This window comes from Nesterenkonia haasae (genome assembly GCF_010119385.1).
Taxonomy (GTDB): domain Bacteria; phylum Actinomycetota; class Actinomycetes; order Actinomycetales; family Micrococcaceae; genus Nesterenkonia; species Nesterenkonia haasae.
This window is the reverse complement of record NZ_VFIE01000018.1, coordinates 604,861-691,168: the sequence shown is the minus strand read 5'-3', so window position 1 is coordinate 691,168 and position 86,308 is coordinate 604,861. Positions and strand designations below refer to the sequence as shown.

Sequence of the window (86,308 nt, the reverse complement as noted above, 5' to 3'; positions counted from 1 at the left end):
GATGAGCCGGATCCTGAGCCGACGGAGACTGTGTCGCCGAGCCCGACTGATGAGCCGGATCCTGAGCCAACAGAGACTTCCTCTCCGAGCCCAACTGGCGAGCCGTCCCCGAGTCCGGCAGGACCTTCAGCAGATGACTTGACCGAAGAAACTCGAGGGCTGATCGAAGCACCACGATCGGCCGAACTGGGAGAGCAGATCACTGTTGAAGTCGGCGACTCCTACCGCTCGGAGGAAGCTCGTCTCTACCTCTTCTCTGATCCCCTGAACCTCGGATCAGACACAGTGGACGCCAACGGCGAGGTGGCTGCGACCTTGCCTAGCGATGACGAGTTCCTCGGCGAACATCGGCTAGCGGTGTACCAGGACAATGGGAGCATCATTGGCTGGACTCCCATAGAACTCGTAGAACCAGCCGAGGGGCAGGGGCCGGGGGATAACGGGCAAGACTCGGGCTCGGGAACCGGCACTGGTTCCGGACCCGTAGGCGAGAATGGGGCCTCCCCAAGTCCCGAAGATGGTGAGGAGACCGACGATACTGATGAATTAACCGCCGCCGAACAGTCCGGTACCCGGGGAAGCACTAGCGATGATTCCGCAGCCGGAGGTTCTCCTGACCAGTCAGGTGCGAAGGGAAGTGGGGCGCCTTTAGCGGAGACCGGGCTTGACAACAGGCTCTTGATTGCGGCGGGAATTCTAGTGCTCAGCGCTGGTCTTGGCAGCATGATCCTGTTACTTAGGAGGCGCGGCGAGGCTGAATGACGCCCCGCAAACAGGACTTCCGAGTCATTCTGGGAGCCGTAGCCGCAGTGTTCATCATGGCACTTGTTGGCTGCGGCTCCTCGGCGGAGTTCCACACCCACCAGCACACAAGCCTAGACGTATCTTCCATAGCAGGCGGGCAATATATTTACGATGTCGGTGACACCACTCTTGGCCCCGTGTTCACCGATAACCAGTGGCAACTCATGTTGACGGAGGCCGACTCTTCGACGCTGTCCTCTGGTACCTGGCGACGTCCGGAAAGCACCGCGATAGAGGTCAATTCAGACGCGGAAATGCGTGTCCCAGATTCCCAGCACTATGACTTTTTGCTTGCGGCACCCGGCGATCACGTGTGGGTTATTCCAGAAGCTACCAGCAACCCCACTCCCACTTTGAGCATTTCTGCGATTGCTCCCGAAGCAATGAGCAGTCTCGACAATGGTTTGGCAGTCGCTCTCACAGGGGTACAAGGACCCGGCACGCTCCACGTGTATACACAGACCGGAGGACGCTTTGGAGAGCCAGAGCCCCTATGGAACTCCCGCGATTCCATGCCGCAGTCGCATTGGCTTGATCTTGGCGGGGAAACTCCGCTGAATTGGGTTTTCACTGATCCTGGAATCTACCTCGTCCAGGTCACGGCACGTGCCGATCTGAAAGATGGGTCCGAATTCTCTGACACGCAACAGCTTCGATTTGCCGTGGGTGACTCCACAGGCGAACAAGCACTAGAAGAGTCTTGGCGTGGGCCCAGCACCGACTCTTACTTCCGTGCCGAGCAGCGCGTCAACGACGAGCAAGGCACCACCTGGACCACCCGCGTGTTGTGGGCCTCCACTGTCCTTTTCGCGCTGCTGTTCCTGGCAGTCGTGATCACCGCTGCGTCGAGATCACGACGCCGCCGATATGACCTGCAATCCACCACATCAAGAGATGCCCAAAGATGACCACTCCCCCTGAGCACCGCCACACGGAGGAATTCCCAGAAACTGGCGAGCCTTCGGCCAGCTTCGATGACCTACTCGACGGTGATCACGGCACCATAGGGTCCGCGCCGCTGAATGACTACGAGCCCATCGACCAGCAGCCGCGTCAGAAGAAGTCCGCTGGGCGATGGGTGTTGCCAACAGTGACAAGCGTGCTCATGGCAGCGGGGCTCGTCACACTCGGTGCCGGATTGGGCGCCAGCCAATTTGGTGCCAACGAGCCTGAAGAAGACCCCGCGTCGTCAGTTATCGTCCCGACTATGCCGGAGAATGTCGGCGGCGCTGATCCCGACCGGGCCGAAGAGCCGGACGAGAACGCCGGTGTCAGCGCCCTAGTAGATCCCGAGTGGGTGACGGACGTCTCCGGAGGGTCCCATATCCCGGAAACAGCTTTGGCCGCCTACGCCGGAGCCACACTTTCAGTCAACGAGACCTTCGAAAGCTGCGGTCTGGGCTGGAACACATTGGCAGCTATTGGCTACGTGGAAACCCAGCACGGGAGCTACGGTGGGGCGAGGCTCCGGGAGGACGGCACTGTGCACCCGACAATAATCGGACCGAGACTGGACGGGTCCGACGACGTCGCAGAAGTCTTAGACACCGACAGTGGAGAGATAGACGGCGATGACGAATACGACAGGGCCGTAGGCCCGATGCAGTTCCTGCCTTCCACCTGGCAAGAATTCGGTCAAGACGGGAGCGGTGATGGCACCGCCGACATTAACAACATTGAGGACGCCGCGCTCTCCGCAGCTGTTTACCTGTGCTCCTGGGGTGACATGACAAATGAGGAAGATTGGATCGACGCGGTCCTCGCATACAACCCTTCAGCCGATTACAACCACCAGGTCGCAGAGCGCGCTAATCACTACACGTACTTCGGATGACAACAGTCTTGGGCCTTGCTGAAGAATTCAGACCAGCAGAGAGCCCACGCCCACCCCGGCTGCGTGGAAGGGCCCCATGTTCCTAGTCAAGACGCGATCAGAGTAAATGCCGACGGGCAGGACGGACACGTCTTCACAGAATTCCACTGCACGCTCCAAAAGTTGAGACAGTTCTTCCCAGGCTTCATCCAACGGTGTGTGTGCGCCGCTGAGCCCAACTGTCGGGTGTCCGTCAGTGATCATCAGCAGCCGCCGCTGACCTGGATCATCCGCCCTCAAGAGCTCCAAGGCGAGGCCCACACCGTGTGCCAGCGGGGTCCCGCCCCCCACTGAGACCCGGTGCAGAGCCCGCCGCGCTCGTGCCGGACTGCTGCCGCGCTCGACCAGCGTTCGGGCAGCACTCCCGGCAGCAATAACCACCGAGACCACCCCTCGCCGTGATGCAACGTGACCAACTGTGTGATCCACTGCGCGTGAGGTGGCCGATAGCCCCTCCTGGCCCAAAGAGGAAGACCCGTCAACCAGCACCACCGTATGGGCACCAGACGGCCGGCGGCGTCGCGCCCCCTGCAAATCTGAATCCTGCAATTGGATCTGTCCCAGGACCCCCGAAGACCCGTGACGTCGCGTCGCTCTGCGAATGGTGGCCGGTATTGAAACAGGCACACCGGTCACTGCCACTGTCTCTCCGACCTTCCTCCCGCGCTGCACGCTCAGTGCCTGGATGCCTGCCCGTCCCCGGAGGTGTCGATGACAGGCTCCCTCACTTCGGTGCTGCTCTAACACCGCCATCAGGCCGGAGACTTCCGCGGGGGCGGATCCTTCCTCTCCAAGTGTCAGCTCCAGCCGATCCGCTGACGCATTCAGCTTTCCCACGGCAATAGACCGCTCCGCATCGGCCGAGGGGTCGCCAGTTTCGGAGCCAGAGTTTGAGGCGTCGCTCTGCGAATCGTCCTGGTCAGAGTCCGTTTCTTCAAGAGTCTGAGCCGCAACAGTCTCAGAGTCCGTGGCTTCAGACTCAGTTGTGTCATCCTCCGGAGGTTCATCTTCCGTTGATTCAACCCCCGCGTTGTCCGAGCCCTCTGCGGCGGCATCATTCGCACTGTCCGCGGGCTGCTCCGAGGGGTCCGGGCCCTCCTCCGATGAGGCGTCGTCGCCCAGGTCAGCTTCGATCACGCACAGTCTCGGAGGGATTGTCGCAGCGTCCCAGGCCAAAGCCTGAAGGTGGTGACCGTCCGAGGACCGAGCCTGGCCCTGCGGGCCCCACATCGTGAATCGTTCGGGAGCCAACCATGGTGACAATGCGGTAGGAAAGGTCACGCCGCGCGCAGTCCCAGTACCCGAGCTGCCGTGAGCTTCACCTGCGACGACGCGCTGGCACCCCGTGTGCCAGGTCCATCAGCCATTCTGTGCTGAAGAGCAGGAACGGCGGCGAAGATCACATCACTGCGGGTGACTTCCTCCCTTCCGGCCAGAGCTGCGATCGCCCGGGCTGTGCGTGCAAGAACCACCTCCGCACGGTGACCGACCGCCCCTGACTCGACGCACACCTCCACGATCTGTTGCAGCACATGAGGTGGTGTGTGAACGCTGTGAAGATGGGTCCGCGCTGCCAAGATGCGCTGAGCGACTTGTTCTTCACGCTCAGACCACTGGTGAAAAAAGCTCGGCTCGTCGTCATCGAAGAGCATTCGGCGACGAGCGATTTCAGCTCGGACCGCAGCTTCACGGATCGTGCGGACTTCAGTGGCCAAGCCAAAGCGGTCTTTCAGTTGAGGCCGCAGATCGCCTTCCTCCGGATTTCCGCTTCCCACAAGAACGAAGCGTGCCGCATGAGTATGGCTGATACCGTCCCGCTCCACCCGGTTCACTCCGGAAGCGGAGACATCCAAGAGGACGTCGACGAGAAAATCGTCTAGGAGGTTGACTTCGTCGATGTACAGGAAACCTCCATGTGCTCGGCTAAGAATCCCTGGCGCGAAGGCTACATCGCCGTTGAGGGCCTTCTGCAGATCCATTGTGCCCAGTACACGGTCTTCGCTTGAGCCGAGAGGAAGTTCAACCACCGGCATGCCCAGCCCGTGGTTGGTGAGGAGCTGCCCCAGGGCGCGGATTATCGTGGTTTTTGCTGTGCCGCGGTCACCCAAAGCCAGTACGCCGGAAATACTCGGATCCACTGCAGTAAGAATGAGGCAGTTCTTGAGCTCCTCCTGTCCAAGGACGGCAGTGAAGGGAAAAATCAGGGAGTTGGGTGTAGTCATGGAGTGGGTTTCCTCACTACGGCGATACTGTCCGAATACGAGTGCAGGGTCAGTCCGGCCTGCTCGGCTTCCTGAAGCACATCCCGCTGATCTGGTGTCCGCCAGTTTGACTCCGCGCTGACTCTGCGCAGCGTCTCTCCATTGCAGCGAACTTCATACTCGGTGCGATTCTGCTCCCCATCGGGGGAGGCGTAGTAGCGAGCAATGTACTCATGCGCGCCGATACGAACGTTGTCTTCTCGCATTCCACTCTGCAACGGGGGACGCTCCACGGGAACAGTGAGGAGACCGGCACCCTCAACGCTCAGCATGTTTCCCAAACTGCGCAGCATGTCAGTTCGGGCACCGGCACTCAGGTGACCGAGCATTGCAGAGCAGACAAACCCTTCGATCTGATGATCAATCATGTTTAGTGCGGCGGGTACCGGTTCGGCCAACACGCTCACCCGGTGCTTCAATGCGGCATCGTCGCCAATGCGTGCCAAGAGCGCGCTTCGCATGGTCAGCGATGGCTCAATAGCAACAATCTGAGCAGAGGTGTACTCGGCAATTGTGCGACAACTGAGGCCAGTCCCCGCTCCGATATCGAGCACTGTGGCAGTACCAGGCAAGTCTCCAAAGAGCGCCTTCAGGGGCGGGCCCAATCTAGCCAAGGCACGCGGAGGGACGAACAGATCGTGAAACTCGCCGATGCGTTCGTATTCATCGGTGTACGTGTCCCCATTCACAGGGCAGATCTAGGTGTCTCGACAGCCATACGGCCAATCTAATGCAATTGAGAATAGATCGCAATAAAGTGTAGGGTGAGGAGAATGCACATACTCGACACACTTGTTATCGGAGCTGGGCCTGCGGGCATCGGCACAGCCCTGGCCCTCGATGTGGTGGATGACCTTCGCTACGGGGTAATGGACCGGGGACGCATCGGGCAGACGTTCGCCGACTGGCCAGAACATCAGAGATTCCTGACGCCATCGTTTCCTGCTAATGGTTACGGCGCCACCGACCTCAATTCGATTCACCCCCTGACCTCGCCCGCCTACAGTCTGGGCGTGGACTACCCGACAGGTAAGCAGTACGCCACCTACCTGCGGAGCGTAGCCAAGATCTTTGAAATACCGGTCGTCAACGAGGTGGAGGTTACCGCAGTCACGCGCGGAGAAGATGACATCTTCGTCATCGGCACCACGCAGCAAACTCTCCGGGCCCGCACCGTTGTTTGGGCCGGAGGTGAGTTCCACCAAAAGGATCTCCCGGCCGTTCCCGGTGGTGACCTACTCACGCATTCCGCCCAGAGGGAAGCCTGGCAGAAGAGAGCCGACCACGCCGTGATTGTCGGAGGTTACGAATCTGGTATCGACATCGCCTGTCATCACATTGCGCAGGGCGCAGCCAAGGTCACAGTGGTGGACGGATCGTCTCCATGGGAAGATCCCCAAAGTTCAGATCCGTCGTTCGAATTGGCGCCGCGAACTCGCATGCGGCTCAGAAATGCCCAGGCCAGTGGCAAGTTGAGACTCCACTCCAGCCATGCCGCAAAGATCACGAGGGCCGGCGACAGTTACGTCATTGAGCTAGACGACGGGCAAAAGCTCAAAACCAGTGCGCCACCGATTGCAGCGACGGGATTCGGGCCAGGACTTGGCCCGGTGAGCGGGCTCTTCGAACATCGTGAAGACGGCTGGCCGCTAGTGGACGAAAACGATGAGTCGACCATCTTTGAAGGACTGTTCCTCTCCGGTGCGGCTCTGCGCCACGGTTCGAAACATTTCTGCTTCATCTACAAGTTCCGGCAGCGCTACGCCCAAATCGCCCATGTGATTGGCGAACGGCTGGGCAAAGACACAGAAAACCTTGGCGCCTGGCGGGAAGCAGGAATGTGGGCCGAGGACATCGGCGCATGCGGTGCCAACTGCGCATGTTGAGCAGGCCTATCGGAGAGGGTCCCTGTGACGTCTCATGATGTGCCGAGCCGCATGGCTCGCCCGGGATTTGCGGTACTGCTCTTCAGCGCCGCGATGCTAGCTGGATTAGTCGCGGCCGCCTTCGTGCCGGGAGCGCCGAGACTCTTCGGTGAGGTCGTTGATTACATCATCATTGCTTTGGTGACGTTGTTATTTTTGGATATTCGGTTCAAAGGAGCGGGACATCTGATCAGAGCGCCGCGGACTCTTAGCGCCGTGATGGGAATGAACTTCCTCATCATTCCCATCCTCGCCTTTGGGCTCACCGCAGTGACAGTCCCGGGCGATTCCATGCTGCGTTTGGGTGTGCTCATCTACCTACTGTTCCCGTGCACAGACTGGTTTTTGGGCTTCATCCGAGTCACCAGAGGAAACGCTGCTCTTGGCGCGGCACTCATCCCAATCAACCTGCTGATCCAAATAGCGCTATACCCGCTCTGGATCAGCCTGTTCACCGGTGATTCGCTCGGCTCAGTCCTGGTAGTCCTCGGCCCGGCACTGCTCTACGGGGTAGGCATACCAGTAGGTATCGCGGCAGCGCTCCGCCTCGGACTGACTCTTGTGGCAGATCAGGGTAAGGCTGAGGCCTTCCGCGCCAAAGCCGGCCAACCTGTGCCTTGGGTGCTGGCCGGGATGATCTTTGCTCTCTTTGCTGCCTACGGACGGGAGTACATCCTAGCCCCAACAGAGTTCGGACAAGTTCTGTTGGCGGTCTTCTGTTTCTTCCTAGTGACCTACGTCCTGATCGAACTGATATCGCGTGGGCTGAAGCTCGACTATGGCAACTACTCATTGCTGACATTCACTGCATCGGCGCGGAATGCACCGCTGATGCTAGCGATCACGGCCCTGGCATTTGGTGAGCAGCCAGCGCTGCTGGCCGCCATTGTTCTCGGTATGCTGCTGGAGTTTCCTCATCTGACAGCACTGACGTGGCTGCTCAGACGGCGCCGCGATCGCCAGCACCGAAGCTCACAGATCGGCGTCCAGATCTGAGGAGTCCTCCAAGCGCGGATCGTCAACAAACGGCACCACCATGACCGGCCCGTGAGCCTTATGCAGGACGCCGCGGGAGACAGAACCAAGCATCGCGCTGGAAAAGCCACCACGTCCATGGGTCCCCAGCACGGTCAGCTGGGCAGAGCCACTCGCTTCGCTCAACACTGCGGCTGGTTCTCCGGCGATCAGCGAGACTGTGACGTTCAAGGCTGGGAAGTACTGCTTCAGCCACTGCTTTTCCTGCTCAAGGAACTTCTCCAGCTCCGTTCTGCGCCGTTCGAGAAGTTCGCTGTCCTTCAGCTCCGGATACCACAGGAGCGTCCCAGGCAAAGGCAAGGCCATAGTGACCTCCAGCGAAGTTTCGCGGTCTTCAGCCGCCTGCGCCGCTTGCAAGAGAGCTGCCCGGCTCTCGCGAGATTTGTCCACACCGACCACCACAGGGGTATCAGTTTGGACGGGAGAGAACTCTCCGTCACCCGATCCCCCTTCAGCCTGATACTGCTGAGGCACCACCACTGTGGGGCACTCGGCGTATCCTGGCAACGCTTCGGCCACAGAGCCGATTATTCGGCCGAGAAACCCTCCTCTGCCTCGTGCGCCGACGACAGCCAGCTGAGCCGACGGTGATAGGCCAACCAGAATGCCCGTGGCATCACCGGACTCAGCCCTGAATGAGGCGTCCCCTGAATAGTCACGGAGGTATTGACGTGCCTCATCCAAGAGCCGTTCGGCGGCATAGTATTTCGCTTCGGACTCAGGGTTATCCGGCACGTCCGCCAGCGGCGAGTGGACGGAGGGGGAGACGCTATAGGCGCTGACCACGGTCAGAGCGGTGTTGCGACGTCGGGCTGCCCTGGCCCCGTAGTGCAGGGCTGCGATGCTCGAAGTCGAGCCGTCGAATCCGACAATGACTCCGAGGTGCCGATCCGGCGAGTCGAAAGGGACGGTGGTCGGTGTCGCGTGAACGTCCTTGTTCATTACAACCTCTTTCCTAGGTTCACCAGCTAACTGGAGGTTCCGGTGTGGGGTTCACCTTAATCATATGCTCTTGCTGCGCCCCTGGTCAGGGTTCTCGGGCTCGGTTGATGCTTTTCTACAGGCTGTAGAATCAAGCTGTGGTCATAGACGCACCGCGGATCTCCGCTCCCGCTCAGCTCACACGGGGAGCGCTCGCTGCTCTGGTGGCAGTGGGGTCCGCTGCGCTGGCCCATGCAGCCGTTGGGCACCATTCGCCTCACCTCCTCGTGGTGGTCTTGGCTCTGGCAGTGAGCGTTCCCGTCTGCGTGCGGCTGTCCGGAAAGGCGCTGAGTCTTGGCCGTCTGGCGGGCGCCGTGCTGGGCTGCCAGGTGATATTGCATGGACTCTTCGGGCTGTTTCCCGCATCGACTGTAGGCTCCTCAGGGTTGCCGAGCAGTCCACATGCCCACCATGGGACAACATCAGATGGAACCAACCCCCCGTCGGGTGGCCCGACTGAAGCCGCCGGTTGGCCTCATCTGAGTGAGAGCTCAGCTCATAATGTATTGGGGCAGACCGATACTGCGATGGTGTCAGCGCACCTGCTGGCAGCCCTGACTGCCTTCGGCCTGCTTCGCTTTGGCGAGACGCTCGCTCATGCCATCGTCGAGCTGCTCAGCATCGTTCCGGCATTGACGCTGTGTGACCTTGCTCCCGTCGCGCACATCCCCCCAGAACGGGTGATGTCCTCCGCCCAAGACGGAGAAAATGTCCCGAACACCTGGTTAGGATCTGGTCCGCGGAGCTTGCGGGGTCCACCTGCACTTGTGAAGTAGACGCACACGACTCTTGATCGACTTTGCGAAAAGGACACCCTCAACATGCACATGTCACACACGGCACCAGCTTCGATGCGTCTCGGAATCGCGGTCCTGGCAGCGGTGGCCCTCGGAGCCGCCGCCTCCGCTCCTGCCCACGCGCACGACACCCTGATTGCTTCCAACCCGGAGGCGGATCAGGTTTTAGAAGAGCCTCCCCATGAGGTAGTACTAGAGTTTTCAGGTGCGGGCCTAACGACCGGTGACTCGATCGCCAATGACATCCTGGTTCTCGATTCCGATGAGGAGAATTGGGCTTCCGAAGAGCCTGCACAGGTGGATGGTTCGACAATGCGTACGGATATTCCGGATCCATTGCCGAATGGCGAGTACGAGGTCCGATACCGCGTGGTCTACTCTGACGGCCACGGCGAAGAGCAGGGATTCGTCTTTGAGGTCGATGCCCCGTTGTCTGAAGGTCAGGAAGACGCCACCCTGGCGCAGCCCGGGGATCCCGACGCTACTGAGGCCGGCACCGAGACAGCTGATCCGACTCCCGCCGAAGAGCCTGATGACGACGCCGCCTCACCTGATTCAGAGACGGACAACGGTCAGTGGGGAGGGCCTCTGTTCTGGGTTGCGCTGTCAGTGGCCCTGGCTGGGGCGGCCGTGGTGGCATGGTTCGCTGTGCGACGCCGCAAAGGTGCCTCCAAAGAGAGCTGAGCCAGACCACCACTGAATCAGCCCAAGGGCTCTACCACCGCAGCCAGCCGCGTGCTTCCCAGCCGCGTGATGACGAGCGTGACGTGTGTGGGCGAGCCCTTGGGCTTCTTCGGCAGGATGTGCTGCCGAAGCTGCTCGGGCGCCACATCGACCCCTCGCTTTTTGATGTCGATACTGGTGACATGGTGTGCAGCGCACCACTGCTTGAGTCGCTTAGCGGAGAAGGGAATCACTTCCGTGACACGAAATCGCCGCGCCAGCGGTGATGGTGCGGGGTTGTCCACTTCATCACTGCAGAAGTAGGCGATGCGTTCGTCCAGAAGTCGCCCACCTACCTGCTCGCACAGCTCTGCCACCAATCCCGAACGGATAACCGATGGGTCAGGTTCCCACAGAATGCCGTGCAGTCCAGGCGGACCAGCCGCCGAAAGCGTGACGCCCTGGCCGAAGTCGTTGGGTGACGTCAGCTCCTTTACCATACCGGGCTCAGTCTCAGATGAGTATCCATGCGTTGGCAGAGACTTTTCCAGCGGTGTGCTCAGCACCGTCGCCGCGCGTCGTACGCCGGGCCGGGCCAGGTTATTGAACCACAGAGTGACTTCTACAAGCTCTCCGTTGACGCTGAGCCACTCCGCTTCGCACTCTGGCGGTATGAGCTCATGTGGGATGCCGGGGCCCAGTTTTGCGCCGAGGGGAATCCCCGTGGCAGCTAGCGCGGTCACAAAGCTCAGGGGCGGGCTGAATTCTTCCGGTTTCCATAGGCGCGAGCTTTCGGTGCGCCGCGCGGGGTCCAGCCATATCCCCGTGCCGCTGCTTCCTCCGGCTGCGAGGTGTTCCGCCGCCCACCGTTCAGCGGTGGTGTGGATCACCTGTGCCTCGGGGAACGGCCTCAAGTTCATGAGGGCCGCGGCGGCTGTGGTCTCATCTGCCTCCAGTGCTGTGACCTGGAGCCCGGCAGAGGCGAAAGCTAGCGAGTCCGCTCCCAGACCGCACCCCATATCCACCACGTGTGACAGACCGGCATCGCGGAATCGACGGGCATGGCGGGCGGCCACCGGCAGCCGCGTAGCCTGTTCCAACCCCTGCTGGGTGAGCAGCAGGTGATCGGCGAATAGTCCGAACTTAGGCCGTGCGTCTCGGCGCAGGCGCAGCTGAGTGAGAATAGCCGAAGCTGTTTCCGCGTCCCACCCCTGCTTTCGGAGTGTGAGGTTGGTCTCCTGCGCGGTTTTGGGGTCATAGGCAGGGAGCGAGTTGAGCAGTTCCCAGGCATCCCGGGTGAGCACAGGTTTCAGGGGATTTTCGGCGGCGTCAGGCACCCCTCCACGGTATCCGAGGGCAGTGGAAACGTTCGTGACACACAGTGACCACGTCTTGCACCTCAATAGACGACACGATAGTTTCTAATCGGCTTAGGACAGCCTTAGCTTAATATTCACCAGGAGGGTATCCCTTTAATGTCACTCGACACCACTTTTGCAGATGCGCGTCCCCGCGCACTGCAGCTCCTCTCTGTGGCGGCCATCGCCACACTGGCACTCGCAGCATGCGGCGGGAACGAGGGCGCTGAGGCCGCGAGCGCTGACGAAAACAGCGATAATGGCGACAGCGGCACAGTCACCATCGAAGATGATCACGGCAGTCACGAGATCAGCACTGATGAGCTCGGCTCGGTAGGAGCGTTCGACAACCGCCTGTTCCGGACACTCGAGGACCTGGACGTGGAACTCACCGTTGCACCCCGAGCGCTTATGCGTGAAGGCGTCCACGGCTACGCCGAAGATGAGGACATTCTCGACACGGGAATTCACCGCGAGCCCAACCTTGAACTCATCGTGGCAGCTGAACCCGACCTCGTCATCACCGGCCAGCGGTACATGGAATATTACGACGAGATGGCATCCCTGATGCCTGAGGACAGCACGATTCTCCAGTTTGACGAAGCCCTGGAGGCTGACGATTTCTTCACCGGTCTGGTCGATGTCACCACGACTCTGGGGACGATCTTCGATGCCGAAGCTGAGGCGCAGGAGCTGACTGAGGCGCTGGAGGAAGCCACTGAACGTGTCGAGGCGGCATACGACGGTGAGTCCAGCGTGATGGGTCTCGTGACATCCGGAGGAGACATCAACTATGCCGGACCCCAGTCGGGGCGCGGCGTGTCTCCGGTCTTCCAGGAGTTTGGCCTTGTCCCAGCCCTGGAAGTTGAAGACGAGTCCAGCGATCACGAGGGTGACGACATCTCTGTTGAGGCCATCGCCGACTCTAATCCCGACTGGATCCTTGTGCTGGACCGTGACGGCATGAACCCGGATGATCCTGAGTACACCACTGCGCAGGAACTCATCGCTGAGTCTCCAGCACTTCAACAGGTCTCGGCCATCGAAGAGGACCAGATCGTCTACATGCCTCAGCACATGTACTTAACGGAGGACATTCAGGCCTACACGGAGTTCCTCAATGACTTCGCTGACGCCCTGGAGAGCGCCCAGTAGGGGATATGACCAGCAGCCTTCGTCACAATCTCGCGGATACTAGCCGCGACATTCTGGTCGAGAACCGTCGCTCACCAGTGCGCAGACTCTGGACGCCTGCGTTTGTCATGGCGATTGTCCTTACCGCAGGGCTGCTGGTCCTTTCTCTGACTACAGGGCAGTTCGACGTCTTCGCAGAGGACGGTTTCTGGATGTTCGGCATCACGCGAGTACCCCGCACCGTAGCACTCGTACTGGCGGGAGCCTCGATGGCCATGTGCGGGGTCATCATGCAGCTGCTGACCCAGAACAGATTCGTCGAACCCACCACCACAGGGACCACAGAGTGGGCAGGCTTGGGACTCATTCTGGTGATCTGGTTAGCGCCGTCAGCGAGCCTATTCGCCAGAATGTCTGCTGCGACTGCTATGGCGTTCATCGGAACTATGGTGTTCTTCCTATTCCTCCGTCGGGTATCGCTGAAGTCGAGCCTCGTAGTGCCCATCATTGGGATCATGATCGGTGCGGTGGTCAGTTCGTTCACCACGTACCTGGCGCTGGCCACTGATTCACTCCAGACGTTGGGCATCTGGTTTCAGGGTTCCTTCACCGGCGTCATCCAGGGGCGCTACGAATTGATGTGGATCGTTGCCGGAGTCACCATCCTGGTGTTCATCGTGGCTGACCAGTTCACTGTGGCGGGACTGGGCAAGGATATGGCAACCAATGTAGGGCTCAACTACACCGTGGTGCTCTTCATGGGAACCGCCATGGTGGCGGTCGCCACCGGCGTCACTGCAACTGTCGTGGGGGTTTTGCCCTTCCTCGGCCTGGTAGTCCCCAATATCGTCGCGCTGATGCGCGGTGACGATCTGCGCAGTAACCTGCCCTGGGTCTGTCTTGTCGGAATCTCGCTCGTGACTGCCTGTGACCTCATTGGTCGGACCATCATTGCGCCTTTCGAAATCCCGGTGTCCATGGTGCTGGGAGTCATCGGAGGAGTGGTGTTCATCGGACTGCTGCTGCGTCAGCGCCGGAAGGGAGGTCTGGCTACGTGATGTTCAAGACTGCTGAGGAACTGCCTGACCCGCGTCACTCGGGGCCGCTCACCGACCGTAAGCATCGGCGCGCTTACATCGTGGCGGTGGCGCTCATGGTGGCCCTCTCTGTCAGTTTTACCGCCGGCATTCTGCTGTGGAACAACCCCACAGAGCCGTTTTCCGACGGGTGGTGGCTGATCGTCGGTATGCGCAGGGACTCCTTGCTGACCATCTGCTTGGTCGCGCTGTGCCACGCCGTCGCCACCATTGCCTTCCAAACAGCGGTGAACAACCGGATCATCACCCCCGGAATTATGGGATTCGGCTCGTTGTATACCCTCATCCAGACAGGAACGGTGTTCCTCTTCGGCGCAGCTGGGGTTAACGCCCTTGTCGGTGTTGGTCCGTTCTTCGCGCAGACTATAGCGATGATGCTGCTGGCCACGCTTCTTTACACGTGGTTGCTCAGCGGCAAATTCTCCAATGTGCACATCATGCTCCTGGTCGGTGTGGTGCTCGGTGGGACCCTGGGGTCACTGTCCAACTTCATGCAGCGGTTGCTGGAACCCTCAACCTTTGACGTGCTCACCGCCCGGCTCTTCGGGAACATATCCAACGCGCGGACCGAATACCTGCCCTACGCCATCCCGATCGCATTGGCGGTTGCCGTCGTGTTCTGGCTGTGGGCGCCGAGGCTCAATGTCATGGCCCTGGGCCGCACCACGGCCCAGAATCTTGGTCTGAACCACAATGTCGAACTCATCAAAATCCTGGCCTTGGTCTCTGTCCTGATATCACTTGCCACGGCATTGGTAGGCCCCATGATGTTCCTTGGTTTCCTGTGCGCCATGCTCGCCTACCAGTTCGGCGACACGTACTCGCACCGCCTGCTGTTCCCGCTGGGTGTGCTTGCTGGTTATACCGTGCTTTCAGGTTCTTACTTCATCCTCCGGCACGTCTGGGACGCGGGCGGGGCAGTCACGGTCATCGTCGAACTCATCGGAGGCGTCGTCTTCCTCTACTTCATTCTCCGAAAGGGTCGCCTGTGATTACCCTGACCGATGTCCAGAAGGACTACAGCAGCAGTGTGCAGATCGGTCCTGTCACCACTGAGATCGAGGCCGGGGGCATCACCGCACTGGTGGGCCCCAACGGTGCGGGGAAGTCCACAATTCTGACGATGATCGGGCGTCTGCTGGATCTCGATTCTGGGCAGATTACGGTCGCTGGCCACGACGTCGTCAACACTCCCTCCAAAGCCATTGCACGCGTGTTGTCTGTGCTGCGGCAGGAGAACCACTTCGTCACGAGGCTCACCGTTCGGCAGCTGGTGAGTTTCGGCCGCTACCCACACTCGCGGGGCCGGCTAACCCTGGGTGATGAGCGCTACATCTCCGAGGCCATCGACTTCCTCAACCTGACTGACCTCGAGAACCGATACCTGGACCAGCTCTCCGGCGGGCAGCGCCAGCGCGCCTATGTGGCCATGGTGCTGGCCCAGCAGACCGACTATGTGCTGCTGGATGAGCCGCTGAACAATCTGGACATGCAACATGCGGTGCAGATGATGAAGCAGCTTCGGCGAGCCGCAGATGAACTTGGCCGCACTATTGTGATCGTGCTGCATGACATCAACTTTGCGGCCCACTATTCGGACAAAATCCTGGCCATGAAGAACGGGAAGGTCGTCCAACACGGCACCCCAGCAGAAATGATGCAAGACCACGTGCTTTCCGAAATCTTCAACACCGACGTCACCGTGATCGACGGGCCCAACGGACGTCTCGCCGTCTATTACTGAGACGGGTGGGACTTCCTCGGATACGGCGGGGCTCTTGCTGAGCGGGCTCCGGCTCAGTGGCGGAACTCTTCATCGGCCGCTGTGTCGATGCCCGGGTCAGCATCGAATGTCCAGCTGAGATCATTGGTGGCGCAGCAGGCGACGATTCCCCCTTGCATCGTCACGCCCCAGTTGCTGGGAGCGGAGTCGAACACTGGGTAATAGAGCTTTCCGCTAACAGCGCCTCCCGGTTGAAGATCACCTTCGATCAGGCCCTCCACCTCGAAATCGGCGTCTCCTGCAGAGATGAAAGGTCCCTGTCCGCTATGGTGCTCGCGGATCCATTCACCGTCGTTGAACTCTAGGTTGCTGACCGCGTCGTCCGCATCGAACGTGGTGTCACCGATGTTCTCCAGCGTCACGTCTACGATAGCCACCGCCTCCGGGTCGAACGACGAATGCGGTGAATAACCGTGTTCATCGATCATTTCCCAGAATCCGGTGAACTCAACAGCCTCCACGGTGATCGCTGATTCCCCAGTGGTGGTGCTGATGTACCCCGTATCGCTCATCCCGAGGTCGAGCTGGTCCACGTAGTCCTCTTCCTTCTCCGGCACCCCTTCGTCGCTGTCGGTCGGACCACTATCAGGTACCTCGTTCGCTTGCGTCTCATCGGGGGAGCCCTCAGCAGCAGCGTCACCGTCGCACGCCGTAAGCATGGTGAGGAGCAGAATGCCGCTGGAGTAAAGTGCCCATAATCGTTTCACGTTTGGTGCTCCTTCAGTAAGTTCGTGTACGTAGCACGGACATGTTACGCGAAGAGCATCCAGACGACGCCGCCAGCACTGGCCACACTGATCACAAGGAACAGGAACAGCCACACTGCGGCAGGAATCGGCAGCACTCGCCATGCCTGTGCCGCCTGGGAGGCATCAGTTCCGGCCACCACCCCGGAGGAGCGAGTGCGGGGCCTCAGATGAACACGGATGAGATCCAGTGCTCCGCGTACCCCAGAGAGCGCGTAGAACACACCGAGTGCGACAACCGTATAGCCGACAATCTCAGGGTCGTTTTGCCACCAGATCAGACCGGTACTCAGCACCGCGAACAGGCAGGAGAGGATGCCGACCGCGTTCCGGGAGAGCATCAAAGCCAGCAGGAGAACCACCTGATACAGGGTCAGCGCGGCGCCTGAATGCCCAGATATCCCAAGCCACACGAGGCCCAGACCCAGAAGTCCTGGCGCCGGGTAGCCGGCTAAGAAGGTAATCAGCAGCCCCGGCCCCTGCGCCCTCCCGCGGGAGACGGTCACCCCTGAGGTGTCAGAGTGCAGCTTGATGCCGGAGACCCGGCGGCCCGTGATCAGGGCTGCGAGCACATGCCCCATTTCATGGATGATGGTTGACGCCTGGCGGGCAATGCGCCATACGCCTGGGACGGCGGTGAGCACCACTACGGCAGCCACGATGATGGTGATGGCTTCGGGGCTGACTGACGCTTCAACGCCCCAGCGTTCTGCTACCGCGCTGGCAGCGGACTCCACGTGATCAATCACGCTCGGGAACAAGTTCCATCAAGGCGCCGTCATCAGTCGCGATCCATATGGCACCGTCGGGAGCTTCTTCCACTGCCCGGATGCGTTCACCCATGTCCCATTCCTGGATCGGATCGGCGGACTCTTCGTCAAGTGCCACACGCACCAGATTCTGGCCTGACAATCCGCCCAGCAGGGCGCTGTCCTGCCACCCTTCGAACAGATCTCCCTGATAGATCATCAGATTTCCTGGAGAGATGGCTGGAACCCAATACGCTCTCGGGGCCTCGAAATCATCATCACCAGAGTGGTCAGGGATTTCCCGGCCGTCGTAATGGGTGCCCATAGACACCTCCGGCCATCCGTAGTTGGCGCCCTCGCGCAGCAGGTTCAACTCGTCACCGCCTTCGGGGCCCATCTCCGAAGACCAGATGTTGCCATGGCTATCAGCGGCGATGCCCAGAGGATTGCGGTGTCCCACGGTGTAGAAATCCGCGGCGGTGCCACCTTCCTCGGCGAACGGATTATCAGGTGCGGGCTCACCGTCGAGAGTCAGCCGCAGAATAGTCCCGAGGTTCGACTCCATATCTTGGGCGGGGTCCAGCTCCTGCCGGTCTCCGGAGGTGATGAAGAGGTGGTCCTCGTCGGCTAACATCCGCAGCGCAAAGTGTCCGTTGCCTGACGCGGGATCCTGCTGCCATATTTCGTCAATGTCTCCCAGGGCGGCGTCGTCCCGGTCCAGTTCAGCGCGCCCCACTACGCCCTGAGCACTGCCGTTCACCGACCGGACCCAACTGAGGTAGATGAGCTGATCCTCGTCGAAGGTCGACGACGCGATCACGTCATGCATACCGCCCTGCCCAGCGGAGTCGACCTCAGGCGCGCCACTGATTTCACGGGTCTCCCCGGAGTCCTGATCACGCAGCATCAGCCCCCCGGTGCGTTCGGTGATCACAAGATCATCGGTACCAGGCAGGAATTCCAAGGCCCATGGCGCGTCGAAATGATCGTGTTCTACGGCCTCGAACTCCGTGGTGAAATCTTCAGTACCCGAGGTGTCAGCCGCTGTGTCCTGATCGGGGATGGCCGCTTCTTCATCGGCGGGACTGTTGGAGGCGCAACCAAGCAACATGAGGCAGGACGTTGACGCTAAAGTGAGGGCCTTTCGCATAGCAACGACACTAACGGCAGATGCTTGGCAGACGCTTAGTCAGGGATGGTCGCAAGGACCTCGCCGGCTTTCAGGCTGCTGCCGGGTTCGATCTTGAGTCCCTTGACCTTGCCTGCCTTGTGGGCGGTGATGGGCTGCTCCATTTTCATCGCCTCCAGCACAGCAACCAAGTCGCCTTCCTGCACCTTTGTGCCGTTCTTGACCGCCACTTTCACCACTGTGCCCTGCATGGGGGAGGTAAGGTCGTCGCCGCTTGCCGCAGCTGCTGCCGCTGACCGGTTTCGCCGTTTCTTCTTAGGCCCTGCCTGACCACTACCGACCAGCTTCCCTGCCGAAAGCGAGGCCGGTACATTGACGCGAACCCGCTTGCCGTTGACCTCCAGCACGACCTCCTCGCGTCCTTCCGCCTCACCCGTGTCGGGGTGGGCGGTCAGGGCGTTGAAGGGGGAAATATCGTTGTGAAACTCGGTCTCGATCCACCGAGTATGGACGGTGAACTTGCTGGCTCGTGGGTGAGCAAGTTCAGGGGCGAACGCTGGGTCCTCTACCACCTTGCGGTGGAAGGACAGAACCGTCGGCATCCCCTCGATAACCATCTCGTGCAGGGCGCGTTTGGCTCGCTGGAGCGCTTGGCGGCGGTCAGCTCCGGTGACGATCAGCTTCGCAACCATGGAATCGAACGCACCAGAGATCGTCTCTCCGGCGCGGACACCTGAGTCGACTCGCACCCCGGGCCCGGTGGGCAGGTCAAAACGTTCAAGACGCCCTGGTGCCGGCATGAAATTCCGGCCCGCGTCCTCCCCGTTGATTCTGAACTCGAAACTGTGGCCACGCGCAGTGGGATCGTCATAACCGAGCTTTTCTCCACGTGCGATCCGGAACTGTTCGCGCACCAGATCGACCCCGGCGACTTCTTCCGTCACTGGGTGCTCCACCTGCAGCCGGGTGTTGACCTCAAGGAAGCTGATTGTTCCGTCGGCTCCGATGAGGAATTCGCAGGTTCCTGCTCCGGTGTAACCAGCCTCCTTCAGAATGGCTTTGGAGGACCGGTTGAGCTGGCGGTTCTGCGTCCGGGTTAGGAAGGGCGCGGGGGCCTCTTCGACAAGCTTCTGATTCCGGCGCTGGAGTGAGCAGTCACGGGTGGAAACCACGACGACGTGGCCGTGCTGGTCCGCCAAACACTGCGTCTCCACGTGGCGCGGCGCATCCAAGTACTTCTCGATGAAGCACTCTCCTCGACCGAACGCTGCGGTGGCTTCACGGACTGCGGATTCGTAGAGCTCAACGATTTCATCATGCTCCCGGACCACCTTGATGCCGCGTCCGCCGCCACCATGGGCGGCTTTGATGGCAATTGGCAACCCCTGCTTTTCAGCAAAACGCAGCACTTCCTTGGCGGAGGTAACCGGTTCTTTGGTGCCCGGAGCCAAGGGGGCACCTACCTTCTCCGCGATCTGACGGGCCGAGACCTTGTCACCCAGACGTTCGATCGCTTCGGGGCCAGGGCCTATCCAGATCAGTCCCGCGTCGATGACCGCGCGGGCGAATTCGGCATTCTCTGAGAGGAACCCGTACCCGGGGTGGACAGCATCGGCGCCGGTAGCCTCCGCAGCGGCGAGGATTTTGTCGGACACCAGATAGGAGTCAGCGGCGCTGGAACCGCCCAGGGCATAAGCCTGATCAGCAAGAGCCACATGCACGGCCTCCCGGTCCGGATCCGCGTAGACCGCGACGGTCGACAGGCCCTCATCACGGGCAGCGCGAATAATACGCACGGCAATTTCGCCTCGGTTGGCGATCAGCACCTTGGAAAAATTGGTCATTGTCAGCTCTTGCCCTTCACTTCTGCATTCGATGGGTGTTTGTGCCCATATTTCTGCCTGAAAACCGCCTGAATCGTGGTCATTTCTTGCCACCGTCGGTGGGGCGGATGGAATAGTCGTCCAGCTCGAGCCCCAGAGTGCCAAGTAGCCGCCCGAGAGCACTTGGGGAGACTCCGATGACGGCCTCGCGGTCACCGTCCACCCGCTCAATGAACTCTGCGGCTCCTCCTTCAAGGGTGAATGCGCCCGCGCAATGGAGGGGCTCGCCCGTTTCGGCATAGGCGCGGATCTGCTCATCAGTCGGACGGCCGAAGAGCAAATCGGTGGAGACTGTCTCTCCGGCTGCGCTGAGTTCGCGGGTAGCCCCCGTCGGAGCCGAACCGAGAATGTACTCCAGCCCCGGTGCCGACCATCTGCTCTGCTTGGATCTAGGGTTTTCGGTGGCGTCGACGAGCCAATGTCCGGTATGCAGTGTTCCCGTGTTTCCCCGCATCAGCTTCCACCGTTCAATGGCCACCTCTACTTCGTAAGGCTTTCCGTAGGTGGTCCCGTCAAGTTCGAACACTGAGTCGCAGCCGAGGACCAGTGCCCCTCGAGCTTCGGGGCTGGCGGCCACATCCTCTGCCTTCGCCCGGGCCAACAGCAGCGCCTCTTCAGCGGCGCTGAGCGGACCGCCTGCCTCAACTGCGGAGGCGACGACGGCCGGCTCGTCCACCGTGGATATGACCACCTCGAATTCCACCCCGGCCTCGGTGAGAATCATTCGGCGGCTCGGTGAAGCAGAGGCCAGCACAAGGCGGGGCGGACGAGTGCGTGCTGCGCTCATCGCAGCCCCCCTGTGGCGTGGTTCCAGGATGCCGCTCCTGGTCTTCCCCAAAGACCGTGCTGGTCTTGGTCGAGTCGGTGCTTGCGTTGCAGAGTCCGGTCCCATGGGCCGGTGCCTCCAGCGTCCGTGAAGTGCGGTTCCGAGGAGGCCAGTGTGGCCAGCACCGCTACCACGGCGGCCAACTCCTCTTCGCTGAGCTCGACGCCGTCAATGGGAAGCGTTAGCTCCACTGACTCTGGCGCGCTGTCAGGTGAGTTGGCAGTGGAGGCCGGAGGCGGCGTCGTTGTCAGTTCCTGGTGATGTGTCATGAGGCTAGAGTGGGATGTTCCCGTGCTTCTTGGCAGGTGGCGTTTCCCGTTTGTGGTAGGTGGCCCGCAGCGCCTTGGTGATCTGCCAACGGGTCTCCGCAGGTTCAATCACTGCATCGATGTAGCCCAGCTCGGCCGCTTGGTACGGGTTCAGCAGAGCTGCCTCATAGTCTTCAATGAGTTCCTGACGCCGTGCCTCGACGTCGCCGCCCTCTTTGCTGACTCCGATCAAGTCACGCCGGTGCAGGATGTTCACTGCCCCTTGGGCGCCCATCACGCCGATTTGGGCGGTGGGCCAGGCCAGGTTAATGTCCGCACCGAGTTTCTTGGAGCCCATCACGATGTACGCTCCGCCGAAAGCCTTACGCGTGATCACCGTGATCTTGGGGACAGTGGCCTCCGCATAGGCGTAGAGCAGTTTGGCTCCGCGCCTGATGATCCCGCCCCACTCCTGGTCGGTGCCTGGGAGGAATCCAGGAACGTCCACCAGCGTAAGAATCGGAATATTGAACGCATCGCAGAAGCGGACGAACCGTGCCGCCTTCTCTGAGGCAGCGATGTCTAGGGTCCCGGCCAGCTGGCTGGGTTGATTGGCCACAACTCCGACCGAACGCCCGCCGATGCGCCCCAGACCGATGATGATGTTCGGCGCATAGAGTGCCTGCAGCTGGAGGAAGTGCCCGTCGTCGACCAACTGTTCGACCAGCTCGGCCATGTCGTAGGGTGCGGAGGCGGAATCAGGGACCAGACTGTTGAGGGCCTCATCGGCAGCCTCGATCTTAGGCCGCTCCTCAAAGGGTTCGACAGGAGCCTCAGCAAGATTGTTGAGGGGGAGGAACTCCAGCAGTTCTTTGGCGAATTCGATGGCGTCTTCTTCATCGGCTGCCATGTAGGTGGCGGTGCCGGTGGTCGCGTTGTGTGACCGAGCCCCACCGAGGGCTTCCATATCCACGTCTTCGCCGGTGACTGACTTGATCACATCGGGCCCGGTGATGAACATGTGGGATGTTTTGTCCACCATGATCACGAAGTCCGTCAGCGCAGGGGAATAGGCTGCGCCACCGGCAGCAGGTCCCATAATCAGAGTGATCTGCGGGATAACGCCGGAAGAGTGCACGTTGTTGCGGAAGATGTCGGCGAACATGGCTAGCGAGGCCACACCCTCTTGGATGCGGGCACCGCCGCCGTCGTTGATCCCAATCACGGGGCAGCCGTTGCGTGCGGCGAACTCCTGGACTTTGACGATCTTCTCTCCGTTGACAGCACTCAGGGAGCCGCCGAAGACTGCGAAATCTTGCGCATAAACAGCCACCATGCGGCCGTCGATGGTGCCGTAGCCAGAGACCAGTCCATCACCGAGGAGCTTTTTCTTCTCCATGCCGAAAGCGTGTGTGCGGTGCACAGCCAGAGCATCGAACTCCACAAAGGAGTCCTCATCCAGCAGCATATCGATCCGCTCCCGGGCGGTGTGCTTGCCGCGGTTGTGCTGTTTTGCGATGGCTTCCTTGCCCGCAGGCGCAAGCGTCTGGTCCCGACGACGGCGAAAGTCTGCCAGCTTGTCAGCAGTGGTTTTCGGCCGTGTGGCACCGGGTGGTGAATTGTCCATAATGGGCTATCAGGCGCTTTCGTCGTCGTGCTGTACGGGTTCCACAAACTCTGCGTCAGTCTAATCAGCGAGCAGTCAGTTGCGGATGTAGGGACCCTACAAAAACTGAGGTCTTCCAACATTACAGTTAACAATGATTGCTACTGGTGAGTAAGCTGTGATCATGACCACAGATGCTCTGAAGTCCAAAACAGTCCTCATCTCCGGCGGCAGCCGCGGCATCGGCCACGCCATTGCCGTCAAGCTCGCCGCAGCGGGCGCGAACATCGCCCTGGTGGCAAAGACCGACCAGCCGCATGACTCACTTCCGGGTACCGTTCACACTGCAGTGCAGGACGTTGAAGACGCCGGCGGCACGGGACTTGCCGTGGTCGGTGATATTCGGAACGACGACGACGTCTCCCGAGCCGTATCAGCCACAGTCGAGCGATTCGGAGGGATCGATGCGGTGATCAACAACGCCTCGGCCATTGACCTCAGTCCCGCTGAGCACCAGAACATGAAGCGCTATGACCTCATGCACGACATTAACGCTCGCGGCACCTTCGCCCTGTCGAGGGCCGCTATTCCGCACCTGCGGGCAAGTGCGCACCAGGAGGACTGGAGGCCGAAGATCCTCACACTGTCTCCGCCCCTGAACCTGGACCCCGCCTGGTTCGGCAAGCATCTGGCATACACCATGAGTAAGTACGCCATGTCTATGACCACGCTTGGGCTCGCCGCCGAGCTGTCCGAGGCTGGGGTGTCGGTCAATTCCTTGTGGCCCGCCACCCTGATCGAGACGGCAGCTCTGCGGAACATTCCCGGCGGAGAGAAGCTGGCCCGGGGAGCGAGAACACCGGAGATCGTTGCTGATGCCGCCAGTGCGCTGATCACCGGAGCGACGGACTGGGGCACCGGGCAGTTCCTCACAGACGAGCAGGTGCTCTCATCGGTCGGCATCACCGACTATGACCGATACGCGGTGGATCCCTCAGCTGAACTCGTGCCCGACATTTTCCTCTGAGAGTGGTGTCTGTAAGCGTGATCACCCAGTAGGAGCTCCACCACCATGCTTGCGTGGGAAGACGTGAGACGCACAAAGTATCGAAAAATTGAATCGATTTTCCCCATAGGTGACGCAGCCCACGTACGGTGAAGTGCAGGGCTCGGGAACCTCCCTGCGAGTCCTCACCCACTCTTGAAGGAGCATCATATGGGCAGCATCCGATTCAAAAGCCTGGCCGCGGCCACCACCGTCGGTCTTCTGACCATGACCGCCTGCGGAGACGATGCAGACAGCGCAGACGGTGGTGAAACCACCGAGGAGAGCGCTGTCGAACTCCGGTTCGCCTGGTGGGGCAGCGCTGAGCGTGCTGAGCTCACGGAGGAGGCAATCGATGCCTTCGAGGAGGAGAGTGAGCACTCTGCCAGCGGCGAGTACACGGACTTCAGCGGATACTTTGACCGGCTGGCTACTTCGGTCGCGGGAGGCGATGCTCCCGATGTCTTTACACTTGGGGGCGCCTATCCCGCTGAATACGCGAATCGAGACGCGCTGCTCGACCTCTCAACGGTCAGCGACCACCTCGACCTGGGACCGATTGATAACGCCGCGCTTCAAAACGGGCAGATCAACGGAACCCAGTACGCACTCTCCGCAGGCAGCAACGCAGTTTCGGTGATCGTCAATACGGAAGTGTTCGAGCAGGCAGACGTTGAATTGCCGGACCCCCAGACGTGGACATGGGACGAGTACGTAGAAATTGCGGAAGAACTCGCGAACAACACCCCCGACGACGTCTACGGCACCGACTCCATCATTACGCATGACACGATCGATGTTTACGCGCGCCAAAACGGTGAGGTTCTGTATACCGAAGACGGAGAGATCGGCGTGTCTGAAGCGACTCTCACCGAGTTCTTTACATTCGCCCAAAACTTAGAGGAGTCGGGTGCAGGGCCTAATGCGAGCCTCGTCACCGAACTCGACGGGGCGTCGCCTGAACAGACCCTCCTCGGTACCGGCCAAGCAGGCATGATGATCAACTGGAGTAACCAACTCCTCACACTTGCCGAGGCCGCAGGATCAGAACTAGAAATCTGGCCCTTGCCTGAAGAGGCAGAGACTCCGGGCGTCTGGCAACAGTCTTCGCAGTTCTACGCGATCTCGGCGGACAGCGAAAATCCTGACGCTGCCGGTGAGCTACTCGACTTCCTGGTCAACAGCGAAGAGGCAGTCCAAATCCTGGGACTTGACCGCGGTGTGCCGGACAATGCAGAGATGCGTGACGCGATCGCTGACTCCCTCGAGGGCTACGAACAGGCTGAGGTTGACTACATTGAGGATGTTTCTTCGCGTGACACAGCACCACGCTTCATCGGCCCCACAGGCTCCACGACTGTCGAAGACATTACGGTCCGGATTGAGAATGCCCTGCTCCGCGACGCCAGCCCCGAAGAGGCCGCCGCACAATGGATCGAGCAGGCTGAGGCAGCAGTGGAAGGCTGAGCCGCCTTCCAGTCCACGTCCGCATAATCCCCAGCACTGAATCCTCAGGAGCCCCATGCCTATTGACCGCAAGAGTTTAGTCAGACGTCACTGCATCACTCGTACTGCGACCGATCCGACCGCGCCACTGCAACTGGGCAACGGTGAAATCGGACTAAGCATCGATGCCACCGGCCTCCAGACCTTTCCGCAGCTGCACGTTTCGCCAGGACGGGATCCGCAGAATCCCGGAAGCCTCTTGGGTACCCAGTCTCAGTGGGGCTGGCACACCATTCCACGCGAGCCGGAGCCCCAGCTAAAAACCGCCAAAAGGAGCTTTGCGACACCACGAGGCGACGTTCGTTATGTGGATATTCGCGGAAAGACCAGTGCGACAGGTCCGGAGACCGCCACTGAGGAGGAGAAATGGTTGCGGGCCAACCCCCACCGCCTGATGCTCGGCTGGATAGGCTTGGCCCCTTCACGTGTGATGGGCTCTCACGGTGGGGGGACCTCCCTGGACCCGGAGTCGTTGGAGCCGATTCGACAGCACCTCGATCTCTGGACCGGTATAGCCACTTCTGAATTCCGCCTGCACGGCACACACTTCACGGTCCGCACCGCGGTGCATCCCGCGGAGGACACAGTCGGTTGGAGTATCACCAGCGATGGCCCAGAGTCGCCAGCTGTCGAGCTTCGGTTCCCCTACGGCAGCGGTGCCTGGGGCAACGCTGCCGATTGGGCCTCCGACTCACACCACACCGAGGTCGAGCTCACCGGCGCTACGGCCGTCATCCGCAGAGAGCTAGATGGCACCCGGTACTTTGTGAAGGCGCACTCCGGCGGGGAACTGGCAGTGGACCATTCGAGCAACCACCAAGTGACCCTGACCTCGGTGGAGAATGACCGGAACAGTTGGGACCTCGCGCTGAACTTTGCACCCGAGGCTCCCCACGGAGCAGCAGACTCGCCGACCACCTCCGCGCAAGACGTCTTCGCAGAGTCGGCCCGTTGGTGGGAAGAGTTCTGGTTGTCAGGGGGTGCCATAGACTTCACCGGCAGCACCGATCCACGGGCCGCTGAGTTGGAGCGGCGCATCGTCCTCTCGCAGTATCTGACGGCGATCAACTGCTCCGGGTCTTTGCCACCGCAGGAGACCGGCCTCATGGTGAACTCCTGGCGAGGAAAGTTCCACCTTGAGATGCACTGGTGGCATGCGGCCCACTTCCCGCTGTGGGGTCGATCCCCACTACTGGAACGCAGCATGGACTGGTACAGGCGCATCCTTCCTCTGGCGCGCGGTACAGCCGCTGAGCAGGGTGTTTCAGGAGCCCGATGGCCTAAACAAGTAGGTCCTGAAGGCCATGAAACTCCCAGCGACATCGGTCCATTCCTGCTCTGGCAACAACCGCATCCCATCTCCTTCGCCGAACTTCTCAGGCGGTCGGGCAGTCCCGAAGCCTTGGAGCGCTACGCAGATCTAGTCTTCGAAACCGCGGAGTTCATGGCATCACACCCTGTTGAAACGGGCGATGCGGCACATCTGGAAGGACCGCTAATTCCGGCCCAGGAATGCTACGCGGACGTGAAAGAGGTCCTGAGCGATCCGGCGTTCGAACTGGCGTACTGGCATTGGGGGCTCTCGGTGGCTATTCAGTGGCGCGAGATGTTGGACCTTGAGCGAAAACCTCATTGGGAACACATCCGCGACGCGCTGCCCGCCCCACACCAGCGGGATGGGGTCTACACCGCCGTTCGACACCCGGAACTCGACCGCCGGAGGGATCACCCGTCTGTCCTGGCGGCTCTCGGAGTGGTCCCAGAGACCCCTCTGGTGGATACCCGGACAATGGAAGCTACACTTACCGACATTCTTGAGCACTGGGACTGGGAGAGCACCTGGGGGTGGGACTATCCCATGATGGCCATGGCAGCAACCAGAGTTGGCCGTCCTGATCTTGCTGTGGACTGCCTGTTGAAGGAGACCAGTAAGAACACCCATCTGACCAACGGCCACAACTGGCAAAATGAGGGGCTCCCCCTCTACCTCCCGGGCAATGGAGGCCTGCTGATCGCCGCCGCCCTCATGGCTGCGGGATGGGACGGCTCCTCTGACACGCCGGGATTTCCGGAGGGGTTTACGGTCCACCACGAAGGGCTTTCTCGCCTGCCGAGATGACTGGCCGCGGGCTTCCTTTCACCTGCCAGTAGGTTGGAGATATGTCAGACACGCGCCCCGCTCAACTCGACGACGCCCTCCTACAACGCCGGCTCGTGCAGTCAGGACTCTTCGCTCAGGTGATGCGTGTAGAGAGCACTGGCTCCACCAATGACGATCTGCTCGACGCCGTCGCTACACCTGAGGCAGCACAGCGCTGGCCCCATCTGACCGTGCTCACAGCCGAGCAGCAGACCGGCGGACGGGGGAGGCAGTCCCGAGCCTGGTCCTCACCGGCGGGGTCCTCACTCTCGACCTCCCTGCTGCTGCGTCCGAATGTCCCGGTCGCGCAGCGGCATTGGATACCACTGTGTCTCGGAGTCGCTCTTGTCCGCGCACTGAGCGACCGGGACATCCCGGCGGCACTCAAATGGCCCAATGATGTGCATGTGCAGGGACGGAAGATCGCCGGAATCTTGGCAGCAGTTCCACCTCAGGACCCAGCGGCTCTGGTCGTCGGTTGCGGAATCAACGTTCTGCTCGAAGCGGATCAGCTGCCCACGGCAAGCTCCACCTCTGTCCTGCTGGAATTGCCGCGCGCTGGACACACGCCCCCGATGCCCGGCACAGCGGCCGCCGCCCAACTGCGCAGCGGCCTGCTGTGTGACTGGCTTGAAGAGACCGCCAGGCTGCTGCGAAGAATCCAGCAGAGCGGCAGCATTGAGCCGGTGCGGGCTGAGATCGTATCGACCATCGACACCCTAGGGCAGCAGGTACGAGTTGAACTGCCTGACGGCACAGCCGTGCGCGGAGAGGCTGTGGGGGTGGAGTACGACGGCGCGCTGACCGTTGAAGTGAGTATGCGGCGTCGTTCTGTTCTTGACCCGGAAACCGGCGGAGGGGCGGAGAAACTCTGGACGGCGGAGGCCTCGCCACAGCGGGAATCCTTCCATGCAGGAGATGTAGTGCACCTCCGTCCCGCCGGAGGTCCCGCGTAGACTGATACCCCACGCGATGCGACAACGATCTCAGAAGGAGGTGCCTCAGGGATGCTGCTGAAGTTGGTCGACGGCGAACAAGCCATCATTCGAACCCGTGCGCACCATCGAGCTCTCATTCCGGCGGCCATCAACCTGCTGGGGACCATCGCCCTGCTGAGCTTTCTGCTGGGTTACTTCACCCGGGACACCCAGCCGGCCTTCATCCAGCACTACAGCCACATCGCAGTCTTCCTCATCTGGACCGTCGGGCTGTTAGCGGTGGGCATTGGCACCGTCAAGCCGCTGGTCACATGGCTGAATCGACTCACGTATCTGACAACAGAGAGGATTGTGCAGAAGAACTTCCTCGGTGCACCACAGGCGAGGGTGATCCCGCTAGCGTTGCTGAGCCAGCATGAGATGCGCCAGTCAGCCCTACAGGAGATGGCAGGAGCAGGGGACCTGGTGCTCATCCATGGGGCCTACGGGCAGCACCAGCGCACCAAAATTCGCGACATGCCAGACATTGAGCGTTTTAACAAGATCTTGGCCCAAGAGTTGGGCGACTATCGGCGCCGCGCTCAGGCCAGGGCCGCAGCCGCGCAGCAGGCCCAATACGCTGCAGGTCTCAGAGGCGATGTGCACGGTGCCTCCTTTGGAGGTGGACGTGCCTGACGTGTGGGAACGTGCACGGCAGCGCGACTTCGGCGCCAACCGCTATATGGAAGACGAAACGGCTGAAGTGCCCCGTCCCGGGGATGAGGAGAACTACACCGCTGAAGAGCTGGCTGCCGCGCGGGCAGACTGGAGCGACTTCAACCTGCCGCGTCCCTCCCTGTCTCGGAACCCGAAATCTCAGCCCAGAACGGTACCTGGTCGGGGGTTCGTACCGCCGGCCGATTCCGCCGAGTCTCCGGATGCGGAGACACCGCAGACTCACGCCTATGGGGCGACCGCGACCGCCCCGATCCCCACTCCGAGTTTCGAAGAGCGTGAATGGCACCGGAACATCAGGGACCTGGAGCATCGACTCCTAGGGGCGGAGCGCTCGCTGACCTACCGGGAGATGGCACTGCGCATGGGAGTCTCCACCCACTCTGCGCGAAAGCTGTGGCGTGCATTGGGGTTCCCGAACCTCGACGAGGACGTCAAGGCCTTCACAGAGGCTGACGCCGAGGCACTCGCCCAAATGGTCAATCTGGTCCGTCAGGGGTACCTCAACCAGGAGACAGCCATCTCGCTGACCCGATCGGTCGGTCAAATGACTGACCGGATGGTCGTGTGGCAGATTGAGGCCCTGGTGGAGGACAAGATAGCCAACCAGGAACTCTCCGATGCTGAAGCCCGCAGCCACGTCTTTGAGACACTGCCGGCGCTGATCGACCCACTGCATCAGCTCATGGGCTACGCCTGGCGCCGCCAGCTTTCTGCAGCTCTGCAACGGTTGACTGTCAGAGTGGAGTCAGGTCTGGCCTCGTTGGATCGAGGCCGGGAGGGGGCCGGGCCTGATCAGTCCAGGGACGACGCCCCGCTTCCCCTTGCTCGCGCCGTCGGGTTCGCCGACCTGGTCTCTTACACCTCCTTGTCGCGGCAGATGAACGAGCGCACCTTGGCGCATATGGTTCAGCGTTTCGAGTCCAAATGCGCGGAGATCATCTCCATCGGCGGAGGACGCCTGGTCAAGACGGTGGGTGATGAGGTTCTGTACAACGCCGAGACCCCGGAAGCCGGGGCTGAGATTGCCTTGGCGCTCTCGGAGTCCATCGCCGCTGATGACGTTCTGCCCGAAGCCCGGGTCTCTGTGGTCTGGGGCAGAGTGCTCTCCCGGATGGGCGATATTTACGGACCGACGGTTAACCTGGCAGCCCGTCTGACCTCTCTAGCCGACCCTGGAACTATTCTGGTGGACTCATCGACAGCGGAGGCCCTGGAGGTGAGCCAGGAGTATCTTTTGGTGCCGCAGCCGCCGCGTCTCGTTCGCGGGTTCGGTGAGGTGGCTCCCAGCATGCTGCTCAGGGCTGGTACAGGAGGAATTGCGCTTGATAACAGTTAGAGCACATCCGCATCACGGAGTGATATCGATTCGTGACAAGATGGTCCAGTGGTCATGAGTGCAGAGTCAAGTGAGAGTAACGCGGTGCCCTACGTCGACTATGGCTACGGCTCGCATGTGGGGCTGCGCCGCGAGCTCAACGAGGACTCCTTTGTAGTGACTGACCGGCTGTTCGCCGTTGCCGACGGCATGGGCGGACATGAAGCCGGTGAGGTTGCATCCTCATTGGCAGTTCAAGCACTGGCTGAAGGCTGGGAGGCCCACGCCGGGCGAGTAGGGGAACCAGAGCTTGAGAAGCTGATTGATGACGCCGATCAGCGCATCCGCGATGCCACCGACTCCAAAGCCGGCACCACCCTCTCCGGGGCCGTGGTGGTCGAAGCTGACGATGACCACACCGGCGAAGACACCAATGGGCAGTGGCAGTGGCTGGTCTTCAATGTCGGAGATTCGCGCACCTACCTGCTCAACGACGGCGCCCTGATTCGTCTGACACGCGACCACTCTCAGGTGCAGGAACTTCTTGATTCCGGCATGATTACTGCCGAGGAGATGCATTCCCATCCGCATCGCAACGTCATCACCCGGGCCTTGGGAGCAGGGGACATGTGGGGCGCCGACTTCAGCAAAGCGACCGTTCAGCCTGGCCAGCGTCTGCTGATCTGTTCCGACGGCTTGACCGGGGAGCTCACCGACGATGAAATCGGTCAGATCCTCAATGCAGGCCGCAACGTCCAAGACACCGTTGATTGGCTGATTCATCAAGCGTTGCGACAGGGCGGCCGGGACAATGTGACGGTCGTCCTAGTGGATATCAAAAGTCGTTGAGTCATTAGACTGATCCTCAGTACCTGACTCACTACAACTCTCAAGGGAGCTCCATGTCTGAGATCTCGCGCGCCGACGTCGAGCATCTTGCCACACTTGCCCACATAGCCATGACCGACGCTGAGCTGGAAAAAATGGCCAGTGAACTCGCGGTAATTGTGGATTCCGTCAAACGGGTCCAGGAAGCCGCTGGTGAGGATGTTCCTGCGACCTCACACCCGCTGCCGCTGACCAACGTGTTCCGGGAAGACATCGTGGGACACGTCTTCACCGCTGAGGAATCACTGGCGAGCGCGCCGGATGCTGAAGACTCTCGGTTCAAAGTCCCAGCGATCCTCAGTGAAGATCACGATGCCGGCCCCAGCAGTGTTCCACACGAAGGAGGAGAACGCTGATGACACATACAACAGATGCTCTTGTTCGGCTCACAGCTGCCGAGATGGCGGCCAAACTGCGAGCTGGTGACATCACCTCCGTGGAGCTCACACAAGCCCATTTGGATCGCATTGCTGCAGTCGATGACACCATTAACGCCTTTCTTCATGTCGCAGCAGATGAAGCCCTGGAGACAGCGGCCGCCGTAGACACAACACGCGCAGCAGGTGGCGCGGCCGCAGAGTCGCTGCACCCGCTGGCTGGAGTGCCGATCGCGATCAAAGATCTCATCGTCACAAAGGGGCAGCCCACCACAGCTGGTTCGAAGATGCTTCAGGGCTGGATGAGCCCCTATGACGCGACCGTGGTGGAGAAGGTTCGCGCTGCTCGGATGCCCATCCTTGGCAAGACGAACCTGGACGAGTTTGCTATGGGCTCCTCTACTGAGCACTCGGCCTATGGCCCGACTCGCAATCCTTGGGACATCACCAGGATCCCTGGCGGTTCCGGAGGCGGTTCGGCGGCAGCAGTGGCGGCATTTGAAGCACCGCTGGCGCTGGGCACCGATACTGGCGGGTCGATCCGCCAGCCTGGGGCTGTCACCGGCACGGTGGGCACAAAACCTACCTATGGCGGCGTCTCCCGCTACGGTGCCATCGCCATGGCCAGCTCCTTGGACCAGATCGGGCCGGTCGCTCGTACGGTCGAGGACGCGGCACTGCTGCACGAGGTGATCGCCGGGCACGATAAGAAGGACTCCACATCGCTGCCGGAGACTGAATATCCAGAAGGGGAGGTTCCCGCCTTCTCCGCAGCCGCTTCTACAAAGACGGCGAAAGGGCTGCGAATCGGTGTGATCAAGCAGCTCCAGGGTGAGGGATATCAGTCAGGAGTTCTCGCTCGCTTTCACGAGGCACTTGACCAGCTGCAGGGGGCTGGAGCCGAAATCGTTGAAGTCGACTGCCCCAGTTTTGACTATGCCCTGGGCGCCTACTACCTCATCATGCCTTCCGAAGCTTCCAGCAACCTCGCCCGTTACGACGGGGTCCGCTACGGGACGCGTGTCCTCCCGGAGGAGGGCCCGCTGACCATTGAACGCGTGATGGGCTCGACCCGTGCTGCCGGCTTCGGCGAAGAGGTCAAACGACGCATCATTCTGGGCACTTACGCGCTGTCGGCGGGTTACTACGATGCCTACTACGGCTCTGCTCAGAAGATCCGAACTCTCATCCAGCAGGACTTTGCGGCCGCTTTCGAGCAGGCTGATGTGCTCATCTCTCCCACATCTCCCACGGTGGCGTTCCCACTTGGAGAGAAGCTCGATGACCCGCTGGCCATGTACCTCAACGACGTCGCCACCATCCCTGCCAACTTGGCTGGCATCCCCGGGATATCCGTGCCTGGGGGGTTGTCTGATGGGCTCCCGGTGGGCATCCAATTCTTGGCGCCAGCCAAGCAAGACGCCCGCGTCTACCACGCTGCCGGGGCTCTCGAACAGCTTCTCAACGACACCTATGATGCGCCACTGTGGGCGCAGATTCCCGCATTGGAGGAGGTCGCTCGATGAACACAACAACTCAGGCCGCTATGGACGCCGTCGAACCTCTCAGTTTCGATGAAGCCCTCGAGGCCTTCGAACCTGTGATGGGCTTCGAAGTTCATGTGGAGCTCAACACGGCCACGAAGATGTTCTCCTCTGCGCCCAACGCCTTCGGTGATGAGCCGAACACCAACGTCAACGAAGTTGACTTGGGCATGCCGGGAACACTGCCTGCTGTCAACGGTAAGGCTGTGGAATCGGCGATCAAACTGGGCCTGGCCCTGAACTGTTCGATTGCCGAGCATTGCCGGTTTGCCCGCAAACAGTACTTCTATCCCGATACGCCCAAGAACTGGCAGACCAGCCAGTACGACGAGCCCATCGCCTTCGACGGTCATCTCGATGTGGAACTCGACGACGGGGAGATATTCCGGGTCGACATTGAACGGGCACATATGGAGGAGGATGCCGGAAAGCTCACCCATGCGGGAACGTCCGGACGAATCCAGGGCGCCGATTACTCCCTAGTGGACTACAATCGGGCCGGAGTGCCGCTGATTGAGATCGTCACGAAACCGATCACCGGAGCGGGGAAACGCGCTCCAGAGATTGCGCGTGCCTACGTCTCGGCGATCAGAGACATTGTGAAGGGACTCGATATCTCTGATGCGCGGATGGAACGTGGCAATGTGCGCTGTGATGCCAACGTTTCGCTTATGCGGCGAGGTGCTGAGGTTTTCGGTACGCGTTCAGAGACGAAGAACGTGAATTCAATGCGCGCTGTCGAACACGCGGTGACCTACGAGATTCGCCGCCATGCAGGGATCCTCTCAGCCGGAGGGTCCATTGTGCAGGAGACTCGTCACTGGAAAGAGGACACCCGAACTACCAGCTCAGGCCGGCCCAAGTCCGACGCCGATGACTACCGGTACTTCCCCGAACCTGACCTGGTCCCGATTGTCACCACCACAGAGTGGGTTGAAGCGCTCCGCGCGGAGCTGCCGGAACCACCCGCGCAGCGCCGACGCCGGCTTCGCGAAGCATGGGGGTACTCTGAGGCTGAATTCCGTGACGTGATCGCTGCCGGACTCCTGGACGAGATTGAAGAGACGGTGGGGCAGGGCGCCTCTCCTGCTGTAGCGCGCAAATGGTGGATGGGCGAAATCTCCCGGCTTGCAAATGCCCGCGGAGTAGACCCGGCTGCACTGGGGGTGGAACCTGTGACCATTGTGGAGCTCAACCGCCTCATCGAAGGTGGCACAGTCAATGACAAGATCGCCCGGCAGGTATTGGAGCACCACGTCGATGGCGAGGGCGCCCCAGCGGACATTGTGCGGAACCGAGGACTAGAGGTTGTCTCCGACGACGGTGCGCTCACCGCGGCCGTGGAGAAGGCCATGGCTGAAAATCCGGACGTAGTGGAAAAGGTTAAAGGCGGCAAACTCAAAGCCATTGGTGCCCTCATTGGGCCGGTGATGAAAGAAACTCGTGGCCAGGCAGATGCCGGAAAGGTCAAGGAGATTGTTCTCCAGACTCTTGGCATGGACTCTTAGTCGCTCCTGACTGACCTGGTGGTACGCCGTCTTCTCATCTGAAATTGATGGGGAGGCGGCGTACTTTTTTTACTACCCGTCGGTATGTCGAGGCGAAAATGCGTGACCATCGTCACAACCTGGGTGTAAGGTAAGTGCAACCTGAAACGTGCTTTTAACACTCGGGTGGGATTTCGCAAACAGTGCGAAACAGTAGACGAGTAGATTGAAGCTCATTCTGGGCCACCCCAGGGTGCCACGTGGCACCTGTTAACTGCTTTTGACATCCATATGAGGGGATGAACGACATGAGTCCTGAGGGACATCTTCTGGCGGCGACACAATCGCCGATCCAGGACTTCGCTGACACTATTGACGAATACTTCGGCAATATCACTGAATTCTTCGTGAACCTTATCTTCGGCACTTCTGTGCAGATCCCCCTCGGCGATCCTTTTCCCGAGGACACAATGCTGTGGGACGGCTCACTGCTGGTCCTGTGGGCCATCGTGGCAGCCATCGGTTTCACCATTTACTTCAAGGGCATTCAGTTCTCCGGTTTCGTCGTTTCTCTGGAGACAGTCCGTGGCAAATGGTCACGGGACGATGATCCGGGCGAGGTATCGCACTTCCAGGCGCTGACCGCAGCGGTCTCGGGAACTGTGGGCCTCGGCAACATCGCCGGCGTGGCGGCAGCAGTCTCCCTAGGTGGTCCTGGTGCGACCTTCTGGATGATTCTCGCCGGTTTGCTCGGCATGTGTACCAAGTTCGTTGAGTGCACACTTGGTGTCCGGTACCGCACGATTGACGAGAATGGAGAGGTTCACGGCGGACCCTTCAAGTACCTCCCGGTCGCTTTCCGCCGCCTGGGCCGCATCCCAGTGGCGATCATCACCGGTATCTTCGCCATCTCGATCATGCTCTTCGGCATCATCGGTGGCGGTATGTTCCAGGCCAACAATGCCTTCGCTGGTATTCGTGACGCACTGGGTACCGTGACGGGTAGTGAGGACACAATCCTCCACGGTGACGCTGGTGCGCTGATCTTCGGCATCATCTTCGCTGGTCTGGTGGCACTGGTCATCATCGGCGGCATCAAGTCCATCGCTAAGGTCACTGCAACGCTGGTTCCAGCAATGGCCATCATCTACGTGGCAGCGTGTCTCGTGGTCATCTTCGCGAACTTCGGCAACATCGGTGCCGCATTCGGCGCCATCATCGGTGGAGCCTTCTCCCCTGAAGGTGTTGCTGGCGGCATGATTGGTGTCATCATCATCGGTGTTCAGCGTGCAGCGTTCTCCAATGAGGCTGGTATTGGTTCAGCACCGATCGCGCACTCCGCAGTGCGGACTCGCCGGCCAGTCTCCGAGGGCTTCGTCGCGGCTCTGGAGCCGTTCATCGACACTGTGGTGGTCTGCACCATGACAGCCCTGGTCATCGTGTTCGCTTGGTACCCAGACCAGGTCACTTGGGATGGCGCTGTTGAAGCCAACGCTGAGGATCCAATCGGTCTGACCTTCGGGGCTTTCGACACGTTCTTCAACAACTTCTCCGTCCTGCTGGCCATCGCAGTCTTCCTCTTCGCGTTCTCGACTCTGATCACGTGGAGCTACTACGGTCTGCAGGCATGGCGTTACCTGGTTGGTACGAACCAAGCGACTGACACCATCTTCCGGGTCATCGTTTGCATCATGATCGTCATCGGTTGCCTGGTGTCCTTCGCCAACATCATTGACTTCGCCGACTCGGCGTTGTTCCTCTGCATCTTCATCAACGTCATCGGGCTGGTCATCCTTGCTCCGGTGGTCAAGAAGGAAATGCAGCAGTACCTGGACGACCGCAAGGCTGGACGTCTGATGGAGGACCCGGTGTACATCCCAGGTCCAGAGGACATGAAGGTTGTGGTGGACGAGGTACAGGCTGGTCCAAAGCGCGACTCCGCGCCTCACCAATAAACAAATAGTCAGTTAGCGCGCCCCGGTCAGGTTCCTGCAGAGACAGGCCCCTGGCCGGGGCGTTTGCTGTGCCGCTCAGCCGCGCAATCTGGTGGCGTGTTCGGCGGCTGCGATCATCGCCTCATGGTAGGTGGGACCGAACAGCAGCAGGTGAACCGCTAGATAGAACAGCTGATGGACGGGGACTCTGTCCTGCCACCCTTCAGCGAGAGGCGCAGCTTGCTGGTAGGCGCTGAGGACCTCATCCAGGTGTGGCATGCCAAAAAGTTGCAGCATGGCTAGGTCGGTTTCTCGATGTCCGGCGTGGGCGGCTGGGTCAATCAGCACGGCACCATGACTACTCCAGAGCACATTGCCGCTCCAGAGGTCACCGTGAATGAGGGAGGCAGGTTCCCCAGTGTCAAAGTCTCCAGCGGAGATGCGTTCCTGTGCCCCCTGGAGCAGCTGTGTCTCTGCTGAGGTGAGCCTCCCCGCCAGTTGGCGCAACACCGGGTCCAGGCGTTCTGCCGCATAGAAGGCTCCCCAAGACTCGTGTTGTTCAGCGCCGAGCTCCAAGAGCTGATCTGCTGGACCGAACAGGTGCGGAACACCGACCGGGTGGTCTGGGGGCAGCGTGCCGAAGAGAGTGGGGGAGTCCCTGTAGTGACTCCTTGGATCTTCGTGCCCTACAGACTGGTGCATTCGCGCCAAAGCGGCCCCGAACTCAGCGGCATCTGACGCCGAAGGTTTCTGAGGCGTCACACGCTCGAGGTGAAGAGAGTCGGCGCGGCTTTCGAGGACGTCCACGACCGCGGGTCCGCCTACAGATTCGGCAGCTTTCAGCCACCGCAGCCCTGCTGATTCAACGGCTGCCGCCTGCGGATGTGACTGGGATTCTTTGATGTACGACACGGCAGTCCATCACCTAGGTCTGAGTCGGGGCGGGCTCAAGCTCGTTCAGAGTCATTCCGATATCGCCGATGATGCACCAGTCGGGCGCGGTCGCTCCGTCTGGTGAGGCGGGCCGGCGAACTGGGACCCCCACCTCTTCGGCGATGACTGCGCCTCCTGCCCAGTCATGTTCTTGGATGCCGTATTCGGCGTACGCGTCCTGCGTACCTTCGGCAACCATGCAGATGTCGAGGGCTGCCGCGCCGAGCCGGCGAATATTTCCGAAGTAGTCGTTCATGGTCGCCACCGATTGGACCTGCTGGGCCTTCCGTGCCGGGTCGTACCCGAATCCGGTGGCTAAGATGCCGGAGCTGATGGCGCCTTGGGGGCCCTTCAGGGCGACAGGTTCTGACCCATTTCGGGCGGTGAATGCGCCGAGGCCTCGGGCTGCCCACCATTCCTTGCTGATGGCTGGAGCGACGACCACTCCGACGATCCATTCCCCACTCGGAGCCTGTAACCCGACGGATGTGCCGTAATAGACGATGCCTCGGACAAAGTTCGTGGTGCCGTCCAGGGGGTCAATCGACCATCGGTACCCGGAGGGTTCGGATACGTCTGTAGTGCCGTGCTCCTCGCCGGAGATGACGTCATGTGGCCGGTATGAGCTGATGACCGCCCGCACCTCATCTTCGGCCCGCTTGTCGAAATCTGTGACGAAGTCGGACTCAGAGGACTTCGTGGCGATCCCATGGCTGCTGTTATCCAGCGGTTGCCCAGCTGGTGCGGCGGCGTCGCGTTCGGACAGGACCGCTGCACCGGCTGCTGCCGCTTCACGCGCGATCCCTAGGAATGTCTTCAGCAGTTCGGTCTCAGTCATCGGCCCTCTTCCATTGGTCTGGTCCATGGTTCAGCAGTTCGGTGAACTGCTCCTCGTCCAGCACGGGCACCCCGAGCTGTTCGGCTTTGGCCAGTTTGGAGCCGGCGTTGGCGCCGGCGACCACAAAGTCGGTCTTCTTCGACACAGACCCTGAGGCTCGACCTCCGCGAGCGATGATCGCTTCCTTGGACTCGTCTCTGGAATATTCCTCCAACGATCCGGTGACCACCACCGTGACGCCCTCCAGCGTCCGCGGGGTGTCCTCGTCGACCTCGTCCTCCATCCGTACCCCGGCTTCCGCCCACTGGTCCACCAGCCGGCAGTGCCAGTCCACGCTGAACCACTCGCGGATAGAGGCGGCAATCACGGGCCCCACTCCGTCGATTCCAGCCAGTTCCTGCTCATCGGCAGCACGTATCTTCTCCATGGAACCGTAGGCGGAGCTGAGTGCACGGGAAGCGGTGGGCCCCACATGGCGGATCGATAGCGCCACCAACACCCGCCACAGCGGTTGCTCTTTGGCCTTCTGCAGCTCTTCGAACAATTGGACTGTGTTCGCGGTGGGCTCTGACGGCTTCTTGAGCTCGCCGTTCCGGTCCCATTGCGGCTTGGTCCAAAAATACAGCGACGGCGCCCACTTGCCCGTGGGCTCACCAGCCTTCCTCACCTCCCGCCAGACGTAGACATCCTTGACGTCTTCCGCGGTGAGATCGAACAGTTCAGCCTCGGACCGTAGAACAGGTGTCTGATCAGCGGGGCCTTCAGTGCCCCGCGCCGCATTGGCACCGGATGTCTCCAGGGCCTCCTGGTCAATCTCGTCGGCCCGGTTCGGCCGCCGCAGGTCAGGATTGGTCAGCGCAAGACCGGCCTCATACCCAAGGGCTTCAATGTCTAGTGCGCCGCGCGAGCCGATGTGCACCACACGTTCACTGAGTTGGGCGGGGCAGGATTCAGCATTGGGGCAGCGGTAGTCAACGTCCCCTTCTTTCCCGGGGGCCAGAACTGTGCCGCATGCGGGACAGTGCTCCGGAAAGACATATTCCCGCAGCTCGCTCTCCCTGCCTTCGCGAGCTGGCAGCACCGGCCCGAGCACTTCAGGAATGACGTCTCCTGCCTTGCGAATCATCACGTCATCGCCGATCAGCACTCCCTTGGCCTTGACCACATCCTGGTTGTGCAGCGTAGCCCGTTGGACCTCGGAGCCGGCCACTCTTGCCTTCCGGAGCACTGCATACGGTGTGACACGACCAGTGCGGCCCACATGTTCGCGGATATCGAGCAGACGGGTGGTGACTTCTTCGGGAGCGTATTTATAGGCAGCTGCCCATCGGGGGACACGTGAGGTGTGCCCCAGTGACCGTTGTTGGGCGAAGTCGTCTACTTTGATGACCACTCCGTCGATCTCGTGAATGAGATCGTGCCGCTTCTGTTCATAGGTGTCCAGGTACTCCTGGATCTCATCAAAACTGGCGACGATAGCTGTGTAGGGCGAGACGGGGAGGCCCCAGGCGGCCAGCGTGTCATAGGTTTCGTGCTGGCTGGTCGGTTCCAGCCCTGACCGAGCGCCAATTCCGTGGACGAACATCGAAAGTGGGCGCTGCGCCGTCTTGGCCGGATCCTTCTGCCGAATCGACCCGGCAGCTGCGTTGCGGGGATTCGCCAGGGGAGGTTTACCGGAGTCGATCAGCGTCTGGTTGAATGTGTGGAAAGCTTCCGAGGGCATGAAGATCTCCCCGCGGACCTCGAGCTCTTCCGGGTGATGGTCCCCAGTCAGATGATGGGGAATGTCCTTAATGGTGCGCACATTGTGGGTGACATCCTCGCCCGTGGTGCCGTCTCCGCGCGTCGCAGCGCGGACGAGTTCTCCGTGACGGTACAGCAGACTGATGGCGAGTCCGTCAATCTTCAACTCGACCAACCACCGGGGTTTCTCACCTGGCCGCTGCTTCTCCAGGGAGGCCACCGCCCGGTCGTACCAGGTGCGCAGCTCAGAGTAGGAGAACAGATCCTCCAGCGAGTACATGCGCCGCAGATGGTCCACCGGCGCAAAGGCCTCAGATGGCGCACCGCCTACCTGCTGTGTGGGCGAATCCGCGGATGCCAGTTCAGGGTGCTCCGCCTCAATCTTCCGAAGGCGGTGTATGAGTTGGTCGTACTCCGCATCAGAGATCAGCGGCGCGTCCTTCTGGTGGTAGGCCACCTGGTGCCGGGCGACCTCTTCTACCAGATCGGAGTACTCTTCTCGGAGTTCTGATGAGGCGTCCGTGGCCTCGGCGTCATGTGCAGTCGTCACTTGTCCCAGTCTAGCCTTCGCCTCTGACACAGCTGTGGGGCGTGGAACGCGACGAAGGGGTGCCCCGCCGGCGATTCCACGCCCCATGAAAAATGTGAGTGCTGATCAGCTGGAAGAGGGCTGTGAGTCCATCTGGTCAACCGGCGCCTCGTACCGGAGGATCGCCGCGGCGTTGCCCTCAACGGAGGTTCCGACGAGTCCCACAGCGGCATCGACTCCTGCGGCCTCGCGCAGCAATGTGTCCTCGTCTTCAGCTTCAGCGTCGTAGCGCAGCAGAAGAGTCTCCACCGCACCGAGTGTGGCCGCCCGGCGAATGTTCTCCGCGCCTTCGACGGCCAACCCGTTGGCCCGGGCACTGCCGAACCGTTCTGTCTCAGCCTTCGCTCGGTCAATGGTGATCTGCCGGGCCGTGCTGAGCAGAGCCTCGGTCAGCGCCTGCTCGGCACCCTCATCTGCAGAGTCGCTGGAGATTCCGCCACCAGCTTCAACCTCATAGGCAATCTCCTGAAGATGGACCGGCAACTCCTCTAGAAGCATCTTGCGGCCTTGGACCTCACCGGCCACCACTAGAGCATCGGGACCCCACTTCTCTGCCGTATTGCGCACAGTTTCGGTGATGTCTCGAATATTGAGCCATGCGGCCTCCTCGGCGCGCTGTTGCATACGGCGGTGGTGCTCGGCGCCTTCCCGTGGCTTGTGCACGCTCTCAGTGGCCGAGCCTTCAACCCCGGATTCGCTGCCGGAGTCCAGGACCGCCGACGAGGTAAAGACTTCACGTCGCAAGGTGGCGCGTTCCTTGTCCACAAGGACCACCAGGCCACGCACTGAGCGTGCCCGCTGCCGCAGATAGTCTCCCAGAGCGGGCGGCTCGCCGAGCACGGCCTGATCGCCACCGTCACGGGTTGCGTCAAAGTCCTCTTCCAGCAGCAGACCGGTGCGGTTTGCCACCAGCACCCGGCCTTCGGTCTGGATGGCGGTGATGTCCTCGCCCAGCACGGCGTCGTCGAGCGCTGTCAGAGTTTCATCATGGGCGCCAGCGTCAGCGAGCTGGCTGCGCAGAGCATCCCAGCGCAGCCGGACTTCCTGCTCCGCATTGGGGCTTGCGGCCTGAGCCTGCAAATAGACAGTGGCAAACGGAGGCTCAGCCTCGTAAATGGATCGAATGGCGGCGAGCTTCACAGCCTTCGTCCTCCTCAAAAATCGGGTTATCGGTCATGTGAACCAACACCAAGCACGCTATGAGTCCCAGGTCAGCGCAGGCACAAAAGAGGCTGGGCGTCAGCTTGACGCCACCAGTGCTCAGGCGCTCTTACGAACGGCTTCGACAGCCTGGAAGCGCGCGATGCTGAACTCACCGGCACGATGGTGGCGGCAAAATCCGCCATCAGGGACTTGCTGAAGATACGCTGCCATATGCGCCAGTTCCGCTGCGGAGAAATCCTCGGGGCGACGCCGCGGCCCCGCCTGGCGCCGGGAGTCCTCGGCAGCTGCTACCTCAACGCCGAATATGGTCTGTAGTGCAGCGACGTACTCGTCGCCGCGACCGTCTGCGGCCAATTCTCGGGCACGCACGGTGGGGGTGTGCAGTAGTTTGCGCACAATGCGGCGGAGCCCGAACTCCACTTCTTCGGCTGCGGCGGTGCAGCCGTGGTGTTTGCGGACCTTGTCCATTTCCTCGTCCAACAGCGACTGCACGTGCTTGCGCAGTGTGACGATCGCATCATCTGCGGTGCGCTCAGCACGCTCAGCGAGATACTGCTGGACGGATTCGGCAATGACCGCTCGGGCGTCGTCGACTGAAGCTGATGTTTCATCCGGTGCGGCAATTTTCACGGATTCCAGCGTGATCAGATCCACTCCCGGAAGCTCGGCCACCTCTGGGGTGAAGTCGTGGGAGAGCGCAAGGTCAATCACTGTGAGAGGTTCATCGCGCTCGTGCAACGCGGCCAATGAGCGGATCTCTCCAGCCGTGATCTGACGGTTTCCGCCTGAGCAGCCGACAATGACGTCAGCTTCACGGAACGCCGCCGCAAGTTCGTCCATGCGCAGCGAGCGGGCGTGACTGCCGCGGGCCGAAACAGCGTCTTTGCGGGCGGTGAGAAAATCTTCAGCACGTCCGGACCCGGAAAACACCGCAATATCGGGTACGCCACGTTCGGCCAGCTGGGACAGTGAGGCGCCGGCATAGGCCCCGGTGCCGATGAGTACGACTTTGGCGTTCTGGTAGAAGGAAGGTCCGTGGCCGCGCATATCGCCAGCAATGTCCAGGGCAACAGAGACGATGGAGCGCCCCCTTGATCCCAGCGCGGTCTTCGCGCCCACGTCCTTCGCGGCGCGGGTCGCCGATTCGAAAAGTTTGGTCAGAGTCCCTGAGGCGGTGCCTGAGGCCTGCGCCTCAGCCAACGAGCGCCGAACCTGGCCAGCGATTTCGCGTTCCCCCACCACGGCCGAGTCCAGACCGGCTCCGACCTCAAAAAGGTGATGGGCGGCGTCGTCGTCCACGAGAGTTTTGAAGGAACTGGCGACGGTCGCATGATCCAGCCCAGAGGACTCAGCGACCGCAGAGATGAGCGTATTGCGCCCTTCCTCAAGGGCCTCGGGAGAGTTCGAGCCGGACTCAGCGTAGATCTCGAGGCGGTTGCAGGTGGCCAGTGTCACGGCAGGCAGATCTACAGAAGCGGCGACATCGGCCGCTCCTGCGGAAAGTGTCCCGACTGTCTCGAGGTCGAGATCGGTGTGGGTTGCGACAAGAGAAAAGAGAACCACGGCAGAGCAATTCTATCGTGTGTAGAAGAAGTTCGCTGCTCGTGACGCCAAGTCCTCCATTCAAGGCAGAATGGAAGTATGACGACGACCTCCACGTCCCACCTGCCCGCTGACCACCCCTTGGCGAGCGGACTGACCTCAGAGTCCGCGCTGCTCAACCAGTACCGCGGCTCACGCACCAGTGATGGGGCGCCAGCCAAGCCCGAGCGTCGGCCAGTGTGGTTTATGCGCCAAGCCGGACGGTCACTGCCGGAATACCGGAAGCTGCGGGAAGGCACATCCATGCTGGACTCCTGCCTCAACCCGCAAATGGCCAGTGAGATCACGCTGCAGCCAGTGCGCCGGCATGACGTTGACGCTGCCATCTTCTTCTCCGATATTGTGATTCCGCTGCGGCTGGCAGGAGTGGGCGTAGAGATTCAGCCCGGAGTCGGCCCAGTCCTGGACTCTCCGGTGCGGACCGCTGCAGATGTCGCAGCATTGCCGGAGCTCGACGAGTCCGCATTCGCCCCGATCACCGAGGCGATTCAACGCACCACAGCCGAGCTCGGCAGCACCCCGCTGATCGGATTCGCCGGTGCGCCGTTCACCCTGGCCGCCTACATGGTGGAAGGTCGGCCCTCACGGGATCATCTGGGCCCACGGGCCATGATGCACTCCGACCCGCAGACCTGGAACGAGCTGGCGGCATGGGCGGCCGATGTGTCCGGCAGATTCATGCGCGCTCAACTGATGGCAGGTGCATCCGCAGCCCAGTTGTTCGACTCCTGGGCCGGTTCGCTGGGTCGGGCCGATTACCAGCGCCACGTTCTGCCGCATTCGACTGCGGCCTTGTCCCATGTCTCCGAACTGAGCGGGCCCAACGGGGTGAGCGCTCCACTGGTGCACTTCGGTACCGGGACCAGTGAGATTCTTGACCTGCTCAAAACCGCTGGGGCCGACGTCGTGGGTGTCGACTACCGACTGGACTTAAGTGAGGCCACCCGCCGACTCGGTCCGGAGACACCACTGCAGGGCAACATCGACCCCGCTTTCCTCACCGCCGACTGGCCGGTGCTGGAAGCTCATGTCCGTGAAGTCATGGCAGCCGGCTCCGGCGCGGCCGGACACGTCCTCAACCTCGGTCACGGGGTGCCTCCCGAGACCGATCCCCCAGTCCTGACACGAGTGGTGGAGCTGATCCACTCGATCGAACCATGAACCGCGCCGCAGTCATCGGCGGTGGGATCGCCGGCCTGACTGCCGCGTGGGAGCTTGCCCGCAGCGGGCAGCAGGTCGACATATATGAGGCCGGAGATCGGCTCGGCGGTGCCATCTCCCCGGTGTCGCTGGCAGGTGTGCAGGTCGATGCGGGGGCGGAAGCTTTCGCCACACGCACGCCTGCGGTCAGGGACTTCCTCCGCGACCTTGGGCTGGATGAGCAGGTTGTCTCTCCCAACCCCCTGGGGGCTTGGCTCCAGCTGCCCGATCAAGCCGCACCGATGCCTTCGACCGGGGTATTGGGTGTCCCCGGAAATCCCAGTGCCGATGATGTGATCGCTATTCTCGGAGCCGAAGAGGCCGCGCGTGCAGCCCAGGATCTTGAAGCTCCGATGACGTGGTCTCAGGCACACAATCCTGCGTTGGGGGAAGTGGTCGCAGATCGCATGGGCCCCGCTGTGGTGGAGCGGCTCGTTGCGCCTATCACCTCAGGGGTTCACTCGGCAGATCCTTACGACCTGGCCATCAGTTCAGCGCACCCTCAGCTGTATCAGACGATGCTCACTCAAGGCTCCCTGGCCCGTGCGGTCACGGCCCTGCGTGCAGCAGCCCCGGCGGGATCCGCTGTGCAGTCACTCCACGGCGGCATGAATACGCTGATCAGCACCCTGGAATCCCAGCTCCGCCGGTTCGGCGCCAGTATTCACCTCAATACTGAGATCCACGAGCTCAGTTCACTGCAGGCCGATGCAGTCATCGTGGCGACCGAGGGCCGTCAGATACACCGGCTGATAGGAACCTCACCGAAGGCTGCGCCTGCCGGACAGAGGCCGGACCAGGGCCAGAGCGCAGGGGTGGCTCTGGTGACACTTTTAGTGCACGCACCGCAGTTGGACGCGTGTCCGCGCGGCACTGGAATGCTCGTTGCACCGACAGTAAGCCATATTCGGGCCAAAGCTATGACCCACATCTCAGCCAAGTGGGAATGGGTGGCCCGAGCACTGGAGAACCAGCTGGGCCCCAGTCATCACCTGCTCCGGCTTTCATTCGGCCGCATCACCGATACCGACGGCAGCTTAGGTTTCACCTCCGCAGACAATGCGCTGCTCAATGCCGCCATCGCCGACCTGCCAGCGCTCACCGGCCTTGCCGTGAACCGGGAGCAGCTACTCGACCACACGGTGGTGCGTTGGCAGACGGGACTGCCCGGTGGCTCGACCCAACAGCGCAGCGACGCACAACAGGTCAGGGAACTGCTCAGCGCCCGGCAAAGCGCTGCCGGACCGGGCATCGCGGTGACAGGTGCATGGTTCGCCGGCACCGGACTCGCCCAGGTCATCCCCGATGCCCGGCGCGCCGCCCAGCAGGTGCTGAGTCGCTGATCCAAACCTGGCAGCTGAGCTGCGGGCAAGCGCGGGGCCCAGGCGTCGTCGTCAGTAATTCTTCTACGTCTTGTAGAAGTGAGTTGCCGGTGCGCGATAAGCTGACTCCATGACTTATGGTCGCAACGCTCAGCGCAGCCCGGAGGACGTCAACTCATCCGGAAAAGACTGGTTCACTGTCTTCACCGTCTTCGCCCGCACCGAGTCCCGGTCAGCCGTTGACTGGTGGGAGCCCAAGCACCGCTCAGAGGTTCCTGCAGGGCGCAAAGCAGAGAAGATTGCCTCAGCCTTTGACGACGTCGTGAGCTCACTGGCCGGCGGAGGTCTGGGGCACGACGAGGACACTGCCGAACTCCGAGGTGTCTATGACGTCTCCGGAATGCGCGCCGGTGCGGATGTGATGCTGTGGGTCACCGGCCACAAGGCAGAAAAGATCCAGGCAGCATTGCGTGCCCTGCACCGCACAGAACTGCTCAACACCACGGAGATGGTCTTCTCCGCCATGGGTGTTCACCGCACCGCGGAGTTCGCCCGCGGCCACGTGCCGGCCTTTGCCCGCGGAGTGGAGCCGGAGGAGTGGCTGACCGTCTACCCGTTCAACCGAAGCTACGACTGGTACCTGCTTGACCCCGCCAAGCGCGGGAAGATGCTGCGCGAGCACGGTGAACTCGGGCAAGAATTCCCCTCAGTGTTGGCCAACACCACGTCCGCGTTCGCGCTCAATGACTGGGAGTGGCTGCTCGCTCTGGAGGCTCCGGACCTGCGGGACCTGGTGGACATGATGCGCAGGCTGCGCGAGTCAGAAACCCGGTACCACGTAAGAGACGAAATTCCGTTCTACACCGGACGCCGGCTTCCTGAGACCGTCGACGTTGTTGAAGTGCTCTCCTGATGGAGACCTTCCGCGTCGGCACACGGGGGAGCAGGCTCGCCATGCGGCAGAGCACCACAGCGGCTGAGGCGCTCGCCGACCTGGGCGGATTGGACTATGAGTTGGTCACCATCCGCTCAGAAGGGGATGTGCTGACCGGTCCGCTGAGTCAACTCGGCGGCACCGGAGTCTTCGCCACGGCCCTGCGGAAAGCCCTGCTCGACGGTGACATCGATGTGGCGGTCCACTCGCTGAAGGACCTGCCCGCCAAAGACGTGGAGGGGCTCAATATTGCGGCGGTGCCCGAACGCGCAGACGTCCGTGATGCCCTCTGCTCCGCCGATGAGCTCAGTCTCGAGGAGCTCCCAGAGGGCGCCAAGGTGGGCACAGGCTCACCCCGCCGGGCCGCGCAACTGCTGGCCGCTCGACCAGACCTGAACATCGTGGACATCCGCGGCAATGTCGGCACCCGCCTGGCGCGAGTCCGTGGACGTGAGCACGCCGCTGAGAAGTCCAGTCAAGCGCCCGACGCCGCCCGCGGGGACTTGGATGCTGTAGTCCTCGCCGGTGCCGGGCTGGCGCGGTTGGAGCTTGCGGCTCATATTTCGGAGCTGTTGGATCCGGAGGTGATGCTCCCGGCACCCGGACAGGGTGCACTTGCGGTGGAAGTCCGCAGCTCACCATCTGAACCGGGCACCTCGCTGGCAGTCAGCTTGGCGCAGCTGGATCACCTGGAGAGCCGGTTGGAGGTGACCGCCGAGCGGGCACTGCTGGCTCGGTTGAACGCCGGCTGTTCAGCGCCGATCGGCGGCCTCGCCCGGTGCGAGGACGAACCCGACGGGGGAGTGAAGCTGCGTCTTGACACTATGGTCTGCGCCCCCGACGGATCAGAGGTTCAGCGAGCCGGCCAGGAGCTGACGCTGGAGCCCGGCGTCACCCTCGAAGCTGGCATCACAGCTGCCGCCGACCTCGGCAACAGGGTGGCAGAAACGCTGCTTGCTGAGGACCGTGGCCTGCTGCAGCACGTCATCGACTCCTGAATCCCCGGAGAGGCAGACCCAGTGAACGCTTGGCCGCTTGACCATCACATAGGTCCGCTATGCGCATCGTGCTGACCCGCCACTCTGACCAGACCGGCGACCTTGAGGCAGGTCTGCGACAGGCCGGCCACATATGCGTGCACATGCCCCTGACCCAGCAAATTCTGCCCGAGAATCGCAGCGAACTCAGCACAGCGATTCAGCGCCTCGAACAGGGAGACTTCACCTGGTTACTGCTCACCAGCGCCAACACCGTACGCGCACTGCTCTCCTGCGGATGGTCCGGCGCGGTTCCGGAGAAGACTAGCGTAGGCGTCGTCGGGCCCGGGACTGCACGGATACTCGAAGAACGCTGCTGGCTGAAAGCGTCGTGGATGCCGCAGGACCACAGCGCCGCAGGCATGCTCGCCGAAATGCCCACACCGGAGTCCGGGACGAACCTGCTACTTCCCCAGTCAGCCCAAGCGCGCCCAGATCTGGCTCAGGGTCTCTCCGCAAAAGGCTGGAACCTCACGCAGGTGACCGCGTATGCCACAGTCCCGCTGCCCCGGCCGGAGCTGGACCACCCCGAGCCGGAACTGACGGGGGACGATGCTGTCCTGGTCACCAGTTCCAGCGCCGCAGAAGTCTGGGTCACCCTCCGCGCACCACGGGCAAAGGTTCTCGCGATCGGCCGCCCTACCGCTGAGACCCTGCGTCAGCTCGGTCGCCCCGCCGATACTGTCCTGGGCGAACCCACAGCTGCTGGAGTCCTTCAGGCGCTGGCTCAGCTGGACCTCTAGACTGAAGACCATGGCTTTTCCCGCTGACCGACCTCGCCGGCTCCGCCGCACACCTGCCCTACGCAGACTGGTGGCTGAGACGCGGCTTCACCCTGCAGACTTCATCCTCCCGGTATTCGTCCGCGAGGGTCTTACCGAGCCGGCTCCGATCAGCTCCATGCCTGGAGTAGTGCAGCACACGGAAGTGTCCCTGCTGGAAGCCGCTGGTGAGGCCGCGGATCTGGGTTTGGGTGGCATCATGCTCTTCGGCATCCCTGCCACACGTGATGCGCAAGGAACCGCTGGTTTGGACCCTGATGGGATCCTCAACCGAAGTATCCGCGCGGTGAGGGCCCGTGTGGGCGACTCCTTGCCCGTGATGAGCGATCTCTGCCTGGACGAGTTCACCGACCACGGCCACTGCGGGGTACTTGACTCCCATGGGGAGGTCGACAATGACCTGACTCTCGGGCTGTATGCGCAGATGGGAGTTGTCCAGGCCGACTCAGGTGCTGACGTCGTCGCGCCCTCAGGAATGATGGATGGTCAGGTTGCTGTGATTCGTGACGCGCTCGACGCCGCCGGGCACCACACTGTGCCCATCCTTGCGTACTCTGCCAAGTACGCCTCCGCATTCTATGGCCCGTTCCGTGAGGCAGTAGACTCCCAGCTTCAGGGGGACCGCCGGCAGTATCAGATGGACGCTGGAAACCGGACTGAAGCGCTCAAGGAAGTCCAGCTGGATCTGGCTGAGGGTGCCGATATGGTGATGGTCAAACCGGCCAGCGCCTATCTGGACATTCTGTCCGATGTCGCCGAGATCAGTGATGTGCCGGTCTCCGCCTATCAGGTCTCCGGTGAGTACGCGATGATTGAGGCGGCCGCCGGCAACGGATGGGTGGACCGCAAAGCCGTGGTGCTGGAGGCGCTCACCGCCATCCGCCGCGCTGGAGCCACCAGTGTTTTGACCTATTACGCCGCTGAGGCAGCCCGATGGCTGCAGGAGGACCGATGACCACCAACCAGGATCTCTTCGACACTGCCCAGACGCTGATGCCCGGGGGAGTGAACTCCCCAGTGCGGGCCTTCGGCTCCGTGGGGGGAACGCCGGTGTCCATGGTGGAGGGCCAAGGGCCATATCTGACCGACGCCGAGGGCAAACAGTATGTGGACCTTGTCGGCTCCTGGGGGCCTGCCCTTTTGGGACACAGTCATCCTGCTGTGATGGACGCCGTGCGCGCCACTGTGGAGAAAGGCCTCGGCTTCGGGACCTCCCACCCGCTGGAGTCAGACCTGGCGGAACTGGTGCGCTCCCGGGTACCGGGTGCGGAAATGATCCGCATGGTCTCCACGGGCACAGAGGCCACTATGACGGCGATCCGGCTGGCCCGCGGCGCGACGGGCAAGAACCTGGTGGTGAAGTTCGCTGGCTGCTACCACGGACACTCAGACGGTCTGCTCGCTGCCGCCGGCTCTGGTGTGGCTACCCTAGGGCTGCCCGGGTCAGCGGGTGTCACAGAGGCTCAGGCCTGGGAGACCATCGTCATTGAGTACAACGACCGTGAGGCCCTGGAGACTGTGTTCACTGAGCACAGCGGGAACATTGCTGCGGTGATCACTGAGGCAACCCCGGCGAATATGGGTGTGGTGGCGCCGGAGCCTGGTTTTAATCAGCTCATCCGTGACCTCACTGCGGCGCACGGAGCGCTGATGATATTTGATGAGGTGATGACCGGTTTCCGGATCACCGAGGCGGGCTATTGGGGCGCCTCGGGCCGGAGTGAGGGCTGGACACCGGACCTGTTCACCTTCGGCAAGGTGATCGGTGGCGGTCTGCCGACGGCTGCTCTAGCTGGCCGCCGTGATGTGATGGAGCACCTGGCCCCCACCGGTCCGGTGTATCACGCGGGTACGCTCTCGGGGAATCCGGTGGCGATGGCCGCAGGTGTGGCGACTTTGAACAATGCCACCGCTGAGGTGTATGAGCACATCGATCTTAAAGCGCAGGTGGTCGCGGACGGGCTTGCTGCGGCGCTGAACGACGCAGGTGTCGATCACACCATCCAGAAGGTCGGGTCTCTGTTCTCCTTGGCGTTCGGGACCTCTGCCACCGGAGTGCATAACTACTCCGAGGCCCAGGCGCAGGAATCCTTCCGGTACGGCCCGTTCTTCCACGCCATGTTGGACCAGGGCGTCTACCTGCCACCCAGCGTTTTCGAGGCCTGGTTCCTCTCCGCCGCCCACGACGACGCCGCCGTCGACCGTATTCTGCGGGCCCTCCCACAGGCAGCCAAGGCAGCCGCAGACGCCGGGTGACCGCCACTTCAGCGACCTGTTGGCTGCTAGCCTCTACCGAGTTTCGAGTGCCAAGCGACCCGCCAGGAGAACGTACGTAGCCGCGAATGTCCGGCGCAGCCAGTTCATGACTTTGGGCCGGCTGATGACTAGATCTCGCATTGCGGCGGCGAATATACCGTAGAGGGCGAACACGAAGAAGGTGAGGCCCATGAACGTGAGACTGAGTCCGACCATATGCCACGTGCCATGCACCCCGTCAGCGGGGACGAACTGGGGCAGAAATGCGAAAAAGAAGATAGTCAGCTTCGGGTTCAGGAGGTTGATCAGCACGGCTGTGCGGATTACGCGCCAGAATGACACCGGTGCGGGATTACTGTCGATTTGAATCGCAGACTTGTCACGTAGTGTTTGCCAGGCCAGGAACAACAGGTAGGCGACTCCGAACCATTTGATGGTCTGGAAAGCGACCGCTGACGTGTTCAAAATCGCCGCAAGCCCCGTCACAGCGGCAACCATGTGGGGGATCACCCCGACCGTGCAGCCCAATGCGGCCACGAGCGCGGCTTTCGTTCCCCGAGAAAGACCGGCCGCGATTGAGTACACCGCGCCGATTCCAGGAGTGGCTACCACTATCAGAGTGGTGATCAGAAATGCCACGTTCATAAGGTCACCTTCGAAGCCTTTGCCTCAGCCACCATGCCGTCACGACGCTTCTGATTGACGCCGCTTCATCTCCGCGTGCTCCACCTACTGGCGCTCAGAAACCGAACCCATCCATTATCTCAAGCGAGCACTCTGTGTCTACACTCGTGAACTCTTGCGCGGGCACCCCGGATGATTATTCTCACCCCTCGAACGATACCGACCACTGGTTCAGGTTATGCCCAGAAGCAGCAGAGCCGGCTGGATGTGCTCACCCCAACCACCAATATTGCTGTAGTCAACATACTGTTGGCGCCAGCGCCTGAAGAGCCAGAACCCCAGAACGAAGACACCTACGGCGATAACGAGAACACTTGTGGGTAGCGCTCCCGAGGCGGTGCGGGGAACGTCGTTGGCATGATCACGGCTCCACCGCTCTTCGAAGCGGCGCTCCTTGTCGTCTTTCTCCGAGTCCTCGGGCGTTTCAGTCATAGCCTCTATTGTCGCGCACATGTGCCGCGTTGTGCCCCTTAGAGTGGCCAAGCCCCGTCAATCACTGCGTCGATCTTCCCCTGCCTATGCAGATAGGCCTGAAAGTCTTCAGCTTGGTCCGCTTTCCACCCTGACTGAAGGGCGTGGAGCTCGTCAGCTGGCATCTGAAGTTCTGGATACTTCTCTGCCTGGCAATCTGCCACCTGCACTGCAGCGAGTGCATCAGGAGCAGCAGAGTGCGCCTCAGCCAGCTCCACATTGTGGACACCGCAGAGATCAGGCAGCCGCCGCTTACCCCGCCGGTACTTGTCGACCTGTTTATCAATGACAAGGGGATCGATGATCGGCCTGGGTATCGGGAACTCCAGTCCGTAGCGCTCAGCCTCAGCACGCAGGACGGCCAGATCATAGGGGGCGTTCATCACCACCACGGCGGAGCCAGAGAGAAATTCGCGGGTCAAAGCTGCCAACAGTTCCGCCACAGCCTCAGCGGCATCCTGGCCATGCTCACGCGCGTATTCAGTGCTGATTCCGTGAATCGCCACCGTCTCCTCAGGGATCTCCACGCCTGGATCAACCAACCACTCACGCACTCGAGGCGACGCGGAGTCCTCAGGGTCGAAGGTCACCAATGCAGCCGAGACAATCCTGGCCTCAGCGGGGAACCTCGAGGTGGTTTCCAGGTCGAACCCCACACGGCGCTGCCGGTGCCAGGAGTCACTGACGGGATGCAGGTCAAACAGCGCTTCACTTTCCATGCTCGACACAATACCGGGGAGGTCTGAAATGCCTGCGCGTACCTGACCCGAGCCGGAGAATGTCTGAGGCTGCACGTAGCCTGAGATGACCGCTCCATGAAAGTCTGGAACGTGCACAACAGGACCTAGGCCAAAGCAGATGAACGCACAAGGAGAGAGCATGGGTGAGGGCAGGATGGCCGGACTACCGACCCCGCAGTGCCCCACGCTCGTCTACGGCGCACCGGGGTCGGGAAAAACAGCCTTGGCGCTCGAGTCGGCGCTGGATTTTCTGCGCAGTGGTGAGGACTCGCGCAACATTCTGGTCCTGTCGCCCACCCGAGATTCCTCCGCCTACCTCAGGGATGAGATCGAATCGCGCTGGGGCGCAGAAGCTCCCGGCGCTGCGCTCAGCGAACAACCCTCCCGTTCCTTTGCCTCATACGCCTTTTGGGTCCTGGGAGAGGCACGACGCCGCAAAATGCTCAGTTTCAGCGCCCAGACGCCGCGGCTCCTCTCGGGCGCGGAGCAAGACCACATCATTCGGGACATCATCGAGGACATGGTTAGTGACGGGGCTGTGGACAGCTGGCCCACGGGCTTGAGAGAGGCTACTAAAGCCGACGGTTTCCGCAAAGAAGTTCGCGAACTCCTTGATCGCGCCCGCGAACATGGCATCACTCCCACCTGGTTGGGAAGAACCGCTCAGGAGCGGCAGGTGCCGGAATGGCAGGCAGCGGCTGAAGTCTATTCACGCTACCTCGAACGGTTCAGCTCAGCAGACTATGAGGATGCATATGATCCGGCAGGTCTGATCAGCGAGGCAGCCCGCCTCCTGGAGAACAACTCTGAGCTGCTGGACGCGGAACGCCACCGGCTTATGCGCATCGTCGTTGATGATCTCCAAGAAGCCAGCCCCAGTGTCTACCGCCTGCTGAGACTCATTGGTGCCGGCAAACCGGTCCTGGCATTGGCGAATCCCGACACTGTGACTCAAGGTTTCCGGGGGGCCAGGCCAGACAAACTGAAGGGCTGGCGAGAACTCATGGCGCCTGATCCGCGTCGGAGCCTCTATGGCCAAGCCCCGGAGATACATACGTTGACGCAGTCACACGGCATGGCTGGTCGTATCGCCGAGGTTTACGCTCGCACCGTTCAGCGGATCTCAGCGCCATCGGAAACTGCTCTTCGCCGAATGTGGCAACCGTACCTACACGGGGATGTGGAGGAGAGTTCTCCGGACGGTTCCGTCGACGCGGTCACGGTGGTCAGCGACCACGCTGCGGAGCGCGCCGTCTTGGCGGAGATCCTCCAGCGGTATGACCACGGCAACGTTCCCTTCCGCCAGATTGCCGTTATCGCTCGGAGCGGAAGCACAGCGCGGCGGATGGGGAGGATTCTGGCGGCCCACGGGATACCGGTCCGCCAGTCCATGCGAGATATTGTGCTCAACCAAGAGCCCGCTGTGGCACCGCTGTTGAAAATTTTGGCCTGGGCCGCTGACGGAAGTGACGCATCGGCGATCACACTGAGCCTCAGTGACGTCCTAGAACTCGCTGACTCCCGGTACGGTCTCGGCGACGCACTGAGCTTCCGTCGACTCCGGCAGGACCTCCGCCGGCACGAACGAAAACTCGCCACTGCAGAGAACCGGGATCCACGAAGCTCCGACGATCTTATTCTGGCTGCGGCTCACAACCCGCAGGATCCCATCCTGAACACTATTGCGATCCCCGCCAAGGGCGACAGGCCCGAAACTCCCGGCCACGGACTGAGGCGCATCGCCCGGATGCTCCAGGCAGCGCGCACGGCGTCTCAAGCCGCCTCAACACGACCAGGTGAGCTGCTGTGGGAGGTGTGGGACGCCGCGGGCATCGCCGAAGCCTGGCGCGAAGCCACCAAACACCCGGGATGGGATGCGGAAAGGGCAGACCGGGACCTTGACGCTGTCCTCGCGCTCTTTCACTCCGCTGAGCGGTACGAACAGCAGAATCCCCACGGGTCCGCTGCCGGGTTCGCTGACCACATGCAGAGATTAGAACTGCCAATGGACACCTTGGCCCAGACCGTCGCTGACGACGACGCTGTGGAGGTGCTGACCCCCACCACCGCGGCAGGACGGCACTTCAACTCGGTCATCGTCTTAGACCTGCAGCAAGGTGTCTGGCCTAACGCCCAACCCCGTGGTGAGCTACTTCGCAGCAGGGAACTCGCCGACGTGGCCGAAGGGCAGAGCCATGGTGCCAGCCGGAGTCTGATGGTCAAGCGCATGCAGACCCTTCAGGACGAATACCGCCTCTTCACATCAGCCATGTCCCGGGCAACACACCGACTGTTCGCAGTAGCGGTGGACAACCAAGAAAGCAGGCCCAGCACCCTACTCGACCTCATCACAGCTGTGGAAAACCGGCCGGCTCCGACAGAGACTGAGATCCGTCCGTTGACCGAAGCGTCCCTCGTGGCCGAACTTCGCCGGACTCTCGAAGCAAACCCGGCAGATCGCCACGCTGCACAGGCACTTGCTGCGCTCGCCCAGCACAACATTCCCGGTGCGAATCCAAGCACATGGTGGGGTCTGCCGCAGCTGACCACCACTGAACCGCTCTTCGGCCCCGATGAGGACCTGACAGTGTCGCCCTCTACAGTCGAAGCCGCCATTACGCAGCCCCTTCAATGGTTCACGACCCGGGCCGGTGGCACCGAACCCACGGACTTCAACCGGATGCTCGGAACGCTTATTCACTCCATTGCCGAAACCCACCCGGAAGAGACTGATGTCCAGAAACTGCACCAGGTCTTGGAGAGCCGCTGGCACGAACTGAGGTTGGAGGGCTGGGAAGGTGAGGCCCGGAAAGCCCGAGCGAGAGATATGCTCCGGCAACTTGCTGGCTATCACGTTCGGGTGGGCAACCGAGAAGTGGTCGGAACTGAGATACGCGCCTCCACCCGCCTAGACATCGAAGATCCCATGCGGACCGGGGCCGTCTTTATTAGGGGAGAAATCGACCGCATCGAGCGTGAAGCCGGAAAGTTGCACATCGTGGATCTCAAGACGGGAGGCAAGGCGCCAAGTCCCGCAGATGCAGAACGCCACCCGCAACTTGGGCTCTACCAGCTGCTCGCGGCAGGAGATCCGTTCCTCAAGCCACTCGGAGAGGTGGAAAAAGCGGCACTTCTCTACGTCGCAATGAACAAGCGCGCAACCATCCGTGAGCAAGAAGCCGTTCCGCTCGATGAGCCCGGCGTATGGCCTCTGAAACAGCTCCAGCAGGCCGTGCACGCCATGACTCAACCGACTTTCGAAGCACGTGCGGCCGCAAGTGCGGGAACAGGTCTCTGGAGCACCTGCCGAGTTGGACCGCTGTGCCCACTGTGTGAGGAGGCCAAGCAGGTGACGCAGCCATGACTGTTCAGGAAAACGGCTTAAGATTCACCCCTGCCGAGATTGCGGAAGCCCTCGGAGAGTTCACCCCGACCCCCGAGCAGTGCGCCGTCATCGAATCCGGTCTGGAACCCATGTTGGTGGTCGCCGGGGCCGGCTCCGGAAAGACCGCCACGATGGCTGACAGGGTGGTCTACCTCGTCGCCAACGGACTGGTCACACCGCCTGAGATCCTTGGAGTCACCTTCACGCGTAAGGCTGCTGGTGAGCTCGCCGAGCGCGTCACCGAGAAGCTTAAGAAACTCGTGGACAACCACCTCATACAAGCCGAGGACCTTGTTCCACCTGAGCTGCGCGCCGCTGCCTACGGCGGCGGTGACCACCCCGACGTAGACCTCACCAGCGTGGTCGAACCCACTATCTCCACATACCACTCCTACGCCCACTCCTTGGTCAGCGAATACGGCCTGCACATCGGCCTGGAACCAGAGTCCGAGCTCATCGGGGGTGCCCAATCCTGGCAGATCATCACCGATCTCATCACCAACTACGACGACGGTGCTGCGCTCATCCGAGCTGAAGCCAACCCCAACTCGCTGCCTGAGCAGGTGTTGAAACTCTCTCAGGACATGGCAGAGCACCTCAGAACGCCCTGGGAAGTCATCTCCTGGTTGGACTCAGAGATCACCCGCGCAGAGCAATGGGAAGAGCACCTCAGCCAAGACGGACAGAGTCTGCTCAACACGCTGAGGCTGCGCCGTGAGACCGCCAAGCTCGCAGCCGAGTATCAAGATGTCAAACAGTCCGAAGCCTTCATGGACCATGGAGATCTGCTCCGCTACGCTGCACAACTCGCCGCAGCAGAAGACTCACCGGTTCGAGCGCGTGAACGCGAAAAGTACAAGGTTGTCCTGCTCGACGAGTTCCAGGACACCTCCCATGCGCAGCTGAAACTCTTCGCCGACCTCTTCGGTCGCGGCACCGGCCACGCGGTCACAGCCGTCGGAGACCCCAACCAATCCATCTATGGGTTCCGCGGAGCCTCTGCCGGGCAACTCTTCCAATTCCCTCAGATGTTCCCAACCCGAGATGTTCAAACCCGCCGAACCCGGTCCGCAGACTTGAAACAGCTGACCATCGCATGGCGCAACGGCCGCAGCATCCTCGACGTAGCCAATCAGCTTGTCAAGCCCTTCACCCTCTACACCGAAACGAGCGGCCCCTCATGGCATCGCGGTACAGGACATCTGCGCCGCCAGCTCAAAGAACTCATCACTGCCGACCGGATGGATACTCAAGGGCGAGTCCTGAGCCAGGAAGGATCGCCGCTCAGTGATGACTCTGGCGGCGAACAAGAACCGGTGCAGCGCATCGTTCCGCCTTCCAGCGTCGCCGACGGACACGTCTCCTTTGGGTTCTTCGCCACAGAAGATGAAGAGACCGAAGCCATCGTTGCGGAGATGCGGGCCGAACTGGATGTCTGCGCGGACGAAGACCCTCCTGAATGCGCAGTCCTCGCCACCACACACGGCCAACTGGCGAAGATCGCCGACGCCCTGCGCCGCAGTGGAATCCCCCACGAGCTTGCGGGCCTTTCCGGGCTGCTCTACCGCCCTGAGATAGTCGAGCTGCTCGCTTATTTGCGAGTGCTCTCAGACCCCAAACGTTCAGACGAACTGATCCGGATCCTCGGGGGAGCCCGATTCCGAATAGGGCCCAAAGACCTTTACCTCCTGGGCCGCAGCGCATCTGGTCGTGCTCGGCAGCGCAGCGGGAGCTTTACCAGGGAGGACGAGGACCAACAAGGCTCCCTAGAACCCGAACTCGATGAAATGCCGTCACTGATTGAAGCTCTTGATCACTTCGATCTTGACCCGACAGTTGAAGAGACTTCCCTTCGCGGCTTCTCCCCAGAAGGCATCACGCGTCTCTCCCAGGCCAGAGACCAATTCCGAACTCTTCGAGAGCTTCTTCACCTTGACCTTGGCAGTCTCATCCAGCGCATCATTCACGAAACCGGGCTCGGCGTCGAGGTCTCCGCCCGGCCGTGGGAAGTAGGCACTCATCCCACACGGCAACTGGACGCACTCATCGAATACGCTGAATCGTTCGCCTCCTCCTCAGCAAGTCAAGACCTCACAGGATTCCTCGACTGGCTCAACGCGGCGGCCCACCAGGAAAGGGGGCTGGAACAGGCAGCAGCGGACCCACAACCCGGTGCCGTGCAACTGCTGACCGTCCATGCTTCCAAAGGATTGGAATGGGACGTCGTCGCCGTCGCCGGGCTGCGCCGCGACCGCTTCCCCCGCAGACCCGCCATGGCCAGCCGCTGGACGAAAAAAGACGGCGACCTCCCGTGGCCCCTCCGCGGAGACTCTGAGTCGCTACCCCAATGGCTCAGTGACCAGATGGAAGACACCGACAAACGCACCGCACAGGTCTGGGCGCGCTCGGCCGGTGCCACGAACTCACTGAAGAACTATGAAGGACCCGTCTACAAAGACGAATGCGTTGCGTTCAGTGAAGAAGAGGACCGTCGCCTTGCCTACGTTGCCATGACCCGAGCCAAAACGCGGCTATTGTGCACTGGCGCCTGCTTCTACGGGGCGTCCGGTGGACAAGAACCTTCCCCGTTCCTGCTGAGCATTCGCGATCTCGCACAACAGACCTCCACGGCAGAGCGGTTCACTGAGCTTACCTGGCATGAATACGATCCGGAGCAGCAGAACCCCCTGGCGGACATCATCCTCAGCGCCACGTGGCCCTACGATCCGCTAGAAGAGCTTCCCGTCCGGCAACAGCGCCTGATCAAAGCTGATCTTCAAGACCCCACCTCGGTCGACACCTACCAGGACGTGTACTCCGCAGCTGCCCCGCTACCGCGGACAAGTCGCAGGCCAGCCATGACAGAGGCCGCGGATCTGGTTGCGCAACAGCTCAGAGAACCCGCAGTCCTCACCTCTCCTGGGGTAAGTCCCTGGGCGGAGCAAGCACGATTGGTGATCCAACGGGCGGAGCAACGCCGCTCCTCCGCCCGTTCGCTGCATCTGCCCAAGCAGCTATCAGCTTCATCCGTGGTGCAGCTGCAGCACGACCGGGCGCAGGTTCTTGAACAGGCGCGCCGTCCCATTCCGCAGAGACCCTCATCTGCGGCCAGGCGCGGCACAGCCATTCACGCGATCATCGAACAGGTTCTCGAAATACAAGCATCGCTGCCCGATATAGACGAGCTCTTCGCCACCCACGCAGAGGATGACATCGAAGGGCATCTCGAGCTGGAACGCGTCCGCGCCAGCTACCAGAACAGTCCCTGGGCGGCCCAACCCGCTTTTGCCGTCGAGATCCCCCTAGAAACCACCCTGGGTGGGACCACGCTGCGCGGCAGGATCGACGCCGTCTTCGCCAGAGATCCACACGGCACGCCCCTGAGTAACCAGATCTTTGAGATGTGGATCGGACTTCCTCGAGCTGAGCGGGACCGTAAGATGGCCAGCTGCACCTTCGACCTCGTCGACTGGAAAACCGGGGATGTCCCCAAGGGAACCGAGATGGAAGAAAAGGAGCTGCAACTCGCCGTCTACAGGATCGCCTTCAGCAGGCTCTACAGCGTGCCGATGGCGAACATCCGCGGACACTTCGTCTACCTCGACCGGGACACCGTCCACTCGCCTGAAGAACTCGCCGATGTCAGCGCAGTGGAGTCCATCATCAACGGCACCTAGAACCGATCGGAACTACTCTTAATCCTCGGCGATATCCACACGCCACGACGAACCCTGCGGCACATACACCACACGAATATGGGCACGGTCCGGGGAGCCCTGCCAAAACTCCACACGGTCCGGAACCACTCGCCACAACGTCCAATCATCGGCAGCTACCAATTCCTGAGCCGCGGGGCTGCGCGCCTGCAAATCCGCCTCACTCTCCTCTCGCGGAGCTTCCACTACGCGGCCCCGAACGCGCACCGATCGCATGACCGGCTGCCACCACAGGGTCAACGCGGCCGCGGGGCAATCACGCAGCTGCTGTCCCTTGCGGCTCGACGCGGTGCTGGCGAAAGCCCACCCCCGCGCGTCCACGTCCTTCAGGATCAGCATGCGCGAATCGGGGACACCGTCAGCATCAACTGTGGACAACGCCGCAGTGCGGGGCTCCTCTACACCTGCAACCAGGGCATCACTCAGCCACGTGAAGAACACATCCACCGGGTCCCCGGGCAGATTCGTCACATCCATGGTCTGAGGCTGACCGGTCAACGCTCGGATAGAACGCAACAACGCCCTCGTCTTCTCCGTCATCTCAGGAGTCTACGACTCCGTCAGCTCAGATTCTCTGACCCGCCCGCTTCGTGAGCAAAATAGCGTAGAGCGCAATGACCACACCCAAAGCTGCTGCAATCGCACCAGCGTAGGCAGGCGCACGGAGGCCCAACCCCATATCAATTGTCACTCCACCCATAATCGCGCCCAAGGCATTGGCAGCATTGAACGCTGAATGGTGGAAACTCGCAGCGAGCTGCGGAGCCTTAGGCGCCGTATCAATGAGATGAGTCTGCATCGCTGGGCCGAGGTTCGATGAGGAAACACCCACGCAGAACAGCAGGATCAGCATCATCCACGGAATGTGCGCGAATGCAGCAAACAACACCATAAACACCGCGACCATGACCATCGCGATCAGCACCGTACCCAGTACGGACTTATCTGTAGCCCAACCGCCCATAAACGTGCCGATGACCATCCCCGCACCGAAAATGAGCACAACCCAGGGAAGGGCGCTGTCGCTGAAGCCTGTCACCTCAACAGCCACATGCGACAGATAGGTGTAGATGGCGAACATTCCGGAGAACCCGACCACGGCCAAGCCAATCCCCACCCATAGTCGCTGATTCGCCAAGGCACGCAGCTCGCCCTTAACAGATGCGCCCGCCGGAGCCGCTTGACGGGGGGCGAGGTAGGCCACCGCAAGCATTGTCAGTGCTGCCAGCGCCGCCACAATCAGGAACATCCAGCGCCATCCGAACAGCTGCCCGATCCACGTCACTGCTGGAACGCCGGAGACATTGGCGATTGCTAGGCCGGAGAGGACCACGGCGATCGCACGTCCCCGCTTGGCCGGGCCCACCATCTGCGCACTCATCAGCGCTGCAGTCGCGAAGTAGGCGCCGTGGGGCAACCCGGAGAGGAACCGTCCAACCAGGAGAGTCTCAAAATTGGGTGCGATGAAGCTCAGTACGTGCGCGATGATAAACAGCACCAGCAGAAACAAGGCATAGGCCTTCCGCTCCCGCTTAGCGCCCATCAGAGCCAGGAACGGTGCACCCACCACCACACCCAGCGCGTAGGCAGACACCAATAAGCCACCTTGGCCGTAACTTACGTCGAGATCCAACACGATCTCACGCTGCAATCCCATAATGGCGAACTCGGTGACACCGATGGCGAAACCGCCTGTCGCCAGTGCCAGTATCGCCCAGGCCATCTGGGTACGGGTCATGTGGTTCTTTGTCACCGCAACCCCAACCGTGCTCCGTTCGGGATCATTCCCCGGATCTTCAACTGACGCAGGACAGGCAGATCAGGAGCCGGGTGGGCGCAGCCCCGGGTGGCGTTCATAGATGGAAGAGGAGGACGCCTCGCCTGGGCTCTCAGCCGATCCGGCCGGCGAACCTGTATCCACTGATCCACCGGAAGCGTCCGAGGCAGCAGAAGCCGCCGAAGGTGCTGACTGTGCCGAGGCAGACGAGACGGCTGACGCCGCTGAGGACGAAGAAGCTGAAGAGTTTGCCGACCGGGCGCTGGCAGCTGACGCCGCGGAGGACGGAAAGAAGTTCTTCTGCTTGGCTCTGCGTTCGGAATCATGATCGGGTTGGATCGGCAACGAGCCTGTCACCGGGGCGGGGAGATCGAACTCATCAGCGTCATCCACGTACGCCGGGATCTCCTCCGTGAGCGGATCGTCGTCGGAGGCGGGTCGCTGCGCGGCTATTGGGCGCGGCGCTGCGCGCTGACGAAGAGGGGTCACCACGCCGGTGTCCTGTTCCCCTGCGCCGTCGCTTGGGGCTGCTTCGGCAACGTCAGCATCCGTCATGAAGGCTGGTCCGTCATCATCGTCCGAGGCGTCCCACGCCCCCGCTCCAGCAATGGTGGCTGCCGCTCCGGCGCGCCGGACCGGCTTGGAATCCTGGTTGTCGGCTGGCGCCTGTGGCTCATCATCTTCGGGTGGGTCGAGCGCGATGGGCCGACCCCCATAGGTTTCGATGTCGGAAGCCAACTGCCTGAGCAGACCAGCAGCTTCCTCCACCATCTGCTGGTTTCCACCAGTAGTTCCGCGGATCATCCACTGAGCCAGAGCGAACTCCGCAGAGAGCGCGGCCCGTCGCAGCACATGCTCATCCGGTTCGGTGCTGCGGTGTGCGGAGTAGGCAACGAGGACCCGGTCGCTGAACGTTTGGTCGGGTGAGGCGATGAGCCAGGCCAGATCATCGGCAGGATCGCCCACATGGAGGTCTGTCCAGCCGGTGACAGCCATCACCCGTTCGCCCTCCACGAGTAAATTATCCTCGTGCAGGTCTCCATGCACCACTGTGGGGGCAAAGTCCCAGAGCGACTTGTCCTCCATGGCACGCTCCCAGCGCCTCAGTAGCAGTGGAGGCACCTGTCCAGTGGAAGCGGCGGCGTCGAGCTCGTTGAGGCGGCGCTGCCGAACCCGCTCTGCGCTGTATCCCGGAAGGTCAGCGTGGTCCACCACTGACGTTGAGAGGTCATGCACCGCGGCCACAGTCCTGCCCAAATCCTCAATGAGCTCTGGGGTCGCTCGGACTAAGTCGGGCAACTCCACGGGTTCACCGGGCAGGTGGTTGTAGACGAACACGCGCATATCCTCGACCCGGGTCGCGCCCGCTACGCTCGGGACGCGGAACGGCAGCTCGGCGCGGATTGCAGTGGAGAACCCCCGCAGCACCTGCACCTCAGTCTCCAGGCGCATCGCCGCCTGCTGGTGCTGGGGGCCCCGGACGCGCCACCTGTTGCCCGAGCCGTCCACCACCACGGCGGACATGAAGTCCCGTGCGTCATCGGGAGCATCGGCTACACCGGTCGGTGAGAGACCCGGCACCGCACGGGTCGCCAGGGCAGCCAATTCCATCGAAGTCCATCGCACGGACCTCAGCCTAGCTACCAGGGGGCCAAGAACGGACATGCAACGCGGAAGACTGTGGAAAAGGACATTCACGTCTTCCTCCCCGGCGGTACCGTAGAGGCCATGATCAATGCAGTCCAGGAGGCCCCTCCCGAAACCGTCCTTGACGGGTTGGACGCCGAACAGCGAGCCGCAGCGTCCACCTTAACTGGACCGCTGTGCATCCTCGCTGGCGCGGGAACCGGCAAAACCCGGGCCATCACACATCGCATTGCCTACGGTGTCCGGGCCGGGGTCTACGATCCCCACCGGGTGCTGGCGGTCACGTTCACTGCCCGTGCGGCTGCCGAAATGCGCTCCCGGTTGGCTGCCCTCGGGGCGCCTGGTGTTCAAGCCCGGACATTCCACGCTGCTGCTTTGCGGCAACTGCAGTACTTCTGGCCGATGGCCGTGGGCGGGACCCTGCCACAGATCCTGGACTACAAGATCAAGCTTTTGGCTGAGGCCGCCAAGCGACTCCGCATGACTACCGACCGTGCAGGTCTGCGCGACTTCGCCTCCGAGATCGAATGGGCCAAGGTCTCCACCCTCACCCCTGAGGGCTATCTCGCCCAGGCGAAAGATCGGGAGTCCCCCGCCGGGGTCGACCACCAGGCCTTTGCCCGGCTCTACCAGGCATACGAAGACATCAAGGAAGACCGTCACCTGATGGATTTCGAGGACGTCCTACTGTTCACAGTCGGGATGCTCGAGTCCGACGAGCGGGTAGCAGCCCAGGTGAGACAGCAGTACCGGCATTTCGTCGTTGATGAGTACCAAGACGTCTCCCCGCTGCAGCAGCGTCTGCTTGATTTGTGGCTCGGAGGGCGGGATGAGCTGTGCGTGGTCGGTGACGCCGCGCAGACTATCTACTCCTTCACCGGTGCGACCCCGGATTACCTCCTCACCTTCCGGCGTCGCTACCCGAACGCTGAAGTGGTGAAACTGGTGCGTGATTATCGGTCAACGCCGGAGGTCGTCAAGCTCGCCAACACCCTCCTGGCTGATCGCCGACCCGGTGGGGATGCGCCCTGGCCGGCTCCGCTTCAGCTCATCTCCCAGCGCACCGCTGGCCCCGTGGCTGAGGTCACCGAGCACGCTGACGACGACGCCGAGGCATCCTGGGTGGCCGAAAAAGTTGCCGCGACTACTAAGGCCGGGACCCCCCTGAGTGAGATCGCAGTGCTCTACCGCACCAACGGGCAGTCTCAAGCGCTGGAACAGGCGCTCGCGACGGCCGGAATCTCATACCAGCTCCGTGGCTCTGAACGGTTTTTCTCCCGTCCCGAAGTGCGGGAAGGGCTCTCCACGCTGCGCACCAGTTCGCTCATCGCAGACGATTCTGTAGATTCGGTGCCTGAGGCTGTTCGCGGTGTGCTGTCGTCGATCGGCTGGTCCAGTGAGGCGCCATCCTCCGCCGGAGCCCGGCGTGAACGTTGGGAATCGCTGGCGGCGCTGGTGTCGCTGGCAGAGCGCATGGACTCTGAGCGTCCAGACCTGACTCTGCGAGTGTTCATCGGAGAACTGGACGAACGCTCAGCAGCCCAGCACGCGCCCACGGTCGAGGGTGTCACGCTGGCATCTCTGCACTCGGCAAAAGGGCTGGAGTGGGATGCGGTGTTCCTTGTGGGCTTGTGTGAAGGACTGATGCCAATCACGTTCGCACAGACGCAGCAGGAGCTCGACGAGGAACGCCGCCTGTTCTACGTCGGAATCACGCGGGCGAAGACTCATCTGTACCTGTCCTCTGCGGCGGCGCGGCACCCGGGCGGCCGTGGTCGGCGTAAGAGCTCTCGATTCCTCATACCCCTGCGCAAAGAACTCGGACTGGAGGCGCCCACACGCCGGATCGCCCCGGGGAGCGGAAAACTCAGCGTCAACGCTGCAGCACGCAAGCGAAAAGCCGCTGTCTGCGCCGGGTGTGGCGAAGTGCTCACCGTGGCCACTGAAATCTCACGCCGCCGGTGTGCAGATTGTCCACCGCGTTACGACGAACAGCTCTTCGAGCATCTGCGTGCATGGCGTAGGGCGTATGCCCAAGAGTTGGATACCCGTGCCTTCATGGTCTTCTCAGACTCGACCCTCGAACACATCGCCGAACACAAGCCCACTTCCGATCCTGAGTTGCTCAAGATCCCAGGCATCGGAGAGCGCAAGCTTGAGCTGCATGGAGACAGACTCAAGGCTGCCCTGCGGGAGTTCAGCGGAACCGCCTAAATTTGGGCGATCTGCTCTTTAGGGGTCCTCACCGGCGCCGCTGGAGTATTCACTGTGCTTGCTGTGCTGGGCCGCCCAGGTCACACCTGCTAGGAAGGCGTCGGCCTCGTGGGTGCGCGGATACCGGGCTACCAGCTCCTGAAACCGGGGTCCATGGCCTGACTCAATCAGATGGGCCAGCTCGTGGATCAGCACAGAGTCCACAACCCACCCCGGCATCGCCCGCAACCGGGAAGAAAGCCGAATTTCTCCGGTGGTAGAAGTGGTGGAACCCCACCGTTGCAACTGCCGGTCCGACCAGGAGACTTTGAGCGGCTCAGCGGAGTCCCCCAGATACTGAGCAGCCAATTCCCGCGCCCGGACCAGTAATGCGTCGTCACTGCGTCCAGCTCGGCTAGCACGTGTCGCCAATCGCCTGCGGAACGCACGGGCATGAGTTTCGATGTCGCGGCGAGAAAGCCGCATCGGCACTCGCAGCCGGAGCTCGCCGCCAGAGAGGTCTGCAGTGACCGTGCGCCGTCGCTTGGCTGAGCGAATCACAATCACATCTTCGCCATCCACCTGAATCTTCTGCTGCTGCTGTGCCATCGGTGGCCAGTCTACGCCGACGCGGGATCCCAGCTGTGGAAAACTCGAGTCCTTTGAGCCCATGGAAGGATAATAAAAGGAGTCAAATGGGATCAAGATGAAAGAAAATACTATGCCTGTCTCCCCGTCGTCGATCACTGCCAACGCAGCTGCGGTGCGCAGAGCCAGGCGCAGGCTCGCCACGATCGTCGTGGAGGGACTCGGGGCTGTTGGTTTTCGTCTCGCGGAGCACCTCGTGGAGTGCAGAATCGGAACCCTGGTTCTGCGTGATGAGCGCCCGGTAGGTCTTCGAGATCGCGGGTTTCGTTCCCTGGACGCCGGTCGGCCCCGGGCGGAGGCAGCGGCGGAACTTCTTGCAGCCAAAGCAGAGGAGACCGCCGTGGTGGAAGCCCCAGCTGAATCGTCGATCAGCGGAGCAGATCTCCATGTTCTGGCTTTTCGCGGCAGGGTCCCTGCCGCTGCCCTGCACCGTGGTTTGGAGGAATCGCCTGCGGTTCTTGCAGTTCTGGCCGCAGAGTCAGGCTGGCGGATCGGACCGCTCCTACTGCAGGATTCTCTGGTGTGCAGCGACTGCATGGGCGTTGGTTGGTTGCCTGCGGAGGTGCCCGCAGGCGGTGCCGAAACGCTGGGCCCGCTGGAGGAGGCCGCAGCGGCTCTGGCCGCTCATCAGATCACGGTGCTGATCGAGGGGATGGCCACGGCGGCCGTCCACAGTGGCGGGTTGATGACTGATGCTGCCACGGGTGACGTTTCCCATGTCCGACCACGTCCAGGAAGGGACTGCACCTGTCCCTACGTCAATGGCGAGTCCTCCGAGGAGGGCCTGGTCGGGCTGTGAGCGAACGGAGGCATCATTCTCCAGACTCCAGAGATACCCTTTAGTCTCACGCTTTGTCTCAACTGGAGCAGGAGCCAGCGATGTCTGATCAGCCCGACGACAACGAGCGCCGCGAGCCCAACGAAGAAGAGTTTCTGCGCAAACTCTTCGGTGAGGCTTTCGGGGACAAGTCCGGCACTGGGGAAGAAGATTCCCCCAAGAATGACTCAGGTCCCACGATGGGTTTCACCGGCAACCCCGGTGGACCAGCGCCGGACTCAGGGGCCCCGGGTGGATTCCCCGGCTTTCCACCCGGCTTTGACCCCTCGCAACTCCCCCCGGGATTCGGGGACCCCCAGATGATGCAGCAAATCATGGGCCAAGTTCAGCAGATGTTCTCGGCTATGCAGAACCAAGGCGATGACACTGTCAACTGGGAGCTCACCAAGAACGCTGCTGTCTCCGCTCTGGGCGACGACGACGCCGCGGTCACTCCTGTTGAAGGAAAACAGGTCGACGATGCACTCCGCCTTGCAGAGATGTGGCTCAATGAGGCCACCAGTTTCGAGGCCATGGGTGCCATCGGTCAGGGTCTGAGTCGCAAGCAGTGGATTGAGCAGACCTTCGAGTCTTGGCAGCGACTTACCGAACCAGTGGCTGAATCCGTCGGCCGAGCTATGGGACAGGTGGTGCGTCAGCAGCTCGAGGACGGGGAGGGCGTCAATCTCCCCGAGGAGATGAAGGCGATGCTGCCTCCGGATGCTGCAGGACAGGTAGCGAACATGATGGAGCGCATGGGAGGCGTGGCTTTTGGTGCCCAGATCGGCCAAGCTATCGGTGAGCTCGCCGGTGAAGTCCATTCCGGTTCAGACATCGGGCTGCCACTTGCGGGACCAACGATGGCGCTCGTGCCGGGGAACATCAAGAGCTTCGGCCAGGGGCTGCAGGTCGAAGAGGAAGAAGTTCTGCTGTACTTGGCGCTGAGGGAAGCTGCCCGGATGCGCCTGTTTGTGCGGGCCCCATGGCTGGAGGACGACCTCTTCAACGCTGTAGCCCAGTACGCAGCCGGCATCCACATCAACATGGAGCGCGTCGAAGAGGCTGCAAGCCAGATTGATCCGTCCAACCCTCAGGAGATGGAGGATCTCTTTGGTGAAGGTCTCTTCCAGGCTGATCGCACCCCTATGCAGGAAGCTGCATTGACCAGGATTGAAACCACCTTGGCCCTGGTTGAGGGATGGGTGGACGACGTCGTTGCGCAGGCTGGGGCCCACCTGCCCTCACTCGGAAAGCTCCGCGAGACCATGAACCGTCGTCGGGCCACCGGGGGACCGGCAGAAGCTGCCTTCGCCGCCTTGGTCGGACTTGAACTTCGCCCACGGAGACTTCGCGATGCCGCCGCACTCTGGGCCCATCTTCGCGAGCAGGACGGTGTTGCGGGTCGTGACGAAGTGTGGTCACATCCCGACCTGCAGCCAGATGAAGCAGACCTGGATGATCCTTCCGGTTTCCACAGCCGGCGTGCCGAGCGGCAGGCTGAGACGGAGAAAATCGACGACGAGCTCAAGAAACTGCTTGACGGCGGTTATGACGGTCCGGGCACCGGCTCCGGGGATCGTGCGTGAGTCTGCGCAAGACAATTCAGGTGGTCTCGGGCGGAGGCGCTCTGGTGACTGGCCTGGCCGCCCTGGCGCTCCCGAGCGCCTATCTGCTGGAGTCTCCGGGACCCATCTTTGACACCATCGCGGAGATCGACGATCAGCCAGTCATCACCGTCGAGGGAGCGTCAAGTTACCCGACTGAGGGCACTCTCGCGCTGACGACCGTCTACGTCAACGGAGCTCCTACATCCACTGTTCGGGTACCTGACGCAATCCGCGGCTGGCTCTCCCCGAGTGTCGATATGACTCCGCATGAGCTCATCTACCCTTCCGGCACTACTGAGGAAGAAGTCCGCCAACGCAACACGGCTGCCATGGCGTCATCGCAGGAACTGGCCCTGGCCGCAGCCTTGGACTACCTCCAAGTGGATTATGCGGTGGAGCTGTCGGTGATGGACTTCACTGAAGAGGCCATTGAAGCGGGAACCCACGAGGCCCTTTCCCCTGGAGACGTTCTGCTCGACGCCGCTGGGGAAGAGGTCACGGGGATCGAAGGATTGCGACAGGTAGTCAATGACGCGGCCGGCGAACCGATAGAATTGACTCTGATGCGAGACGGGGAACACGTCGAGGTCGAGGCGCCCACCTATCAGGAAGCCGACGGTGAGTACTACGTAGGTATTCTGCTGGGAAGCGAATTCGAGTTCCCCGTCCAAGCCGATATCCAGCTCGAAGACGTTGGAGGACCCTCGGCAGGACTGATGTTCACACTGGGGATCATTGACACAATGACTGAGGAATCACTCACCGGCGGCAAAGAATGGGCCGGTACTGGGACCGTGGACCCGGACGGAACAGTCGGTGCCATCGGCGGCATTGCCCAGAAAGTAGCCGGCGCACGCAGCCAGGGAGCGGAGTATTTCTTGGCTCCACGGGATAACTGTGATGAGCTGGAAGGTAGGCTTCCGAACGGGCTCGACGTTTACGGGGTCGAAGACGCCGATGAGGCAGTTGAGATCCTTGAAGCTGTCAGGGACAGCGATGAGGACTTTCTTGCGGGGCTCTCGCCCTGCGGCCGGTGAGAACCCGGCACACTTGCACCTAAAAATGAGTACATATAGAGATGAGGACAGAGGTTGAGCTTCTCACAGGGATTCGGGAATTCGAACCCCTTCTCCGGGGGCATCTTCGGCTCCGGCGCGGGTAATGGCGGCAATCGTGGAGGCGACGATGGCTCCAGTGGTGATGGTCCGCAGAAAAACAGCTCTGGGGGGCGGCGTCGTCCCTCCGCGCTGATCATCACGATTATCATCATCGCAGCCCTGCTGGGTGCTTTCGTGGCATTCTCCGGGTTCTACGCGGAGGTCATCTGGTACTCCCACCTGGGTTACTCCGAGGTATTCTGGACGGAATGGGTGGCCCGGTCATCCCTCTTCGCAATCGCGTTCGTGGTGATGGCTGCGCTGGTGTGGGTGAGCCTCTTTATGGCTTTCCGCACCCGCCCACTGGGGCTTGAGGGGCAACTCGGTGAGGCCGTTAACCGCTATCAGTCGACTCTGACGTCAATGCGCCGACTACTGATTTTCGGCCTGCCGACCCTGATGGGGCTCTTCGCAGGCACGGCGGCTCAGGCCAACTGGCAGCAGGTGATGCTGTTCTTCAACCAGGAGTCCTTCGGGCAGACCGACCCCGAATTCGGTCTGGACTTCAGCTTCTTCATCTTCACGCTGCCGTTCCTCAGTTTCGTGAACGGCTTCCTCATCTCTGCCGTACTAGTTGCCGGAATTGCCGGCATACTGTGCCACTACCTGTTTGGTTCAATCCGCATCGAGGGCAACGGCAAGGTGGTGGTGGAAAAGGCCGCCCGGTGGCATGTTGCCGTCGTCGCTGCCCTCTTCGTCCTCCTACAGGGTGTCAACTGGTGGCTGGGCCGCTACGCGACACTCCAGGACCAGAGCGGCACGTGGGCCGGTGCACTCTACACGGACGTCAACGCTGTGATCCCGGCTCAAACCATCCTGGCCATCGCCGCCGTTCTCGTCGCACTGGTTTTCATCATCACTGCGATCACCGCCCGCTGGCGGTTCTCGATCATCGGTACCGCAATGCTCGTAGTGACGGCGATCATCGGCACCGGTGTCCTGCCCTTCCTGGTTCAGGAATACCAGGTGCGGCCTACTGAGCAGTCGCTGGAAGCGGAGTACATCGAGCGCAATATGGAGATGACGCGCTACGCCTATGGTCTGGATGAACTCAACAAGATCAACTACCGCGCTACCCAGGAGGCGGAGGAAGGTGCCCTGTCAGGGGACGCCCCCAACATTGAGAACATTCGCCTCTTGGACCCGAACCTTGTCTCCGCTGCGTACCGGCAGTTCCAGCAGTTCCGCCAGTACTACACCTTCCCGGACACGCTGAGCTTTGACCGGTACGACATTGACGGTGAAACATTCGACACCGTGATCGCCGCTCGTGAGGTCAACGCTCCTGAAGGGTCCTGGGTCAACGAGCACCTGGTCTACACCCATGGCTATGGCTTGGTGGCAGCCAACGCGAACACCGTGACCCCTGAAGGACGTCCCGACTTCAGCCTGCAGGGCATTCCCACCACAGGTGACCTTGCCAGCGATGAGGACTACGAGCCACGCATCTACTTCGGTGAGTTCACACCGCAGTACTCGATCGTCGGCGCGCCGGAGGACGCCGCGCCGCGAGAGCTCGACCGCCCGGCCGTAGAACTCACCGATGATGAAGAAGGTGAAGGAACCGAGGCCGGCGATGACGGGCAGGACACGCAGTACACGTTCACCGGTGACGGTGGACCGTCTGTGGGAAATCTGTTCAACCGTCTGATCTATTCGCTGAACTTCCAATCCCCGGAGATCTTCCTCTCCGGCGACGTCAATGAAGAGTCACAGATTCTCTATGATCGTCACCCACGGGAGCGAGTGGAGAAGGTCGCTCCCTACTTGGAGGTTGACCAGAACATCTACCCAGCGATCGTCGATGGAAGTATCAAGTGGATTGTGGAGGGTTACACCACCTCCAACGACTTCCCCTACTCCGCCGAACAACAGCTGGAGTCGGCCACGCAGGACGCACTCACCCAGGGTGCCCCGCAGCTGACCGGTCAGGTCAACTACATACGGAACTCTGTGAAGGCAACTGTTGACGCCTATGACGGATCCGTTGAGCTCTACGCCTGGGATGACCAAGATCCGATTCTGCAGGCATGGCAGCAAATCTTCCCGTCATCACTGGAGCCGTACTCAGAAATGAGCGCGGAGCTGATGGATCACATCCGCTACCCAGAGGACATGTTCCGAATCCAGCGGCAGCTGCTCACGGAGTACCACGTTGATGCCCCTAACGACTTCTATGAGGGCAACGACGCGTGGTCAGTCCCCGAGGACCCGACACGGGAGGGTGGAGATCCCCAGCCTCCGTATTACATGACGCTCCAGATGCCTGAGCAGGAGGAGCCCAGCTTCTCGCTTACCTCTACCTTCATCCCTGCGACGGAAGCAGACGGCCAGCAGCGCAACGTGCTCTATGGCTTCCTTGCAGCATCCGGTGACGCCGGTACCGGTGAAGCGGGTGTCAAGAATGAGGACTATGGCACTCTGCGAATGCTGGAGCTGCCACGAGACACCGCAGTGCCGGGTCCCGGTCAGACCCAGGCGAACTTCGACTCGAACTCCACCATCGCGTCCCAGCTGAACGTGTTGGAGCTTGGCGGGTCACAGGTGCTTCGCGGCAACATGATCTCCATGCCGGCCGCCGAAGGCATTCTGAATATCCAGCCCGTCTACGTTCAAGCGACGGGCACAGGAGCCGCATACCCAGCGCTGCGGATGGTGCTTGTCGCCTTCGGTGAGAACGTCGGCTACGGTGACACCCTGCAGGACGCTCTCGACATGGTCTTCGGCGGCGACGCCGGAGTTGAAGCCGCCGAGGGTGCTGGCGTGGACGCTGACGAGGTCGAAGAGCTCGTTGACGCTGATGCGGTTGAAGGTGCAGAAGGCATCGTCGAGGACGAAGAAGAGGATCCGGCCGAAACTGAAGACGCCACCGCGCCTGAAGATGACGACGAGGACGAGCAGGAAGAGACTCCTGCCGCTGAGGGTGACGAGGAACGTCTGGAAGAGCTCCGTCAAGAAGCAGCTGAGATTTGGGCTGATCGAAACGAAGCCTTCGCAGAGGGCGATCTCTCGACCTACCGTCAGCTTGAGGTTGAGTTCGAGGACACTCTCGACGAGCTCTTCGAGCTTGAGTCGCAGTTGGCAAACTAGGGTCTGCTGACCTGAGTAGCGAATCGGCGGCGGAGTCAGGACTTACATCCTGACTCCGCCGCCGATTTTGTTGGAGGTTTACCTCCATGTAAGATAAACAAGTCCCGGAAACGGGAAACCCAACGCGGGGTGGAGCAGTTCGGTAGCTCGCCGGGCTCATAACCCGGAGGTCGCAAGTTCAAATCTTGCCCCCGCAACCAAGAAGACAAAACCCCTGGTCATGTGGCCAGGGGTTTTGTCATGCCCGAGGATTTCCGGTCCAGCGGCTTCAGAAAAGGGCTCCCACCGGGCCTCCTACGAGGCGTAGGCGCATATGCTCATCCAGGCCGCGGTGGGTGACCACCACATCCGGGGCTGGGAGCTGTTTCAGCAGTGCTGCCCTCGGGGCCTTCTTCTATTGATCACACCACAGCCAGCCCAGTAGATGTTGCCGTTGTGGGGGATTAGCACGCATCAGCCGGCGAAGTTGACCCCATGGACGAGGACCTGTCGATGAACGTCGCCGATGGGCTCCGGCTGGAAGACTTCGATCCCCAGCGCCAGGCGGTCTTCTTCCGGAAGCCTCGGTCCGTGAATCCGAAGTCACACTGGAGCGCTCTGCCCAGCAGCCAGTCCAGGAACCAGTTCAGCTCTGCGTGTCGAGAGATATCAGTCCGGGAGTGTGTTGCTGAGGAGTCACAAATGCGTGTTTTCAAAGCGTGCGCAACCCTCTACAACGGCGGCAGTTCGGGCTACCGGTGCCGTCCTGGGCACACGTCTCCGCCTATAACCCACGGTAGCTAACCCATAGGAGCCGAACGGCCCGCACCTCGCGCCGGGACGGCCCGGTGGGGGTTCGCCGCGTCCTTGCCGCACCGTTCGTCGTAGCCACGAGCGGTAGCGTCCTTGGCCCTGGTGATATCGTCAGTACTGTGGCCATGATGAGCAGTGTCTTCACAGACGGTGACGTCATATCGCTAGATTGGGCATCCGCGCAGGGCCGCCGGACGGTCGCCGAAGTTGAGTAGTCCGAAAACACTAGGCCCAAGCGAGGTCATGGCCATGTTTGCAACCGCCAAGACGCTCCGCCAACCTCCGCCGAGAGGGGCTACCATCGCTTTCTGGGCGGCCGCGGCTCTGGGATCTCTCCACGCAGCCTCGAGCATCTATTGGGCCTTCGGAGGCAATTGGCTATTGGAGACCGTGGGCCAGTGGGCAGTCGAGGCAGCGCAGGACAGGTCGTTCTGGGTCTTCGCTGGGCTGTTGGCGATTGGTATCCTCAAATAGGTAATTTCCTGGCTACCATTGCTGGCCGAGACGGGCCTCCTTCCGGGCCGACGCTTTTCTCGATTCCTCGGATGGGTCGCTGGACCGTCGCTGGCTCTCTATGGCGGCGCCAATGCGATAGCTGGGACGGGTGTGCTTGCAGGGTGGATCGCTTCCGAGGTCACAGACCGTGACGGCATGATCGGTCACGCTTTCATTTGGGGCCCGCTCTTCGCCCTGTGGGGTCTCACCCTGACCACAGCCCTGTTGCTCTCACGGCCACACCACCGGCGAGGAGCGAGCTCGCCTGAGGCTAGGCCTGAGTCAGCACGCGTGCCCAGGTAACGCTAAGGCAGCTGAGTTCGAGGTCACGGTCGACGCGCGATTCGCCAGCGGGTGCTGAGCCTGAACCGACAGAGACTAGCCTCCTTACATGGGAGGTAAGGCCCGCGACTGCACCGCGTCGTAGGTCGTTCGCAGAGCCTCGATGGAACTGGCATAGGGGGTCTGAGCGACTCCGATGAACAGGCAGTCGACCACACTCAGCTGACCGATCCTGCTACCCAACGCCCCGGAACGGAAGGCAGTTTCTCGAGCAACAGTCCGCAATACTGCGTCTTCCCCTGGGGTGAGTGGCGAAGTTTTCGCATTCATGATCGGAATAGGGGTGGCTCCTGCACTGTGGGCTCACCGAAGGAACTCGACCATATCTGAGGTTATCCCGGAGTGAGAGAGACGGCCGTGGCAACCGAGTTTTACCCCAGCATTCCATGGCCGCTACAGGCCTTGGTTATGGCGGCTACGAGCTCGGTAGTTTAGCCGTCGAGGTCCGGGACGGGACGCCTATGCTGCAAGGAACCCGGACGTTGACCGGCTCGACTCTGACTATGGATACAGCGGTAGGAAATTTCGGTCGCGGCCGGGGTGAGCCGGCAGGAGGCACTCCTTGCGGCCACCAGACCCCCCGCCACAAGTTCTTGGGGCTGAGCGTCGAAGCTGCCGTAATGTACGAGCGGGATTCTTCTGCTGAGAGCGGTGGTAGTGGCGCCTCTGCTGCCCGGATGTTTCGCCCACGGTTTAGTACGTGGAAGAATTGCACGAATCAACGTCGACCCTCACCTACGGCATGAGCATTGCTCTCATATGCCTCACACTTTGGCCGCTACTTCTTTCATGTCCTGACCTCGTTGGTCTTATATCCCTGTAAAAACCTTGCCAAGACTTTGCCACGTCGCGGAGGCCCCGATGCAGTCCCAAGATCCCCCTTATGCAGAGAAAAGCCTGTCCCCGGTGAGGTCGGATTCTCCCCAATCTGATGATGCAACAGTTGCGGGTGGATCCATGATTGATCCACTCATCGATCAGCGTGATCACGAGTCCATGCTTCAGCCTGTGGTGCGCCCTGCTGGGGAGTCGGAAGACACTGGGGGGTTCACGAGGCACCTAGCACAGCACGTCATCGACTCCTGGAATCACTCGGCTGCGGAGGAGACACACGCCGATTGGCCCGAGGCGGAGATTGCGGAGGACCCACCCCACGGGTCTGCGTCCTACCGGTTTGAGGACTCGAGCTCAGCACCGGTGTTCCCGACTTCGACGTTTTTCCCACCAGATGTGCGACGTGGGGGAGAGGGATGGTCCGACGCCCAGCCTATGGATGAAGATTCGGGTGCGTTTACGGCAGTGCCTGAGTCCTATTCCTCCGTGTCGGTTGGCAGCGACACCTCCCCAAAATCCTCACGGCGGTCAATCTTCCCCGCTCGGTCTTTGGTTCAGAAACTGGTTCGCCCCGTTTCTCAGGCGACGGGGCAGATGTCTACTCTGGACTGGCTCTCCGGAACGCCATTTGAGGATCCTCATCAGGCCCAGGAGCCGGGCGAGGCAGATGAATTGGTCACTATCAACCTTGTTCTCGACATTGGCGAAGCGCTCTTTCGCTATGGTGCGGGGGCCCTTGAAGTGGAGACTTCGATTCTCGCAGTTACTTCTGCCTTCGGGATGAAAAATACCGACGCGGACATCACAAACCAGTCGATCATCCTGAATTGGTCACCTCCGGGCAAGGTTCCTTACTCGAGAGTGAGGGTAGTGCGCTCGTGGTCGGCAAACTTTCGCGCACTTTCTGAGGTGCACACCTTAGTGACCGACATTGCGTTCGGACGGATCACCCGGGCTGAGGCCGAGGAAACCTTGCTGGACATCACCAGGGATCCAAAGCCTTACCCCCGCTGGGTTGTCGCCACCTCGGGCGCCCTCTTCGCAGGTCTCTTCGCGAGCTACACAGGGGCACCGCTGTTGGACGCATCTCTAGGGTTCCTCGCGACTCTTCTCGTTCTCGGGGTAACCCGGCAGCTAACAATCTGGCGGGTGCCTGAGATATTCGCTCTCGCGGCAGGTGGATTCCTGGCGACAGTTGTGGCGTTTCTTGCACTCATACTGGGGGCAGAAATCACCACTTCAATGGTGGTCGCGGGTGGATTGATGATTCTGCTTCCTAGTGTTCGCATCGTCTCCGCCATACAGGATGCCATCAACGGGTTCCCGATCACCGCAGCGGGCCGGCTCGTCTCATCACTGGTGGCATTCTCCGGACTGACTGCCGGGATAATGGTCGGGGTAGTTCTCACTGGGCAGGCCGGAGCGCCCGAGATCGATGTGACGCAGGAGATCTCACGGATCTACCACCCGGGATTCCTCACGCTCCTAGTTTTCCTGACGGCGGTCACTGCGGCCATCGTGCAACAGGCACCATACCGACTTCTGCTACCCACTGGGCTAGTCGCAGCGCTGGGCTTTAGCGGGGTCTTTGTCGGTGAGCTCATGGGATTCGGCGGATGGTTCACACCGATAGTCGGTGCAACTGTCGTCGGGGCGCTAGCAAGAGTAGTGGCGCTGCGGCTTCGGGCACCACAGCTCGTTGTCGCCGTACCTGCAATGATGTTCATGCTTCCTGGGCTGATCGTCTTCAGGGGGATGTACCAAATTGCGATCAGCGAATCATCCGCCAACCGGACCACTGGGCTGTACGAGATATTCGATGCATTGATCATCATCGTGGCGATTGCCGCAGGAATCGTCCTGGGAGACGTTCTCATGCGGCCGCTGACCAAGCGCCTGCAATCCAATGAACGCACCAAAGGTCGCCAGCGTTAGTGGAAGGTGCAGGGCCGTCTCAAACCCCTGCATCGTGAAGCACTCGAAGGATGTTGCCGCTTGTAAGCTTGCACAACTCCGGCTTCGACCAGCCTCGGTCGGTGAGGGCCAGCAGCAGGGCAGGATAGTCCGATACTCGCCTCAAACCGTGTGGGCCCTGGGGGACCCCATCAAAATCACCGCCGATTCCGATGTGGTCGACACCAGCCACCTCCCGAGCGTGTTCAATATGCGCGACGACGTCATCGATGCTCGCAGCGGCGGCATCCTCACGGAGAAAACGCGGCACGAAAGTGATCATCTGCACACCCCCGTTATCTGCCATGTGCGTGAGGATACTGTCCGGCACATTGCGCGGATGATCATAAACTCCTCGGCAAGAAGAGTGTGAAAAAATCACAGGCGCCGCCGTCGCCTCCAGTGCGTCCTGCATGGTGCGCTCATGGACATGAGACAGGTCGACGAGCATTCCGATGCGGTTCATCTCTGCGACCACCCCGCGTCCGAATTCCGTGAGGCCGTAGTCCACCGGCTCACCAGTCGCTGAGGCAGCCCAGGACGTGTTGTGGTTGTGGGTGAGAGTCATATAACTCACCCCAAGGCGGCGCATCATCCGCAATGTTCCAAGCGACTCGTCAATGGAATGCCCGCCCTCGATGCCCAACAGCGAAGCGATCTTCCCCGACCTGAGAGCCTCTTCGGTCTCAGCCAAGGTGGTGGCCAAGCGCAACTGATCCCTGAAGGCCTCGGTCAGTTGGTATACACAGTCGATTTGTTCCAAGGTGGCGCTCACCGCGGCGTGAGGTGACATATTCGACGGCACATACAGAGACCAGAATTGTGCCCCCACTCCTCCTGCTCGCAGGGACGGCAGGTCCGTGTGAAGTGCAGAATTCACCTCGTGGAGCTGAGCGGCCTCAAGGTTGTACGAATACTTGGTGCGCAACGCCCAGGGAAGGTCATTGTGACCGTCAAAGACTGGCGCTTCAGCTAGAACGTCCTCCACAGAACTTGGCACGGTAACTCCTTGGACTCTGACAGGATCAGTGTCATAAATGAAGTGCGAACGGCCGCAGATCAGATTGGCTCATCTCTAAGGCTAACCGCAGCCGGTGAGCTAGTCAGCACCGACTCAGTTGCCGGTGAACTCGTAGTACTCACGAGCTATCTCGAAACCCTCTCCGGTGCGCTGAGACCAGCACTCAAAGAAAAACTCGTTCGCCTCGCAGGCGAAGTCTTCGTTGCCGGTCACCTCGCCGTACTGCAATTGCTGTCCCGGAGACGCCACCGAGCTGCTGCAGTCGATAGTGGCAGAGCCCTCGTCCGAAACGCGGAACGTCACGCCGTTGTCACAGTCCTCCGGTGCGTCGAACTCGAAGTTGGCCAGGGAGCAAAGAACATCGCCCTCGTTGAGCTGACAGGTGATATTGCCGGTGGGGGAGGAGAACTCGGTGATGCTCAGCGCATCATCCGGTGCGGGTCGCTCAAAATCGGTCTCATTATCCTGCTGACCTTCCTCTTCCTCTCCATCGTCCTCAGGCGCCGCAGACTCCTCAGCATCATCCTCCGGCGCAGGAGCCTCTTCCGGACCTTCAGCGTCCTCCTCCTCTACTGATTCGACAGGAGGATCTCCAGCCGCGGGAGCGTCATCGTTCTCAAAGGGATTTCCCATCAAAAGGAAATAGGTGGCGGCAAGGGCACCGACAGTGAGCAGCGCCAAGAGAAACACCAAAACACCAGCCCCACCCCTCCTCCTGCGGGGAGCGGCGTTCTCCTCGGGGTCATAGACACCTTCATGTGTGTATGGGGCGTTGGAGTCGCCGTAGGCATAGGCGGGCTGTTGGGTCGCCGCGTAACCGGCTGTGGACCCAAACACCTGCTGGTCGAACTCAGACCGGCTCTCCACAGGGAGGACCGCAGTGGGCTGCTCGAGTCCCGTCCCGCGACGACGGGCCAGGGCGGCGTCGACTTCGGGGTCGCCCAGACCGTCAAGCCACTCGAGAAGCGCGGGGTAGGTACTGGGATTCTCCGCCACCACCGGTCGAAGGTCTGGCCGGGCTCGGACCAGCTCATAGAGCTCTGCGTGGGAGGTATTCGGGTCAGCCGCTTGAGCTGCAGGATCCGGAGTCATGGGAACATCATGCCAAACTCAGCCCTACGGTCTCTCGTCATAAAGTGAAGGTGACCTTTCGGCGGGTCAGCCGCTGATCGCCGAAGAGATGTGGTGATCAAGATTCATGAAGTCATCGCTCGGGACTTCGGCCCCGTCAATGATCACGGTCGGTGTGCCCTCGATTCCACCGTCTTCCAGCGCGGTCTCGGTGGTGTCAGTAACGAAACTTTCAAAGCTGCCGTCGGTGATGCACTGACCGATATCAGCCCCGTGCCGGCCAGCCCGCTCGGTGAGCTCGTCTTCACTCAACTCATCCACATTGACGCGTTCAGCGGTGACCTCACCGAGGTAGGAAAAGTAGTTCTCCGGGGACTCTTCAGCCATGCAGGCGAAGGCGTTGGCGGCGTCGTGGGAATAGTCACTTACGAAAGCCACGCTTCGGTATTCCACAGTGATTGCGCCTTCCGTCAGCCACTGATCCAGGTCGCTGTGGAAGGAGGCCTCCATTTGGGCGCATGCCGGACAGGCAGGATCACTGTAAATGACCACATGCGGGGCGTCGGTCTGGCCGTCGGGACTGATCTGCGAGGGCGAGGTCAGAACGAAACCGCCCTGATCGCCCGCGAGCGACGGCGTCATTGCCGAATCCCCGTCCGCAGCAGACCCATTGTCCCCGCCGAATGTCCCGCAGGACGCCAACGCCACAACAGCGAGCAAACTGGCGGCCACTGCCTTGGGACTCTTCCGGCTATGTCTCATCGCTCGAACCCTACTCGGCACACATATCGGTGAAAAGTTGATGAAGTCGGAAGTCAGGAGTCAGTTCCGGGTGGAAGCTGGCGGCCAAGATCTTTCCCTGGCGGACTGCGACCGGGTTTCCATGGGATTCGGCCAGGACTTCGACCTCGGGTGAGGTGACCTCTTCGATAATCGGAGCGCGTATGAACACCGCTGGGAGTGGTGAGTCCAGACCGTCAACCTCCAGTCGGTCCTCGAAGGAGCTCAGCTGGCTCCCATAGGCATTGCGGCGCACCACAACGCCGAGACCGCGGATTCGTTCGAACCCCTTCAATGCTTCCGCGTCCGAGACCGTGTCCGCTGCGAGGATGAGGCCAGCGCAAGTGCCAAAGACGGCCATCCCGTCATCGAGATGCTCTCGGATGGCCGGCATCAGGTGGACCGGCGCTGCCAGCCTGGCCATAGCGGTGGACTCACCTCCAGGCACGACTAGACCATCCAGGCCTTCGAGCTCGGAGGGACGGCGGACCTTGCGAACTTCAGCGCCTGAGGCGCGCAAAGCGCGTTCGTGTTCAGCCACAGCCCCCTGCAAAGCAAGGACGCCAATATGCGGGGCCAAAGAGCCTCCTGCTACTCAGATTTCAGGTCGGTGTTGGGCGGTCAGCCTCCCATAGGATACTGACACCCCAACACCGACCTGAAAATTGTGCGGACGAGCTGTGTGGTGGAGCCGAGCTCTACCAGCCGCGCTCAGCCAGGCGGTGTGGAGCTGGAAGGTCGGAGACATTGAGACCCACCATGGCTTCCCCCAAGCCCTTGGACACCTCGGCGATGACAGCGGGGTCGTCGTAGTATGTTGTGGCCTTCACGATGGCCGCAGCGCGGGCCGCAGGGTTACCGGCTTTGAAGATGCCAGAGCCGACGAATACGCCGTCTGCACCCATCTGCATCATCATCGCCGCATCCGCTGGGGTTGCTACACCACCGGCGACGAACATCACCACGGGCAGCCGACCGTCCTTGGCTACCTGCCGCACGAGGTCGTAGGGGGCCTGGAGCTCCTTGGCCGCTACGTAGAGCTCGTCCTCAGCCATAGAGCGCAGCTGCGCGATTTCGGAGTTGATGGTGCGGATGTGCTTCATAGCCTCGGATACGTCACCGGTGCCGGCTTCGCCCTTGGAGCGAATCATGGACGCGCCCTCAGTGATCCGGCGCAACGCCTCGCCCAGATTGGTGGCTCCGCAGACAAAGGGCACCTTGAACTTGGACTTGTCGATGTGGTGGACGTAGTCCGCGGGGGAGAGGACCTCTGACTCGTCAATGTAGTCGACCTTGAGATGCTCGAGGATCTGAGCTTCCACGAAGTGACCGATGCGAGCTTTTGCCATGACGGGGATGGACACCGCGTCGATGATCCCGGTGATCAGATCCGGGTCAGACATTCGCGACACACCACCGGTGGCACGGATATCGGCGGGTACGCGCTCCAGAGCCATAACGGCGACGGCTCCGGCCTCCTCGGCGATCGTGGCTTGCTCAGCGGTGACCACATCCATGATCACTCCGCCTTTGAGCATCTGGGCCAGTCCGGTGTTCACCGTTGTGGCGCCGGTGGCGGGAGTTGCGTTGTTGTCGGCCGTGCTGGTCATTCGTCTCCTTGGACAGAGAAATGGGGAGCTGTTGGTTCAGCTCCCCATTGTCTCAGATTATTCGAGGTCAGGCTTTGTGCTTCTCTGTTTCCAGTGCGGCGAAGTCTTCTTCCGTCACACCAGTGCCAGCTTCGCTGCCGGCACTGAGCTCAGCCGGGCTCGAAGACCCTGACTTCAGAGCAGCCAGGCGTGCCTCAATTTCGGCCTGTTCGCCCAGGTCTTCAAGAGATTCGAACTGCGCGTCCAAGCTGGAGGCGGCGAGCTCGTTTTGACCGCGGACTCGAGACTCTTCACGGCGGATTTTTTCTTCAAACCGGCCAACCTCAGATGTCGGGTCCATCACATCAATGGACTTGACCGCGTCGTGGACCTGCGACTGGGCGTGGGCAGCCTTGGAACGTGCGACCAACTCGTCGCGCTTGGAGAGCAACTGCTGCCGCTTGGTCTTCATCTGCTCCAGGCCGGTCCGCAGACGCTCCACGATCTCCCGCTGAGACTGGATGGTGGGCTCAGCGTTCTTGGCGGAGCTCTCAGCATCCAGCTGGCGCTGGATGGCGACCTTGGCGAGGTTGTCGAACTTGGCGGCGTTCTCGTCATTGTTGTCATTGCGGAAGTCATCGGCCTTGCGTGAAGCCGCGAGGGCCTTTTGGCCCCAGGAGCGTGCAGTGTCGAGATCTTCCTTGTAGTCGTCCTCCATCATCCGCAGGTTGCCGATGGTTTGGGCGACAGCCTCCTCGGCCTCACGAATGTTGTCCGTGAAGTCTCGAACCATCTGATCCAGCATCTTTTCCGGATCCTCGGCGCGGTCCAGCATCGAGTTGACATTGGCGCGGACCAGCTGGGACATCCGGCCGAAAATGGACTGCTTAGTCACAGTGATCACCTTTCCTTGAGGGGCGTCGACCCATGTCGATCGATCACCTTCACGATACTAACGCCAGGTGCTGGTATGGCATCAGCCCCTGGGAGGATATTTCTCAGCTGGCGAGCAGACATCAGAAAAACCCCCGACGACGACGCCGTCCGTAGCCGAACCCTCCGCCGTAACCCATAGGCCGGTGCCCACCGGGGTACCCGAACCCGCCGAATCCACCGCCGGTGCCGTACCCGCCGCCCATAGACTGCATCTGCGCAGTGGCTGCTTCCCGCTCCGCGATCTGCGCTGCTTGTACTGCAAGGGTCTTGGCCTGCTGGGCCAGCTCCACCGCCCGTGACGGCTGGGAATCTCCAATGGTCTGCGCCTCGGTGACGCAACGTTCAGCCTCTGCCATCCTGGTTCTGGCAGTGGAGGACACCCCGTAACGCCGTGACCGGAGAAAATCTAGTGAGGACTGGACTTGGTGGCGAGCTGTCAGCAGCTCATGCTGCAACATTTCGCGGGCCCTGCGGTCCTGGGCCTGCCGGTCACGCACCGAGTTCAGCGGGGCGTCCAACTCACGGTGGGCCAGCTCCAGCTGCTGGAGAAGTTCCAGTGGGTCGATCCGCTGTCCGGAGTCCAGGGCACGCTTCGCTTGGCTCACTGCTGTCTCAGCAGCGGCAATCGGGCCTGCCAGTTCAGGCGCCTGGCCGGCCTGGTAGGTGGCCTTGGCCTGGGCCAGATCCTGCTCGGTCTGGGCAATGCCCACATCAATGTTCTTGGCGGCGCTCTTGAGCCGTTCCTCGGCCTCTTCCATGGATTCCATGAGCCGCTGCGCGTCGGCGGCTGCCTGCTCTCCGGAGTGCAGTGCTACGACTGCTTCGGCCGTGTTTCCCTGGTCTATCGCCGAGGCCGCCTGCGCCCGTGACTCCTCCACGGCGTCGAGACTGGTACCCGATTGGTGAAGATTGTCGCGGTACTGGCGCAGAGCGTCGTCGTTATACCGTTCCGCCAGTCCGGTAAGGGCTGACTCTGCCCGCTCGCGGCGTTCCTGAAGCCTGTGCAGCTGGTCCACCAGCTCATTCAATGCTGGACTGGGGTCGCGTTCCAGATCCCGCAACTGGTCAAACTGGTCTTTATGCGACTGCAGCGTCTTGTTGACCTGTTCACAGTTCTTGATAATCCGCTTGTACAAGTCGCGGGATGCAGACTCCTCAGCGCTTTCTGAGGTGTCCACCTGCTGCTGCAGACGGAAAGATTCACTGAGGTGTTTCCTGGCTTCGTCCAGGTCTTCTTGGAAGGGGGCGACCTGCTCATCCCCATAGGAGGCGGAGGCGAAGAGCAGCTCTTGGTCGCTGGACTGCACCGCATTATCAGCGGCTACGAGAAGTTCGCCGGCTTGCAGTCTGAGCTCCTCGGTGGACTTCTGATCCAAGGGATCGCGTTCAAGCTGCTGCGGCCCCGAAGATGGACTCTGGATGAATCGTCGAGTCCGTTTCTTACCTCCGGAGAGGTAGACTGCCCCCACACCGATGAGCGCCAAAATGGCCGCACCGATGAGCAAAGGGCCAACGATCACAGCGCCGGTCGCCACAGGAAGCGTGAACAGGGTTTCTGGCACCATGGTCAGGAGTCTATAGGAGAAGACGCTGGCGAACACCGGCTAAGGGATTGTCCAGGTAGCTGTGGCACCGTCATCTGGTTGCTTGTCCGTCACCGTCCTAAGCAGGAGCAGCACACAACCATGTCCCAGAACACCAGCGGTGAGTCATCCGACCCGCAGCGTCCATCGTCGCCTGGGCCCAGCGCCCACATCCCCGCGCCGGGGGCGCCCATCACCAGGCCCGGAGAAACCGGGCCCGAGTCCTTCTCGGCCACGTCGGACCAGCCACCGTCGACAGAAGGTTCCCAGTCTTCGTACTCAAGCGACGTTGGCTCTGAGCCGAACCCGTGGACCCAGCCCCAAGAACCGCAGGACCGCCCTCCTAAGACCGCCAAGCGCGGTATCGGTGTGGGCGGTTTCGCTGCGGGCGTCATCATCGCCGGCCTGCTGGGAGGCGGTGCAGTCCTTGGTGGCCAGTACGTGTTCGACAACGCGAGTCAAGAATCTGCAGGCAACGGCACCGCAGGCGGCGGGATCGAGATCAACGCCCCGGAGAATGCCACCGCGATCACCGCAGCAGCTGATACTGCGGCTCCGTCAGTGGTGACTCTTGCCGTCGCCGGCGGAGACGGTGCCGGATCCGGCTCCGGGATCATCCTCGATGATCAGGGCCACGTGCTGACCAACACCCACGTGGTCACCCTCGGCGGTGCAGAGAGCGACCCGGAGATCCAGGTGCGGCTATCAGATGGTCGAGTCACGAGCGCCGAGGTGGTGGGCACGGACCCCCTTTCAGATCTCGCCGTGATCCAGCTGGCTGACACGGAGGATCTGGTGCCGGCCGAACTGGGCAGCTCCGCGGACCTCAATGTGGGTGATCAGACCATCGCTATCGGTGCTCCGCTGAACCTTGACGGAACAGTCACTACCGGAATCGTTTCCACGCTGGACCGCACGATTCAGGTGGCCTCAGCGGCCGTCGACCCGGAAGAGGGTGAGGATCCGGAGGGTTTCTTTGACGACGACGCCGAGGAGCTCCCTGAACCGCCGGGTCAGCCTGAAGAGCCAGGGGACCCGGAGGAGGAAGACGGGTACGGTTTCTTCTTCCCGGGCACCAACCCCACAGCGCAGCCGATCTCCCTGAACGTGATCCAGACTGATGCGGCCATCAACCAGGGCAACTCTGGAGGTGCGCTGGTGGACGGCGAGGGCCGGGTCATCGGAGTTAATGTGGCGATCGCCACCTCGGGAGGCGGCATGTTCGGTTCTGAAGGTGCCGGTTCCATCGGTGTGGGCTTTGCCATTCCGATCGATTACGCGGCCCGGGTCGCGGAGGACCTCATCGAAGAGGGCGAAGCGTCTCACGGTCTGCTCGGTGTCAACGTCTACCAGGCGTCATCCGACCCCGAGGTCAACGAGCGAAATATCGAGGTGTTCGAGGACGAAGACGGGCAGCCGATCCCGGTAGCCGGATTCAGCGTCGGAGGCCTTGTCACAGGTGTGGCGCCCGGTTCCCCGGCCGAGGATGCGGGGATCCAAGAAGGGGACATCATCGAGGCGGTCGAAGGCCGCCGGATTGAGGACGCCAACAATCTCACAGCGATCATCCGTGAGTACCGCGAAAATGAGACCGTGACTCTTTCCGTCATGCGCGACGGGGAAACGACCGAGGTAGAGGTCACCCTGACCTCTATGTGATCCCCGATGACGACGATGCCCGTCCCCGCCGCCCGCTTGTGCCCACCTGCTGAACTCATCGCCGAGCTCGGCCTGCACAAGGTGCTTGCCGTGTCCGCGCATCCGGACGACATTGACTTCGGAAGCGCAGCA

71 protein-coding genes, 1 tRNA gene and 1 pseudogene (1 of these 73 cut by a window edge) are annotated in these 86,308 nt (G+C 61.4%); 41 read left to right on the top strand and 32 right to left on the bottom strand.

Annotation, left to right across the window (positions count from 1 at the left end):
• The 3 genes and pseudogenes from FH975_RS06620 to FH975_RS06610 all read left to right on the top strand — a co-directional run.
• Positions 1–762: pseudogene (locus FH975_RS06620) on the top strand (hypothetical protein); the annotation flags it as partial.
• Positions 759–1,712: a choice-of-anchor M domain-containing protein gene (locus tag FH975_RS06615; RefSeq protein WP_162320582.1), complete on the top strand. Its 954-nt coding sequence runs from the start codon at positions 759–761 to the stop codon at positions 1,710–1,712. The pseudogene FH975_RS06620 and the gene FH975_RS06615, both read left to right, overlap by 4 nt.
• Positions 1,709–2,638, top strand: a complete 930-nt coding sequence (locus FH975_RS06610) for a lytic transglycosylase domain-containing protein (RefSeq protein WP_202923037.1) — start codon at positions 1,709–1,711, stop codon at positions 2,636–2,638. The genes FH975_RS06615 and FH975_RS06610 overlap by 4 nt, the downstream gene beginning before the upstream one ends.
• Before the next feature lie 27 nt (positions 2,639–2,665).
• Here FH975_RS06610 and FH975_RS16905 read toward each other — a convergent pair whose 3' ends face one another.
• From FH975_RS16905 to FH975_RS06595, 3 genes are read right to left on the bottom strand one after another with little or no spacing between them, the layout of a single operon-like run.
• Complete coding sequence (locus tag FH975_RS16905; RefSeq protein WP_162320581.1) at positions 2,666–3,958, bottom strand: VWA domain-containing protein; 1,293 nt, start codon at positions 3,956–3,958, stop codon at positions 2,666–2,668.
• Positions 3,955–4,899: an ATP-binding protein gene (locus FH975_RS06600; protein ID WP_162320580.1), complete on the bottom strand. Its 945-nt coding sequence runs from the start codon at positions 4,897–4,899 to the stop codon at positions 3,955–3,957. The genes FH975_RS16905 and FH975_RS06600 overlap by 4 nt, the downstream gene beginning before the upstream one ends.
• A complete protein-coding gene (locus tag FH975_RS06595) occupies positions 4,896–5,627 on the bottom strand; it encodes a class I SAM-dependent methyltransferase (protein WP_162320579.1) in 732 nt (243 codons plus the stop codon). Before FH975_RS06595 ends, FH975_RS06600 begins: the two co-directional genes overlap by 4 nt.
• Before the next feature lie 84 nt (positions 5,628–5,711).
• Between FH975_RS06595 and FH975_RS06590 the strand changes: the two genes are divergently transcribed.
• Both FH975_RS06590 and FH975_RS06585 read left to right on the top strand, forming a co-directional pair.
• Positions 5,712–6,824, top strand: a complete 1,113-nt coding sequence (locus FH975_RS06590) for an NAD(P)/FAD-dependent oxidoreductase (protein ID WP_162320578.1) — start codon at positions 5,712–5,714, stop codon at positions 6,822–6,824.
• A gap of 24 nt (positions 6,825–6,848) precedes the next feature.
• The gene (locus FH975_RS06585) at positions 6,849–7,859 is read left to right on the top strand and encodes an arsenic resistance protein (protein WP_162320577.1); all 1,011 of its coding nucleotides are present in this window, start codon (positions 6,849–6,851) and stop codon (positions 7,857–7,859) included.
• On the opposite strand, the gene FH975_RS06580 is transcribed toward FH975_RS06585, so the two are convergent.
• Positions 7,836–8,840, bottom strand: a complete 1,005-nt coding sequence (locus FH975_RS06580) for a universal stress protein (RefSeq protein ID WP_162320576.1) — start codon at positions 8,838–8,840, stop codon at positions 7,836–7,838. The two genes, FH975_RS06585 and FH975_RS06580, sit on opposite strands and share 24 nt — an antisense overlap.
• 137 nt (positions 8,841–8,977) lie before the next feature.
• Between FH975_RS06580 and FH975_RS06575 the strand changes: the two genes are divergently transcribed.
• Positions 8,978–9,655 (top strand): hypothetical protein, encoded by a 678-nt coding sequence (locus tag FH975_RS06575; protein ID WP_162320575.1) that lies wholly within the window; start codon positions 8,978–8,980, stop codon positions 9,653–9,655.
• A gap of 45 nt (positions 9,656–9,700) precedes the next feature.
• Positions 9,701–10,360: a copper resistance CopC family protein gene (locus FH975_RS06570; protein ID WP_162320574.1), complete on the top strand. Its 660-nt coding sequence runs from the start codon at positions 9,701–9,703 to the stop codon at positions 10,358–10,360.
• A gap of 17 nt (positions 10,361–10,377) precedes the next feature.
• Here FH975_RS06570 and FH975_RS06565 read toward each other — a convergent pair whose 3' ends face one another.
• Complete coding sequence (locus FH975_RS06565; protein WP_162320573.1) at positions 10,378–11,676, bottom strand: class I SAM-dependent methyltransferase; 1,299 nt, start codon at positions 11,674–11,676, stop codon at positions 10,378–10,380.
• A 138-nt stretch (positions 11,677–11,814) separates the two neighbouring features.
• Between FH975_RS06565 and FH975_RS06560 the strand changes: the two genes are divergently transcribed.
• The 4 genes from FH975_RS06560 to FH975_RS06545 are packed head-to-tail and all read left to right on the top strand — an operon-like array spanning position 11,815 to position 15,672.
• Positions 11,815–12,852, top strand: a complete 1,038-nt coding sequence (locus FH975_RS06560) for a siderophore ABC transporter substrate-binding protein (RefSeq protein WP_162320572.1) — start codon at positions 11,815–11,817, stop codon at positions 12,850–12,852.
• 5 nt (positions 12,853–12,857) lie between these two features.
• Positions 12,858–13,889 (top strand): ABC transporter permease, encoded by a 1,032-nt coding sequence (locus tag FH975_RS06555; RefSeq protein WP_162320571.1) that lies wholly within the window; start codon positions 12,858–12,860, stop codon positions 13,887–13,889.
• On the top strand, positions 13,889–14,920 hold the full coding sequence (locus FH975_RS06550) for an iron chelate uptake ABC transporter family permease subunit (RefSeq protein WP_162320649.1): 1,032 nt from the start codon (positions 13,889–13,891) through the stop codon (positions 14,918–14,920). The genes FH975_RS06555 and FH975_RS06550 overlap by 1 nt, the downstream gene beginning before the upstream one ends.
• Positions 14,917–15,672 carry an iron ABC transporter ATP-binding protein gene (locus FH975_RS06545; protein ID WP_162320570.1) on the top strand — a complete coding sequence of 252 codons (756 nt, stop codon included), beginning with the start codon at positions 14,917–14,919 and terminating at the stop codon, positions 15,670–15,672. The genes FH975_RS06550 and FH975_RS06545 overlap by 4 nt, the downstream gene beginning before the upstream one ends.
• A gap of 53 nt (positions 15,673–15,725) precedes the next feature.
• Here FH975_RS06545 and FH975_RS06540 read toward each other — a convergent pair whose 3' ends face one another.
• The 7 genes from FH975_RS06540 to FH975_RS06510 form a co-directional block, all read right to left on the bottom strand.
• Positions 15,726–16,418: a DUF4352 domain-containing protein gene (locus FH975_RS06540; protein ID WP_162320569.1), complete on the bottom strand. Its 693-nt coding sequence runs from the start codon at positions 16,416–16,418 to the stop codon at positions 15,726–15,728.
• A gap of 44 nt (positions 16,419–16,462) precedes the next feature.
• A complete protein-coding gene (locus FH975_RS06535) occupies positions 16,463–17,206 on the bottom strand; it encodes a M50 family metallopeptidase (protein WP_162320568.1) in 744 nt (247 codons plus the stop codon).
• A complete protein-coding gene (locus tag FH975_RS06530; protein ID WP_162320567.1) occupies positions 17,199–18,356 on the bottom strand; it encodes a PQQ-dependent sugar dehydrogenase in 1,158 nt (385 codons plus the stop codon). The genes FH975_RS06535 and FH975_RS06530 overlap by 8 nt, the downstream gene beginning before the upstream one ends.
• A 35-nt stretch (positions 18,357–18,391) precedes the next feature.
• Complete coding sequence (locus FH975_RS06525; protein WP_162320566.1) at positions 18,392–20,179, bottom strand: acetyl/propionyl/methylcrotonyl-CoA carboxylase subunit alpha; 1,788 nt, start codon at positions 20,177–20,179, stop codon at positions 18,392–18,394.
• A 79-nt stretch (positions 20,180–20,258) separates the two neighbouring features.
• Positions 20,259–21,005 (bottom strand): Maf family protein, encoded by a 747-nt coding sequence (locus tag FH975_RS06520; RefSeq protein WP_153078085.1) that lies wholly within the window; start codon positions 21,003–21,005, stop codon positions 20,259–20,261.
• On the bottom strand, positions 21,002–21,313 hold the full coding sequence (locus FH975_RS06515; protein WP_153078086.1) for a hypothetical protein: 312 nt from the start codon (positions 21,311–21,313) through the stop codon (positions 21,002–21,004). The genes FH975_RS06520 and FH975_RS06515 overlap by 4 nt, the downstream gene beginning before the upstream one ends.
• 4 nt (positions 21,314–21,317) lie before the next feature.
• Positions 21,318–22,919, bottom strand: coding sequence for an acyl-CoA carboxylase subunit beta (locus tag FH975_RS06510; RefSeq protein ID WP_162320565.1), 1,602 nt, complete (start codon positions 22,917–22,919; stop codon positions 21,318–21,320).
• 163 nt (positions 22,920–23,082) lie between these two features.
• Between FH975_RS06510 and FH975_RS06505 the strand changes: the two genes are divergently transcribed.
• The 11 genes from FH975_RS06505 (at position 23,083) to FH975_RS06455 (ending at position 36,810) form a co-directional block, all read left to right on the top strand.
• Positions 23,083–23,925, top strand: a complete 843-nt coding sequence (locus FH975_RS06505; protein ID WP_162320564.1) for an SDR family oxidoreductase — start codon at positions 23,083–23,085, stop codon at positions 23,923–23,925.
• A 189-nt stretch (positions 23,926–24,114) separates the two neighbouring features.
• Positions 24,115–25,410: an ABC transporter substrate-binding protein gene (locus tag FH975_RS06500; protein WP_162320563.1), complete on the top strand. Its 1,296-nt coding sequence runs from the start codon at positions 24,115–24,117 to the stop codon at positions 25,408–25,410.
• Positions 25,411–25,465: 55 nt separating this feature from the next.
• Positions 25,466–27,568 carry a hypothetical protein gene (locus FH975_RS06495; RefSeq protein WP_162320562.1) on the top strand — a complete coding sequence of 701 codons (2,103 nt, stop codon included), beginning with the start codon at positions 25,466–25,468 and terminating at the stop codon, positions 27,566–27,568.
• Positions 27,569–27,609: 41 nt separating this feature from the next.
• Complete coding sequence (locus FH975_RS06490) at positions 27,610–28,545, top strand: biotin--[acetyl-CoA-carboxylase] ligase (RefSeq protein ID WP_162320561.1); 936 nt, start codon at positions 27,610–27,612, stop codon at positions 28,543–28,545.
• Positions 28,546–28,596: 51 nt separating this feature from the next.
• A complete protein-coding gene (locus FH975_RS06485) occupies positions 28,597–29,202 on the top strand; it encodes a hypothetical protein (RefSeq protein ID WP_153078092.1) in 606 nt (201 codons plus the stop codon).
• Entirely contained in the window at positions 29,195–30,580 is a 1,386-nt protein-coding gene (locus FH975_RS06480; protein WP_328821799.1) for an adenylate/guanylate cyclase domain-containing protein, read from the top strand. Before FH975_RS06485 ends, FH975_RS06480 begins: the two co-directional genes overlap by 8 nt.
• A gap of 54 nt (positions 30,581–30,634) precedes the next feature.
• Positions 30,635–31,408, top strand: a complete 774-nt coding sequence (locus FH975_RS06475) for a PP2C family protein-serine/threonine phosphatase (protein ID WP_153078093.1) — start codon at positions 30,635–30,637, stop codon at positions 31,406–31,408.
• A gap of 53 nt (positions 31,409–31,461) precedes the next feature.
• On the top strand, positions 31,462–31,803 hold the full coding sequence (gene gatC, locus FH975_RS06470; protein ID WP_153078094.1) for an Asp-tRNA(Asn)/Glu-tRNA(Gln) amidotransferase subunit GatC: 342 nt from the start codon (positions 31,462–31,464) through the stop codon (positions 31,801–31,803).
• Positions 31,803–33,350, top strand: coding sequence for an Asp-tRNA(Asn)/Glu-tRNA(Gln) amidotransferase subunit GatA (gene gatA, locus FH975_RS06465; RefSeq protein ID WP_162320560.1), 1,548 nt, complete (start codon positions 31,803–31,805; stop codon positions 33,348–33,350). The genes gatC and gatA overlap by 1 nt, the downstream gene beginning before the upstream one ends.
• A gap of 20 nt (positions 33,351–33,370) precedes the next feature.
• Positions 33,371–34,876 (top strand): Asp-tRNA(Asn)/Glu-tRNA(Gln) amidotransferase subunit GatB, encoded by a 1,506-nt coding sequence (gene gatB / locus FH975_RS06460; protein ID WP_162320648.1) that lies wholly within the window; start codon positions 33,371–33,373, stop codon positions 34,874–34,876.
• 278 nt (positions 34,877–35,154) lie between these two features.
• Positions 35,155–36,810, top strand: coding sequence for an alanine/glycine:cation symporter family protein (locus FH975_RS06455; RefSeq protein ID WP_235928482.1), 1,656 nt, complete (start codon positions 35,155–35,157; stop codon positions 36,808–36,810).
• Between the two features lie 75 nt (positions 36,811–36,885).
• Here the strand turns inward: FH975_RS06455 and FH975_RS06450 are convergent, their stop codons facing one another.
• The 5 genes from FH975_RS06450 to FH975_RS06430 form a co-directional block, all read right to left on the bottom strand.
• Positions 36,886–37,701 (bottom strand): fructosamine kinase family protein, encoded by an 816-nt coding sequence (locus FH975_RS06450; protein WP_162320559.1) that lies wholly within the window; start codon positions 37,699–37,701, stop codon positions 36,886–36,888.
• 13 nt (positions 37,702–37,714) lie between these two features.
• Positions 37,715–38,560, bottom strand: coding sequence for an inositol monophosphatase family protein (locus FH975_RS06445; RefSeq protein ID WP_162320558.1), 846 nt, complete (start codon positions 38,558–38,560; stop codon positions 37,715–37,717).
• The gene (gene ligA / locus FH975_RS06440) at positions 38,553–40,940 is read right to left on the bottom strand and encodes an NAD-dependent DNA ligase LigA (protein ID WP_162320557.1); all 2,388 of its coding nucleotides are present in this window, start codon (positions 40,938–40,940) and stop codon (positions 38,553–38,555) included. Before ligA ends, FH975_RS06445 begins: the two co-directional genes overlap by 8 nt.
• A gap of 18 nt (positions 40,941–40,958) precedes the next feature.
• Positions 40,959–42,032 (bottom strand): baeRF2 domain-containing protein, encoded by a 1,074-nt coding sequence (locus FH975_RS16520; RefSeq protein ID WP_153078098.1) that lies wholly within the window; start codon positions 42,030–42,032, stop codon positions 40,959–40,961.
• Between the two features lie 120 nt (positions 42,033–42,152).
• Positions 42,153–43,619, bottom strand: coding sequence for a glutamyl-tRNA reductase (locus FH975_RS06430; RefSeq protein WP_162320556.1), 1,467 nt, complete (start codon positions 43,617–43,619; stop codon positions 42,153–42,155).
• A gap of 78 nt (positions 43,620–43,697) precedes the next feature.
• Here FH975_RS06430 and hemE point away from each other — a divergent pair, with 78 nt between their 5' ends.
• From hemE to hemL, 7 genes are all read left to right on the top strand, one after another.
• Positions 43,698–44,819, top strand: coding sequence for a uroporphyrinogen decarboxylase (gene hemE, locus FH975_RS06425; RefSeq protein WP_162320555.1), 1,122 nt, complete (start codon positions 43,698–43,700; stop codon positions 44,817–44,819).
• On the top strand, positions 44,816–46,201 hold the full coding sequence (hemG, locus tag FH975_RS06420) for a protoporphyrinogen oxidase (protein WP_162320554.1): 1,386 nt from the start codon (positions 44,816–44,818) through the stop codon (positions 46,199–46,201). Before hemE ends, hemG begins: the two co-directional genes overlap by 4 nt.
• A 109-nt stretch (positions 46,202–46,310) precedes the next feature.
• Positions 46,311–47,093: a hydrogen peroxide-dependent heme synthase gene (gene hemQ / locus FH975_RS06415; RefSeq protein ID WP_153078102.1), complete on the top strand. Its 783-nt coding sequence runs from the start codon at positions 46,311–46,313 to the stop codon at positions 47,091–47,093.
• Positions 47,093–48,112 carry a hydroxymethylbilane synthase gene (hemC, locus tag FH975_RS06410; RefSeq protein WP_162320553.1) on the top strand — a complete coding sequence of 340 codons (1,020 nt, stop codon included), beginning with the start codon at positions 47,093–47,095 and terminating at the stop codon, positions 48,110–48,112. The genes hemQ and hemC overlap by 1 nt, the downstream gene beginning before the upstream one ends.
• A gap of 59 nt (positions 48,113–48,171) precedes the next feature.
• Positions 48,172–48,894, top strand: a complete 723-nt coding sequence (locus tag FH975_RS06405; protein WP_162320552.1) for a uroporphyrinogen-III synthase — start codon at positions 48,172–48,174, stop codon at positions 48,892–48,894.
• Positions 48,895–48,904: 10 nt separating this feature from the next.
• Positions 48,905–49,888: a porphobilinogen synthase gene (gene hemB / locus FH975_RS06400; protein ID WP_162320551.1), complete on the top strand. Its 984-nt coding sequence runs from the start codon at positions 48,905–48,907 to the stop codon at positions 49,886–49,888.
• Positions 49,885–51,189: a glutamate-1-semialdehyde 2,1-aminomutase gene (hemL, locus tag FH975_RS06395; protein ID WP_162320550.1), complete on the top strand. Its 1,305-nt coding sequence runs from the start codon at positions 49,885–49,887 to the stop codon at positions 51,187–51,189. Before hemB ends, hemL begins: the two co-directional genes overlap by 4 nt.
• Positions 51,190–51,222: 33 nt before the next feature.
• Here the strand turns inward: hemL and FH975_RS06390 are convergent, their stop codons facing one another.
• From FH975_RS06390 to FH975_RS06380, 3 genes are all read right to left on the bottom strand, one after another.
• A complete protein-coding gene (locus FH975_RS06390) occupies positions 51,223–51,834 on the bottom strand; it encodes a LysE family translocator (RefSeq protein WP_162320549.1) in 612 nt (203 codons plus the stop codon).
• Between the two features lie 210 nt (positions 51,835–52,044).
• On the bottom strand, positions 52,045–52,305 hold the full coding sequence (locus FH975_RS06385) for a hypothetical protein (RefSeq protein WP_153078108.1): 261 nt from the start codon (positions 52,303–52,305) through the stop codon (positions 52,045–52,047).
• 38 nt (positions 52,306–52,343) lie between these two features.
• Positions 52,344–53,063: an exonuclease domain-containing protein gene (locus FH975_RS06380; protein ID WP_162320548.1), complete on the bottom strand. Its 720-nt coding sequence runs from the start codon at positions 53,061–53,063 to the stop codon at positions 52,344–52,346.
• Between the two features lie 160 nt (positions 53,064–53,223).
• Between FH975_RS06380 and FH975_RS06375 the strand changes: the two genes are divergently transcribed.
• Positions 53,224–56,448 carry an ATP-dependent DNA helicase gene (locus FH975_RS06375; protein ID WP_162320547.1) on the top strand — a complete coding sequence of 1,075 codons (3,225 nt, stop codon included), beginning with the start codon at positions 53,224–53,226 and terminating at the stop codon, positions 56,446–56,448.
• Positions 56,445–60,146 carry an ATP-dependent DNA helicase gene (locus FH975_RS06370; RefSeq protein ID WP_162320546.1) on the top strand — a complete coding sequence of 1,234 codons (3,702 nt, stop codon included), beginning with the start codon at positions 56,445–56,447 and terminating at the stop codon, positions 60,144–60,146. The genes FH975_RS06375 and FH975_RS06370 overlap by 4 nt, the downstream gene beginning before the upstream one ends.
• Positions 60,147–60,164: 18 nt before the next feature.
• On the opposite strand, the gene FH975_RS06365 is transcribed toward FH975_RS06370, so the two are convergent.
• The 3 genes from FH975_RS06365 to FH975_RS06355 form a co-directional block, all read right to left on the bottom strand.
• Entirely contained in the window at positions 60,165–60,725 is a 561-nt protein-coding gene (locus FH975_RS06365; RefSeq protein WP_162320545.1) for a pyridoxine/pyridoxamine 5'-phosphate oxidase, read from the bottom strand.
• Positions 60,726–60,750: 25 nt separating this feature from the next.
• Positions 60,751–61,923: an MFS transporter gene (locus FH975_RS06360; protein WP_153078112.1), complete on the bottom strand. Its 1,173-nt coding sequence runs from the start codon at positions 61,921–61,923 to the stop codon at positions 60,751–60,753.
• 81 nt (positions 61,924–62,004) lie between these two features.
• Positions 62,005–63,588: a phosphotransferase gene (locus FH975_RS06355; RefSeq protein WP_162320544.1), complete on the bottom strand. Its 1,584-nt coding sequence runs from the start codon at positions 63,586–63,588 to the stop codon at positions 62,005–62,007.
• A 102-nt stretch (positions 63,589–63,690) separates the two neighbouring features.
• Between FH975_RS06355 and FH975_RS06350 the strand changes: the two genes are divergently transcribed.
• A complete protein-coding gene (locus tag FH975_RS06350) occupies positions 63,691–65,823 on the top strand; it encodes an ATP-dependent DNA helicase UvrD2 (RefSeq protein WP_162320647.1) in 2,133 nt (710 codons plus the stop codon).
• Positions 65,824–65,841: 18 nt separating this feature from the next.
• Here the strand turns inward: FH975_RS06350 and FH975_RS06345 are convergent, their stop codons facing one another.
• Positions 65,842–66,411 carry a M48 metallopeptidase family protein gene (locus tag FH975_RS06345; RefSeq protein WP_162320543.1) on the bottom strand — a complete coding sequence of 190 codons (570 nt, stop codon included), beginning with the start codon at positions 66,409–66,411 and terminating at the stop codon, positions 65,842–65,844.
• A gap of 97 nt (positions 66,412–66,508) precedes the next feature.
• Here FH975_RS06345 and FH975_RS06340 point away from each other — a divergent pair, with 97 nt between their 5' ends.
• From FH975_RS06340 to FH975_RS06315, 6 genes are all read left to right on the top strand, one after another.
• Positions 66,509–67,249, top strand: a complete 741-nt coding sequence (locus FH975_RS06340; protein WP_162320542.1) for a hypothetical protein — start codon at positions 66,509–66,511, stop codon at positions 67,247–67,249.
• 80 nt (positions 67,250–67,329) lie between these two features.
• Positions 67,330–68,853, top strand: coding sequence for a zinc-dependent metalloprotease (locus FH975_RS06335; RefSeq protein WP_162320541.1), 1,524 nt, complete (start codon positions 67,330–67,332; stop codon positions 68,851–68,853).
• On the top strand, positions 68,850–69,911 hold the full coding sequence (locus tag FH975_RS06330) for a YlbL family protein (RefSeq protein WP_162320540.1): 1,062 nt from the start codon (positions 68,850–68,852) through the stop codon (positions 69,909–69,911). Before FH975_RS06335 ends, FH975_RS06330 begins: the two co-directional genes overlap by 4 nt.
• A 54-nt stretch (positions 69,912–69,965) precedes the next feature.
• Positions 69,966–73,121 (top strand): UPF0182 family membrane protein, encoded by a 3,156-nt coding sequence (locus tag FH975_RS06325; RefSeq protein ID WP_162320539.1) that lies wholly within the window; start codon positions 69,966–69,968, stop codon positions 73,119–73,121.
• Between the two features lie 123 nt (positions 73,122–73,244).
• Positions 73,245–73,321: transfer RNA gene (locus FH975_RS06320), tRNA-Met, on the top strand.
• 841 nt (positions 73,322–74,162) lie between these two features.
• A complete protein-coding gene (locus tag FH975_RS06315) occupies positions 74,163–74,387 on the top strand; it encodes a DUF3995 domain-containing protein (protein ID WP_162320538.1) in 225 nt (74 codons plus the stop codon).
• Positions 74,388–74,795: 408 nt separating this feature from the next.
• On the opposite strand, the gene FH975_RS06305 is transcribed toward FH975_RS06315, so the two are convergent.
• On the bottom strand, positions 74,796–75,020 hold the full coding sequence (locus tag FH975_RS06305; protein WP_162320536.1) for a MurR/RpiR family transcriptional regulator: 225 nt from the start codon (positions 75,018–75,020) through the stop codon (positions 74,796–74,798).
• A gap of 687 nt (positions 75,021–75,707) precedes the next feature.
• Here FH975_RS06305 and FH975_RS06300 point away from each other — a divergent pair.
• Positions 75,708–77,519 carry a threonine/serine exporter family protein gene (locus FH975_RS06300; protein ID WP_162320535.1) on the top strand — a complete coding sequence of 604 codons (1,812 nt, stop codon included), beginning with the start codon at positions 75,708–75,710 and terminating at the stop codon, positions 77,517–77,519.
• 19 nt (positions 77,520–77,538) lie between these two features.
• Here FH975_RS06300 and FH975_RS06295 read toward each other — a convergent pair whose 3' ends face one another.
• The 7 genes from FH975_RS06295 to FH975_RS06265 form a co-directional block, all read right to left on the bottom strand.
• The gene (locus tag FH975_RS06295) at positions 77,539–78,537 is read right to left on the bottom strand and encodes a dipeptidase (RefSeq protein WP_162320534.1); all 999 of its coding nucleotides are present in this window, start codon (positions 78,535–78,537) and stop codon (positions 77,539–77,541) included.
• 114 nt (positions 78,538–78,651) lie between these two features.
• Positions 78,652–79,650 carry a variant leucine-rich repeat-containing protein gene (locus tag FH975_RS06290; protein WP_162320533.1) on the bottom strand — a complete coding sequence of 333 codons (999 nt, stop codon included), beginning with the start codon at positions 79,648–79,650 and terminating at the stop codon, positions 78,652–78,654.
• 66 nt (positions 79,651–79,716) lie between these two features.
• Positions 79,717–80,391 (bottom strand): DsbA family protein, encoded by a 675-nt coding sequence (locus FH975_RS06285; RefSeq protein ID WP_162320532.1) that lies wholly within the window; start codon positions 80,389–80,391, stop codon positions 79,717–79,719.
• A 10-nt stretch (positions 80,392–80,401) separates the two neighbouring features.
• A complete protein-coding gene (gene pdxT, locus FH975_RS06280) occupies positions 80,402–80,989 on the bottom strand; it encodes a pyridoxal 5'-phosphate synthase glutaminase subunit PdxT (RefSeq protein WP_162320531.1) in 588 nt (195 codons plus the stop codon).
• A 118-nt stretch (positions 80,990–81,107) separates the two neighbouring features.
• Complete coding sequence (gene pdxS / locus FH975_RS06275; RefSeq protein WP_162320530.1) at positions 81,108–82,019, bottom strand: pyridoxal 5'-phosphate synthase lyase subunit PdxS; 912 nt, start codon at positions 82,017–82,019, stop codon at positions 81,108–81,110.
• A 67-nt stretch (positions 82,020–82,086) separates the two neighbouring features.
• Positions 82,087–82,893 carry a PspA/IM30 family protein gene (locus tag FH975_RS06270; protein WP_153078129.1) on the bottom strand — a complete coding sequence of 269 codons (807 nt, stop codon included), beginning with the start codon at positions 82,891–82,893 and terminating at the stop codon, positions 82,087–82,089.
• A 121-nt stretch (positions 82,894–83,014) separates the two neighbouring features.
• On the bottom strand, positions 83,015–84,499 hold the full coding sequence (locus FH975_RS06265; RefSeq protein WP_162320529.1) for a coiled-coil domain-containing protein: 1,485 nt from the start codon (positions 84,497–84,499) through the stop codon (positions 83,015–83,017).
• A 120-nt stretch (positions 84,500–84,619) separates the two neighbouring features.
• Here FH975_RS06265 and FH975_RS06260 point away from each other — a divergent pair, with 120 nt between their 5' ends.
• Together FH975_RS06260 and FH975_RS06255 are read left to right on the top strand one after the other, a co-directional pair.
• Positions 84,620–86,176, top strand: a complete 1,557-nt coding sequence (locus FH975_RS06260) for a S1C family serine protease (protein WP_162320528.1) — start codon at positions 84,620–84,622, stop codon at positions 86,174–86,176.
• Between the two features lie 6 nt (positions 86,177–86,182).
• Positions 86,183–86,308, top strand: partial view of a PIG-L deacetylase family protein gene (locus FH975_RS06255; RefSeq protein ID WP_407938614.1) — the 5' end (the start) only. 654 nt of this gene lie beyond the right edge of the window; 126 of the gene's 780 nt are visible here — the first part of the coding sequence; its start codon is at positions 86,183–86,185; its stop codon lies beyond the right edge, outside the window.

What these genes read in the sequence shown, in the direction of transcription:
- FH975_RS06615 (WP_162320582.1), top strand. Translation starts at nt 759, where the DNA reads ATGACGCCCCGCAAACAGGACTTCCGAGTCATTCTGGGAGCCGTAGCC.
- FH975_RS06610 (WP_202923037.1), top strand. Translation starts at nt 1,709, where the DNA reads ATGACCACTCCCCCTGAGCACCGCCACACGGAGGAATTCCCAGAAACT.
- FH975_RS06600 (WP_162320580.1), bottom strand. Translation starts at nt 4,899, where the DNA reads ATGACTACACCCAACTCCCTGATTTTTCCCTTCACTGCCGTCCTTGGA.
- FH975_RS06590 (WP_162320578.1), top strand. Translation starts at nt 5,712, where the DNA reads ATGCACATACTCGACACACTTGTTATCGGAGCTGGGCCTGCGGGCATC.
- FH975_RS06580 (WP_162320576.1), bottom strand. Translation starts at nt 8,840, where the DNA reads ATGAACAAGGACGTTCACGCGACACCGACCACCGTCCCTTTCGACTCG.
- FH975_RS06570 (WP_162320574.1), top strand. Translation starts at nt 9,701, where the DNA reads ATGCACATGTCACACACGGCACCAGCTTCGATGCGTCTCGGAATCGCG.
- FH975_RS06560 (WP_162320572.1), top strand. Translation starts at nt 11,815, where the DNA reads ATGTCACTCGACACCACTTTTGCAGATGCGCGTCCCCGCGCACTGCAG.
- FH975_RS06555 (WP_162320571.1), top strand. Translation starts at nt 12,858, where the DNA reads ATGACCAGCAGCCTTCGTCACAATCTCGCGGATACTAGCCGCGACATT.
- FH975_RS06550 (WP_162320649.1), top strand. Translation starts at nt 13,889, where the DNA reads ATGTTCAAGACTGCTGAGGAACTGCCTGACCCGCGTCACTCGGGGCCG.
- FH975_RS06530 (WP_162320567.1), bottom strand. Translation starts at nt 18,356, where the DNA reads ATGCGAAAGGCCCTCACTTTAGCGTCAACGTCCTGCCTCATGTTGCTT.
- FH975_RS06525 (WP_162320566.1), bottom strand. Translation starts at nt 20,179, where the DNA reads ATGACCAATTTTTCCAAGGTGCTGATCGCCAACCGAGGCGAAATTGCC.
- FH975_RS06520 (WP_153078085.1), bottom strand. Translation starts at nt 21,005, where the DNA reads ATGAGCGCAGCACGCACTCGTCCGCCCCGCCTTGTGCTGGCCTCTGCT.
- FH975_RS06515 (WP_153078086.1), bottom strand. Translation starts at nt 21,313, where the DNA reads ATGACACATCACCAGGAACTGACAACGACGCCGCCTCCGGCCTCCACT.
- FH975_RS06510 (WP_162320565.1), bottom strand. Translation starts at nt 22,919, where the DNA reads ATGGACAATTCACCACCCGGTGCCACACGGCCGAAAACCACTGCTGAC.
- FH975_RS06505 (WP_162320564.1), top strand. Translation starts at nt 23,083, where the DNA reads ATGACCACAGATGCTCTGAAGTCCAAAACAGTCCTCATCTCCGGCGGC.
- FH975_RS06500 (WP_162320563.1), top strand. Translation starts at nt 24,115, where the DNA reads ATGGGCAGCATCCGATTCAAAAGCCTGGCCGCGGCCACCACCGTCGGT.
- FH975_RS06495 (WP_162320562.1), top strand. Translation starts at nt 25,466, where the DNA reads ATGCCTATTGACCGCAAGAGTTTAGTCAGACGTCACTGCATCACTCGT.
- FH975_RS06490 (WP_162320561.1), top strand. Translation starts at nt 27,610, where the DNA reads ATGTCAGACACGCGCCCCGCTCAACTCGACGACGCCCTCCTACAACGC.
- FH975_RS06485 (WP_153078092.1), top strand. Translation starts at nt 28,597, where the DNA reads ATGCTGCTGAAGTTGGTCGACGGCGAACAAGCCATCATTCGAACCCGT.
- FH975_RS06475 (WP_153078093.1), top strand. Translation starts at nt 30,635, where the DNA reads ATGAGTGCAGAGTCAAGTGAGAGTAACGCGGTGCCCTACGTCGACTAT.
- gatC (WP_153078094.1), top strand. Translation starts at nt 31,462, where the DNA reads ATGTCTGAGATCTCGCGCGCCGACGTCGAGCATCTTGCCACACTTGCC.
- gatA (WP_162320560.1), top strand. Translation starts at nt 31,803, where the DNA reads ATGACACATACAACAGATGCTCTTGTTCGGCTCACAGCTGCCGAGATG.
- gatB (WP_162320648.1), top strand. Translation starts at nt 33,371, where the DNA reads ATGGACGCCGTCGAACCTCTCAGTTTCGATGAAGCCCTCGAGGCCTTC.
- FH975_RS06455 (WP_235928482.1), top strand. Translation starts at nt 35,155, where the DNA reads ATGAACGACATGAGTCCTGAGGGACATCTTCTGGCGGCGACACAATCG.
- FH975_RS06445 (WP_162320558.1), bottom strand. Translation starts at nt 38,560, where the DNA reads ATGACTGAGACCGAACTGCTGAAGACATTCCTAGGGATCGCGCGTGAA.
- ligA (WP_162320557.1), bottom strand. Translation starts at nt 40,940, where the DNA reads ATGGGGCGTGGAATCGCCGGCGGGGCACCCCTTCGTCGCGTTCCACGC.
- hemE (WP_162320555.1), top strand. Translation starts at nt 43,698, where the DNA reads ATGACGACGACCTCCACGTCCCACCTGCCCGCTGACCACCCCTTGGCG.
- hemG (WP_162320554.1), top strand. Translation starts at nt 44,816, where the DNA reads ATGAACCGCGCCGCAGTCATCGGCGGTGGGATCGCCGGCCTGACTGCC.
- hemQ (WP_153078102.1), top strand. Translation starts at nt 46,311, where the DNA reads ATGACTTATGGTCGCAACGCTCAGCGCAGCCCGGAGGACGTCAACTCA.
- hemC (WP_162320553.1), top strand. Translation starts at nt 47,093, where the DNA reads ATGGAGACCTTCCGCGTCGGCACACGGGGGAGCAGGCTCGCCATGCGG.
- FH975_RS06405 (WP_162320552.1), top strand. Translation starts at nt 48,172, where the DNA reads ATGCGCATCGTGCTGACCCGCCACTCTGACCAGACCGGCGACCTTGAG.
- hemB (WP_162320551.1), top strand. Translation starts at nt 48,905, where the DNA reads ATGGCTTTTCCCGCTGACCGACCTCGCCGGCTCCGCCGCACACCTGCC.
- hemL (WP_162320550.1), top strand. Translation starts at nt 49,885, where the DNA reads ATGACCACCAACCAGGATCTCTTCGACACTGCCCAGACGCTGATGCCC.
- FH975_RS06390 (WP_162320549.1), bottom strand. Translation starts at nt 51,834, where the DNA reads ATGAACGTGGCATTTCTGATCACCACTCTGATAGTGGTAGCCACTCCT.
- FH975_RS06385 (WP_153078108.1), bottom strand. Translation starts at nt 52,305, where the DNA reads ATGACTGAAACGCCCGAGGACTCGGAGAAAGACGACAAGGAGCGCCGC.
- FH975_RS06380 (WP_162320548.1), bottom strand. Translation starts at nt 53,063, where the DNA reads ATGGAAAGTGAAGCGCTGTTTGACCTGCATCCCGTCAGTGACTCCTGG.
- FH975_RS06375 (WP_162320547.1), top strand. Translation starts at nt 53,224, where the DNA reads ATGGGTGAGGGCAGGATGGCCGGACTACCGACCCCGCAGTGCCCCACG.
- FH975_RS06370 (WP_162320546.1), top strand. Translation starts at nt 56,445, where the DNA reads ATGACTGTTCAGGAAAACGGCTTAAGATTCACCCCTGCCGAGATTGCG.
- FH975_RS06365 (WP_162320545.1), bottom strand. Translation starts at nt 60,725, where the DNA reads ATGACGGAGAAGACGAGGGCGTTGTTGCGTTCTATCCGAGCGTTGACC.
- FH975_RS06360 (WP_153078112.1), bottom strand. Translation starts at nt 61,923, where the DNA reads ATGACCCGTACCCAGATGGCCTGGGCGATACTGGCACTGGCGACAGGC.
- FH975_RS06350 (WP_162320647.1), top strand. Translation starts at nt 63,691, where the DNA reads ATGATCAATGCAGTCCAGGAGGCCCCTCCCGAAACCGTCCTTGACGGG.
- FH975_RS06345 (WP_162320543.1), bottom strand. Translation starts at nt 66,411, where the DNA reads ATGGCACAGCAGCAGCAGAAGATTCAGGTGGATGGCGAAGATGTGATT.
- FH975_RS06340 (WP_162320542.1), top strand. Translation starts at nt 66,509, where the DNA reads ATGAAAGAAAATACTATGCCTGTCTCCCCGTCGTCGATCACTGCCAAC.
- FH975_RS06335 (WP_162320541.1), top strand. Translation starts at nt 67,330, where the DNA reads ATGTCTGATCAGCCCGACGACAACGAGCGCCGCGAGCCCAACGAAGAA.
- FH975_RS06315 (WP_162320538.1), top strand. Translation starts at nt 74,163, where the DNA reads ATGTTTGCAACCGCCAAGACGCTCCGCCAACCTCCGCCGAGAGGGGCT.
- FH975_RS06305 (WP_162320536.1), bottom strand. Translation starts at nt 75,020, where the DNA reads ATGAATGCGAAAACTTCGCCACTCACCCCAGGGGAAGACGCAGTATTG.
- FH975_RS06300 (WP_162320535.1), top strand. Translation starts at nt 75,708, where the DNA reads ATGATTGATCCACTCATCGATCAGCGTGATCACGAGTCCATGCTTCAG.
- FH975_RS06290 (WP_162320533.1), bottom strand. Translation starts at nt 79,650, where the DNA reads ATGACTCCGGATCCTGCAGCTCAAGCGGCTGACCCGAATACCTCCCAC.
- FH975_RS06285 (WP_162320532.1), bottom strand. Translation starts at nt 80,391, where the DNA reads ATGAGACATAGCCGGAAGAGTCCCAAGGCAGTGGCCGCCAGTTTGCTC.
- pdxS (WP_162320530.1), bottom strand. Translation starts at nt 82,019, where the DNA reads ATGACCAGCACGGCCGACAACAACGCAACTCCCGCCACCGGCGCCACA.
- FH975_RS06265 (WP_162320529.1), bottom strand. Translation starts at nt 84,499, where the DNA reads ATGGTGCCAGAAACCCTGTTCACGCTTCCTGTGGCGACCGGCGCTGTG.
- FH975_RS06260 (WP_162320528.1), top strand. Translation starts at nt 84,620, where the DNA reads ATGTCCCAGAACACCAGCGGTGAGTCATCCGACCCGCAGCGTCCATCG.